A 102,982-nucleotide genomic window follows, 5' to 3' on the forward strand; every position below is an offset into this window, starting at 1 on the left:
TCGACCGACAGTAAGCCTCGCATCTTTGTGGTCAACCGGATCGAGATGAACGGCAATGGCTCGATTTATCTTGCTGGCGCAAGTGCCTTATTGACAACGAATTCTGCAACGCGACTGATGAATTGAACTTGGCTTTAGCCAGCGCAGTGTTGTGAGACAGACTGCATTTGAGGTTCGCTTGCTTCCGTGTTGGACTGAGAGCCGATATCGAAGGCAACGCTTGGCCTCGTCGTGACAACGAATTTAATCAATCAGCGGATTGTATCGGTTACTTGATTGACCCGCAGCGAAGCGGCTCGTCATTATTTTCCGGGACGCTCCGGATCGTCGCCGAAGCCAAGCAGCGAGGCATGGCGTATATACTTATGTTCGCCACGAAGGTGCTTGATCGCAGCTTCACGCCTGGCCCAACCCACTGCGTCGCCGGTCGCTTCTTGATGCCGCCCGGAGCGGGCCGGCATGTTCCTTGACCCGCTTTCACAGCCGTTCCTTCATGTCGCGGCCCAGACTGATGAACGCCGAACCGACATACTTCCCGGTGCCTGGCTCGGCCAGTAAGGCGAATGCCGCCTTGCCCGGCTCACGCTCGACGCCCAGCAGTTCGTATTCCTGGACCGTGAAGCTCTTCGTCTTCAGCCAATTCGATGTCGGGCCACTTCGATACGGGCTGTCGGCGCGCTTGGAGACAATCCCTTCTAGCCCCGCATTGTCGGCGAGATAGAAGATGGCTTTGGGGTCGCCAGGTATCGCCTCGCTGAACTGGATCCTGCTGTTCGACTTAATGATGCCGAAAAGAAGCTCCCGGCGCGCCTTGCATCCGATGTCGCGCAGATCGTGGCCGTCGAGATGCATGATATCGAAGGCGCCGAGGATCGTGGCGTACGGATCGCTGTGGACGGCTTTCTGCAGTGCGTCGAAATCGGGCAGGCCATTCGCGCCGGTGACGACCGCCTCGCCCTCGAAGATCGCGTTCTACGTCGAGAATCCGGGCCGCCTCGATGATGCCTGCGTATTTCCTGGTCCAGTCCGCTCCGCTGCTGCTGAATGCGCGAATATCGTCAGGGCTCTTTATGATGATCTGGGTTCGGTAGCCGTCGAGCTTGATCTCGTGAATCCAGTGTTCGCCCTCGGGCGGCTTTGCGACCAGCTTGGGCTCCATAGGCGGTATGAACTCGAGGCGGCCGGCGCCGGTACTTACAATTTTACGCACCCAGTCAATACTCGGTACAAAGCTTATATTAGCTAGAGTGAACAGAACGTGATTCGGAACGGCTACAGTAAGGCGCGTGTGCCCAGCACAGCGCTTGGCCTGGCTCACGTTGTGCCGACCCGCAATTTATCTCACCACGATCTTCTTTAATGATCTTTCCTCTCAATCGAACCCAAAGAAGCGCCGAGTGCTGATCAGATCGATTTGAGGTACTCGATCAGATCACTCTTTTCCTGATCGGTCAGATCAAGGCCGAGATGGCCGTCATCGTGCTCCTTCTGCGCAAGACGTCGATCGGTTCCACTCCTCCTGCCAGGGGTCGATCAAGTTTAAGGACCCGACGTCTCCTCCCGGCTCGAGGTCTATTTCAATAAAACCGTAGGTCACCGTGCTGCTTCCTTGATCCCTTGCCTTCCCTTACAATCCCTTCCGGACACAGAGGAGTTTCGCCATGAGCGAAGACGCCGTCAACATGTCGATCCGCAAGTTCCTGAAGGAAGTCGGCGTCACCTCCCAGCGCAAGATCGAGGAGACGGTGCGCGAAGGGCAAATCGGCGGCAAGAAGCTGAAGGTCCGCATGACGCTGACGGCGGAAGGCACCGGCCTCAACCACGTGGTGGACGGCGAGATCGAACTTCCATAAGCCGGGCGAAGCGACCTAGCGAAACGTCCGACGCGGCCGAAAGCCGTCGAGACGGATCAGCGGTTGGAATGGCGTTTGGCCGGGTCGATGTAGTACCGCTCACCCCACGCTCTTGCGATTCTGAGGGAACGCGAAAGACCGACCCTAAGCGGAAGCTCGCTCGCTCCGGGTCAATTCACGGCCATGACCCGTTCCAGAAGTTGGGGTGCGAGCGTACTGTGGCGCAAGTCGGCCCCAATGCCGACTTTCCCGCACCCAATATTCCTATGAAGGATGATCTTGCTTTGAGGGCAACCACCGTCCACAACACAAAGGCTTCAACGGTTTTTATTCGGCCTATCGGACTTCTGCCGGGCCACAACCGGACAGCCGTTCAGTCCGGCAACCCCGCGAACCGCATGTGTCCGATCCAGCGCTCGAGGGCCCCGGCGGCGAGGTAGTTCTTCTCCCACTGCCTGCGTTGTTTGCTGATGGAGTCGCCGGGCGAGTCTTTGAGGAAAACCGCAAGTGCTTCCTTTGCTTCCCGCTTGTTTCCCAGACAAGCGTGGATCCCCGCAAGCATTCGGTGTGCGCCGCTCGGGATTCTGGACATTTTCCGCATCGCCGTCAGCGCAGCCCCGCAATCGTTCTTTTCGTAGAGCGCCCAGCCCATCTGCCAGTGGAACCAGTCAGGGTAAAAAGGATCGATGCCCTTGGCCTGCTCGATCCGATCGATCGCTTCGTCCGTGCGGCCAACATTCAGCAGCACGCCTGCACTCATGACGAGGATATTCGAGTCGCTGGGGTTCAGGGCGATCGCCTGATCGTACCGGGCAAGGGCCTGCTCCATCTCGCCGGCTTCGGTGTGGATGCTGGCGCGGATGTTATGCGCCTCGGAATCGTCGGGAGCGAGTAGAATAGCCTTATCGGCGTATTCGGCGGCCCGCTTCAACGCCTCGTCGGGGTTATTTTCCTGCTTGTGCCAGAATACCGCGTCATGGCGATAGGACCAGGCCATCCCGATATAGCCGAACTGGGCGTTCGGATCCGCTTCGATCGCCTTGAGGCTGAACTGCCTTAGCAGATCGTTCCCCGCGGCAGAGAAATTGATCTCGGCCCTTCCCATCAGCTCGGCCCTTCCCATCAGGTAATAGCGCAGCGCGCTGACCTGCGCGGCGTCACTCCTTGGCAGCGGGCGCTGGATTCTCTGCCCGACCCGATCCGCAAGCGTGCGGATGATTTCCTCCTGGATGACGAAAAAATTGCCAATCTCCCGGTTGTAGGTGTTGGCCCAGACATGCGATCCGTCATGCGCATTCAGCAACTGGGCGGTCACTTTCAGCCGATCTCCGACCTTCTGCTGGCTGCCTTCGAGCAGGTAGTCGACGCCGAGTTCATCTCCGATCTTCCTGGTGTCGACCGGCTGGTCGCGGTACCTGAAGCTCGAGTTTCGGGCGATGACGGCATAAGTCTTGCTCCGCGAAAGCTCGGTGATGATCCCCTCGGCGACGGCATCGCTGAGATATCCCTTATCCGCGCCGGTACTGAAGTCGTCGAAGGGAAGGATCGCAATCCTCGGCATGTCGCTCGAAGGAACTGGAGCGGCTCGCCATATTTCCGCGCCGTAGTATGCGCCGATCGCTGCCGCAGCGAGAACGATTGCAGCAAGAATGAAGCCGCGCTGCGAGAATCGTGTCTTGGCACGTTTCGTGCCGGCTGCGGCGTTTGCGTCCGCCGCGTCCGACGGATTGGCATTCAGCCGGTAGCCTCTCTTGGGGAGGGTTTCCACGATGACGTGCGCGTCGTCCCCCAAGGCGCGGCGGATATCGGCAATGCATTGAGTGAGGCTGTCGTCGGTCACGAAGGTATCGGGCCAAACCGCTTGCATCAGCGCATCCTTGGACACGATTTCGCCCGGTCGCGCCGCGAGCACGGAGAGCACCTCGGCGGACTGGCTGCGAAGACTGATCGCTTTGCCTTCGACGGTTCGGAATTCTTTGCTTTTCGTCAGGAAGACAAAACCGCGAAACTTGACCGTTTCAGCAGATTTCAGGTCAATTTCAGGGGCCGTTCGGGACATTTCACCCACCTGGCGCGCCTCCTAACTCTAGCCCATTCGGCCGTCGCTTCCAAGCGATCCCAGCAGCACTGGATGGGACGGAGGACGACATGAATCGCACCAAGCTCATCATCGAGCTCGCTCTTCTTTTGGCAGTGCAAACGGCTGCAAAAGCGGATTCCCGCATCGCGAAACTCTGCGGCCCTGACCATGTCAGGGAGATTAGGGGATAGCGATGGAACAGTTTCTTTTAATTACCCTTCTGTTAAATTTTGACGGCACCGTAGTAGCCGGCAATCATGAAAATGGCTTTCCTCCCAAGGTGTTGGTTTCAGAGGCCGAATGCAAATATCTGAAACACCAATATGAATTTATCTGGCCTCCTGTTGGTCTTAAATATCTGTCAACCGCTTACATCTGTGAGAGGAAATAAACGACTATCGCTTCTGGTTACAATGCTCAGACGAGTCCCAACCCCGGCGGTTACTGTCGCCCGCCTCAGGGAGCAAGTCAGCGAAGGCGGCCCTCGCATCATCCTGAGCACTAGCGACGAGTTCAATCTCTACACCTGAACCCGCCGCGACCCCGATATGGACACGTCGAAGGCGCTGTTGCTGACGCGCGAACGCACCGTGAAATACCTCTTTGTGCCAGTCATTCGGCGTGACACACGCGAACCGTCCCAAACCGCCGCCCAAACGCAATCCGGGACTTGTTGCATCGAGAGCAGGACTCACCATGCGCGGCTACCAATGTCGGCTTCGCGCCAACTCCGCCATTGGGCCGCCTACGCCGAACGGCAGTTCATGGCGCGTTGTGCCGGTTCGGGACCGCGTGGACCTGGGACAGGATCGTCAATCAACCTTGGGTCTGTTACATAAGAGTGCAGTGTGGAACTCAACGGCTTGGTTTTGCGGTTCAGCTCGTGGAAAAGGTCCGTCGGCCTTCCATGAATGCGGGTTTCCGCATCGCCTACCTCGATTTGGTCGATGACCGCCGGACAGGCGAAGCGGAACCGTATCTCGCCCGAGAGCACATCCGCGCGCATGATTTCGACGAACGCGGTGATCTTTTCATCCGCACTGAGAAACCTTGCATTTGACGGATGCAGTGGTGCTACGCTTGCTGAGCCCCGGGGCGTCTCTATGCGGCAATCCTTCGTCGTGAGCCGATGCTATTGTGCAAGTTTCGCAGCACTGCGGGTGGCGATATCGCCCAAGACAGCATGAAGAAGCGTTCCAACTTCCTGTTCGGCGACCCCGGGTGCAATTCCTGATTCGGACAGTTGAACGAGAATTGCCTTAGCGGTGTTGCGCCAGAAGGCGTTCGCGTCCTCCCCGTTCTTGGATTCTAGGACCCGGGCGATCCCTTCGACCAACTTCCGCCGCCGATGCAGCGGAAACGCGCTTATGTTTGAATCACACATCGATCACCTCACCCCTTCAGTCGCGCGAATAAGCATTGGCGGGTGAGAAAATTTGGTTAACAGCGCTTTTGGACAATGGTCAGCAATGGAATAAAGCGTCCGCCTCGGTGGACGGTACCTCGAACAGCCACTGGACGCGGCGGCATGGGCGAGTTCGAGTTCCTGTTCAAGAAGTCCATCGGCTATGATGGACCGCGGGTGATCGCGCAGGAAGCGAGCGGTACAGCCGGTCAGGCCATCTTAGGGCAGGCAGGCTCTTGGACTTGATCAGAACCAGGTGAACCGCCATACTCCGACCTGGCGGCCAATTCAGGTGGCCTTTTCCATGGACGAGGCCGATCCGGCCGAATCGACGTCCATTTATTTCATTTGCTGGGATCGCCAGGTCGGGAGGAAATCTCCCGATTGTGTTAGGCATCCCTGTTGTTCTTGGAGGTGTCTATGAAGGATTCGCGCATTCCCGGGACAGTCTTGGCAGCTATGTCGGAGGGGATCCATATCATTTGCGCTTATCGTGAGTACCTTGGGTATTCGATCGAGGACTTGGCGGTGGCGTGCGGGCTAGCCGCTGAGGAAATCCAAAACATCGAGTCGGGTCTAAGGTACAACAAGGGCTATCGGGATCGGATCGCGCGATCGCTGTCCCTATTCTGTGGAAATACTTGAGGCGGAGTCGGACATATTGGACGCCGCGTGACCAGTGGGGTAATCTGCAAGTGAGTTGAATATCCACTACCTTGTGATGTGTAGTTTGCGACTGATAGTCGAAGCGTTGAACTGAACCATGCGCTTCCGACCGGATGGACGGAATGTTGGAGGGTGCCGCCGAAATCGTTGGTTGCCTCCCTGACCGGCGCCCAATCACCTTTGCCTATCTTGCCTCCGCTTGCCTTCGTCTTTGAATGACAAGTCAGTGTTTCGTGCAACTTGCCGAGTGTGCCGTCCTTGCGAAAACGAATCCCCTGGACGACGAAGGTGACATGCCCGTCGCTGGGGTAGAGCGAAATCCCGATGACCGAAAGCCGCAACAGCCCGCCGCGGCTCTGCGACGCAACGATGTCTCCGGGCCTGATTCCGAGGATCGATCGGGCCAAATCAGATCGCCCGGCCTCGAGCTCCTTCTCCCAGCGTTCCAGTTCATCCTCAACATACCGCCAAGCCTCCCGCGCGGTCTGAAAGGGCCTCTTTTCCCCAAACCAGATCCGGTCCGCCACAGCCAGGATCTCGCCAGGAACTTCCCGCTCCATCTCATAGGCGGCACGGCTCATCATCTCATGACCCGCTCGGCTTCCAGAAGTGCGCGAAGGCGCTTGTGATATGGTTTGACTGTTGCAGCGGAAATCGCCGCCGGCAGAGCGGCCTCTCGGACAGGCATGAAATCAATCGGCATGACGGCGCGCAGGCCTATAGGACCTGTAGCGAACCGCACCGGCGGATCTTCCTCGCGCCAAGGCTTGCGGCTCCATTCGACCCAGATCTCGCTTGCCGAAACGCACAGCCAGCTGTCCAGAAACAGCTGCGACTCCGGCCCATGGAGATGATGCGCCGACCACGCATGATCGGCTGCAATCAACGGCATGACCACATGCTGGAGCTTTTGGTCCCGCACCATTCTGGCAAGCATCGCGATCCGCTCCTGCAGTTGCGCTGTCAGACGCACGAAAATGACAGGCCCGTTCGCAACGTAGGAGTGCCGCGTACCTTCGGTTTCGAACAGCAGCAGCTGCGCTCGCGCCAATGGTAGCAGCCGTTCCACGAGCCTCGCCGCACTGCTCTGGACGGAGGTTCCCCAGCGTGTGGCTATCCTACCTTCCAGGACCAGTCCTGGGCGCGACCCTGGATGAGGAGAAGGATCTGAGCCGCGAGGTCCGCGTCGAGGTCTGGCAGCCTGCTTCCCCGAGGTTGTGCCGCGCGGACATCGATACCGCGGCCGGACAGATCGGTCAGGGCCGCCAAATAGAACTCCCGTTGCAGTTTCGAGAGAGATTCCGCTGCTCGTTCGCGCGCAGCCTCCAGGCGTCTGGTTTCAAGCTCCTCTCGGAAAGCGGCCAGCGGTGGGCGGCGCAATGTCTGCCCAGCCTGTACGCGGGCTCAATAGCCGCGCGGAGGCTTCGGCACCTGCAGGCGCGCGAACAGTTTCTGATCGCCACGTCTGATAGGCCAAGATCCTTGGCGATCTCGCGGGTCGGTTTCACTGGTGCGACGCCGCGTAATCTGGCGGAAATCGGCATACTTGACCTTGAGCGTCACCGCGCGCCCAGAGATTTCGTTGTGTTCGCAATACCGCCACACCTTTTCTATGAGCGGACGCAACCCTTCGCGTGCCTCTGCTATCGTGAACAGATCCCGCGCAAACGTATCCTCCGCTCCTACGGACTTGCGCACGCGATCAGGCTGCACCGGTCGCTCGTCGATGCCACGCGCTATCCAGTAATAATACGGTCCGGCCTTGCCGAAATGTCCCTGCAGGAACGGCAATGTCTGCGCCCGCAGATCGGCGCCGGTGCGGATTCCGAGCCGTTCCATCTTCGAATTGGTGGCAGGACCGATGCCGTGGAATTTCTTCACCGGCAGCACTTCGACGAAGCTCGGCCGCATCTTCGGCGTGATAACGAATAGCCCATCAGGCTTGCCCTGATCGGAGGCCATCTTGGCGAGGAACTTGTTGTAGCTGACACCGGCTGAGGCGGTAAGGCCGGTCTTCGCCCTGATCGTCGCCCGGATCGCCTCGGCGATCTCGGTCGCCGAGGCCATCCCGCGCATGTTTTCGGTCACGTCGAGATAGGCCTCGTCCAGCGAAAGCGGTTCGATCAGCGGCGTGTGCTCGGCGAAGATCTCCCGGATTTGCTGCGAGACCGCCTTATAGACGTCGGCCACAGCGATCGGCCGACGATGTTTGCCTCAGGTGCGGCGGACTTCTTTTGCTTACGCCATCTGAAGAAGTTCGATGGTTACGTCTGGGGAAGCCGCTCCAGATTGCCCAATCGTTTTCCTGTTGAGCTGCATACCGATTGCCTATCCGGCACCGGGCGGAGATGCTTCAATAGCCAGGACCTCCAAGCACTCAATCTCTTGCATCACCTTTCCAGCGATGCCTTGCAAATCGCCGTACATCCCGACGGTCGATTCGATTACGACTTGTATTTGAGCCTCCCGCTTGGCCCACAGGCGTGTTGAGGCCTTGCGTTCCTTGGCCAGGTCCTCCTGCATATCAGAGAACTTTTCGACGATGGCCTCGACGCGATGGCGGAACCGCGGACCGGTCAGATAGCCATAGACCTGCTCCATTTTGGTAGCTTGGCCGTCCTGGGCGAGGCGGGAGTTCGCCAGCTCGATAAGGGATTGCCGGAGCATGATTGCGATCGGCATCGCGCATTTGGGATGGGCGACATAGACGCCGTCCAGAAGATCGAAGGTTTCCACACCGGGAGGCAGAGCTTCGGAGATCATAAGCGCGATATCCGCTTTCGCCGCCCGTTGATCCGCCCTGAGCTTCCCCAGCCAACCCTGGCTCCAGTTCTTGGTGCGTTTCGATTCCCATAAAATGGCGCCGCATGGCTGGCCGGCCGGTCCGACCACGCGGTGCAGGACATCTCCGCCGAACTCACCCTTGGCAACCGGTTCAATGATGTCCATCGGGAACCGGCTGGCAATGAGGGCTTCCAGCTCGAGCTCCAGCACTTCACCCTGAAGCTGCTGGGAACCCTGTTCCGCACGACGCTTCAGCTCCTCAATCTGACGCTGCATGCCGGCGATCTGTTCTTCTTTCTCCGCAACCTTCATTTTAAGGCCGTCTTCGGCTTCCGACCTCGCCTTGACTCGAACGGCGTCCAGTCCTTCCTGGATCTTCCTTTCGATGATCAGCGCCATCTCGCGCTTTTCGTCGTCAAGCGCACGCTGCTTTTTCAGGAATTCCGCCTGTTGCTGCTGGGCCTCGGTGAGCTTTTCGTCACGCGCCTTCAACGTCGCCTCCAGCTCAGCCAGCTTTTTATCCTTATCCTCCAGGTCTACCGACAGCAGCAGTTTTGCCTTGCGGGCCTCCTCGATCGCGATTCCGGCACGCTCAAGCTTGATTTGCTCAGCCACCTGGTTGCCGATGTCCTCTTTGGCGGCGGCGATCTCGGCCTGCTGGCGCTTAAGCTCCTCTTCTCTGGCAGCCATCGATGCCTTGTTCTGCGCCAGGCGCATTTCGTATTCTTCACGCGTGGCGGCAATCAAAGGGGCGGCGAGCGACTCATTGAGCTTGATTTCCGTCTTGCAGCTTGGGCAGCTGATGGTCGGTTCATTGAGAATCCTGTCCCCCTGCAGCATGGTATTGGTGGGCTGGATGGTCATCTGCGCGCTGCTCCCTGAGGAATCTATTTTAGGACACCCCAGACTATATCTCGCCAAGCGTTTTCGGAAAAGAACAAAGAGTGAACTGATGGGTTATCCCCGCCGCAAAGCTAGGGGAGGCGCGCTTCTTTCACTTGTTTTGCGGAACGATCGCCTGCGCGAGCGGCAGCAACCTCAGCCTCGACTCGATTGCCACGGAGGTCGATTACCTCGACGTGTATTTTCGAAATGTCGAAACCGCGCGCAAATGCCGAATTCCGTCTTTTTCGCCTGGACGTGGCTGAAAGCTCGCTGGGCTGATTCTTTCATTGCACCGACAATCCGCCAGCTATTTCAGCTTCCCGTTTCCGTTCGAAACTGAAATCTCTATCCGCGCTGATTGAGACCGTGATGTCGTCTCAAATTCACGCCTTTGACCCTATTCGGACTCCCGGTGTCCGCAGCACAATGCGCGCTATCAGCGGAAAACTTGACATAAGGCCACTTCGCGGCGGGCCGTGCGGGATGAAGATGAGAACTTTGTCTACTCTATAGCCCTCTAACGCCGCTATGAATCTGCGCGATAGTGGCCGCCAATGCGCGAGCCCGCGGGCGTCCCACCGGGCAGATCGTTGGCGGCAGTGACGACTAGGCTGCGTCTGGTGCCCAGGTTGCCATTCACGAATCGACCGATAATTGCAAACAATCGGAGCATCGTCTGCGCCCTTGGGGAAGGTATCATATTTTCGGTGCAGTCTTGTCGCGGAATTGCTCCGCCACCCAGTCGATGAACACTCGCAGCCGCGGCGACAGCTGGTGCTTGTGCGAATAAAGCGCGTGAACTGGCAAGGGCGTCGGTGGGAAGTTGGCTAAGACTTCGATAAGCGCGCCGCTCGCCAGCTCCGAGACTACACGATAGCGCGGCACCTGAATGAGCCCAAGGCCAAGACCGGCGGCGGCAACGTTCGTCTCCGGGCCGGTCACCGTCATCATGGCAGGCAGCGTGATGCGGTTCACTTTTCCTTTCACAAGGAAAGCGAGAGGGACGACCTCGGTCGTGTCGGGCGCAAGCAGCCCGATCATTTCATGGCCATTAAGGTCGTCGGGTGTGTTCGGCGTGCCCAGCCGCTTAAGATAGTCCGGACTGGCAAAGGTGCCCCGCTCCAGAATAGCCAGCCGCCGCCTGATTAGCGCGCTGTCGGCCAGCTCGCCCGCTCTCAGGATGCAGTCGAACCCTTCCCGGATCAGGTCCACGGGCTGATGCGCCTCGCTGAAATGCAGGCGGATGTCGGGGTACATTTCGCGAAAGCGCGGCAGACCGGGCAACAGGAAGTGCCGCGCTTGCGTGCCATGCACGTCCACGCGGATGAGGCCTGACGGCTTAGCGCCGACGAAAGCGCCCTCGGCATCCTCCAGGTCAGCGATAAGGCTGACGCATCGTTGGTAATAGGCCTCGCCATCCAGTGTGGGGCTGACCTGACGGGTGGTCCGCTGCAACAGCCGCACACCGAGCCGCGCCTCCAGCCCTTGCACGGCGTCTGTCACGGATGAACGCGGCAGACTGAGGTCATCGGCAGCTTTGGTAAAGCTCCTGCGTTCGACGATGCGAGTGAAGACGCGCATGGCGTCGAAACGATCCATAATACGACCTGTCGGATAGTGATGCCGGATAATGCATGATTATCTGCATAAGCGAAAGGTGCATCTGTCTGTCATCAGGAGCCACAACGACACCCACAGAAGGAGACAGACAATGACCAATCAGACACAGAAGGTTGCCATCGTGACCGGCGCCTCGGGCGGCATCGGCGCGGCCGTCGCCGAACGCCTCGGCAAGGACGGCTTCACCGTGGTGGTGAACTATGCCGGCAACGCCGCCTCGGCGGATGCGGTGGTCGCCAGGATCGAAGCGGCGGGCGGCGGGCGGGCGGTTACTGCGCAGGCCGATATTTCAGACGCACAAGCCGTACGCCGCATGTTCGATTCCGCCGAGACCGCTTTCGGCGGCGTTGACGTGCTGATCAACAATGCCGGCATCATGAATCTGGCGACGATCGCTGAGAGTGATGATGCGCTGTTCGATCGCCAGATCGCGATCAACCTGAAGGGCACGTTCAACACGCTGCGCGAAGCGGCCAAGCGCCTGCGCGACGGTGGTCGGATCGTCAACTTCTCCTCAAGTGTCGTGGGGCTGCTGCAGCCTACCTATGGCGTCTATGCCGGCACCAAGGCCGCGGTCGAGGCCATGACTCCCATTCTCGCGAGGGAATTGCGGGGCCGGAACATCACCGTCAACGCGATCGCCCCCGGACCGACCGCCACGAAGCTCTTCCTCGACGGCAAACCGCAGGAGCTGATCGACCGCCTCGCGAAGCTGGCGCCGCTTGAACGTCTCGGCCAGCCCGAAGACATCGCCAACGCCGTCGCCTTCCTGGCGGGGCCAGACGGCTCCTGGATCAACGGCCAGATATTGCGCGCCAATGGCGGGATCATTTGATCTCAGCCGACCGCCAAAGACCACAACACAGCCATAAGTTCATCCAAATCCAGAAGAAGGACCATCACCATGTCCAAGCAAGTCATCCTCGTCACCGGCGCCTCGTCGGGCTTCGGCCTCATGACCGCACGCGCCCTGGCCGAAGCCGGCCACACGGTCTATGCCTCCATGCGCGAGACCGAAGGCCGCAACGCTCCTCGCGTCGCCGAAGTCGCCGCCTGGTCGAAGGAGCATGGCCTCGACCTGCGCACCATCGAGTTGGACGTCCAGTCCGACACCTCGGCGGAGACCGGTATCGCTCATGTTCTGAAGGACATAGGCCGGCTCGACGTCATCGTCCACAATGCCGGGCATATGGTATTCGGCCCTGCCGAGGCCTTCACCCCGGACCAGTTCATCCAGCAGTACGACGTCAACGTGCTGGGCGCGCAGCGGGTTAATCGCGCCGCGCTGCCGCACATGCGCGGCCAGGGCAAGGGTCTGCTGGTCTGGGTCGGCTCGTCCTCGACGCGCGGCGGCACGCCGCCCTTCCTGGCGCCCTACTTCGCCGCCAAGGCGGCCATGGACGCCCTGGCGGTGTCCTATTCGACTGAACTGGCCCTGTGGGGCATCGAGACGACGATCATGGTGCCAGGCGCCTTCACCAAGGGCACCAACCACTTCGCTCACTCCGGTTCGCCGTCCGATACGGTCCGAGTCGCAGAGTATGAATCCGGCCCCTACGCCGGGATCGCCGACAAAGCGCTGAAGGGCCTAGCGGGCCTGGAACCCGCCGACGCCGATCCGGCACAAGTGGCCCGCGAGATCGTTCGCGTCGTCGGCGCGCCCTTCGGCAAGCGTCCGTTCCGGGTCCACGTCGATCCGTCGCAAGACGGGGCCGAGATCGTCAATGGCGTCGCCGACCGCATGCGCCGTGAGATGTACCGCAACATCGGCCTGGAAGTCCTGCTCACGCCCCGCGTCTCCTGACGCAGAATGCCCCGCCGACGGACCGCGCAGATACGACTTATCTGCGTCTCAAGTATCGGCGCCGTAGGCCCTGAGGTCACGTTGTTCCAGCCGGGCGACGAGGTATTCTATGCCGGCTCAATTGCTCGGACGGGCGCCAATGCCGAGTTCCATCTCGTCGATGAGCGCATCGTCGGCAAGAAGCCCAAATCGCTGGACTGGGCCGAGGCGGCAGCACTGCCGCTGACGTCGCTCACTGCCTGGGAAGCCTTCTTCGACCGCCTCGACGTGCACAGGGCTGTGCCAGGTGCGGCGCCCGCGATCCTCATCGTTGGGGGAGCGCGCGGCGTCGGTTCAATTGCCATTCAGATCGCACGCCAGTGCACCGATCTCACCGTGATCGCCACGGCATCGCGCTCCGACACGCAGGCATGGTCAAAACGCTCGGCGCCAATCACGTCATTGATCATTCCAAACCGCTTGCCGCTGAATTCGCCGCACTTGGTATCGGTGCGCCAGCCTTTGTCTTTTCGACGACGCACACCGAAAAGCATGTCAGCGAGATTGCCGAGCTGATCGCGCCGCAGGGTCGGTTTGGCCTCATCGACGACCCGAAGACGTTCGACATCATGCTGTTCAAGCCTAAGGCGGTGTTGATCCACCATGAGCTGATGTTCACGCGTTCGATTTACGGCACGCAGGATCTGGCCGAGCAGGGCGAAATTCTGAACAAAGCGCGCGTCCGGCACGACCTGGACCGAACTCATTCGATGAGGCGTACGAAAGCCGCGCAGATCTACACGAAGACGGGAAACATTCGCGCGGTGCAACTGCTCCTGGGCCATACGAAGCTTGAGAGCACGGTCCGCTATCTCGGCATCAAAGGGGACGACGCTTTGGCGATCTCTGAACAGATCGACCTGTGAGAACCTGCGACAACGGACAGAGCGACGCGGGCTGAAGCGTCGCTTTGTGACCCTGAGTTGCCCTTCACATTTCGCTGCCTGATAGCCGACATTCGCGGCAACCGGCACTGATGGCTCTTTGCGGACAGCAACACGACTACAACGCCCCTGAACATTAAAGGGGCACAGATATACGGTAGAAAGATCATATCATGAACAGCGGCCCGATTCCGAGCTCCAGTCCCGCGCGAAATCGAGGGTCGGAGAAGGGTGGGAAGTTGCCGTTCGGCTACAGAACGAGCACGTGGTGCCATCAGCTGACAAGCCCACGCTGATGTGGTGGGCACCATGGACCCAGTCGACTCGAACCGCTCAGTCAAGCTTAGGCCGAGCGCTGTGACGATTGGCAACCAGCGAGTAATTTCGTCTTCGACGGCGATCCCTACTGGACGAGTTCGCCTTCCATCACGAAACGGCGCTCGGTGGGACCGGTTGGCAGCAAACGAAAGCTTCCGGCGCCTTTGAGCTTCTCCAGCTTGCCGGTGCCGCCAACGACCTGCCACACTCCATTGTCCAGGAGCTTCGGCTTACCATCAGGCCCGGGGACGAACACCGCCTGGATAACCCATTTTATGTAGGCCTTGTTGCCATCCGTCGTAGCGAATTCCAGATAGCCGCGCGGTTCGCCGCCAACGCCTGGCACGACGTCGTGAGCGCCATATTCCTGAACGGTCGCGCCGGCGAGTGGACCCTGACCTTCGGACTTGCCTTCCCGTCGGACCAGCAAGAAGAAGTGCTTGCTCGCATCGGCGAAATCGAGCCGGATGGCTTCCTTCTGCGCGACAAGCGCCTCAAACTTCACCGGCTCGGCCTGAACGGGAGACGCGATAATTAACAAAGGGGTCGCAACCGCAGTGATCGTGCTAAACCTCCTCATTGTGTTCTCCTTTGATTCGTCTCGAAAGCTCGGTGAACATGTCGAGAGCACGCAAGGACGTGCGTACCACGCGCGTTGTTTGGATGCGTCGAATGTAGATGTCACTGCCGCTCTCCCGCGAAGGCCTCTCCGGGCCTCTAGCTTCAAGAACAGAGCTGCAAAGACTACACGATGTCATGTCATTGAGAAAGCGGTATCAAGGCCTGCGCACGCCGATGCTTTGCATAGGCACGCAACGTCTTAGCCGGGTCAGATTGCGTCATGCTACCCTCGCAACTGAACGACCGCAAAGCGGGCCGCCGAATAGACCTCCCGTTGCAGCTTCGAAAACGATTCCGCTGCTCTTTGGCGCGCAGCCTCCCGGCGTCTGGTTTCAAGCTCCTCTCGGAAAGCAGCCAGCGGTGGGCGGCGCAACATCTGCCCAGCCTTTACGCGGGCCCAGTAGCCGCGCGGAGGCTTCGGCACCTGCAGGCGCGCGCACAGTTTCCGATCGCCACATCTGACAGGCCAAGATCCTTGCCGATCTCGCGGGTCGGTTTCTCCCAAACCAGCGCAAACAATTCCTCTCGGGAGAGTTCTCGTCGTGCCATGCTACCTCCATCCGGCAACGGCGCGCGACGGCCGGCGACGCGCGCACTGGCCAATTGCCCGGAGCGGCACGCCTGTGGTCAGGCGTTCGGATCACGGGATGAAGAGGGCGCCTCACAACGAGCTGGGTGACAAGCCTATGGCTTCGAGTCGTAGAGCTGCTCGCTCCAGCAGAGTGCGCCAAACGCGCGCACAGGCATGAGCTTCGACCAGCTGGCCGCGTCGAAAGCCGACGTTCCAAGTGATAAACCAGAAAGGCGCTGAAAGTGGCCGGCGACTGTTGGGAACTGGTGGGCTTTGGATGACGCCGGCCAAGCGCACACAGGTCCGCCGCAAAGACAACTAGGGAAGGTGATTCCGCGTATGGTGTTCTCGCTGAAGCCAGCCGTTGATGAAAATGGGACTTCCTCACCAATAGTCACGGCTTGTCCGTGCAGCAAGCGATATCGCCTGACCGTTCGGATCGCTTAATCTCCGACACGACGTTCCTCTTGCGTCAAAGCAAAGATATTGACGGCCCCTGGCAATTATCCCGCTACTGGAACTAGCCAACGCGTCGGGGCGACAATGTCATCAGATCTGAAACCGGGTGCCAGAACGACTTGGCGATCAGCCTGCCATGCCGCAATGCGGCCGGGGGCCGCCGACGGGTACGATCTCATAGCCGACGGCGATCAATTGGAGTTTCATCTCGTCAAAATGCCGCTTTGAGCCGCTGACGATCGATTCAGGCGCGTAGTTCCAGCCGTTACGGGCGGCATTGGCCAGGATGTCGGCATAGAAGCGCATGCTGGCGATTTTCACGTCCGACTCTAGCAGCTGCCTGCATCCGCTTGCGAACGACGGCGGCGGTGCGGCGGACAAGCCCAGGATCGCGGATACCAACACAATCGAAACAGCGCGCATGAGATTCTCCCTCGGTCCATTGCAACCCATTTTGCTGTAAGGGAGCTTGCATCGCGTGCGCCTGCGTTGGGATCGGGCAGATGCTGTATTCGGGCTCCTGCATTCGTAGTATTTTGCCTCGGCAACAGCTGAAACCGTGCCGATCGGGTCTGCCATGGGCCGCATCGCGACATCTTCGCCGGGTCACGGCGCGCTGTCCGATCGGGAGCGCGCGGTGGCGGAAAAATTCGCCGCCGGACTGACTTATCGCGAGATCGGCGAGGCGCTGTTCATCGCCCCGTCGACCGTGCGGACCCATCTCGCCTCGATCTACGACAAGCTCGGCGTGCGCAACAAAGTCGCGCTTGCCTCGCATATCAATAGAGCTATCAGCGCTGGGACGGATGGGCTGTCACCTTGGCCAGACGGCTCTCCCGTGCTCGCCATATTCCCCATCGAATGCCTGAATTCGGAAGAGCGCTGGCGCCGCTTTGCCGACGGCCTGTCGTCGGACATCACTATCGACCTGGCGCGCTACGCGGATCTGCCAGTTATCGCCTTCCACACCATGAAATCTCTGGGCAGCAAGCCCGCCGACTTCCCCGCCGACGGCAAGGCGCTTGGCGCCACCTATATCGTGTCGGGCCAGCTGCGCGCCGACGAGCGGCGGGTTCGGTTATCGATAGAGCTCGCCGACGCGGGCAACGGCGTCAGCCTGTGGAGCGAACGCTACAACCGTCAAGTCGAGGATATTTTTACGCTGCAGGACAGTCTGACCGAAAGCGTCATCAATGTGATCGCCGGCAGCTACGGAGCGCTTGCCACGGTCGGCCGTAACGCGATTCGCCGCAAACCGCCGGCCAGTCTGCGGGCCTACGATTGTTATCTGCTTGGTGTTGAACAGCAGGACACATTCAGCCGCGCCGGCACTGCCGAAGCGATACGCCTGTTTTCACGCGCGCTGGAGCTTGACCCCACGTTGGTCAGGGCCTGGACCGCGCTTGCCTATGCCTATTCGATCGAGGGCGCCAACGGCTTCGGCGACGATGCGCAGGGCTCGATCGAGAACTGGCGGACGGCGGTTGAAAACGCGGTTCTGCTCGATCCGATGGACAGCGTTGCCTGCAATTGCCTTGGCGATCTTAGGGGATGTCTCGGCGACCTCGCAGGAGCGGACCGCGCGTATCGCCGCGCCTTCGAATATGGCTCCAACCATGCCGATACGCTGGCGCTGCTGGCCGGCAGCAAGGCGCTGGTCGCTGGCGATCCAGCCGAGGCGATGCCGCTCATCGAGCGCGCCATGCGCCTCAATCCGCTGGCCCCACCTTGGTATTTCGGCATGCTGGGCCGCATCCTGTTCACGGCCGGCAAGCACAGGGAAGCCATCGCGGCGCTGCGCAGAAGTACGCTGGATTCTCCGAATGTGCTGTTGTTTTTGGCGCTAGCGCATACGGCCGTGGGCGAGGCCGGCGAGGCGGCCAGGATCGAAGCCCGCTTGAAAGCTGAATTCCCGGACTTTTCGGTCGAACGCTTCATCACGGGCTATCCCGTGACCAACCCCGACGCGGTGCACGCCATTCGCCACGCCGCCCAACTGGCAAGGCGCGACTGAGGCCTTCTGAAGCGCCGACGCGTTCGTTAACCAATGATCAGTGAGCGGACGGCAAACGAACTGCCAGCTGGGATCGCTCGCCTAACCGCACCAAACATCAAATCGACTGTCTTGCCAGCGGGATGGCAAGTCACAAAAGTACGCAACGGACGCAAATGCCATGGGCAGCCGCGACGCGGACTTTTCAACAGTATCGGTGGAACGTTGCCATTCGTCTCGTCGATGGGAACGAGCAAGTAGCGCCATAAGCCGCCGTTCCCGACGGTTCTCCAAACCTGCCGTTCGCGCTATGTCTGAACGCACCAACCGACCACGTGCGCCAGTTCCGGACCTTCCTGGCGCTTCTCCAGAGCCGCCGTTCGCGCAACGGCTTGAGTCAACCCTAAGCTGACCTTCTGGGACTCTCCGGATCAGGGTCATATCTGGCGAGAGGCTATCCATCATATAGTCTGGCATGTTCAGGATTGAGGCTCTCCCAGAGGATGGCAGGAGCCGTCGAGCGCGCTTTTTAATCGAGCGGAGACCGGCGAAAAGCCTGCACTTGAGGGCATCGCGATAAAAGTACGTCAAACAACGCCAATGGAGAATAAGCGGTGACTTTGGTGGGCGCTCGTTTTGAACCCTGCCTCGGGTCGCTTGCAGTCAACTGTGTCAAGGAGCGGCGGTCAGAACTGGTGGCATTGAAGGACCGAAAGGCGGGCCGAAAGCGGACGGTCCGGTTCTGGAACGAACTAGCCAGAAAGGTGCCATTCCGCTGGTGAGCCCATCTTGGCCGCAACGACGTTGCTTGCCGCTGCCCGAGGGACTAAGCCGCTCGCGCGGCAATGGCGCTTGTAACAGGCGGACGCTCGTTCGCCCTTGGCCGAATTCGCGCCCCTGACCCATTCCAGACATTCGTCGGATCCTAGACCGAACATCTAGGTTGGAACTCAAGGGGCCACCGAGCCGAAACGACCAGACTAGGAAGCCAATTGACCACAATACCTGCCTGATATGCTGCCCCGGTTGCGCGCTCCAGAATGGTCACTCGTCGAGCCAGTATTGGCCGGAACAGCCGAACTGGCGCGAGGCGACAGATTGGCGCTTGGCGACAAATGCCATTGCGAAGAGACTCCGGGGGGTGTTGTTCGCTTTCACACCAGGCACCATCGTGTAACCCTGATCGACCAGTTGCAATTTCAGCTCCTTGATATGCCGTTTGAAGCCGTTCTCGATTTGGCTCCGAGGCTAGCGCCATCCGTTCCTGCACGTTCGGATGAGAATGTCTGAATACAATTCGGCACTGACGGCTCTCATGGCATCTTCGGAAATCAGCATGCCACCAGATTGCGTGCCTTCGGACAAGCATGGTCCAGCCGACAAAGGCAGCACCAGCATTGCGGCAAAGATAGATGACTTTGTCATGGATTCCTCCTGTTCCAGAATGGATCGGGGTTCTGCAACCCGACGAAACCCTGTCGACAGGAAAGCCTAGAATTGCTGGCGGTCGCATGGAATCGTGCAAATGCAGTGTTTTCGAGATCGCATCTGTAGTATTTTGCCGTGCCGGGTTGGCCACAACTCGTAGCGGATCGGAGACTTGAGGCGATGCTTCGCGCCGTAAGCAATCCTCTGACCAGTCTGTCGGACCGGGAGCGGGTGGTCGCTGCAAAATTCGCCGAGGGGATGACCTACCGTGAAATCGGCGAGACGCTCTTCATAGCGCCGACTACCGTTCGGACCCATCTGTCGGCCATCTATCGGAAACTCGATATTCGCAGCAAATTGGCGCTTGCAACCTTGGTTGCCGACCAACGCGAGCAAGACACGGGCCAGGCACCTTCCTGTGGCCTTTCGGTAGAGGGATCTGGGCCAACAGTCGTTGCGGTTCTCCCTTTCGACAATCTGAGCGCGGAGGAACCATGGAACCGCTTGGCCGATGGCTTGTCGGCGGACATCATGGTCGACCTCGCTCGCTACCCCGACCTTGCGGTCATCGCCCGCCAGACCATGCTCTCGTACAAGGGACGGCGCGATGACGTGCGATCCATCGGGCGGGAACTGAATGCGGATTATCTACTTGAGGGGACCTTGCAGGCGGCAGCGCAGCAGCTGCGGATCTGCGTCCAACTCGTCGACCCGCGCACTGGAGTCGATTTGTGGACGGCCCGCTATGATCGATCAGCGGAAGACCTGTTTGCGATGCAGGACATAGTCACCGAAAACGTCGTCAATGTCCTTGCTAGCTGTTGCGGCAAGCTCGCAAAACTTCGACGCGATGTTGTCCGGCGAAAACAACCCGCCAGCCTATGTGCCTATGACTACTATCTGCTCGGCGTCGAGCAGCACAATTTGTACACGCACGCTTCGAATGCGGAAGCGGTGCGGCTTCTGACGCGTGCCATCGAGCTCGACCCTGGTCTTGCCAGAGCCTGGACAGTCTTGGGTCTGGCGCATGCCGTCGCCGCCATCAATGCGTTTACCACTGACCCTTCCGCCGCAAAGGAGCGCTGGAAACTGTGCCTCGAACGAGCTTTGGCGCTCGACGCGGGTGATACCCAAGCGCGCATATGTCTAGCCGAGCTTCGAGCATTGCAGGGCGATCTCGATGCCACAGCAAGAGAACACGAGCTTGCCTTGGCGGCCGCCCCGCACGATGCCGATACCCTCGCCTTGCTTGCCGGAGGAAAGGCGTTCGTGACAGGCGACCCGCTGGAAGGATATGAACTGGCGAAGCGCGCGATCCGTCTCAATCCACATGTTTCCTGGTACTATAGCATGCTGGGCCGATCGAGCTTCGTTGTAGGTCTCCACAGGGAGTGCCTGACCGCGTTCAGCCAAGCACCGCCGGACTCACCCGCAACGTTGCTGTTCCAGGCCATGGCGCATGCCGTGCTCAGCGAAACACCTCAGGCAATGAAGATTGCCAACCGGTTGGCGAGAGAATTTCCAGACATTTCGGCCGAAGGGTTTATCGGCTCCTATCCAGTCATCAATCCTCCCGCTGTTGCCGCGATCCGGGAGGGCGCCCGCCGCGCGGGGCTGGCCTAGCTTCAATTGAGATACAATAGCGGAGCCCTCGGTGCGACCAAACAAATCTTAGCGACAATGGTGATTGCCTATGGTGTCGTAGACGATGTCGGCTACGCGCAGGCGCAAAATCCGCTCACCATCATCGCACCAGTCTCCGGTCAGACTGTTGATGGGACGCTTTCCTTTTCCGGGACCGCTTCCGTCAACAGCATTACACGGCGCGGAACTATTAGCGGACAGACCAATACCGCGGTCGAATGTCGAGGGACGGCTACCGTCAATCTTACGTTCTCGCATGGAGAAGGAACGATCGTTTGCGGGCAACTCTCGTCCCGGTTCGTGTTCTCGCTGACTAGCAGACAACCCCCAGCTGGCTCAGGAACGGGAACCCTTTCCGACGGGCGCAAGGTGATGTTGAGAATAGGACAATGACCACAAATCGACAGCCCTTTTGTCGAGAATTGGCGAGCTGAAACATTGATGTACGTGGGCTCGGTTATTACTCTTGCCAAAGCCGATGTAAGCCGAGCCGGTCGATGGCCTCGCATGCGGAAAACGGAACCCTGCGAGGCAGGTCGTAGCGGATCAACGGGTGGGCAACGCTTTCTGACGGCGCACGTTGCTTTCAGCCGTCGGCCCAGTGGCCGAGCGGCGTTGACTGCGGACCATCGCACGGATGGATTGGCAAGACTAGAACGGGTGCCGAGGAACGACCCGCTACGCGGGATGGGCGCGTGGGGTGAGGTAGAGATCACGAACCGGACGCCGCACTCGCATTGAGGGTGGTTCGGCAGCGGCAGAGCATTACGGGCTTCTTCAACAAGGAGCCTGACCATGCCCTATCCTGTTCTGATGCACCTATCAGTCCACTTCGTCAGCGGCTGATCGACGACATGAACATGCGGCGTTTCTCACGGGAGACGCAGCGCAACTATCTCCGCGACATCGGACGCCTGGCGACGTTCCTCGGGCGTTCACCAGACACAGCGACCACCGACGACCTGCGCCGGTTCCAGATCGAACAGCAGGACGACGGTGTTCCCGTGCCGACGATGAACAGCATCGTGTCGGCGCTGCGCTTCTTCTTCACGCACACGGTCGATCGTCCCGATCTGGTGCGCAAGCTCGTTCGTCTGGCGCACCCGCGCAAGCTGCCGGTGGTAGTGAGCCGCGACGAGGTTGCCCGGCTGCTCAACGCCACCACCTGCCTCAAGCACCAGGCCGCGCTGTCGGTCGCTTATGGCGCGGGCCTGCGCGTGGCGGAGGTGTCGACGCTGAAGGTCGCCGACGTCGATAGCGAGCGCATGCTGCTACGTGTCGAGCGCGGCAAGGGCGGGCGATACCGGAACGCCATACTGTCGCAAGACCTGCTCTTGTTGCTGCGCCAGTGGTGGAAGGTCGGACGCCAGCAGGGGGTGATGCACCGCGAGGGCTGGCTGTTTCCGGGGCAGCATGCGATGAAGCCCATCAGCACCCGCCAGCTCTATCGCGTGGTCGTCGAGGCAGCGCAGGCCGCCGACATCGCCAAGCGGGTCGGGCCGCACACGCTGCGCCACAGCTTTGCCACCCACCTGCTCGAAGACGGCACCGACATCCGGGTGATCCAAATCCTGCTCGGGCACGCCAAGCTCGACAATACCGCCTTCTACACCAAAGTCGCGACCCGCACGGTGCGCACGGTCACGAGCCCGCTCGACAAGCTCGGCCTGTTCAAGGAGGCAGAGATCTCGCCCGACAGCTGAGCGTGCACTCCTCTGTCGAGGCCGCCGACATTTTCCGTGCTGCTGGGCCAGCCTACCGGGCCGCCCATGCAGGGCACCTGAGCCTGCAGCAACTCAAGGTCATGTCGGCGATCGAGCATTATCGCACCGCCGTACTGGGCGGTCATGTCGAAGCCTGCGAGGACTGCGGGCATTGGCGCATCGCCTACAACAGCTGCCGCAACCGGCATTGTCCGAAGTGCCAAGGTGCGGCCGCACGTACATGGCTTGCCGAGCGCGAAGCCGACCTGCTGCCGGTCGGCTACTTCCATGTCGTGTTCACGCTGCCGGCAGAGGTCGCCGATATTGCCTTCCAGAATAAAGCGCTGGTCTACGACCTGCTGTTCCGTGCGGCATCGGAGACGATGCTGACGATCGCGACCGATCCGAAGCATCTGGCACGCGCATCGGCATCACCGCCGTCCTCCACACATGGGGCTCCGCGATGACCCACCATCCGCACGTGCACATGATCGTGCCGGGCGGCGGCATCGCGCTCGACGGGAAGCGCTGGGTATCGTCGCGCCCGGCCTTCCTCCTTCCGGTGCGCGTGCTCAGCAAGCTCTTCCGCCGCCTGTTCCTTACCCGGCTGATCGCGCTTCACGACGCGGGCCGGCTCGCCTTCGTCGGATCGATGGCCCATGTAGCCGACCGACGCGCCTTTCTGCGTCATCTCAATCCTGTTCACAGTAAGCGATGGGTGGTCTACGCCAAGGCGCCGTTCACAGGGCCGGAGGCGGTCCTCGCCTACCTGTCGCGCTACACGCACCGGGTCGCGATCTCGAACAGCCGCCTCATCCGCCTCGACGAGAGCGGCGTCACCTTCCGCTACAAAGACTATCGCCGCGACGGCGTCGACCGGCAGCAGGTCATGACGCTCGCTACCGACGAGTTCATCCGCCGCTTCGTGCTCCACGTGTTGCCAAAGGGTTTCCACCGCATCCGGCACTACGGCCTGCTTGCCGGCTCTGCTCGCAAGGCCAGCCTCGCGCTTGCTCGTGAACTCCTGAACGTCGCCGCACCGTCCGACGATGACACCACGGACGAACCGGACAACTTCCGCCCGCCATGCCCCTGCTGTGGCGGCCGCATGATCGTGATCGAGGTGTTCGAACGACGGAGGCAGCCGCGCGGACCGCCACACGGTTCCCCGTCGACCGGGAGCAGTACGCCATGACCCGGCATGGAATGGTTCAGCCTTCAGCTGCAGGCACTCAGCCTCCGGCAACGGATCGACGCACGTCTATGGTGATTATCGACGCCGACAGAGCCGCGCCCAGCCGCCCACCGTCCCGACAACACCGCGCGAGGGCGCAACGAAGCGGTCGGTCCGCATTCACCCCAGCGCTTCCCGACGGCGGTCACGCCATCGCCGACATCTGCCGAAATCCGAAATCCCCATAGCCATCGTCTGCGGCCCGCGGGTTCCTTCCTCGGGGACTTTCGTACGCCTGCCGGCGCCCGAAACTCTTATATGGGGATGGTCAACTACAAACGGCATCACGTCGACATTGTCATGTACCTCCGCGGCAATCCGTAGATCCATTCGATGGGTCCGTTAGCGTGACGCGGTTCGCGAACGAACCCAGTCCACCTTATATTCGGTCAGGGCGCATGCACCTGTTCCATGATCCCGCTTGCGGCGGATTCGGAACCCAAGAGACGAAACCATTCTTCAACGGCGGCTGTTTGAGGCCATGAGTTTCGTCGGTTCGTCTACCGAGGATCTGCCAGGCCCTGGTCGGTCCTGGAGATTATTAGAATCGATTAGCGTCTACGCTGATGGTTTCGTCAGGAGAGCTCCTTCTATAACGACTCCGGCGTTCACGTATTTCCACAGCGCAACAAGCAGTTTCCGAGCGAGGGCGATGATCGCCGTCTTCTTGTACCGGCCACCATTCTGGATGACTCGCGCCCTGAACCACTGGCTGAGTGCGGAATTGGGTTGATGGCGAACCCAGAGCCACGCAACCTGGACAAGCGTCGACCGGAGCCTTGGATTGCCGGACTTCGAGACTCCCTGCTCGCAATTAATCTGCCCACTTTGCCAGGGCGTTGGCACCAAACCAGCGTAGGCGGCAACCTGTCGTCGATTGTCAAACTTGCGCGATAATCCCTCAGACCACAGGACGGCCGCGAACTCCGGACCTATTCCCTTGAGGCTGAGCAGCAGGGCCGGTGTTGGCTCATCTGCCGCGACGAGCAAGGCGTCGCGTGCCTCTTCAACATCCTTGATCTGCTGGATCAGCAACTCGATGCGATCAAGCTCGCGGCTGATCTGCGCCATGAGCGCTGGCGGCAGTGGACGCCCATCTCCGGTAATGAGCGCATCGAGGCATTTGCGTCGATCGCCTTTCAATGGTTCGTATCCGGACACACCTTGGCTGAACAAAAGGCCCTTTATCCTGTTGACGTGCCTGATCCGCTCGTTCGTCAGCGCCTTCCGCTCCCGCACCAACCGGCGACGGTCTTCCTCCTCCGGCGTTGGCACTCGCAACATCGCGCAAACCCGAGGCTCGCCGCGGTTGTAGGCCAACAACGCTCGAACCAGTGCTTCCCCATCAATCCTGTCGGTCTTGGCCCGCCGGCGGCGACGTGATGTGGCAATGGATGCCGGGTCCACGACATAACTCTCGATGCCTTCGCGTTCGAGGACCCGATGTATCCAGAATCCATCCAGACCAGCTTCCTGGATTGATATGACCCGGAAACGCTGCCCTGTCCGCACTTCCGCCTTTCGTTGCAGCTCTGCGAAGTGATCGAGCAAACCCGGAATGTCGCCCCCCGACACGAGGTGTCTCGACAATCTCTCGCCTCCACCTGGCGAAAGCGAAGTCACGAGCCATTTTTAACGAGACAGTTCTAACGAGACAAATATTGCGGCAAGATCGACGCGGATAGCGGCCGGGGCTTTGGTGGTGTTGGCTTGCATGCTGACCTCCAGGTGATGTTTAGCGACTTCACTCTGGCAGAGCGCTGGTCGCCTTCCATCCCCATAGGATCTTCACGAGTGCCGATCGGCAGCTATCCGCCCTTGAGCCTTTCAAGCCGGACAGTCCGCTACCCGGCCTCCACTTGGACCTTCGGCTCCCATGCCCATCTGCCGGGGGGATGCGACGGCTGAGCGTGCATGTTGTCGGGACGACGCAGCCTGATCTAAATCCTCATTGCGCTGGATCAGTTTTAGGACACCCGCGTTTCCAGCCATGATCTCACTCGCGCCTGAACATCAGTTCGTCAACGCCGGAAGCATTCGGCTTCATGTCGTTCAGGCCGGGCCTGCCGAGGGTAAGCCGGTCATGCTCCTGCACGGCTTCCCGGACTTCTGGATCGGCTGGAGACGGCAGATCGGTACGCTCGCTTCCGCCGGATATCGGGTCATCTTCCCGACCAGAGGGGCTACAACACCAGCGACAAGCCAGAGGGCATCCGCGAGTACACGCTCCCCAAGCTCCTCGGCGATGTCGTCGCCCTGGCCGACGCGCTCGGCATCGGAAGGTTTCACGTCGTCGGCCATGACTGGGGCGGCATCGTCGCTTGGGCCGCCGGGGCAAAGTTGACTCATCGCCTGGACAAGCTCGTCATCCTGAATGCGCCCCATCCCGAGGTGGTGTTTACCCATGCCCTACGATCTCCGACGCAGTTTCTGCGGAGCAGTTACGCGGTTTTCTTCCAGATCCCCTTGCTGCCCGAAGCCGTTTTGGGTGCGCGGCGCTCGGCCTTGCTCGCACGAGCACTCATGACATCCAGCCGGGAAGGCGCCTTCGAAGAAGAGGAGATTGCAGAATATCGGCAGGCTTGGGAGCGGCCGGGGGCGCTGACCAACATGCTCAACTGGTATCGCGCCTTGCGCTTTCGCCCGAGCCTGAAGGAGCGGATCACGACGCCCACTCTTGTTATGTGGGGGATGCAGGACCAGACTCTGGAATCCGGGCTGGCCAAGCGCAGTCTCGCCCTTTGCGACGATGGCCGCCTGCAGACTTTCGAGGAGGGGACGCATTGGGTTCAACGCGAAGAAAGCAACGCGGTGAATGCGGCGCTTCTGGCGTTCCTGGAGGGCTGAGATGCGATACGGTTCTGCAGGCGGTTCGAGCCGGCGCGAGCTGTTGACGACGCTCGCCGTCACCATCACAGCCTACCACCTTACCTCCGTCGCTGATGCATCAGAGGCAGAGGCCTCAACGGAGCGTCCCATGCCGCATGTCGTCCTTCTTGGGGATTCGATCTTCGACAACGCGGCTTATGTTGCCGGCGGACCTGACGTCGCGTGGCAGTTGCGGGAGCGCCTGCCCGAAGGGTGGCGTGCAACTCTCAATGCCGTCGACGGTGCTGTCACGAGCGGCGTCGAGCGGCAGCTTGAACGGCTCGCGCAGGATGCGAGCCATCTCGTCGTCAGTGTCGGTGGCAATGATGCTCTTCGTCATGCGGGTCTTCTGGATCAGGCGGCTCGTTCGGTGGCCGAGGCTCTGGACAGAATCAGCGATGTCCGGGAGCAGTTCGAGCAGGATTACATGAGGATGCTCGAGGGGGTGCTGAGCCGGGATCTGCCCACGGCCATATGCACGATCTACGAGGCACGCTTTCCCGACCCGCAGCGTCGCAGGATTGCCGCAAGTGCCTTAACGATCTTCAATGACGTCATCACCCGGTCGGTCTTCTCCCGCGGTTTGCCGCTCATTGACCTGCGCCTGGTCTGCAATGAGGATGCGGACTTCGCCAATCCGATCGAACCTTCCGTTCGTGGCGGCGCGAAGATCGCGACAGCCATTGCGGCTCTCGTGGCGGAACACGATTTTGCTCGGCGCCGGTCGGAGGTCTTCGCCGGTTGAGCGGCTTCTCGTTCGTCTGATCAGGCAGCGCTCGCGCAGGTAAGGCCGGTTGGATGCACGGCAACCAGTCACTATCTTTTGTGGCGCGTCGAGCAGGGGCTTTAGGATTAGAGCCGCAGCTTCATGTGCACGTGGTCGATCCGGAGACGAACCAAGGGCGGCCGGTGTATTCACGGACGAGTGCCTGCCTCTACCCCTCTGCGTAAACGGACGGGAGTGGTCCATTATCTGAGCACTGGCTACATGACGTGAGGCAGACGACGAAATGTCGCCTTGTACATCGAACGTGCGCTATCAATTCCCGCTCATTGAAAGACGACGAGACGGTGACAGTGCGTTCCTCGATGCGGCCATGGGCCTTGTCGAGATCGACACGCTGTCGAGGCAATGGCAGAGGCATCATCGAAGTAGCATTCGATCTCGGTACGCAGCGTCGGCTGGTTGGCCTTGACGGCGAGCAGATAGTCGGCGCTGGCATTGCGAATGGCGGTAGTGATCGAGGCGTTGGTGGCGATGGCACAATCTCGACCCGGCCTTGGGGCCCTCTGATATTGCCTTCCAGAAAGTCGTCGAAATCTGGGGCTGCAAGCATGTCTTTGAACTGGTCGCCGAGTACGGACCTCGTCTTCCGCGCCTCCCAGCTCAGCAACCAACTCTTCTCGGCCGTCGACGATCAAGAGTATGTCCTCGGCATCCCGGCTAGAAAGCAGATCCTTTCCACCTCTGCCAAGGTATGCCTCCAGCTTCGTCGCGACGAAGAGTGCCGGTGTCAGGCGACGGAGATGAGCTTATCGTCCAACGGACAATCGACCGCCGTCTCAATACCCGCTTCATACCAACGATTGCTGAATCCGAGGATTTTGGGATCGTCCGGCATGAAGTCGACTTTGATCCGGCCAAGATGCGTTCGGCAAATGACACTGTCGTTGGGTGACTCCGAGAAACCCCGCTCTCGAAGCCGTTCCAGGAGCTGCGCCCATTCCGAAAAGCCGGCCAGATCGACAATTAGGTCGACGTCGTCAGTCGCCCTGACATCCTCGAGCGTGATGGCATCGGTGATGAAAAGAGCGGTCGTACATCCGCCGACGAACACAAGAGCTTGCGCAGGTCATCGCCTAGAGCTTCCGCGACAGCCCTTAGCATTGCTAGTAGCTGGCCTTGGATGCTGGTCATTTCTGCGCGAGCCTTTCCGCAAGACGCTCCGCCGCGAGGGCAGCCTCGCGCTGGTTTCCGAGTCTTATTGCGTCCGCAAGGGCAAGATACTCATACAGCCGATCATCCCTTTGAACGGCTTCAGGAACGCTTTTAAACATCGGCGTCACCGATTGTCCCATGTCGCGGCCGCTGGCATAGGGCCACACATAGATGTAGCTGCCAGCGCTTATTAGCACGTTCTTTAGGATGGGCGCCGCAAAAGCGGTCGGGATTCCGCGCTGCATTGCTCCAGGCTTCGCTGGAAAAACGAACTTCAACCCGTGCACGCGCTAGGAGCAGGCAAATATCGCAATCCAGGTAAGGTTCCCAGCTATGGCCCGCTCGACCCCGCCACGATCTCAGCATACCGCTCCCTGGGATCTCCCCAATCGGTCTATGTTCAGATGTTATGGCGCTTCGGTTTGATCCGTTCAGAGCGCATGGGAGAGGTGCGGGCCTGTAGGGCAAGGGCTGGCACCGTCCGTTCCGCCGCCCTAGTCGAGATCAGGTGGGAGCGGCGGGACGGCTGCGTGACGAACAGTGTCGGGGCTCCTCATTGAAGAGCCGCAGCTTCGGTCTGTTCGTATCATGCGCCTTTTTCGCCCTGAGCATTTGAGACGTCGCGTCGTTCCGAGTGCCGGAGCACTATGCTGAGCGGGGCGCAGCAAAGGTGGCCTTCATCTCCGCGTCCAGACCCTCGAAGGCCATTTCTTAGTGCCGAAGCTACCGGTCATTCGGGCCGCTGGCGCCCTTTGTGTTTTTCTGACTTGCTTCTCAGTAGGCGATCTGCCCGTCGCGGTTCGGTGTGCCAAGGACGTGGGTTCTCGGCGGCAGCATCACCTGGTCGAAGCTCTGCGTGAACATCGCTGCCGCAAAGAAAGCCACGGCGCGGAGCGTTTCGGTCCCGGTATTCTCAAGATCGTGGCGAAATGGTGTGGGCAACACAAACACGCTACCGGGCGCGACGGGGTGAGTGGTACCATCCTCGCAGTACAGCAGGCCGGTGCCTGCAATTATGTATTGGGTTTCCTCAGTGGCGTCAGTATGCCAGCCCAGTCGACCCCCTGGCTCGATCTCATATACAATTGTCGAAGAAGCCGTTGATCCGTTCCCGCCAAAACGGGCGAAGGCACCCTGCCAACGCACAGCGGGGTCGCTCTCACCCCAAACCTTGGAGCGAGGCAGATTGTTAGAATCGATAACCGGACCCATGCTGATCATGCCCCATAAGTTGTTTGACGTGGTCACCGTACTGCATGATATCAGACACCCAAAGCCGTTGCTTCGGACGCGGTTAAGAATAGCTTCCCGAGCACCGGGGCGTGCGCTTCTATTCGCTTGCCGCGCAACGGCTAATTTGGCTTTGGTGAGTCGAGGTTCAATCGCTGTGGGGCTTTTGGGCAAGCGCGCAGCTAGGCCGCCTTCTTGATCTCCGCGACCTGAACGCCCAGTCGGAACGCCTGACCGTCTGCAAACGAACGCGCGTAGCTCTCAGATGTAAAAGCGACCGTGGTGGTGGTGCCGTTGACCGTCACGCGAACCGACCACTCTTTGTCCCTAATGATTTCAACGGCATGTTGCTCATGCGCAGCCATGCATTCCTCCCAGAATCTTCCGTTGAGGATGGGAGGATAGCGTCGTAAAAACTGGTTTGCATGCAAATAATCCGACACCGCGACGTCGAAATGCCGAAACACGCACAGCTAGGCTCGTTCCTTGGCGAGGTTGAAAAGTGCGGTGGCAGTCTCTTCAGCCGTCCAGCCTTGCTCGATGCAAGAGGACACCAGAGCGGCGTACGCACCTTCGAGGGCGACTGCGCAGTTCACGCTCCTGTCCGGGCTGTCCTGGGAGAGAAGGGGCGGTTCGACTTGTGCTGTTTGGGACATGCAGATAATTGGCGGAGTGCCAGCAAGTTCCTCCGCACTCGCGCTTCGCACCGCGGTGCCGCCCAAACACGCGGATTACCAGGCGGACAAAAAAGCCCCGGCGCTGGGTCGTTGCGCCGGGGCTTTGGGCAGGTACAAGCTACACCAACATGTCCGTTTATGAATGTGCGCTAATAAAGTAAAAAACGGTGAACCACGCATAGGCCGAAGGGCGCACGCTCAAAGCTGGGGTGAAGCGGCAATATCAGTGATGACAAGTTGCGCACCCTGATTGTTCCACCCAGCTTTCGACCGAACGAGGGGCGAGGATGCTGGCTGTGTTGATTTGCCATGATGATGTACTCCGTGACCGCTCATGCCGATGAAGCGGCTCGAACCGCAAATCTCAAAATGTCTAGTGATGGCCACTGGGACTCCGGAGGGAGAGGAACCGACATCCCACCTTCTCTAGCTGAGGAACTGTCTCTCGTGCCTGACGCCGCCGGCGATTACCGGAAATTGAACCGCCACGTTGGTGGCGCGCCATCTGAAAAAATTTGTACGGGCGGCGGAGCCGTTATCGAGCATGAAAGGGCTGTTCGAGGGTGCCGACGAGCCTTCGTTCATGTCCGCACCCTAAGGGCTTGCTCCAGTCTGTCGGCGATCTGTGTGACGATATAGGCAATCACCATGTAGATCACGACGGCAATCACGAACGCTTCGAGGTAGTAGTAATTCAGCGCGGCGGTCAACTGGGACTGGGCGAAGATGTCGACAACCTCGATGGCGAATCCGAGGGAAAGCGCCTTCATGATCACCATCATCGAGGTTGTCAGGTCTGGAATTGCGGTGAGGGCCACCTGGGGAAATAGGATCCGTCGGAACAGTTGGCCGCTTGTATAGCCCAGCGAATGGGCGGCGTCCGACTGACCGGTATCGAAGGCGTTGAGGGCTCCTTTGATGATCTCCGCTTGGAACGCCGCAACACAACCGGTGACTGCAATGACAAGGATTACCCAGTTGGGCGTTTCGTGGGCGTTGAAGTTGATCCCGAGCAACGAGAGCAGGAACTGGAGTGCTGGGGGCAGACCGAAATAGGCGAGGAAAATCACGATCACCATCGGAACGCCCTTGAAGACGACCTTGTAGGCCATGATGAGCTCTCGCAGCACGGGGATCCGCCTATGTTCGACGAGCGCAAAAAGGCTGCCGACAATCGTGGACAGGATGAAAATCGTGAAAGCCATGCCGAGCGTCACGGGTACGGCGCCCAGAATTTCCTGCGAGTCCTGGAGCATAATATCGGTATCAAACATGGTCGGATTACCCCTACGTCACACGCTCGCGACGGCCGCGTTCTTGATCTGAGCTGTTGTCGTCGTCTCTGGCGCTTGCATCGGTGAGCGGAGCTCGAAGAAGCGCACGACGAGCCACGCGACAAGGCACATCAGCGAATAGATAACCGCCAGCACGAGGTACGTTTCGAACTGGTACTGGTTATAGTCGCGCTCCATGATCAAGTGCGCGGTCGCCATCACGTCCGCAGCCCCGATGTACATGACCAGCGCAACGTTATGGATCAGGTAGATGATGGAGTTTCCATAGCCCGGCAATGCGAAGTGCACCGCTTGCGGTCCGACTACGCGGGTGATCTTCTGTCGGAAGGTATATCCCAGACTGTCGGCCGCATCATGCTGGCCGCGATCGACGGCCAGGTATGCAGGTCGCATGACTTCCGACAGATACCCTCCATGATAGAGGCTCAGCCCCACCATCGCAGCGATCGTTGCAGAAATAAAATCCTCGGCGCCGAACAGGATCACCAACAAGGGCAGCCCGTAGAACGCGACGAACAACTGCAGGACGACGGGAACACTCCGGGCATAGGACACGTAGAGGTCAGTCAGGTGACTGATCACCGGTATCCTCCGAACCCGGAGTGTTGTCGCGACGAGAGCCAAGCAAAAGCCGACGACCATGGCCGTAAAGGTGATGGCGAGCGTCAGCGGCAACGCCGAGAGCAGCTCGGGAATCATAGCAGAAACATCCACTTTGAAACGCTCCTTCTTTCAATTCAGCCTTACCGCTGGCTATCGCTACAAGGTTGGGGAAAGGTCCTGTTACTTCATGTATTTGACGATGTCCTCGCCGAACCATTTCTGCGAGAGCTTTTCGATCGTGCCATCGTCTTTTAATTCCTTGAGAACCTTGTTCACGTCGTCGGCTAAAACCTTGTTTTCGTCCGACCTGTGAATCAGCATGTAGGTGTTGTTGCTGAAGACCGGATCGGACGCCACAATATCGAGCTTCTTTTCCTCGATGACGGTCTGCTCACCGAGATTCGAAGGCAGAACAAGCGCGTCGAATTTACCGTTCTGAACTTCGTCCAGTCGGTTCGGATAGGGAATACCGGCGCTCGATGCCGTAACATCAAGCTTGTATTTTGGATTTTCTTTTTGCCAGTTCATAATAAACTTGTATGTTCCACCGCCGGCCGTGGTCGGAACGATCCTCTTGCCGACAAGGTCCTTCATTTCCTTGATGCCGCTGCCTTTTTTGCTGTAGATCTTCATCAGGCTGGCGCCCATGGGGTTTTCCGGAATGAAGAACTGCTTGGCGCGCTCAGGCGACTTGTAGTAGCCACCGACGGCGATGTCGTACTTGCCCGTGGCGAGGCCGGTTTCCTGCGCGATATCCGAAACACCTTCCATTTCGAACTTATACTGCGGCAGCTTTGCGTTGATCGCTCTCAGAAGATCGGGCTCATAGCCTTGCGGCTCGACGCCGATCGCGCCCCATGCCAGCGGCTTGGATTCCGCCGACGTCGCGATCTTGATCGTGCGAACGGTCTGACCATAGCTGATCCCTGCGGTTGCAAGGGCAATTGCGATGCCGCCGGCAACAGCCAGGGCAGCGCGACGGGAAAAACTGGATGTGATTGCAGACATTTCTTTGGTTCCCTTCTTGTTGGATTATTGAAATGCGAGTTCGGACTGCAGGAATTGAGCAAGTCGTGGGCTGGATGGCGCATCGAAGATCTCAGCTGGACTGCCATCGGAGGCAATCACGCCACGATCCATGAAGACGATCCGGTTCGAGATGTTCTTTGCGAATTGCATCTCGTGGGTCACAAGCAGCGAAGTGATCCCTGACGACGTGACATCCTTGATCACCTTCAGAACTTCACCGACGAGTTCAGGATCCAGCGATGACGTAGGCTCATCGAAGAGCATTACGTCGGGACGAACCGCCAGCGCACGCGCGATTCCGGTGCGTTGGAGCTGGCCGCCCGACAGCTGGGACGGATAGCTGTCCCGCTTCGCTGAGAGGCCGACCCTTTCAAGCTCTCGCAGCGCGACTTCACGCGCCTCGTCCGTGGACTTGCGCTGCACGACGACCAGCGGATCCATCACGTTCTGGAGGACCGTCATGTTCTTGAAGACATTGAATTGCTGAAAGACCATCGCTGTCCGGAGCCGGATCGCCTGGACAGCTGTCTTGTCGGCGCGCTGGTAATCCATCCGAATCTGATCGAACGCGATGGTTCCTGACGACGGCTTGGCCAGGTAGTTGATGCATTTCAGCAGCGTGGTCTTGCCGGTGCCGCTGGGGCCTATGATCGACACCACGTCACCCCGCTTTACCGAGAGATTGACGCCGTTCAGGACCTGCGTGCTTCCGTAGGACAGCCTTATATCTTTGAGTTCAAGCATTTCTGGTTAGCCCTTCAGAGTGTGGGACGGACTGCCTTGACATGTGGGTCATCATCATCCGCTCTCCGCGTGGCCGAGAACGTGCATCAGCCGGTTTGCCCAGCCGAAGATCGATATGGCGTGGATCAGGTCGATGATCTCGGCGTCATCCATGCCGACGGATCGCAGCGAGGCGATGTCGTCTACCGTTGCTTCCGACGGTGCCGCCGACAGACGGCGGGCAAAGCTGTAGATTGCCGCATCGCGTGGCCCGAGCGCTTCCGGTTTGTCGAGGTACAGCGCGGTGACCACGTCATCGCTCTTGGTCAGCTCTGCATGGCGGCGGGCGTGAACAACGGCGCAGAATTTGCAGCCATTGACGATCGAGGCACCCAATGCGCCAAGTTCGCGGTCGGGACGGGCAAGCCCGCCTTCGACATACATGATCGCGTTGAACAAGACGGTGCGGGCAAGATAGCTCTCGGGATCATGCACAAGGGTGCGCACATACTCCGAAACTTTCTTGGCCGATGGCGTGACCTTCATCGCTTCGAGCTGTTCCGGCGTGGCCTCGGAGAGCTCGACCGGTGCGATGTAGGGATGCCAATTGAGCGGTTTTAGGCGCACCGAGGAAATCATGCCGACCTCAACAATCGCAGGCCCGTCGCAACCCGCGTCTGGAAGTTTACGAAAGCAATCAGTTCGGAGAGCGCGACGATCTGAGGATTGTTCAGTCCGGCCGCAGCGAGGAGGGCGATGTGGTTCGCCTCCGCCTTTTTCGGCGTAAGGGTGATCAGGTCAACATGACGGACGATGGTCGCCAGGGGTTCATTCAAATCCGTTTCCCCCCGAGCCAAGGCCAGAAGCGGCTCCGTCGGACCAAGCTGGGCCAGTTGCACATCATATTCGGCCATTAGGACGGGATCATCATTCAGAGCCGCCATACGACGGGCCAGAGCAACCCGCAGGTTCGGGGCCAGCCCCTGATCGTTTGCCGGCTGCAGGACGGAGAGGCGACATTCCTCGGCCCCTTGCACGAATTCGGCCCGAAACCGCCGCGCGGTGAAAAGAGCATCGTCCGGGGAAATCCCCGCGGCCTTGTCCATGGCGTCGATCACAGCGCGGCCTCCTTATGTAGCAAGGGTGTTGAATCGACCCACTCGTCGCCCAGAAGCTCGGGCGTGTCGTAGGCGATCAGATTGGCGAAGTGGGTTTCGACATCTTCGGCAAACAGCGACGCGGCAATGCCGCGGACCAGACGGTCGGCACCGGCACTGACGGCCGGGATATCGCCGGAGACCTTGCCGTGGGTCAGCATGGCGGCGTCGTTGAAGCAGTGGATATGTGCTAGCATCGGGCAGGAGCCGGGGACGCGTTCGCGAAATTCGAAGGCAGGACCGAGATCGGGCGCGTCCGACATACCTGCGCGCGGCGGCCCCATATCGGGCGTATATCGCCCATCCGACCAAGTGCGGATACGTGGCGCGAGTGCTGCAAATTCCGGGCGGCCGTTGAAGTCGTTTGAAAATCCGGTTGCCGCGATCATGAAATCGTAGCGCATCGGCCCTTGTGTGGTTTCGACCAGAAGGCCTCCGGCATCTTCCTTTACCGCGACTATGCCACAGTCGAGAAAGAACCGCGCATTCGGGTGGCGAGACACGCGGAGCGTCGATGAACGCGGCGGCGGTGTCTGGGCCGAGGCGGTGTAGTCGAAGAACTTCCACTTCCAGGCATCGGGCAGGTGATAGATGCCATGTACAACGCCCTGGCTGCCGATGCCGGTCAGCTTGTTGATGCGCGGCATTTCCTTGCGGCGGATCAACATGTCGACTGAGCCGGCGCCACCCTCGAGGGCTGTTGCGGCATTGTCCATGGAAGAGGCACCGGCGCCGATGACGGCCACGTGCCTACCTTTCAGCGAGTCGAAATCGATGTCGTCGGCAGAATGAGCCCAATGGGCGCGATCGATGCCCTTGAGGAAATCGGGAACGGCAAAACCGCCCAGACCGGACCGACCGGTCGCCAGAACGAGACGACGGGTGAGAACCCGGCCGGTTTCCGCGCCCTCGATATCGATCGCAATCAGATCTCCAACGGGTGCGAGGCCGGTCATGCGCACGCTGTTGCGCACTGGCAGACCGAGAACCTTGCGGTACCAGACCAGGTAATTCATCCACTGGCCCTTGGGGATTTTGTCCAGCGACCGCCAGGCCTCAACGCCCCATTGCGCCGTGAACCAGGCGCGGAAGGTTAATTGCGGCAGCCCGAGCGACGGACCGTGCAGGGTCTTCGGCGACCGGAGCGTTTGCATGCGGGCAAACGTTACCCATGGCCCTTCGAGCCCGGTCGGAGCAGCATCGTAGGCGACGACATTGGTGATTCCGGTTAGTACCAGCTTTGCGGTGGCAGCAAGTCCGCACATGCCGGCGCCAATGACAACCACGTCACGGACCGGGACGCCGTCATGCAAGCGCTGTGGGACCCAGGGCTTGGCGGGCAACTCGAGATAGTCGAGATCTTGCGCAAGCTGTGCTTCCAGTGCAGCAAGGCCTGCAGGAGTGGGAGTATGCTTCATATTCCCGTTCCGTGATTTGTGCCCGATGCAGGATCGGTGACCAATTGGCCGGCCAAAGCTGGATCGAGTTTCCTGAAACCGGCAATTGACCGTTCAGCCACCGCTTCGACCGCATCCATCAACGCCTGCGCAACTGGGCGAAGGGGACGGTTTGCGGCAGCCACAACGCCCCAATAAAAGAGAACGGTTACGTCGAGAGGGCGAATAACGACACCGGGCAGGGGCACGCCGTATGCCGTGAGGGGATCGATGACAGCGGCAACCCCAGTCTGACGCACGATCTGCAACGCACCATAGGCAGTATTGGTCCGGATCACTGGGCCGGTGTCGATGCCGCGAGCCGCCAGCGCTTTAGCGACGTGCAACTGAAAACGCAGCGGATTGAGCAGCGTGGCGACGCGGCGCCCGGCAAAACCCGAAAGCGGAACCACGTCAAGTTCAGCCAGCGGATCGTCCTCCCGCACGGCAGCGACATCAGGCGCCGAATAGAGCCGCAGGACATCCAGACCGGGCGTATCGAGCGGCAGGCTTGAAAATCCGATTTCGGCGCGTCCGCTGCGCACTTCCTGGGCGACGATCGAGGGAAGAAACTGCCCGAGATGCGTCTCGTGCGGAAGCTCCGCACCCTGGAGCTCAGCCAGCGCCGTCGGGATCAAGCCGGTGCCGATCGCAGAGGTTGTGACAATCTGCAGGATTCGCCCCCTGCCGGCGGCGATCATCTTGGCACGTGCTGCGAGTTCGGTGAAGGACATCAGCAGGCGTCGCGCTTCTTCCTCGAAGGCCACTCCCTCTTCAGACAACTGCACCCGTCGACCGATCCGATGCAGCAATTCGAAGCCAAGCTCGGCCTCGAGATCCTGAATGGTGCGTGTCACCGCAGGCTGGGACCGCCCGAGCATGTCAGCCGCCTTGGTGATGCTGCCGCTGGCGGCAACCGCAAGGAACGTCTGAAGGTCTCGGGTTTCCATGGTCTCCTTCATGCGCAATCCGTATGATTGACATCGTCTCATTCGTTTTTGATATATGTCAAGCGGAAACTAATGTTCGTTACGGCTTTGTGCATTTGGCCGGCTTCAGAGCCGGAATCCCGATCGGGAAGCGGCCGAGGACGTCAGACGCGACTCCGGCCTGCGGAACCTCCTGATGAAAACTTTCATGTGTGACGACGGCAAGGATTCTCGAACCACAAAGCCTGCAACAGGAGGAATATTATGCGCGTGAGTATTCTGGGCGCCGGAGCAATTGGTTATGGCCTTGCCGCCTATTTGGCAGGATCAGGACATTCGCCAATGCTTTGGTCACCGTCGGGACTGCGCACCAGGGCTTTAGCTGGCGGCGAATTGTTAAAAGCGACGGGGGACATCGCGGCGACGGCACCGATGCGCATTGCCAGGGATTGTAAGGATGCCGTCGCCAACGCGGACGTGGTGATGATTGCGCTTCCGGCTTACGGCCACAAGATGGTGATGGATGCCGCCGTCCCCCATCTCATTGATGGAATCCCGGTCATCATCAGTTCGCATTGTTCGTTCTCGGCGCTTTATCTCTCCAAGCGGTTGGCGGAGCGCAAGGTCAGGTTGCCGATCGTCGTTTGGGGCACAACACTACTGACCGGCCGCCAACTCGGACCAACCGAAGTCCATGTCACCACCATTCGCCAGAAGCTTGACGTTGCGACGCTGCCTTTCAGTTATCAGGATCAAGGACACGAGCTTTGCGCGACCTTGTTCGGCGATCGTTTCGTCAAGCGCGACGGTATGCTTGCGATCGCGCTCAGCAACCTCAATCCGCAAAATCATCTAGGAATTGCGCTTCTTAATCTGACACGCATGGAAAAGGCCGAGCAATGGAGCCAGGGGGGAAACGTCACCCCTGCCGTGGGCCGCCTTATCGAGGCTCTGGATGCCGAACGGCTCGCCATCGCCAGCCATTTTGGTATCGCGGTTCGTACCGTCAAAGAGCATTTTTCATTGTCGTTCCATGTCCCGCTGGGAACCGTTTCGGAGATGAACCAGGAGATGGACCGCCAGGGCCGTGGCGGCTTTGGCCCGACAACCATCGAAAGCCGCTATATTCTCGAGGATGTTCCGTTCGGACTGCTGCCGACCGTACTACTGGGGAAGATAACGGGGAAACCGGCGATACTCCACGAGTCTGGAGTTTCCATATTGTCGGCGGCTTATGGTCGCGATCTCAAGGCAGATAATGATATTCTTCCTGCTTTGGGAATCGAAGGGTTGTCAGACGTGGACCTCGCGAACCTTTCGCGTGAGGGATTCTAATGGTCGCAAAATGCTGAGCCGACTCGGGCAGGTGCGGGCACGAGGTAGGGTTCAAGGGGGAGTCAGGCGGACGGTCGCCGACGCCAGAGGCCGATCGAGCCGCTACTGGCGGTTACAGTTTCAGCGAGCAGCCTTGGATATGAGGGCCTACTCAAGGAAGCCGCGAGCAAAAAATTCAAATAGCTCGCGTTGTCCCTGAATATCACTCGTAGGCCGGACCAACTTTTTTGAAATCTTAGCACTTCAGTCGGGCCTTCCTGCCAAGTTCGTTGGTTGCTACAAGTGCGGCCAGTTCGTGCGCTCTTGCTTGGCACTTTCAAGCACCTTCTCACGAAGAGTGGATGCTCGCCGGACGCCTATCAAGTCAGTCCTGCGATTATATCTGACGCCGACCGCGCTGGGAACCAAAAATAGCCGCGGGCTCTGATGAAGGCGGAGCAACATTGGCGGGCTGAATACGCCTCCTGTCGTTGACACGATGCTCTCCAGGGGGATAGGACCTTCTCATGAATAGACCCCCCCATGTCCACGAGACACATCCCGATATTATCAAACGTCTGAAACGCGCCGATGGCCATCTACGAGGCGTCATAGAGATGATCGAAACGGGCCGACCTTGCATCGATATCGCCCAGCAGCTTCACGCCGTCGAGAAGGCCATATGCCAAGCCAAGAAGACGCTCATCCAGGACCATCTCAACCACTGCCTAGAGGATGTCGTGGGTCCGCTCCCGCGTGAGCAGAGGCGCTCGATCGACGAGTTCAAGGACATCACCAAATATCTTTGAGCAAGGAATTTTGAGGCCTCGCCATGATGGACAGCATACGCGATTGGTTCGGCATCAGCCCTGGAAGCCAGGGCTTCGGCGGGCATGGCCATGACCGTGCCGAGGGCGGACACGGCCACACGCACGGCGTGGTCGATCCCACCATCGCGACGACCACACGTGGCATCTGGGCGATCAAATGGGCGTTCGTCCTGCTAGCCATCACAGCGGTGCTGCAACTGGTCATCGTATTCCTCTCGGGTAGCGTGGCGCTGCTTGCCGACACCATCCACAATGTCGGCGACGCGGTCACCGCCATCCCGCTGTGGATCGCCTTCATGCTGGCGAGGCGCAAGCCGAGCAAGACCTTCACCTACGGCCTTGGCCGCGTCGAGGACCTGGCCGGCATCGTTATCGTCCTGATCATCCTGTTCAGCGCCATCGTCGCCGGCTATGAGGCGATCGACAGATTGGTCAACCCCAAACCCATCGCTTTCCTCGGCTGGGTAGCGGCCGCCGGCCTGATCGGCTTCGTTGGCAATGAGGCTGTCGCCGTGTTCCGCATCCGCGTCGGCCGCGAAATCAACAGTGCTGCGCTGATCGCCGACGGCTATCATGCCCGCACCGACGGCTTCACCAGCCTTGCGGTGGTGCTTGGGGCCATTGGCGTTTGGCTCGGGTTTCCGCTTGCCGACCCGATCATCGGCCTTTTGATCACGGTGGCGATCTTCGCCATCGTCTGGCAGTCGTCAAAGGCGGTGCTTACGCGCATGCTCGATGGCGTCGAGCCCGGCATCGTCGATGAGATCCATCATGCCGCCGGGCATGTGCGGGGCATCGAGCGGGTCGCCTTGGTTCAGGCGCGCTGGATCGGCCATCGCCTTCATGCCGACATCGCCATCAAGGTGGCCGACACCGCGACCGCGAAGGAAGTGGTCGGCATCACCGATGCCCTGAGGGAGGAGTTGTTCGACCACCTGCCGGCCCTCTCGGAAGCGAACATCCGCCTGGAAGGCGAGGGCGGACCTTTGGCTGCAAATACCGGCCATGCCCACCACGCACCCGACCCGTTCAAGGTCGCCTGCGATATGGCAACCGGCACGCTTGAAATCGTCGACACGCCCGCAGGCGAGCGCCTGCGTCTCACCATCGACAGCCATGCCGACGACCTCGGGGCAACCGTGATCATCGACCGGCCCGGGGGACCCGAGACGCTGCCGCTCGGACCCGTCGCGGGCGATCACCACCGGCTCGAAAGCAGCGTCGCCCCCGCCGAGCCGCATGAGTTCGCGGCGAGGCTGATTCTAACCGCGAAGGGCAGGGAACAGATCCTGCCGTTCAAGATGGTTGAGCCGGAGGGCCACCATCACTGATCCCTCGACTGGCGCGGCACCTTGCGCTGCCCAAGCACCCGAGAAGACAGACATCATGCTGGAAGTCCTCGCCGACCGTACGTATCGGCACCTGTTTCTGGCGCAGGTCATCGCGCTCATCGGCACTGGCCTCGCTACCGTGGCGCTCGGGCTGTTGGCCTATGATCTTGCCGGCGCCGATGCCGGTGCCGTGCTGGGCACTGCGCTGGCGATCAAGATGATGGCCTATGTCGGCGTGGCGCCCGTGGCGGCGGCTTTCGCCGAGCGCCTGCCGCGCCGCACCATGCTTGTATCGCTGGATCTGGTGCGGGCCGCGGTCGCCGTCTTCCTGCCCTTCGTCACCGAGGTCTGGCAGATCTATGTATTGATTTTTGTCCTGCAGGCGGCCTCAGCGGGCTTCACGCCGACGTTCCAGGCGTCGATCCCCGACGTGCTGCCCGACGAGAAGGACTACACGCGGGCGCTGTCGCTTTCACGGCTGGCCTACGATCTGGAGAGCGTCATCAGTCCGATGCTGGCGGCGGCCCTGCTTTCCGTTGTCAGCTTCCACAGCCTGTTTGCTGGCGCGGTGATCGGCTTCCTGGGATCCGCGGTGCTGGTCGTGTCCGTGGTGCTGCCAAGCCCGCAGCCGTCTGAACCGCGCGGCATCTATGAACGCACAACGCGCGGCATCCGCATCTATCTGGCGACGCCGAGACTGCGCGGCCTTCTGGCGCTCAACCTTGCCGTCGCCGCCGCCAGCGCCATGGTGATCGTCAACACCGTCGTGCTGGTGCAGGCGAAATTCGGGCTTTCCCAGAGCGACACGGCACTTGCGCTTGCAGCCTTTGGCGGTGGCTCAATGATTGCAGCTCTCGTTCTGCCAAGGCTGCTGGAGAGCATCCCCGACCGGGTGGCGATGCTTTGGGGCGCGGGGATACTGGTCGCCGGCGTGTTCGTCGGTCCGCTCGCTTCCACTTATGAGCTGCTTTTGCCGCTCTGGTTTGTGCTTGGGCTCGGCTACTCACTTGCGCAGACGCCGTCCGGACGGCTTATCAAGCGCTCGGCCAATCCCGTCGACCGGCCGGCGCTGTTTGCGGCGCAGTTCGCGCTTTCGCACGCCTGCTGGCTGATCACTTATCCGATCGCCGGGCGCGTCGGCGCCGCGATGGGCCTGTCCTTCACTTTCATCCTCCTTGGCGTGATCGGCGCCGCCGCACTCTTCGCAGCGATGTGGTTGTGGCCGCGTCATGATCCCGATGTCCTCACCCACACCCATGACGATCTGCCCGATGGGCATTCGCATCTCGAGGACGCCGTATGGACCGAAACGGGGTTCGAGCATTCGCATGGCTATGTCGTCGACGATCAGCATCCAAAATGGCCAAAGGCGAGCTGACCGGCTGCGATGCTCGGGGACCTTGCCGCCTGTGGCGGACTTTTCCTAACCGCGTTCGCAGCCGCGACCGTGTTGCCGCTGCAATCGGAAGCGGTGCTGGCCGGCCTGCTGGTGGCCGGCAGCCACTCACCGGCAGCGCTGATCCTCGTCGCGACCGTCGGCAACGTGCTGGGCTCGGTGGTCAACTGGCTGCTTGGCCGCGGCATCGACCGCTTTCGCGACTGCAAATGGTTTCCAGTTAAGTCTGCCGCGCTCGACCACGCCGCGACGCGCTACCGCCGCTATGGACGATGGAGCCTGTTGCTGAGCTGGGTCCCCGTCATCGGCGACCCGCTGACGGTGGTGGCCGGAGTGCTGCGCGAGCCGCTCTGGAGTTTCGTTGCGATCGTCACGATGGCGAAAGCCGGCCGCTATCTCATTCTTGCCGCCGTCACGCTGAACGTGATCTGACAGGTCGGCAGAGAAGGCCAGGGCAAGGTCACAGCATGCGGCCTCGCCTCTGATCCACATCCCCGTGTGGTTCCAGGCTAACTATTGGCAAGGTTCATCTTGTCCAGAGCCGCCTTGAGGCCACGCGCCAACTTGACGGCGTCGTCGTTCGCCCAGAAGTGCATGAAGAAGAGTCGCGGCTGCTCATCCAGCATGTGACTATGCAAAGCCGTTACCTCGATGCCGTTCTCGCGCAGAGCACGCAGCACGGGGTTGACCTCCGACGCGATGAGGACGAAATCGCCTGTGATCGCAGCCTTGTCCCCTCCGGTTGGCTGGAAGTTTATGCCTATGGCGCTGCCCATGGACGCAGGAACCGTCATACCGCCGTCGGTGATCGTTTCGGCTCGCGCGATGGTGAATTGGTAGATGCCGCCGTTGGCCTTGCCCTTGCGACCGATGGCCTGCTCGACGGCGGCCGTGTCGAACGCGATCTGCGGCTGTGTCGCAGCGGGCGTGGCATTCACCATTGGCGTCTTGCTCAGCGCCAGCCCGGCATGAAGAGCCGCCGCCAGCGTCACGGGATCACCCTGACCCAGGACGTGCATGTAAAGGGTCATCGGTTCTGCGCGCAGCAGATGGTTGTGCAACGCGGTGATCTCGATGCCACTTTCTTCAAGCTTCTTCATGACGGGGTTCACTTCGTCTTGCGTCAGGACGATATCACCCATGACCATGACCTTGTTTCCCATCGGTTCGAACGCGACCCAGCCACCAAGGGCAAAGCCAGGCTTAACGGCTACGCCGTCAAGCGATACCTTCAGGTCGGTTCGCGGCAGGCCGACCCTGTAGACGCCATCAGGCATTTCGGTTCCGGATTTGCCGAGTGTCTTTGCAACCATTTGCCAATCGGGAGCCGCGGCGGCGGGCTGGAGCGACGCTGACATTGCAATCGAGATTGCACCGATCATGAGTTTTGCATGCATGGGATATCTCCTTGTGATCTGCCCCATTGCCCGATCTGTCATGCGGCCGCCGGCTTCGGCGCGGGTGGCCAGCTGTGGGTCTCCGCTTTGCGGCGCGAGGCCCAGGCGTAGAGTGCGTCATAGATGACGAAGCCGTGCTTCAGCACCTCGTGATCGTCGGGTGTCACATCACGCAGACCCATGGAGATCGCGAGTAGTCCTGCCGACTGTGGCGTGAGATCGTGCCGGTCGGTGTCGGCACCGCGCACGATTGCGGCAATGGTCACGATCGCCGGGTCGCGCTCGAGGCCATATTTCGAGACGAAGGTGTCGAAGCTGCAGCCGTCGCCGACATGCGTGAACTCGACGCCGGGCACGTCATAGGGCGTCGCGCCGGTTTCCTCGGCAACATGGATCACCTGATCCGGCGCCACAAAGAGAAACTCCGGCTCCTTGTCGATGAAGCGCGCAATCAGCCAGGGGCAGGCAATGCGGTCGATGACCGGACGTTCGCGAGTAACCCATTTCATGATGAAATCCTTTCTTCGCTCATCACCAGGGGGACGGTTGGCGCGCCGATCGCATGCCAGGCGGCGACGCCGCCTGAAAGTGCACTTGCATAGACGCCGCGGCGGCGCAGTTCGGCGACGGCGTCGCCGCTGACCTGGAAGCCATAGAGGCAATAGACGATCACCGGCCTGTCTTTCGGCACCTCCTCCGCCCAATCGGCAATCTTTTCGGGTGCGCGGACCTTGGCTCCCGGCAGCATATCGCTGCGCTTTGCCAGATCCTCGGCTAGGCACACGTCGAGCAGAACGAGATCTTCTCCCCGATCGAGGCGCGCGCGCAACTCCTCCGGCCCGACTGCCGGAATCCTTTCAACCGACTCAGCCCTAGCTGCGGGATCGCGTTGCGCAACCGCTCGCTGATGGCGGAGAGCGACCCGATCCCAATGGATGTTCTTCATGAAGGCGTCTACATAGGCACCGGCCTTCGCGCCGAAATCGAGATGATAGGCGTGTTCGTACATGTCGAGCGCGAGGATCGGTATGCCGCCAGCGAGGCAGTTGGTGTGGTCCGCCGCCCATTGGATCGTCAGCCGGTCGCGACGCTCCGACCAGGTCAGCAAGGTCCATCCAGAACCGCCGGCTTGCGCCTTTGCGCATGCCATGAACCTGGCGCGCCAGTTCGCTACACTGCCGAAGTCGCGCTCCAGCGCGGCGGCGAGATCGCCACCGGCATCGCCGGTGCCACCCAGCCCATCAAAATAGATTTCGTGGAGGATCGCTGAATTGGTGGCAACCAACTCCTCGCGCTTCAACCCGTTGATGTCGAAGACGGGCGCCGTGCTCCAATCGAGTTCGTCGAGCCGCCGTTCGATGGCGTTGAGGCGGCGAACGGCACCTCCGTAATTGTTTTCGTAGTGGCTGGCCAACAACCGTTCGGACAAGCCGACGAGCCTGGGCGGCTTGAACGGTAGCGGCATGATCCGGTGTGGCATCGGGTTCTCTCGCTCGGCGGCACGGCCCATCCGCGAGGAAGCGAAGGCTATGCTCAAACGAAAAATGATACAAGTGTTGCATTTCACTTTGTTCGTGATACGGTTTCATTTATGAATGAGGGGCAACCGCAGGAGCAGCGCTGGCTGCTTCTGATCCATCAACTGCCAAGCAAGCCCGCCTACTTCCGGGTGAAAATTTGGCGACGGTTGCAAGGCATCGGCGCGGTCGCAGTCAAAAGCACCGTTTATGCCCTGCCGGCCAATGCCGAGATGCAGGAGGATTTCGAATGGCTTCTGAAGGAGATCGTCGCTGGCGGCGGCGAGGCCATGATGTGCGAGGCGCGCCTCGTCGATGGTTTGTCGGACGCCCAGGTGCGGGCGCTGTTCGACGCAGCCCGTGATGCCGACTATGCGGGGGTCGCTGGGGAAGCGCGCGAACTGGCTGCAGCGATTGGGGCCGACGCGACATCGGAAAAGGATGCCGAGGCACGTTCGCAACTGGGTCGCTTGCGCAAGCGGCTCGCTGAAGTGGTGACGATCGACTTTTTCGGCGCCAGCGTTCGCCTCACCGCCGAGGGTTTGATCGCCGAACTCGAGGCACAGATTGCAAAGGACGACGGCATGACCGACGAGCCCAAGAAGGCGGCTGACCCGGCCGAGCTCAAAGGCCGGATCTGGGTCACGCGCCGGGACGTGCATGTCGACCGTATTGCTTGCAGCTGGCTGATCCGTCGTTTCATCGACGCCGATGCGATCATCCGCTTCGTGGCGGGCAAGGGATACGTGCCAAAGGAGGGGGAATTGCGCTTCGACATGTTTGAAGGCGAAATCACGCATGAGGGCGATCGCTGCAGCTTCGAAGTTCTGCTTGCCCGCGCCGCCATCAACGACCCGGCGCTGCAGGCCATCGCCGAGATCGTCCATGACATCGATCTCAAGGACAACAAGTTCGGTCGCGAAGAGGCGACAGGCATTGCTAGCCTGATCGCCGGCATCGCCATGGCGAACAAGAGCGACGAGCAACGGATCGCGCAGGGCGCTCCTGTCTTCGACAACCTCTATCAGTATTTCGGCAAGAAACGCGGATGACCGAAAGGACGCAAGCAATGGCCAATCTGGAGCAGACCGTCGCGACGACGCCCTCTTCAGCCGGGACTCACGACCACGGCGTTTCGTTTGCTGCAGCCATGCGCGTATGGGCTCGTGTGGCAATGCTCAGTTTCGGTGGGCCGGCGGGCCAGATCGCCATGATGCATCGGATCATCGTCGAGGAAAAGCGCTGGATCGGCGAGACCCGATTCCTGCATGCGCTCAACTACTGCACGCTGCTGCCCGGTCCTGAGGCGCAGCAATTGGCGATCTATATCGGCTGGCTCATGCACAAGACCAAAGGCGGCCTCGTTGCCGGCACCCTGTTCGTCCTGCCCGGGGCAATCGCGATAATGGTCCTGAGCTGGATCTACGCGATTTTCGGCAACGTCGGCGCCGTTCAGGCGCTCTTCTTCGGCCTTAAGGCGGCAGTTCTGGCCATTGTGCTTGAAGCGGTCCTGCGGATCGGCAGGCGGGCGCTCAGGAACAATGTGATGGTAGGCCTCGCCGCCGCCGCCTTCATTGCCCTGTTCTTCTTCAAGGCGCCGTTTCCGGTGGTCATCCTGGCCGCGGCTGTGATCGGTTACGTCGGCGGCAGGGCAGGCTGGGCTGCTTTCAAATCGGGCAACGGACATGGCAAGTTTGCCGGCACGCAGGTCGATGATGCCGACTCGGCGCTTGGCGAAGGGATACCGGCTCATGCACGGCCCTCCGCCGGGTGGGGGTTCAAAGTTGCCGGAGTGGGATTACTGCTATGGCTGGTCCCGGTCCTCGCGCTGCTTGCATTCCTAGGGCAGGGCAACGTCTTCACCGATATCGCGATCTTCTTCTCCAAGATGGCGATGGTCACCTTCGGCGGCGCCTACGCAGTCCTCGCCTATGTCGCTCAGCAGGGTGTGGAGCACTATGGCTGGCTGAAGCCAGGAGAGATGCTTGACGGTCTCGGTATGGCCGAGACTACGCCTGGTCCACTCATCATGGTCACCCAATTCGTCGGCTTCATGGGGGCCTACCGTGCGCCAGGTGTGCTTACCCCGCTGGTAGCCGGAACACTCGGCGGTCTTCTGACAACGTGGGTAACCTTCATCCCGTGCTTCCTATGGATATTCCTAGGCGCGCCGTTCATGGAGACCATGCGCAGCAACAAGGCCTTGTCCGCAGCGCTGGCTGCCATCACTGCAGCGGTGGTTGGTGTGATCCTAAACCTGGCGGTATGGTTCGCGCTTCATGTGTTGTTCCGCGAACTGCATGACTTGAGCTGGCTGGGCATGACGCTAGACGTGCCGGTGCTCAACTCCATCAATATCCCGTCGCTGGTGCTGACGCTCGTCGCGCTGCTGGCGGTATTCCGTTTCAAGGTCGGCATGATCCAGGTCCTCGCGACCTGTTCGATATTGGGTGTTCTTTACGGCGTCGCCACGGGTTTGGTCTAGGCTGTGCAGTCGGCCTCCCGACTGGCATGCAGGAGGTGTGTTCGGTTCGCACGGCGCGTCGGATCCGTTCGCGCAACTGGTCGTGGATCGTATCGCCGCTGCTCAAAAGCAGCGCGTGGTGCACCGATTGGAAGGCCTGCGCGTGCTCGAACATCGGCAGGCTGAATTCGAACAGGCGGCGGTTTGCCTGCTCCCTTTCCGACATGCGCCTGTTCAGCGACTGCAGATGCGCCTCCAGGGTCGCACCGCGCAGTTGGTCCTTGCCGGCGTAATGGGTGTAGAAGGTCGACCTGCCGACATCAGCCTTCTGGCAGATGTCCTCCACGGTGAGTGCCGCGTAGCCGCGCTCGGGAATCAGGGCAATCAGCGCGTCCTGCAGCAGGGCGCGCGTGCGCGCGCGACGCGCCGGTCGATCGTGCCCCTGTCGTCGGTCCGCTCAATTTTCATGGTCACTGCGCCCTGCCGCGTGCGGTTCCGGACATTCAGCGGTCCGGTGTCTCTCAACAGCTTTTCCAGACACTGTGTCCAGTATGATACGCCAAGTCCAGAAGCTGAATGATCATTTGAGCACACCGAAATAGAGAGGCGGCAAAAAATTCATGCACCAATTTGGTCATCGGGCCGGCGACGCACAGCATTCCCGCAAGGGCGTTATCGCGCTTGCCGTAGTTGTCAAACTGTCGCTGGTCGCGGGTTCCCTGCTGATGCTTCAATTCGGGGCCGGCTATCTCAATGCCGGTGCCTGGACGGCTACGATCCACGGTCTCATTCTGGCAGTGATCGTGGCCGTGGCGCTGGGGCGGACTTCGCCACAAGCGGTCCGCCGGCAACGGAGCGCATGCCGGCAGCGTCAAGGGCATCGGCATCGTCCTGCACAGGGCGGCAGGCTATCACCTGCTTGCGCGCGTTCTGACCTTCGGCCGCGAGGGCCGGTTTCGCCACTCTATGCTTCGCCTGGCAGCGCTCCAGTCCGGCGAAGCCGTGCTCGATGTCGCCTGCGGAACCGGCACGCTTGCCATTGCCGCAAGGCCCCTTGTCGGCACGGATGGTCGCGTCACGGGCGTCGACGCTTCGGCCGAGATGGTCGAAAGGGCACGCGTCAAGGCTGCGCGGGCGGGTCTCGACCTGACCTTCGTCAAGGCGATTGCTCAGGAACTTCCTTTCAAGGATGGGCAATTCGATATCGTGATCGGCACGCTCATGCTGCACCATCTGTCGCTGCCCGTTCGATCGGCCTTCGTCCGGGAAGCCGGGCGCGTTCTGAAGCCCGGAGGCCGGCTGCTGCTGATCGACTTCGGCAGGCCGCTACGCGAATCCAGAATGCCGAGGCTCCACCGGCATGGACATATCGACATGAATGCGGTCGGCGCGCTATTGGCCCAGCGCGGGTTCAAGGTGAGCGACATCGGCGCCGTTGGGACCATGAACCTGAACTATGTTCGCGCAACGACCGACAAGGTCCAGCCTGGCTGATCGCCGCATGCGGGGGCGATCGGACCGAGGACGCTGCCAGAAGACAGGGCGGGCTGGGCCGCGTTGCGTTCGCAGCCGCCCGGGCGTTATCTTGCTGGACTGGCTATACCGGCCTGCTTCGATACCCGGGTCCAAGAATGCCCAAGCCCGTCTTTTCCATGACGCTCGCGGCCGTGTGGTTGGCATCGCCGCTTGCGCATGCCGATACCGTCGACCGGGCGCTCAATGCCTTCCACGAAACATGCCTGGCGCACGGCCCAGACTTCGAACGAACCGAGACATTGGCAAAGACCCGTGGATGGAAGCCGCTCTCCGATGGCGAGGCACTTGCTCCTGTCGCTGCCATGAAAGAGTTCCGTGGATGGCAGGTCGGCGGCAAGGACCTACCAGCCGGAACGATGGTCGCGGTGACCAGGGCGACCATGGACGGCAGGTCCGTCCAGACCTGCTCGGTCAAGCTCTTCGATGTCGATCGCGCAGAATTTGAAAAGCGGTTCTTTGACCGCACCGACGCCGAGAAGATCGGCGAGGAGAGGAAGGGCAGGCAGGTTTCCCGGCTGTTCATACTGATCGCGGGCAATCGCAAGCAACTCGTGCATTTGACGTCGCCGGCCGCTCGGGGCGCACCGGACGCCATCATTGCAAGTTCGATCGTCGATGACTGAAAGGCTTCCGGTCGCGTCCCAATTTGGCCTGCTTGCGCTGCCAGATCAGTCGGCTGGCGTGAAACGACAAACGAAAAGCCAGCGCAAATGCGACTGACCGGAACGATTTTTGGCTCGGCGCTCCTGCTTGCTTCCAGCGTTGCGGCTGGCGCCCATCCTCACGTTTTCGCAGAGGCGCGGCTGGACCTGACGGTCGGCCCCGACAAGTCGGTCAAGTCGCTCAAGCATCTGTGGCGGTTCGACGAGCTCTTTTCCTCGACGGTGCTGATGGAGTTCGACAAGAACGCCGATCTCGTGCTCGAGGCAAAGGAACTCGACGCCGCCGCTCTCACCATCCACGCCTCGCTTGCCGAGTACAATTACTTTCAAATGGTCACAGTGGATGGCGAGGACGTGGCGATGACGCCGCCGGCCAGGTTCGTCACCAGTTATGAGAACAATCAACTCGTCATCCAGTTCGAGACGCAGCCGAAAGAGACACTGCCGCTTGCCGGCAAGGTCAGCATTGGCGTCTATGATCCGACTTTCTACACGGCGATTGATTTCACCGACGACGACAAACTTGCGGTGGCCGGCCTGCCGCAAGGCTGCGCACGCGCCGTCGTGCGTCCCGATCCGGACACGGCGATCGCGCAGAACCAGAAAAGTCTGACAGATGCGTTCTTCAGCGATCCGACCGGCACCGATCTCGGCAAGATTTTCGCCACACGCCTCGAACTGACTTGCGCGTGAGGGATCGGCTCGCTCAATGTTCCAGATCCTCGTCGAATTCCAGCGCACGATCTATCTGGCGCTTGCCGAGCAGATCAAGTTGCTGTCAGCCGGCGGTGATTGGCTGGGGTTCATGGCGTTCCTGCCGATGGGCGTGCTCTTCGGCGCCGCGCACGCACTGACGCCAGGCCACAGTAAGGCGGTGCTGGCGACCTATCTCGCCGGATCGGATGCGAAGGTCTCGCGCGGCCTTCTCGTATCGACTACTTTATCCGTCACCCACGTGACGATTGCCGTGGTAATTGCCGTCCTCTCCCTGCCGCTAGTCTCGATCGCCCTCGGCAGCGTCGGCCGCGCGCCGCTGCTCGAGGACGTCAGCCGCGGGCTGCTCGGTCTGATCGGCCTGTGGATGATAGGGCGCGCATTAAGGCACGGCCACCACCACAAGCATGAAGGCGAGGCGGTCGGCATCATGGCCGGCCTGATCCCGTGCCCGCTCACGCTGTTCGTGATGACCTTCGCCATCTCCAGGGGCGTTCCGGTCGCGGGCATCCTGTTTGCCCTCACCATGATGGCCGGGGTGGCGCTGACACTATCCACAGTCGCCGTTCTGTCGATCCTGTTTCGCGAACGGCTGGTACATTTTTTTGAGAGCCGGCCGCGGTTGTTTGATGCGATCTCTCGAAGCATCGAAGGCGTTGCAGGGCTGGTACTTGCTGGCGTCGCTCTTTGGCAGATAGCGTTGGCCTGAAGCCATGAGCTGGATCAAAGTGGCGCACCAAGGGCTGGTCCCCGGAGCGCAGAGCGCGAGACACGCCGAACGAGCTGGGAGGCCAAATTGAGCGACTGGAGCAAAATTGTTGCCATGATAGTCTTGGCTGTGGCGGCCGGATTGTTGACGATCCTTTTGAGGCATTGGGTAGATGCCCAACCGCGCATGGGCGACGGGGGAACGCTGCTCGTGATCGGCAGCCTAATTGCCGTACCTAGCGGGGAGGGCGTTTCGTGGGAACAGTTGTAATAATTGTGGTATAGGCAGCCGCCTGCCTTTGAACGAACCATTGTGGGCGAGCGTTGCCAGCCGGGCCGCTGGCGCGACGAGGAGCGCAGTGGCTACCTTCCTTCCAAGGCGCTCGCGCAGAACCGCCAGTTCTGCAGCATACGCCTGCGCCTGACCGGCTTGGAAATCAGCCGTGACCTTGCTTTCGATTAAGACGCAGGCCCGGAGCGTCTGATCATCGTCGAACCAGCCGATCCGCACGTCGGTCTGACGGCGATCGTTCTCGCGGGGCGGCGACTTCTGCAGCAACACGTGTTGGCTCATCGGCGCCGAAAAGGAGTTCCCAACCTTCGACACCATCCATGTAAGGAAGGCCGGGGATGCGAAGAGCTCCTCAACCAGAAAGTTGTCGAGATCGCTCCCTGACCCGGTCGCGGAAGAGGACGTCCACCTGGCTCATTTCGACGTCGGCATACCGAATTTTCATAAGCCACCACTCCTAGGCGGAATCGCTCTAGCCCATGCATCTGAGAATCCGCGGTATGGCGCAAGGGGCTAACTGGCTTAGCGTGGAAGCAGGGCGGCTATCGCCGATTACTTTCGAAACCTGTCAGACCGCTTTCGGCCCCGCACACGACATTAAATGTATCTGCTCAGCAATGGCCGATGCTGGCCCGTCGCGGCCATTTCACCTTCGCAGGCCGGGACTGCCCAAGAGGGCCATATTCGTATCGCCTAGCGAATGACCTGCTAAACTTCGCATGGTCCCGCTATCACGAAACCATTGAAATTGTTCACCTCTATACCTGAGAACCAAAAGTGCGAGGTTGACAGCTTTGGAGAATATCGGCCGAGAGAACGATTATTGAAATATCCGGCGGCGCAGTTGCCAGCTTTTCTTGAAAACTCGCAATTGCCCGGCGCGCCCACCTTGCGCACGATGATGAGGTCAAGCGGCGCCTTCAGGACTTTGGCCACTTCAGCGGCAACAGGAACGCCACCGCGCGGCAGGGCCAGAATGACAGGTTGGTGCAACTGGAGTTTCATCAGCTCGATGGCAAGCCTCTGCCCCGCCTCCCGACGATCGTGGAACATCGTTCAACCCACCGGCCAGAGGTGTCGGAGGTGGACCACTTCGCCAGACAATACGTGGCGGGCAAGCCGCTTCGATCGCCTTGGTGATATCGACGCCAAGCTTGCGCCCAAAGCTATTCCGGACGCAAATGAGGAAGCCGCTCTTTTTCGTTCCGCCACGGGCTCCCCCGATAAGTCCAGCGCTCGAAATGAAGTGTGGGTCATGCGGAGATCCTTCAATCTGGCTTGCCATTCTGGCCGACGGGAAGACTGTCGCATTGAGCCGGATCAATTTGGCTGGACCCATGTCGGTCAAGCAGTCCACGAGGGGTGGAACTTCCGTGTTGGAGTCGGGGCAACCGCGCCGACATGTATTCAATCCAGCAAGTTCCGATCACAAGACGGGCCTTCAAATCCTTCAGCAGATCTTCAAGCAACCATCGAAGTCCAGCGCCTCTGTGATGTGTCTGATCGCGCGACTGGCTGGACTGGAGGCTCTATCGGGGCTTTGCCTCGACTAACCGCCTCACGTGGATGCTGGCCGGGTCCGGGGTGAAACTCAGGGACGAGCCGCTGGCAAGTGCTGGTCGTGGTCGTCCAACGGGAAGAAGTGGACAGCCTTCAGCGTGACCGGAAGGTCATAGCCCTCAATCAGCACGGTCGCCCACTGATCCCCTAGATCATCCTGCCAAGTCTCGAGGACGCGGCACCTCACAGCCACATCCATGCCAACCTCGATATTGTCTGTTCTCTTCGCCATCCCGAACTCCCGTTGCTTGGCATTGGTGCTGTCATCGACGCTTCGCTGTCGCGCCAGTTCGAAGCAATCGGCTGATCGCCCCCTGTTTTAGGAGGGAGCGGCTAACACCCATTCACGGCAGCGGTTGTGAGCGTAGCCGCCCAACACCCTTTCCGACTGCTTGTGTCGAAGTACCAGGGCTGCATTCAACTGGCTTTGATGCGCATCAATTGAGGACGATGATCAGCGGGCGGGCGAACCTCTCGACTGCGTCAGCCTCACGTAAGAGGCAGCGGCTCCGGTCATTGCTGTACAAGGGCCTGCTGCTCACGCCTGTTGGGCGAGTCGATGGCTTTTGGGATTAACGATGCACAACCCGGAGAAGTCTTGGCGATATTCGACCGTCTTCGTATCCAAAGTTCACAGCATCCGACTTGAAGCAGGGAAAATCAACTTGCCTCCAAGCCAGACAGGCTAATATTCGGTCGTGCTTTGTGGAGCTTTTTTTATGTGGCAAATTGGTGGTTTCCTGCTGGCCATATTTGTCGCCCTCGCGGCCGCGGTCTTTGTGACCTTCTTAGCTTACGAAACCCAGCTGAGCCGTATACGCAACGCCGCCAGCCGAGGCAGTGTGGTCGCTAAACTCGACGCAGGTCCGATCGAATACGTCGACAATGGAGTGGGTCCTGCGCTTCTATCGATCCACGGGGCCGGTGGCGGCTTTGACCAAGGGCTTGCCAATGCGGCTGATCTTGTGGGCGAGGGCTTTCGGATCATCGCGCCGTCGCGCTTCGGGTATCTGCGCACCCCCGTTCCGCAGGATACCTCTCCAGCCGCGCAGGCCGATGCGCACGCGGCGTTGCTGTCCAAACTGGGCATTCCCGAAGCGATAGTCGTCGGCGTTTCGGCAGGCGCGCGTTCTGCGGTCGAGCTGGCACTCCGGCATCCGGACAAGGTCACCGCTCTCGTTCTGATCGTCCCAGGCCTTTATTCGCCCACCAGTCCGGTGTCGATCGAAGCGAGCCGCGGCAACAGGTTCGCATTCTGGGCCGTCAATGCCGGCGGCGACTTCGCCTGGTGGGCCGCTGAGAAGATCGCGCCGTCAGTGCTCGTTCGTTTCCTCGGCGTTCCGCCGACGCTGGTTGCGGCTGCGCTTCCGGCCGAACAGGACCGCGTCATGAGCATCGTCGAGAGTGTCGAGCCGCTGTCGCTGCGCTTCGCCGGGATCAACATCGACAGCACCCCCGCCTTGCATGAACTGCCGCTGGAAGTAATCACTGCGCCGATGATCATTATTTCTGCGCGCGACGATCTGTTTAACACCCTGCCGGCAGCTGAGTTCGCTGCAGCCAAGATCCCGGGTGCCAAGCTGGTCATCTACGACACTGGAGGACATCTTCTTGTCGGACGACAGCAGGAGGTTCGCATGGCAGTCCGCATGTTCCTAGCTGGCGCCGGCCGGATCCCGTCATCCGAGAGCCCGGACAGTCAGACAAGACCCGCTCGGGGGCAGTAGCGCCTCACAGATCGCGTCGTTGTTGTCCCCGATCGATGGAATGGTGGCAGAAGAGGGACAGCGCATCACGACGTAGCTCTCGAACCGGCGTTCGATGCCCATCCACTGGAGCGTGGAAGGACCAGGACGTGGCACGCTCGCTCCGTGGTCCGTCGCCGCCTCCCTGCCTTGTTTCGATCAGCGGTGCACCCGCCTGGACCACTCCTTCGCTCTCCTGAATGATCTTCAGGACGCTGCCGGCAAGAGGGACGCTGGCGAGCGCTTTTTCCGACATCCAGATGAGGCCGAAGCGGCGGTCGTCCGGCATGATATCGCTTGGTCCGACTGCATAGATGAACTCGGGCGACAGCGCGATCCCGACAATCGTCAATTCGCGCCCCTATGACCTCGATGATGCGTTCTCGTCCGTTTCGTTGAAGTTGCTGCGGGGCGCGTCCGAGAGTGAGGTCATGATGCGCCTCGACGCGATGCTCGAGCGCTATGGCGGCCGAGCGGCCTATGGCCGGAAGGACCACACTTCGCACGCCTGGCTGAACCACGAACTCGATATGCTCAACAACATGAGCCGGACGCTGCCACCGATTTTCCTTTTGGTGTCGGCATTTCTGGTCAATCTCACACTTAGCCGGCTCGTTGCACTGGAGCGCGAGCAGATCGGGCTCATGAAGGCGCTGGGATAACTAACGTGGAATGCCGTCCTGATCGGCATGCTCACCTTGGCTGTTACCTGCTTGCGAGCATGATTGCCCTTCTGGACCAGCCATACGATTCGGCAGCGGTCAAGAAGCCGATCTGCGGCGCATGAATGTCGGGTCTGCCGAGCCGGCAAGCCGCTCGATCATCATCGGCAGGACCGGCAAGACAATCCAGTAGCCGAGCGCAACGACAAAGGCCGAGAAGGGCGCTCAGGACCCATCGCGACGTAGGCAAGCCAGCCCGCATCGACACACTCATGCCTGTGCGCCTCTAGGGTGCTCATGTGCGACCCCCTCGGCCCTCGATGTGGTGGCAGGACGGATGCCCTCAAGCCTCGTCCGCTTGAGCAAAAGCGCATTGACGGCCACAAGCGCAGAACTGCCCGACATTGCCAGCGCCGCAAGCTCGGGGCTCAAAAGGAACGGGTAGAACACGCCTGCCGCGATCGGGAAGGCGATGAGATTGTAGCCCACCGCCCACCACAGGTTCTGGTGCATCTTGCGCAGCGTGGCACGCGAGAGTGTCATCGCACCGACCACATCGTAAGGATCACTCTTCATCAGCACGATATCAGCGCTTTCGATGGCGACGTCGGTGCCCGCACCAATGGCGAACCCCACGTCACTCTGTGTCAGAGCCGGCGCGTCATTGACGCCATCTCCGACCATGCCGACCTTCAGGCCCTGTCCCTGCAGTTCCTTGATCTTTTCGGCCTTCTGGCCCGGCAACACGTCGGCGAGCACAATGTCGATGCCGAGCATGTCCGCGATGCGCTTGGCGGTGCCGGCGTTGTCACCCGTGAGCATGGCCACGCGAACGCCCTGCTCGTGCAGTTTGGCAATCGTTGCGATGGCTGTCGGGCGCGGCGTATCGGCGATCGCGATCAGCCCGAGCAGCTTGCCGGACCGTGCAACATGGATGACGGTGCGGCCTTCGCCCTTGAGCGTCTCGGCCCTGACGCCAAGCGCCAGAAGATCGATCTTCTGCTCTTCCATAAGTCGCCGGTTGCCAAGGAAAACCTTGGCTCTGCCAATGGCGGCGCTGGCACCCTTGCCCTCGATATTGAGGAAGCCCGAGACCTTGGGAAGCTTCATACCCTTGGCCTGCTCGCCGATGGCAACGGCAAGCGGGTGATCCGACCCTTGATCCACGGCAGCTGCGACCTGCAGAACCTCGTCGGGCGAAACGCCGGCAGCCGGGACGATTTCGACGACCTTGGGCTGCCCCATGGTGAGCGTGCCGGTCTTGTCGAAGACGATTACGTTGAGCTTGGTCGCCTCCTCGAGAGCGGCTGCATTCTTGAAGAGGATCCCGTTTGTAGCGCCAAGGCCAGTGCCGACCATGACGGCCATGGGCGTGGCGAGGCCGAGCGCATCGGGACAGGCGATGACGAAGACGGTTATGGTCAAGGTCATCGCGAACAGCAGAGGCTGGCCGAGCCACCAGAACCAGACGGCGAAGGTCGCAAGGCCGATGAGGATCGCGGCGAGCACCAGCCATTGCGAGGCGCGATCGGCCAGCAGTTGCGCCGGCGCCTTCGAATTCTGGGCCTCCTGGACCAGCTTGACGATCTGGGCCAGGGCCGTGTCGGCGCCGACCTTGGTAGAGCGGTAGCGCAGCGTCCCGCTCTTGTTGATCGTGGCGCCGATGACCTTGTCCCCGACCTTCTTGGTCACCGGCATCGACTCTCCGGTCAGCATCGATTCATCGATCGTCGAGGTGCCTTCGATCACCTCGCCGTCGACCGGAAGCTTGTTGCCAGGCCGGAGGACTACTATGTCGCCGAGCACGACCTCGGCGGTTGCAACCTCGACCTCCTTGCCCTCGCGGAAGACGGAGGCCTTGGGTGGAGCAAGGTCGAGCAGGGCCCTGATCGCGGCCGAGGCCCCGGCGCGGGCACGCATCTCGAGCCAGTGGCCAAGCAGGATGAACACGAGCAGCACGCTCGCGGCCTCGTAGAACTGCTGCCCCTCGAAGAAGAAAGTCGCGCCGACGCTGAACAGGTAACCAGTGCCGACGCTCAGCACCACCAACACGGCCATGTTGAGGACGCGGTTGCGCAGGGCACGCCAGGCGGCAACCAGGAAAGGCCAGACGGGATAGAGGATCGCGGCGCTGGCGAGGAAGAACATCGCAAGGTCTTCGCTGAGGCCGAAGGGCGGACGCAGCCAGGGCTCGCCCAGGCCCATCGGCTCCATGGCGAAAATCGGCAGCGCGAAGACCAAGCTGATGAAGAACCGGTTGCGCATGTCCTTGACCATGCCCTGCATGTCCATGCCGGCGCCGTGTCCCATCTCATGGGCCATGGCGTCGTGCGGCATCTTGGCCGCAGCCGTCCTGAGGCCCGCTGCACTTGGTTCGATCATGGTGGCGTGCCCCGCATGATCATGCCCGGCCTGCCCGGACGTCCCCCGCGGATGCCCGGGCGGAATGGTCGTGCTATCGGGAATGCACAGATGCCGCGGCACGGACTCGCCACGGCAATGGAAGCCGCAGGCCTCGATGTCCCTGGCAAGGGCCCCGGGGCTCGTCCGTCCTTCGTCGAATTCGACGGTCGCGGTCGTAGACCCCGCGTTCATGGCAACACCGGCGACGCCTGGCAGAGCCGCCAGACGTTTTTCGACCGCTGCGAAATCCATCATGCCGACAAGGTCGCGCACTTCCAGATTGACCTTTTTCATCGTCGTTCTCCGTGCCGGCATTCGCGCTGCTGCGTGCCTCAGCTTCGATAGGCAAAGGTCGACATCATGCCGCTCGCCATGTGGTAGAGGTGGTGACAATGGAATGCCCATTTGCCGGGATTGCCGGCGTCCACGGCAATGGTGACCGAGCGCATCGGCGGCACCAGCACGGTGTCGCGAACTGCGCCCTGAAAGCGCTGCCCATCAATCGCGACCACCTGGAAATGATGGCCGTGAAGATGCATCGGGTGGGCCATCATGGTGTCGTTGCGCAGCGTGACCTCGACGCGATCGCCCCTGTCCACGAGAAGCGGAGCGTTGGTTTCGAGGCCCCAGCGATAGGCAGCCATATCGCCGGTCAGCGCCATTTCGAACGTCTTTTCGGCAGAGCGTGATGCAAGCGGCGACATTGCCCGAAGCTGCGCCTCGAGCGCCAGGTCGAGAACCGGAGCATCGACATCAGCCGCCGGCCCGATCTTGGCCACCGCCGCTCCCGCCGGACGCAGGACAATTCCCGTCTGCTCCTTGCTTCCCTCGCGCAGCGCCAGGATCGGAAAGGAGTTGAGTTCGCGCGGCAACTGCAGGCGCACGTCGATGCGCTGTCCCATTGTCATCGGAAACCGCCGGCCCCTGACCGGCTCGACAGGCTGACCGTCGACCGCGATCAAGTCGCCTTCAAGCTCGCCGAGGTCCATCGTGAAAGCGGTCGCCGTGGCGCCATTGATGATCCGCACCCGCACGCGTCCGCCTCGTTCGACCTCCACGATCTCGGGATCGTTCAGGGACCGGTCATTGGCCAGATAGGCGTCATAATCGATGTCGTTGATATCGGTCGCCATGCCGCCATCGTTCATCCCTGCCATGGTGTTGCCGGCGCCACCCGACATGGCCATGCCGTCCATCGGCATGGAACCGCCAGTATTCTTACTCTGCAGCCGGGCCAGCAGTTCCTCCGGCGATGAGAACGAGAAATCGTGAAGCAGGATGACGACCTCCTGCTCATCCCTCGCATCGTCCTTGGGATCGGTGACGATGAGCGGAGCAGCAAGCAGCAGCTGTTCCTGCAGGGTGTGGGCGTGCATCCAGAAGGTGCCGGGCTCGCCGACCGGAAAATCGAAACTGCGATCGGCTCGAGCGCCAATGAGCGGCAGTGGCGCGTCGGCGACGCCGTCGCTCGGCCACGGCGTCGTCAACCCATGCCAATGTATGATTGTCGGCTCGGGAGTCTCGTTTCGAAGCAGGACATTGAAGCCATCGCCGGCGCGAAAGCGCAGGCCGGGCGCACCCTCGGCCCCTCGCAAGCCAAAGACACTTGCGGCCTTGCCATTCACCTCGATCGTGCGGCGTGAGATGCCAAGCATCTGGCCTTCTGACTGGCTGGCGGAGGCTGCAGCGAGCAACGATGATGGGATCGCAAAAGCTGCGGCGCCTGCAACTGCGCCCTTCAGGATATCTCGACGTTTCATAATCGTTCCTTCGTTTTCGAGTTCAGATTTTTCTTGCTTGGTTCAGCACGCAAGGACAGGGCTATCGACCCCCGCGCTTCAAGGCGCACGGCGCTCGCCGGCCGAACTGAACAGCCTGGTCACATGCGGAAAAAAGGCGGGCACACGGGCGGCGTATCGGTCGTATGCATCGCCGAACTCCTTTCTCGCTTCCCGCTCCTCGATGAAGGAAAGCCGGACATACATGCCGACGAGAATGGGAAACATCGCCAGCGTCAGCAGCGTCGGCCACTGCACGAGGAATCCCGCCATGACGAGGACGAAGCCGACATATTGCGGATGCCGGATGGAGGCATATGGGCCGCCCGTTGCGAGGCGATTGTGATGCTGCGCGTCGTAAAGCACTCGCCACGCGGTCGAGATCAGCATGAAACCGCCGCCGATCAGGAAGAAGCTGAAAACGTGGAAGGGCCCGAAATGCGGATTGAGCCGCCAGCCGAACATCATCTCCGGGAGGTGACCCGCATCATGCGAGAACCAGTCGATGCCTAGGTATCGTGACTGCAGCCAGCCCGAGAGCAGGTAAATCGTCAACGGAAATCCATACATCTCGGCAAACAACGCCACCAGGAAGGCGCTGAATGCTCCGAAGGAGCGCCAGTCACGGCCGGTTCGCGGCTTGAAGAAGCTGAATGCGAATAGAACGAAGACCGCCGAATTGATTATAACCAGGACCCAGAGGCCATAGGCGGGAGATTGCTCGACCATCGTCATGTTCCTTTATGTTGGGTAATGCCGTCTTGCGCGCCCGGCTCGGGTTCCTTGCGCCTGGCATGGCCGCCGTGGCCGCGGTGGCCGCCATGCATGGACATGTGAAGCAGAGGACAGGCGAGCAGCAGCAGAAAGGGAAGGACACCGAAGGTATGAGCTCGGTGCTCAGTGAGCAGGAAAAACGCGGCGATCAGCAGAAAGGCGATCGTGACCAGGCCGGCCTTCGAAGTCCAACAACCACCAGCCTCGGCCTTCGGTTCTGGTTGGGACCCGGTCGGCGGATCCGACATGCGGTGAACGTTGTTGGTATTCATGGGATGGGTTCCTTTATTTGTGTCCGATTGTCATTGCGGGAGCTTTCGAGCCCAAACGCGACGAGGCTTACGGCCCAGACCAGCGCGCAGGCGAACAGGGGCCACCTGAAGTCGGAGCCGATCGTGAAGTTGACCACCGACATCAAGCCGATGGATAACGCTCCTCCGACCAGAGCGCCGGCCACCGCGACCGGATGGCGCGCCCGGAACGCAGTGATTGCCAGCGCAACCAGGAGAACGCCGGTGGCCAAGGCGTAGCCGCCGAGCACCCGGAAAACCTGCGTGAGCCACACAGCAAGACGCGGGCCGATGGCTTCGAGTTCGGCCGCCGAGAGGTGCATGTAGCGGACGTCCTCGGGCAGCAGGGGTGGCCTGAGGGCGATGAAATACAATCCGATCCCGGCGATGATTATTCCCGCCAGAGCAAGAGTGACGGACGACGTCGTCCATGGATTGACTGTGGCTTTCATGGGCTGAACCTTGACTTGCCTACCGGCGCCCGGTTGCGACGACATTGTAGATCGACGCGTAAACGACACCCGCCGGCAGCCCGACGATGCCAAAGCCGACGACGCCGTAGAGAACGCGGCCCAGCTTCATCGGCGCCGCGGATCTGACCGCGCTGAGGTCGAGCCCGTGCATGAAGGCGCCGAAGAAATCGAGTGTTGCATCCGGCCAGATGACGAAGGCCAAAGCACAGAACATGCTTATCAGGGCCGACGTCACGCCCAGCGCAATGCCGACGGACAGGACGCTGAGTTTGTCCGTGTCTTCCTCCTGTCACTTTGCGTGTTGCTTGAGCCATTCCTGCATTGCGGCGATCTCGGCCTGCTGAGCCGTGATGATCTGATTGGCCCAAACCTTGACCTGATCATCCTTGCCGAATTGCAGGACCGCCCGGGCCATGTCGATCGCGCCCTGGTGGTGCGGAATCATCGCCTGGACGAAGGCGACATCGGGATCGCCAGCCTGGACGGCCTGCATCATCGGCCCGTCCATTCGCTTCATCGCGTCCATATAGTTTCTAGAGGCTTCGGACATGGTGGCAGTGTCCATCGGCATGTTCGTCATGCCCTGCATCATGCCGCCCTGGCCGCCCTGCATCATGCCGCCCTGTCCGCCTTGCATTCCGCCGCCCTGCATCATCGGCATCATTTGCTGCATCACGGGAATCATTTGCTGCATCATCGGCATCATCTTTTGCATCGTGGACATCATCGCCGTGCACTGCTCGGGCAATCCGCCCGGCATCGCCTGTGCGGCCGGAGCCGCTGTCGTGGCTTGCGGCGCATCGGCCGCCGGATGGTGCGGGTCGGTCTGGGCAAATGCCGCGCCGGAAAGAGTTGTCAATGCTGCAAACGTGATCAATCGAAGGTGAGTTTTCATGACAGTTTCCTTGTCGTTGGTGTGAAGCGACAGGCGAGCCCTGAAATGGGCGCGGAGGCAGCCCAGATCGCGGCTGCCGGTTATGTTTCGCGGATCGTTCGCGCGCTATGCGCCTTGACGGGCACTGCTGGATTCAACAGCCCCAAGCACCGCGACGGCGCGATATCAGGCGAAGGTCTGGGGTGGTTGCAGGAGCGCCTCGGGGTCGATGCCCGTTGGCAGGAATGCCTTGCCCGCCATAAACCGGGCGGCAACCGGCGCATCATGAAGAATGTCGCATTCGCCGGCGAAAATGCTTGCAGCACAACAGCCAGAGCCGGGCGAATGCACGCAATCCAGGCAGCCCTCACATGAGGCGCGATGCTTGTCCTGGTCTGTGAAAGCGTGGTTACCCATCAACTTGTGCAAGGCGCTCGTCGAGAGCGTCGCATCGTCAGTTGTGACGCCGCCATCGGCCCCAATTGCAGAAGCGGCAGCGGCACCGCCCGCGATCAGGAGGATCACGGCCAGCCATAACCGAAGCTGAGCCAACGCGATTTTCATGCATTCAGTCTAGCCCAATTGTGCGCCGCCACTTTGATGCAAATCAATGCCGCGGCTCTGGGAGAGTGCCTAGTTTCAGCGAGCCTCTTTTCCCAGCTCTTCCATGGGGAATGAACTGGAGCTGAAACTATGTCGGCAAAGCCGCGTTCCACCGAGACTCCCGTCAGGATAGAATCGCCGGCCGACTTTCGTATTCGCCCATGTGCGCGAACGCGTTGGTATCCATTCGCTAGGGTTCGATGAGCACGGGTGTCGCGAACCGGCGGCATTCCCAATCGGCAACGAGAGACAGGCATGACCCAGCACAAGGCAATACCGATCCCCACCAGCCGGTTGTCCGAACACGAACTGAGTGACATCGACGCCTATTGGCGCGCCGCCAACTATTTGACGATCGGGCAGATTTACCTGCTCGACAATCCGCTGCTGCGCGAGCCCTTGCAGTTGGAGCACGTCAAGCCGCGCCTGCTCGGGCACTGGGGAACGTCTCCGGGCCTGAGCTTCATCTATACCCATCTCAACCGCGCCATACGGCTCCGGAACGCGAACGTCATCTATGTCTGCGGTCCCGGCCATGGCGGCCCGGCCATGGTGGCAAACACCTATCTGGAGGGCACCTACAGCGAGCTCAATCCCGACATTTCGATGGACGAGCAGGGAATGCGCAGGCTGTTCCGGCAGTTCTCCTTTCCAGGCGGGATTCCTAGCCACGCCGCTCCCGACGTGCCGGGTTCGATCCACGAAGGAGGCGAGCTGGGCTACGCATTATCCCATGCCTATGGTGCTGCCTTCGACAATCCTGATCTCGTCGTGGCCTGTGTCGTCGGCGACGGCGAGGCGGAGACCGGGCCGCTTGCCACCGCATGGCATTCGAACAAGTTTCTCAACCCGGCACGCGATGGTGCGGTGCTACCGATTCTGCACCTGAACGGCTACAAGATCGCCAATCCCACCATCCTGGGCCGCATTCCCGAAGAAGAATTGCGAGCGCTGTTCGTTGGCTATGGCTATGAACCGCTGTTCGTCGAGGGGCATGATCCGGTGTTGATGCATGAGCTGATGGCGACCACGCTCGACGATGCGCTCGACCGCATCCAGGCGATCCAGCGCGCGGCGCGTGATGGTTCCGCGGTATCGGCCTTGAGACCGAAATGGCCGATGATCGTGCTGCGAAGCCCCAAGGGCTGGACCGGCCCGAAGGAGGTCGACGGGCTGAAGACGGAAGGATTCTGGCGCTCGCACCAAGTCCCTTTATCCGGCCTCGCGGAAAACCCGGCGCATCTGAAGCTGCTTGAGGAGTGGCTGAGAAGCTATCGGCCTGAGGAACTGTTCGATGATGCCGGCGTCGCCATCGCATCGATCCGCGCCACCACGCCCCAGGCCACGCGGCGCATGGGATCCAACCCGCACGCCAATGGCGGCCTGCTGCGCCGGTCGCTCGATCTGCCCGCGCTACGCGACCATGCTGTTGCGGTCGAACAGCCAGGTGCGGTGAAAGCGGAGTCGACGCGGGCCATGGGCAAGTTCTTGCGTGCCGTCATGCAGTTGAATGAGGCGGCAAAGAACTTCCGCATCGTTGGTCCCGACGAGACCGCCTCGAACCGGCTTCAGGACCTATTCGAAGTCACCGAGCGCGCCTGGATGGAAAAGATCCTGCCCGAAGACGTTCATCTCGGCCGCGACGGCAGGGTTCTGGAAATCCTCTCCGAGCATACCTGCCAGGGCTGGCTTGAAGGCTACCTGCTGTCCGGGCGGCACGGTCTGTTTTCCTGCTACGAGGCGTTCATCCATATCGTCGATTCCATGTTCAACCAGCATGCGAAATGGCTGGATGCCTCCCGACACATTCCGTGGCGGCGGCCGGTCGCATCCCTGAACTACCTGCTGTCGAGCCATGTCTGGCATCAGGAACACAATGGCTTCAGCCACCAGGATCCCGGCTTCATCGACGTTGCCCTCAACAAGAAGGCCGACATTGTGCGCGTCTACCTGCCGCCGGACGCCAACACCTTGCTTTGCGTGACCGATCACGTGCTGCAGACATGGAATCGCATCAACATCATCGTCGCTGGCAAGCCGCCATCGTGGCAGTGGCTGTCGATGGACAAGGCCATCGTCCATTGCAAGACAGGGATCGGCATCTGGGACTGGGCATCGACCGAGAATGGCGAAGAGCCGAACGTGGTCATGGCGTGCGCCGGCGACGTTCCGACACTTGAAACGCTTGCAGCCGTGCAGATCCTCCGGCATCACGTCCCCGAGCTCAGGATCAGGGTGGTCAACGTCGTCGACCTGATGACACTGCAGCCCAAGGAGCATCATCCGCACGGGCTGCCAGATCGCGATTTCGACGCATTGTTCACCGCCGGCAAACCCGTCATCTTCGCCTATCATGGTTATCCCTGGGCCATTCATCGCCTGACCTATCGGCGCACCAACCACGACAACATCCACGTGCGCGGCTATAACGAGGAGGGCACGACGACGACGCCCTTCGACATGACCGTTCTGAACCGCCTCGATCGGTTCCATCTCGTCAAAAGCGTGCTTGAACGGGTCCCGGAACTCAAGAGCGTTCAAGTCGGTCTCAAGCAGGCGATGGACGGCAAGCTGCTTGAACATCGAGCCTATATTCGCGCCAATGGGCAGGATATGCCGGAGATACTTGATTGGAAGTGGGATCAGGACCTGGATGTGACGCAGATCCGCCCGGCTTGAGCCGATGCCACGTCTTCAGCGAACTGCGGTGACAGCCCATCGGACGGCCCCATGACTGACGCTATCCTCATCCTGAACGGCGGTTCCTCCAGCCTGAAATTCGCTGTCTTCGAGGAACGCGATGGCCTCCCCGTGCTTCTGCGCGGCCACATCGCCTCGCTTGGCGGACATCCGCAGCTGCATGCCGAGGCCGCAGGCGACAGACCGGAGATCTTGAAGAGCCTGGGCGAGAGACCGATCGACATCGGCGAAGCATTCACTTCCGTCGTCTCCCTCCTTGCCGATCGCGATCTCCTGCGCCGCATAGACAGGGTGGGGCATAGGATCGTTCATGGCGGCCGCGACTTCACGCAAGCGACGCTTCTGGATGCGCCCGCGCTCGACGCGCTCGCCCGGCTCGAGCCGTTGGCGCCGATCCATCAGCGGATCAATCTCGAAATTGTGGCGCTGGCTACCGACCTCCTCCCGCAAGCCATGCAGGTCGGATGCTTCGACACAGCGTTTCATTCGACCCGACCGAGCGTTGCGAAGATCTACGGCATTCCACGTGCGATGACCGAGGCGGGTATCGTTTCCTACGGCTTTCACGGCTTGTCCTACAGCCACATCGCTTCGCGGCTGCGCGACCGCTATGGCGCCGGCGCCGGCGGCCGGGCAATCGTTGCCCATCTCGGCAGCGGCGCCAGCGTGTGCGCCATGGACGCCGGACGAAGCATTGCGACGACAATGGGGTTTTCGACGCTGGATGGCCTGATCATGAGCACGCGTTGCGGCGCGCTCGACCCGGGGATCATCCTGCATCTCCTGCAGGACTGGAAGCTGCCGACCGACGAACTGGTCACGCTTCTCTATGAGCAGTCCGGCCTGCTCGGCATGTCTGGTATATCCGGAGATATGCGGACGCTCATCGGCTCGGACGATCCTGCCGCCGCCGAGGCCGTCGATCTATTCGTCTATCGCATCGGGCGCGAGATCGGATCGCTGGCCGCTGCCCTTGGAGGTCTTGATACGGTGGTGTTTACCGCCGGCATCGGTGAAAACGCGCCATCGATCCGGGAAAAGATCGGAGTTGCTGCCGGCTGGCTTGGCGTCGGTATCGATCATGACCAGAACCGAAGAGGCGAGGAGATCATCAGCCTTGCCAATTCACACGTCGAGGTTCTTGTAATCCCTACCGATGAAGAGAGAGCCGTTGCCAGCCAGCTGCGCTCTGCGCCTTCGCCGAGGCGGGCAAGACCCAGCTTTGCCCTGCCATCGCAGAGGAGACTCTGACATGCTTCCAGTCTCCGGCGTGTCGGAAGCCGCCATGTCCCCGTCGGCGCGACGCAATCGCAACTGCTTCTGCATCACGCTCGACCGAACAGCGCTTTGGGCAGCGCTGAACCATGAGGCCGGCGATCCCGGCTTCTGCGAAACCTTCATGGCGTCGAGGCCGCATCTGTTTTCCAACGTTCCGGTCTTCCTCGCCGCGTCAGCTCTCGATGAGATGCAAGCAATCGTCGTCGCCATTGAGGCAACAGCCAACCTACAGGGTTACCGCGATACCGTCCTCTCCTGGGCCCCGGAAATCGCCCAACGGGATTTTGGACCCGTTGGCGCTCTGATGGGCTACGATTTCCACCTCGACGATGATGGTCCCAAGCTGATCGAGGTGAACACAAACGCCGGCGGGGCTTTCCTCAATGCCTTGCTGGCCAGGGCACAGAAGGCCTGCTGCTCTGAAGTTGACCGGGCGCTGATTGGCGCCAGGGACGATCACTTCGAAACCAATGTCATCGCGATGTTCGAGAACGAATGGCGCCGCCAGCGCGGAGCCGGCTCGCCGCGAACGATTGCGATCGTCGACGATCAGCCTGGGGAGCAGTATCTCTATCCTGAATTCGTGCCAGCCCGGCAGCTATTGCTGAAGCACGGCATAGACGCGATGATCGGGGACGCGAACGAGCTGACATATGATGGCGGCAGGCTTCGGCTCGACGGACAGGAGATTGACCTCGTCTACAATCGCCTGGTCGATTTCACACTCGATCGCCCGGAACATGCCGCACTCAGAGTGGCTTACCAGGATGGCGCCGTGGTGCTCACTCCCAATCCGCACAACCACGCGCTCTTTGCAAGCAAGCGCAATCTGACATTGCTGTCCGATCCGGCGGCGCTGGAAGCGTTCGGCCTTCCTCCGGAGATGCGCTCGCGGCTCGCCGGCGTTCCGCGGACCACACTAGTCACGCCCGACAATTCGGATGCCGCCTGGCAATCCCGCAAGGATATGTTCTTCAAGCCGCTCTCAGGCCATGGCAGCAAGGCGGTCTACCGCGGCGACAAGGTGACAAAAGGGGTGTGGGCCGAGATCGCCCGGGGCGGCTATGTGGCCCAGGCATTTGCTGCGCCGGGGAAGCGTGTGATCGAAATCGATGGCGCACCCGCGCCGCGTAAGATGGACGTGCGGCTTTATACTTACGATGGCCAGGTGCTGCTCGCCGCCGCACGCCTCTATCAAGGCCAGACCACCAATTTCCGGACACCCGGCGGCGGCTTTGCTCCGATCTTAGTTATCTGCGATAAGAGCTAAGGCAAAGCCGCCCACAGATGACAGAGGATTGAACTCTCCAGCAAGGCTGCTCGGGACGCGCGGCCATTGCGTACGGGACTGGGCGCCGTTGGATCGAACATGGCGACCCCGCTCGACGTCGCGGCTCAAGGCTGCCCGGGGGTAGTGAGGAGCGACCCGAGGAATTTTCGTCGATCTCCGCAGGGAAACCCATTCGCCGCTCACGTTCAACGACTCTGTCTTGGAACGACACCGCGATTTCATACCGAGCGGCGACACCGGTGAGCCGTCCTGAGTTGTGTGCGTCAAGTTCTGCAAAATGGCGTGGCATTGCGGTGACGTCGGCGTGTCCGCCGCGCAGCCCCCGTGTTTAGCGGAGCGGCATTGGGCTTGCCGATATTGTGGAGATGAAGCAGGAGTGGACCTACCGGACCGACATTAAGGCGCCATTGCCGGCGCCGGATTGAGCACACCGTCGTTGGGTCACCGCTCCGCAGCACACGCCAGATGTCAGGAGGGCCGTATGCTGAAAGCGAGCGCGTTTTGCGACCAGCCGGCAACCGTGCGGAACAGCTTCAAGTCGTAGGGCTGTAACGAGGCCTGTTGCTCGTCTGTTTTCAGACGACGGGGCACGGGCGTTGCTGGGTGATTGGCGAACCACTCCATTCATATCCCCGCGGCCGCTGTTCGCCGCGCCTGGGCGACCAACGCGGCAATTTCTCTGCGCTGCTCGACGGCCTCGCAAGTGAACTGACCGTGCCTATAACGGCCATGGGCCTTGAGGGACATCGGCACCACTCAAACGAAATGGCAACTATCTGTCTGAATGCGATTAGGGTCCATTCGCAGAGACCCACGCATCCGTCGCGTGGGGGGACACAGTAACTTCCCCTTTAAAGGCGTCGAGATGCCACGAGAACCGAAAAGTCAGTTCCTTAGACCTAAAGATCGAGCGATCTGCCAGCGGGTTGTCGACCAGATAGCCGCCGACGCCAAATCGTACAGCACGTCGGTAGACAGCCAGATTCTAGCCTCGACCACGCTGTCTCTCTTTCAATCCGGGGTCGTCAATGAAGTGAATTTGCTGGCACATGTTCGCGCGCGCCTCCATGACTTCACGAAGCAGACCGGCACTGCTTCGCAGCACTCACCACCTTAATTCCCCGGTAGCCCTCCCCCGCTGTTTCCTCGCTGTATTATCAGCGGGGAGGCATCGCCGACGAGCGGCCGAAAATTTGGATAAGCCCCCTAGGCCGAACCCTCAAAAGGTTCAAAAGCCTAAGATTGGGCCCGTCCCCTTTCCCATCTCAGACGGAAGTGTCTGCCCTTGAGCATCAGGACATCCGGATCATTTTCCTCGTCTTCATCGGGTTCGTAAGCGGCCGGCGCCTCCAGCAGGTCGACTCGCCGGAGGTCTGTCCCGCCCATCTGCCAGGGCAAATGCGGCGTTTGCCAACATGCAACACAGTCAGCCGAAAACAACGACTTGCAACCGCTTCGGTAACACAGTGAATTGCACGACTTATTGATTTCGGCCTATTGCGAACGCTCGACTGCACACGTTGGCGCGTCACTCGCCCCTGGCCTGAAAAAATTCGGCCGACGGCAGAAGGAAGATGCTCGGCCAAGATGGCGATTATATATTCGACAGTGGGGGGTTAGAAAATGAGTGCTGCTGAGTTCATCGACAAGGTTCTAACCCCGCTTGGAGGCGGGCTTGGCGTCCTGCTGGCTTGTCGGTTTTCACCGCGACTTCGTGCACAGGTTAAGCCGGGGCGGGAGTATGTGGCGGCAGCAATCGTTGTGCTGATCCTGGGAGCCATCAAATGGCTCTTTTAGGAGTGGCCGTTTCCTAAGCCGTCGCTGATTGAAACCTGCAAGCCAACGGCGTTGAGCCGCTGGGCTATCTCGCCGATGTCCTCGCACTGCGCCATTTCCACGAGATCGACCTGCACGAGGGCAACCCTTACGGCTTCACCGCAAGCTTCAATCCGACAATAGCAGCCGCCGACGGCCGGCCATGCGGTTGGGTATCGCCGGACCATGTCGGCATCAATCAGGGGCCGATCACTCTGATGATAGAGAACTACCGCTCGGGCTTCCTGTGGCGCCTGATGCGCTGCGTGCCGGCGATCATCGCCGGACTGCACCGAGCCGGTTTTTCGGGCGGTTGCCTATAACAAGTCGAGATGACAAAGCTCTCCGACTGACCGGGACTCTTGACTGCTAGCGCATGCCGCATTTGCTGCAAACGTCGACTCAGCGGCGCATTGCAACATAGGGGCCGGGAGCCGTCGGTCTGCTCGGATCAGCGGCTGGCCAAAGCCGACATAGCTTGTTGGAAGCTCCCGAGCAAATGCCGGCTTCCTAATCGCCACGCCCCGAAGCGAACCGTCACAAATCCGCCATCTCAGGCATCACCTTGCAGACGGCCGGTTCGCCTTTTCGACGGCATGGGGTGTATGAAGCACCGGACGCCTCCACCCCTACCTCTGAAAATGCCCCAACCCGTTCTCATTCAGATAGTCCACCGTCATCACCCGCGCGCGAATGCCGTCGGGGGAACCGACGAACTTCACCGATGACAGCGAGCCGGTCGGCGCGTTCTCTCCGCGGGGCGTGAGGGCGTAGGTGTCGCCGTCCCAGTGCTCGAGGGTGAACTGCATGGGCTTTGGGCCGAGTTCGAGCATCAGCTTGTCGCCATCGGCCCGCACGGTGGCGGTGTCGAAATAGTTGCTCGTATATTGGCCCTCGTAGAAGGATGGACTGCGCGCCTTGGCGGGGTTCGTCGGCTTGCCCTTGCCGGCAAGGTCGCCCACCGGCTTGTAGTAGGCCATGAACCGCGGCTTGATGTAGGGATACCAGTCGCGGGTGACCTGGCCATATTGCACGATGTCCATGAAGCTGGCGGCGACCGCCTCGGCGGCGCCGACGGGGGAGCCGTTGGTGAGCACGACGATGCCGACATCGGCCGAGGGCAAGATCTGGAAGGTGGTGCCGGCACCGAGCAGGAAGGCGCCGGAATGGCCCATGGTGGTGCGCCCATTGGCGTTCACCCCCACGTTGAAGCCATAGCCATAGGAACTGGCCCGCGTATCGGGCGTCTCGCCGCGGTAGGTCACGCTCTGTGGTGTGATGGCGGGCTGCAGGATCTTGGGGTCGATCATGGGCTGGCCGTTATAGGTGCCGTCGCCAAGCAGCAGGATCATCCACTTGGCAAGATCCTGGGCGCTGGAGGAGACGCCGCCCGCCGGCGCCTGCTGGTCGGGGTCGCGGTCATAGAGCGGCTCGAACACATTCTCCGCCACGCGCGCATGCAGCAGGGCGCGGTTCTTGCCGGCGGCAATGAAGTCCTCGTGCCGATAGCTGCTCGAGCGCATGCCGAGCGGATCGAACAACAGGCTCTTGGCCAGCGGCTCCCAAGGCTGTTTCTCGGCGTGGGCCACTGCCTCGGCGCCGATCGTCGTGCCGAAATTGGCGTAGTGATAGGAGATGCGGAAGGGATCGAGCGGCACCATCCACAGGCTCCCGACGATCTGCTTGCGCTGGAAGCCGAGATCCTCGAGTTCGTCGCCCGCCGCCATCGGCAGGCCCGAGCGATGGGCGAAGAAATCGCCGATAGTGGCGTTGCCCGAGACATAGTCGAGATTGAGGCGGAAGCCGTCCCAGACCTCGCCGACCGGGGTATCCCAGTTGAAGCTGTGGTCCTTCGTCATGGCGATCGCGGCCACCGTGGCCGAGATCGACTTCGACACCGAGGCGACCTGGAAAATGGTGGTGCTGCTGACCTTAGAAGTGTCGTCCCGGTTGTCGCGAAGGCCATAGCCCTCGTCAAAGATCATTTTGCCGCCATGCACCACCGCCACGGCGAAGCCGGGAACGTCGGATGCTTCCTTGACTTTCTTGACGATGTCCGGCAGCGCGGCCAGCGCCTTCTCGACACCGCCGGGGTACAGCTGCGTAGCATCCTGCGGCGGCGATGGCCCAAGCTCCGGCAGGTAGGACTGCGCGGCTGCCATGGCGGGCAGCATGATAACGAGGGAAAGTACCAGGAGAGCAGCGACCTTCTTCATTGCATGTCCTCAAACTTGCACCGGCAGATGATCGGACCATACGCGGCAAGATGAAAGATGGTTGCGGTTATTTTCCAATGATATGTTTAAGTTCAAAGATCAGACAGAGACCGCGGCTGCGTGTCATGTGATTTCGGAGTGGTGAAGTAGCCGCGTTACCTACGCGCCCGGCAATTGGATGGGCAGGGGTCCTAAGAGGAAACAGGCGGCGAAATGGGTCAATGTATTTCTCTAGGGCTGCCGGTTGGTAGACGCGACGCCGCCGACGCGCATATGATTTTCCACGATCCGTGCACCGGGCACACCCGATCCCCGCCCACACCCTGTGCTTGGTGAATGACTGATCGCCCGCCGAGCCGAAAGGTGCGGCGCGCTTTTTTGCGTTTACGGGTCGCTCATCGCTTGGCAAATGAGCGCAACTAAGCGATGGAGCGCGCCTTTAGGGCGCCAGGCAAGGAAATCATCCACGCTCAGCCAGTTCACCGGATTTGACTCAACATTTGGCCGGCTGAATTCCACATTGCGATGCCGATCGTCAGGCACAAAGACGAGTCGCCACGTTCCCTTTGCGTCGGCGGCGAGGCTATAGGCGAGGACGGTCATGGCGATCACTCCTTCGCCCCGAGATTGCCTAGTCCGCAGGGCAAATCCATCGCAAGAAGTTGGTATTGACAGCCCTTTTTTGCGTTTGTCGGACGCGATTGACCTGCACTCCCGATCATGAGCGGAATGAGAACATCCAGTTGGGGGCAGGGGGTCGGGAAATGACATTTCAGGCAGTCGCATTGATGGTGACATTGGTCGCCGCAACGCCCAACAATGATTTGCCTCCCAACGCCGTTGAAAGTGTGTGGATGAAGGCTGAGACCGTGATCACCGAAAGCCGCAAGATGAAAGCAAAAGGGATGATGCCGGCGTCCATTGATTGCCGAATCGATAGCATCTCCGGAACCGCAGCGGTTTACTCGATGAAAATCGTCTGGGTGCCAAACGACGCCGGCATTATATGGCGCTTCGGAGTAGGCACGGCCGAAGAAAACTTCAAACTAGAAGAAGGAAATCGGGCGTCAGGTATTCGCAACGTTTGGTCGAAGCAATTGATTGACAAGGCTTCGGGCTGGCACGCCTCGTGTGTGCTTTGGGAGGGGCCTGGCTACAGACGAAATGCCGGATGCCCTTGCGCAGCGCGTAGGTTCTCATCGATTTTGCCATCGACATTTCCGGCATGCCTGCCGGGGACGAGGTCGACAGCTTCATCATCCTGCCGCCGTCAGGCGCGCGGTCGCAATCGGCCCTGCGCGGGGGCTCGAGGCATTCCTGAAGAGCTGTTTTCCCGAATACGATTTTACTGCCAACGGCGACATTTTGCGTTCGACGACGACTACCAGGTGTTGCCGATCTGCGGCATGGGCGGCGACGAGCCGGGCACGCTGCGGGTGCTCGACTATCCCAAGCAATCAGTGATGATGGGCATCGCTGCCGCACTTTAAGGCCTTCAGGCTTAGCCGGCCCCGGCGCTGAACTAGCTGGACTATTGCTCGACCGGAAGCCGCTCGTGCTGCGGCTCGGCGTGGTGGAACACCTGTCCAAGATCACGCGCGTCGAACGTCTGGCCGCAGACTGGGCAGTAGACAAAGTGCTTCGATTCGTCCTCCACCGCCCCGTCATGCGGCTTTGCCTTGGTAGCCCGTCCGGTTGGCCGAACGCGTTTTCGGCAGCGCCGGTGGCGCGGGAGGTTTTCGAGAAACGTGCGAACCCTTGATGGAGGGTGCGAGGTCGCCGGGTCGCCTCAAGCCGCCCCCTGCCTCAGTGCATCGACGATGACCTTGAAGGCGGGCAGATTCTGCCGTCGGCTCGGATAGTAGATGTAGTAGCCCGGAAACTTCGGGCACCAGTCGTCCAGTACCTGGACGAGATTGCCAGATGCGATGTGACGCTCGACGAGGTTCTCCGGCACGAAGGCGATGCCGTACCCCTTCAGAGCCGCATCCACCATGGCGTAGGAGGCGTTGAAGGTGAGCTGCCCGTCCACCCGGACGCGAAGCTCATGACCCTCCTTCTCGAACTCCCAGCCATAGAGCCCGCCGCCACGTGTCTGGCGCATGTTCATGCAGTTGTGTCCAATCAGCTCCTGCGGGTGGCGAGGCGCAGGATGTGAGGCGAAATAGTCGTGCGAGGCGACGGCGACCATCCGCCAGTCAGGACCGATGCGGACCGCGATCATGTCCTTCTCGACACTTTCGCCAAGACGCACCCCAGCGTCGAAGCCATCCTCGACGATGTTGCGCAGCCCGTTGTCGATGCTGAGCTCCAGCTTGATGTCGGGATACGCCGCGAGCGCCGGCCTGAGCTTCGGCCAGACGAGGCTGTCGAACGCGTGATCCGAAAGAGTCAGCCGGATGGTTCCGGCGGGCTTGTCGCGAAACTCCATGAGCGCGGCGATTTCCGCCTCGATTTCCGCAACACGCGGTGCAAGCGCCCGCCGTAGGCGCTCGCCGGCCTCGGTCGTCGCCACGCTGCGGGTCGTGCGCATGAGCAGGCGGATACCCATGCGTGTTTCCAACCACTTGATCGTGTGGCTGAGTGTGGACTGCGTCATGCCGAGCTTGGCGGCGGCGCGCGTGAAGCTCTTTTCCTCGGCAACGGCCAGGAACCACAAGAGGTCGTTGAAATCTTCCTTGGCCATGTCGCTGCCTCGCACCGATCGGGGAAGATTTATGCTTCCCATCGATCAATGCAAGCGAATTAGCGCCCCTAATCCTCTTGATCGGGAGCAGCTACCCTGCAGGTCCGACAAGCCAACAGCCAGTCGTGTTGGCTTTCCCGCGAACCGAAAGGTGAAGGCCATGGAACTGACCATTAACGGCTCGACATTTCAGGTCGACGTCGAACCAGACACGCCTCTGCTCTGGGTGCTGCGCGATGTGCTGGGCATGACCGGCACAAAATATGGCTGCGGCGTCGCCCAGTGCGGCGCATGCACGGTGCTGATCGATGGACAGGCCACGCGGTCCTGCGTGATGACCGTGGACAGCGTCGTCGGAACGGCGATCACGACGATCGAGGCGATCGAGCAGGACACCGAGGGCCGGAAGGTGGTCGAGGCGTGGGTTGCCAACCAGGTGCCGCAATGCGGCTACTGCCAGTCCGGCCAGGTGATGGCGGCGACGGCGCTGCTCAAGCAGACGCCGCAGCCCACTGAGGACGACATCGCCGGCGCGATGGTGAACCTCTGCCGCTGCGGCACATACAACGCGATCTCGGCTGCCGTCCGGCAGGCCGTCCGGGCGTGAGGAGGCAACCATGAACGACATGACCCCCATCCGGGACCGCTCGTCCACGCGCCGCGAGGAGGGACCGCTCAACATCTCTCGTCGCGGCTTCCTTGGCGGCGCCGCAGCGCTCGTTCTTTCGGTCACCGTGCCGGTCGGACGTGCCAGGGCGCAGGCCGGTACACCATCCGTCGCACCTGGCACGCGAATCGCCGCCTTCCTGGAAATCCGCCCTGATAGCACGGTGCTGTTCCGTAGCGCCTTCATCGAGGGCGGGCAGGGCATCTTTACCGCCATGGCGCAGATCGTCGGCGAAGAGCTGGATCTCGATCCAACGCAGTTCGTCGTGGAAGGAGCGCCTCCCGGTCCTGACTATCTGCTGACCGGCGGCGGCCGTTTTACTGGCGGCAGCATGTCGGTGCGGATGAGCTACGAGACGATGCGCAGGCTTGGCGCATCCGCGCGCCAGATGCTGCTGCAGGCGGCCGCCGAACGACTCGGCGTCCAGCTATCGGAGCTTTCCACGGAACCGGGCCAAGTCGTGCATACCGCGAGCGGTCAAGCAATCCCTTACGGCGAGATTGCCGATGCAGCCGCCGATCTGCCAGTGCCAAACGATATCGTGCTGCGCTCTCCCGACAGCTTTCGCTGGATCGGCAAGCCCGTTCGGCGGCTCGACGCGCGCGACAAGTCCACGGGGCGCGCGCAGTACGCGATCGACCTCAAGGTGGACGGCATGCTTCACGCCGCCGTCCAGCATAGCCCGCGCCTCGGCGGTGAGCCGGGCGCGCTGGCGAATGAGGCGGAGGTGCTCGCCATGCCCGGCGTGCACTCGATTCACCGCTTGCCTGGGGCAGTGGCGGTCGTCGCCGACGGGTGGTGGCGGGCGCGCCGCGCGGTGGAAACTCTGCAGGTGACCTGGACGGAGCCTGCGGCTGCAACGCCTCGCGCCATGCCGGCTGATTTCTCCTCCGAGACCCACAAGGCCATGTTGAAGTCGACACCCGGAGACGGCGTCGCTTTCGAGCAGGAAGGTGACGCCGCGGGTGCCCTTGCAGGTGCGGCCCAGGTCGTGGAGGCGACGTACGACGCGCCCTATCTCGTGCACGGCCAGCTCGAGCCGCCATCGGCGATCGCGCGCTGGAACGAGGGCGGGACTCTCGAGCTTTGGATCCCAAACCAGGCGCCCGAGATGTTCCAGGCCGAGGTGCAAAGGTCGCGGGCATCGAGCCGGGCAAGGTGATCATCCATTCGCCGATGCTCGGCGGCTTCTTCGGGCGGCACTTCCTTTATCAGACGGCCAACCCGTTCCCGCAGGCGATCCTGCTGGCGAAGGCGGCAGGTCGTCCCGTCAAGCTCATCTGGAGCCGCGAGGAGGAATTCCTGCGCGACACGTTGAGACCAATGGGGGTCGCCCGTTTTCGCGCCGGTCTCGACGCCGACGGTTTGCCGGTCGTTCTGGATGCCGTTGCGGTGGGTGAAGGTCCAACAGGACGTTGGTTCGGCCGCCAGCCGGACAAGGTGGACAGCTCCGCCGTCGAAGGCATCGCGGGCAAAGTCTATGCGATTCCGAACCGGCGCGTCGGCCAGATTCACGTCGACGACCCGGCGATCATCGGCTTCTGGCGGTCGGTCGGTCATTCGATGAACGACTTCTTCTACGAGACGTTCTTCGATGAAATGGCCGACGCAGGTCAGCAGGACCCCTACGAACTGCGGCTGCGGCTTCTCGCGGACAGCCCGCGCCACAGCAATCTTCTGCAGGCAGCCGCCGATCTGTCCGGGGGGTGGAAGCGCGGTCCTTTCGCGGCAGAGGACGGCAGCCGCCGCGCGCGCGGCGTCGCGATGGCCTCGCCCTTCGGCAGCGAGGTGGCGACGATCGCCGAAGTCTCGCTGCGCGACGGCGAGGTCGTCGCGCACCAGATCTGGGTGGCTATCGATCCCGGAAGCATCGTCAATCCGGCCATCATCGAGGCGCAGGTGAACTCGGCGGTCGCACTTGGCCTGTCCTCGGCGCTGCTGGAGGAAGTCGTTTATGTCGACGGCATGCCGCAGGCCCGCAACTTCGACGCCTATCCCATCCTGCCGCCCGACAAGATGCCGCGGGTGCATGTGCGCATCGTCGAAAGCGGTGCGCCGATGGGCGGCATCGGCGAGCCTGGCCTGCCGGGCGTGCCGCCTGCGGTGGTCAATGCCGCCTCGGTGCTCACCGGCCAGCGTATCCGCAGCCTGCCCCTCTCGAAGCTCGACCTGAAAGGCATGAAAGGATGAGGAATTTCGTACTACCTGCCTTGATTGCAGCAACCTGGGCAACGGATTTGTCCGTTGCCCAGGAGGCGAATCCCGGTTCAGGGGAGCGCCTGTTCCGGCAGCGCTGCGGGGCCTGCCACCAGATCGCGACCACCCGGAACGGTGCCGGACCTCACCTGCAGGGTGTGGTCGGCCGCGCCGCCGCCAGCGTCGAAGGCTTCAACTACTCTCCCGCCCTGCGCGACTCAGGCATCACCTGGACGCCCGAGACGCTGGAAACCTACCTCGCGAATCCGACTGCCATGGTGGGCGGCACACGAATGGTTCAGCGCTTCAACAGCGCAGACGAGCGGCACGCCATCATCGAGTTCCTGAGTAGCCTGTAGCGCGGCTCCAAGGCTTGCTTTGGGCCGTACCCCGGATCGAATCGGACCGCCCGGCATTTGCGACTTGCCCGCCGATATCCGTGGCGGCGCTTACATGTCGGTATTCGAACGCATCGTGCTGCCGGCGCTCACTCGCTACAAGCCTGACTTGATTGTCGTACCATCGGGCTTCGATGCCTCAGCGGCCGACCCGCTGGGACGTATGATGCTGCACAGCGGCAGCTACCGCGAGATGACGCGGCTGCTGATGCAGGCGGCGGACGATCTCTGCGGCGGGCGGCTGATGATGTCGCATGAAGGCGGCTATTCGGCTTCCTACGTGCCCTATTGCGGGCTGGCGGTGATGGAGCAATTGTCCGGCATCAAGACTGATATCGATGGTCCTTTCCTGCCGGTCTTCGAAGGCTACGCCGGCCAGCCCCTGCAGCCGCATCAGGCGGCCGCCATCGCCAAGGCGGAGGAATTGGTGGGCGGCATCGGATAGCTTTGAGCCGATTGGCATTTCCTGCCGGATTTGCGAACGGACGAATTGTGCAGCGCGCGCCGTGCCGCCGCTCAAGGAGTGGCTGGGGATTGACCATGATCAGCGAGCGGCATTGCCATACCGACTGAACGACAATTGAACTTGCTGAAGGAGAAGGGGTCGGCGCCGGATTCGATGAGCGTCAGGCCACATGGCTGAGAGCGGGGCATTCCGCTCATCTTGAAATAAGTAGGTCCACGGTGGCCAAGGAAACTGCGGGCCTAGTTGTTTGAGAGTGTCGGTGTGTGTCGGGATCAGCTCTTGGGCGTTTTGACCTCCTAGACAATATATCACCGACCGGCTGGTCAGTCGTTGGTCTAGTTGGTCTTCAACTGGCCGACGCGGTTTTCGGCGATCCAGCGCGCGGCGAGCACCAGCGCGCCATGCTGAAATCCTTGCCATGCTTGGCCACCATTTCTTCCGACAGCTTGGCCAGCCGTTCCAAAAATCCCACGACCGCTATCACGCCTGGGGCGACGATCCGCTGCGTCAGGTCGCAGCCTACAGCCTGGAGGAAGTGACCGAGGCCGTTGACGAAGCCCATCGCAACCAGCTCTATGTCAGCGCTCATGCCATTGGCGAGGCGCCCGTCAGGCTGGCGCTTGAAGGCGGGATCGATGTCATCGAGCATGGCTACGGCATATCGCCGGAGACACGGGCACTGCTGGTGGCAAAGGGGACGATCGTCGTCTCCACGATCTCGCAACTGTATTTCCATCGCGCGGCCTATGATGCCTATCACTACCCGCAGTGGGAGCGGGAGGTTTACGAGCGCCACTGGGCGGCAATGCAGCGCGATTTTCGCTGGGTCTCGCGGCCGGCGTGCGGTACGCGCTCGGTACCGATCTGATTGGTGGGCCGACACATCCGTTGCATGAGGCGGCGACGGAATTCCGGCTCGCGGTCGAGTGGGGCATGAGCAAGCACGAGGCGCTGCTCGCACGAACGATCGTAGCTGCCGAAGCGCTCGACCTCGCATCGGAAACAGGCAGCATCGAGGTGGGCAAGGCCGTCGACATCATCGCGGTCGATGGCAATCCCTTGCTCGATGTCACGACCCTCAAGAAGCCGATCCTGGTGATGAAGTTGGGACGCTTTGCCAGGCAACCACTGCCTGTCTGATCGACGAGGACGAGAACGGCGGGCGGGGACCGGTGTTCTCGCCGTCCCCGGCGAAGGCTCGTTCTATTGACGGATGCCGAGCACCTCACCGAGCGCGAGATCGCGGATCTTGCCCTGCTCCCTGAAGATGATTTCGGTCAGGGACTCGGCATTGTCACGGATATTTGCCGCAATCGCCTTCACATATCCGGCGCGCTCGATTGGCGGCAGTGCCGCCCATGCTGGCTGCGCCTTGCGGGCTGCTGCAACCTCATCGACAGTTGCGGCCGACGCGTGGGGGATGTCGGCAATCCGCTCCTCGGTTGCTGGATTGAAAACCTCGATTCGGCTCGCCGCATCGGCATCTTCGACGAAACGCCCATTGATGAAATGCTTATAGATGTCATGGAAATCCTCCCTTCGAGCTTGGCTTCAGGCGACGGGCATACGTGCGACGATCTTGCCTGACACTTCGCGGCGGCGAAGGCGTCCAAGCGCGTCGGGTATGGCAGCGAAGTCGATCACTTCCTCAACCATCGGATCGAGTTGACCGGCCGCAAGCCGCCTCATCAGCTCATCGCCAATCGTCTTGAAATCACGCTGGGTCGGCAGATGACCGGAGAAATACGCGCCGCCCAACGCCACCTCGTGCACGGATGCCGCGTATATGGCGGCACATTCGCCATGACCGGCAGCGGATCGATCGACAGGAGTTGGCCGTTGTAGTGGATGAAGCCCAAAGACTTGAGCGCGTCGCCGGGATTGGCCACCTCAAGCATGATGTCGATGCTGTAGCTGCCTTCCGCTTCAGCCCGAACCTTGGCCACCAGATCGGCGTCCCGATAGTCGAAGACGATTTCGGCGCCGAGCTTGCGAACCGCATCGTGGTGCTCGGGCTTGGCAAGCGCGACAATCCTGGCTCCAGCCTGGCGCGCAAGCTGGACAGCGAACCCGCCGACACCGCCATTGGCGCCCTGGATTAGGATGGCCTGACCCGCCGCGAGCCGTGCCTTGCGAACAGTGCCTGGTAGGCCGTGTATCCCGCGCAGGGGATCGCGGCGGCATCCACGATGGCCTGGCACATCTGGCCGAGGTCGGCTTCTACCGAGAGGTTCGGGTCAAAGGTTTTGACAGCATGTTGATTCGCACTCTGATCACCGCGCGGCGCCAGCTTCTCAAGATGCGTTTGCAGATATCCAACCAGATCCGCGGATTGATGAAGACGTTCGGCCTTGTTGTGCCCAAAGGGGCCGGCAGCGTGTTCGAGCGCAACGTTCGCAACTTTCTGCAGGGCGAGGAAAAGCTGGCGCGGATCGTCGTGCCAATGCTTCGGGCCTGGAGTGATATCCGACACCAGACAGCAGAGCTGACCAAGCAGTTGGCCGCGATGGCGCATAACGACCAGCACTGCCGACTGCTCATGTCAGTGCCCGGTGTAGGCACCGTCACAGCCACCGCCTTTGCAGCAGCCGTGGAGGATCCGGCGAACTTCAGGAACTCTCGCTCCGTGGGCGCATGGGTGGGCCTGACGCCAAGGCGCTACCAGTCCGGCGAGGTCGATCATGACGGCCATATCTCGCGCCGTGGCGACAATCAGTTGCGCGGACTGCTATACGAGGCGGCCGCGGTCATTCTGAACCGGTCGACGGATACCAGCACCCTGCGAACCTGGGCGTTGGAGCTCAAAGAACGGCTCGGCTTCAAGCGAGCGGCCGTGGCCCTGGCGCGCAAGCTGGCAGTGATCATGCATGCGATGCTCCGGACGGCGAGCTATTCGATCCGCACGGAGGAATACCCGCCGCCGCCTGATCTGCATATGCCTGCGACGATTTCTTCACTCAACCGATAGCGTTCTTCCAGGACGCACCGAGCCGTCCCTGCCGGGACGTGGCTGAGATCATTCCGCGAAGCGGGAAGCAACCGAAGCAACTGCCTCCTTAGCAGAGTGCGTAACGAACATAGGAAGATCTCACCAGCGAAACTCATCCTGCGGCGATCAGCTTTGCATCGACCGCGTAGACGACCCTGTACCCGGCATGCGAACGAGCATCGGCAAAAAGGACGGCCGCCTTGCACTCACCCCTTGACGGTCGAGCGATTAGACGACCCGCTGCGCGGGATGGGCGCATGGGGTGAGGTAGAGATCACGAACCGGTCATTCCGGATGACAGGTTGCGTGAAGCGGTCCGCGTGGTGCTGGGTGGCGCAAGAAGGATGGTTCAGTCGAAGAAGCCTGCATCCTCTTCCCGGAGATACTTCCTGGCTGCTTCGGCGTCGATGTCGAGGCCCAGCCCCGGCGCTTCCAGCAAGTCCACCATGCTGTCCTTCACGATCTGCGACGGCAGGCCGATTACGAGGTCCTCCCACCAGGGGTCGGAGGCGCTCGGGTATTCGAAGGCAATGAAGTTGGCGGGCAGGGTGGCGCAGACATTGATCAGCGCGCCGAGGCCGAGAAGGCCGTTCGCGGTGCCGTGCGGTGCCATCAGGATCGAGTGCATACAGGCGTGCTCGGCGACCCATTTGAGCTCGGCAATGCCGCCAATATCGGCCGGATCGGGGCCGATGACCCGCACCGCCTGCGTTTCGATCAGCTCCTTGAAATTGTGCCGCAGGTATATCTGCTCGCCGGTATGAATTGGCGTCGAGGTGGCGGTGGTCAGCTCCCGATAGGCCTGCGGATTGACCCACGGCACATAGTCGCCGGTCAGCATGTCCTCGAGCCACATCAAATTGTACTTCTCGACCGCGCGAGCGAACTTGATCGCATCGGACAGCATCCAGCCCGGGCCGCAGTCGAGCGCCAGGCTGACCTTGTCGCCCAGCACTTCCTTCATCGCGATCACGCAGTCGAGCATGTGGTTGAAACCGCGCTCGCTGATGACGCCCTGATCCATGGCACCGTGGTAGCCGGCCTTCTTCTGCGTCACGCCGTAATGGAAGTCCTCGATGGTGTCCTTCATGTTGGAGTGGAACGAGATCCCTTGCTTGATCATGAAGAAATTCTGCGGCTGCTCCATCATCCATTTCACGTCAGCGGCGTAATCCTCCGGCCGGTCCCCCGTTCGCTTCTGGCGGATCGAGCCGTTATAGACGCGCACCTTGTCGCGCACCTTGCCGCCGAGCAGTTTGTAGGCCGGCACGCCTGCAGCCTTGCCGGCAATGTCCCACAGCGCATGCTCGATAGCGCTTACCGCCGCGCCATAGGGCTTGAAAGAGCCGCGTTGGCGGATCTTCAGCATCACCCGCTCGACGTCGGTCGGGTCCTCGCCGATCAGCGCCTCGCGGAAATGCAGCACCCAGGGTTTGAGGTAGGTCTTGGTGAACTCGACTTCGCCAAGGCCATAGAGGCCCTCGTCGGTAACGATGCGGACGATGGGATGTTTGCCGATCACGGCGCAGCGGAGGTCGGTGATCTTCATCTTCGGTTCTTTTCGCCTCAGCTCCAGGTGCGGTCCCAGGAATACTCGTTGTCCCAATGATCCGTAGGCTGCCAGATGCCGGTGACACCCGGCTGCAGATGCTTCGAGATCACCTCGTCGACGACGTCGTCAATCCCCAGACCCGGTCTGTCCGGAACAGTGATAAAGCCGTCCTCCACGAGCGGCTTGGAAACGCCGGCGACGATATCGTCCCACCAGTCGACATCGGCAGAGTGGTATTCGAGCGCCATGAAGTTTTCGGTCGCGGTCGCGACATGTGCCGCGGCCATTGCGGCGATTGGACTTTCGGCCATATGGATGGCCATTGCGACGCCGTGGTCCTGGGCCATGTCGCCGATCTTCTTGGTCTCGAGGATGCCCCCGCTGGTGAGCAGGTCCGGGTGGATAATGGAGAGGCCGCCGCTCTTGAGCAGAGGCTCGAAGCCTTCCTTAAGGTAGATGTCCTCGCCGGTGCAGATCGGCACCGTCGTGGCGGCCTGCAGTTGCCGGAACTGCTCGGTGTACTGCCATGGGATCACATCCTCGAGCCAGGCCGGCACGTATTTTTCAATCCGCCTGGCGAGCCGAATGCCGTCCTGCAGCGAGATGTGGCCGACATGGTCAATGGCGAGCGGAATATCCATGCCGATAACATCGCGAACCTCGGCAATGTACTGTTCAAGCAGGTCGAGGCCCTTGTCGGAAAAGTGGAGGCCGGTAAACGGATGGGGGACGTTATGCAAATCGTAAGCGGCATTGCGGGCGCGCCGCTCCTCCATGGTCTTGACCGGGCCGCGGCCGGGATGGATGCGGTACCCTTCAAGTGAACCGGCAGGGGAGACGACCGCACCGGGTACATCCGCGATCTGCATCAGCCCCAGATCCATCTTGAGGAAGGTGAAGCCGAGCGCCATGCGCTGCTTGAGGCGCTTGCCGGTCTCGGTGCCGCTCGGCACGGTAGCGTCGGTGTCGCAATAGACGCGCACCTTCTCCCGAAACCGGCCGCCGAGCATCTGGTAGATGGGAACGCCATAGGCCTTGCCGGCGAGATCCCACAACGCGATCTCGACCGCCGAGACGCCGCCGCCTTGCCGGCCATGGCCACCGAACTGCTTGATCCGGCGAAACAGGCGGTCGATGTCGCAAGGGTTCTCGCCAAGCAGCCGGCTCTTCAGCATCAGCGCGTAGGTGGCACTGGCGCCGTCGCGCACCTCGCCAAGCCCGACGATGCCCTGGTTGGTGTAAATCTTGAGCAGGGTCGAGGTGAACGGCGCGCCGACGATTTCGGCTACCCGCATGTCGGTGATACGAAGCTGGGATGGCTTGGAGTTCGCGTTTACCCGATTGAGCGCTTCGTCGGCGCCACCTGTCTTTGCCATGACTTATCCTCGTTTTCGGCTTGTCGTCCCGCACCCTGGGCCGGCATAGAGTGTTGCTAGCCCAGCTCAATCTCGTGGGCCTGCAAGTAGTCGCGGTCCATCTCAATACCGAGACCAGGCTTCGACGTCAGCTTGAGGCTGCCGTTCGAAACGTCGAGTGGTCTGTCGATCAGGTGATCGTATTTGCCCAGGTTCCATTCCGATGTTTCGAGTTTGTAGAAGTTGGGAACGGTCATCATCACCTGCGCTCCCGCAACCACGTTGATCGGTCCCGCGGCGTCATGTGGCGAGACCGGCACGTAGTAGGCTTCGCACAGCGCAGAAATCTTCTTGAGTTCGGTAATGCCGCCGGTCCAGGTAACGTCGGGCATGATGTAGTCGGCGAGCCTGTTCTCGAGTACCGGCACGAAATCCCACTTCGTGTGGCCGCGCTCGCCCCACGAGATGGCGGTATTGACCTTCTCACGCACCTGCTTGAGGGCGTTAAGGCTCTCGGGCGGGCAGGGCTCCTCAAACCAGTCGATCTGGCCGGCCTCCTCGAGGCTCCGACACAGGCGAATGGCGGTGGGGACATCGAAGCGGCCGTGCGCATCGATGAGAATGTCGACATCGGGTCCTGCCGTTTCGCGGATCAGAGCCGTGAGTTCGGCGGCTTCGCGCTCGTCCTTGCGGGTCATGCTGCCATCGAGGTAGCCGTCTCGCTGTTCGCGGGGCAGGCCATCGGCGCTGCGGCCCTGGTGGGGGTAGGGATCGAACTTGAGCGCAGTGTGTCCGGACTCGACAACGTCTAGAATTTCGCGGACCACAGCCTCCTTGCTGGTGAATTTGGCCTGGTTGGGATGGGTGTAGAGCGCGATTTCATCGCGTACCGGCCCGCCAAGTAGCTCGTAAATCGGCTTGCCGAGGACTTTGCCCCGGATGTCCCAGAGGGCAATATCGATGGCGCTCACGCATTCGACGGCGGCGCCGCGGCTTCCCATGTAGGTGAAGCTGCGGAAGATCTTGTGCCAGAGATGCTCGATACGCGCCGGATCCTCGCCTGTCACGGCGACGCCGATCTGCCGCAGGATCGTGCAGAGAGCGCGGTTGGCGAGCCTTGTCGTGGTGGTGATCTCTCCCCAGCCACTCACACCCTCGTCGGTCGTCACTTCAACGAACAGGAACTCTCCCCAGTAAGAAGCATCGGACTTGATCAGCCACGGCCGAATGCTCGTGATTTTCATCTCAACTACCTTTGCCTGAAAATGGTCAGCTAACGATGTTCTGGACTGGACATTCTATCCGGCCCGAGCGGCGTTGCGCGCTCGCATCTGTTCGAGAATATGCCGGCCCGAACCCTCGACATGGCGGGAAACGAGTTCGGCCGCCTTGTCGGCCTCTCCCGCCTTCACAAGCGCGATGAGTTCGCGGTGCTCGCGCATGATCGCGGCACGTCGCGCCAGCGTGAAATTGAAACGACGGCTCACGGCTCGCAGCACTTCGCGATGCTTCCACCAAAGCTCGGCGGCGTGGCGGTTGTAGTGCCGCTGGTACATCACGGTGTGGAAAGCGGTATCCAGCTCACTATGCCTGAATGTGTCGGCGAAATTGTTCTCTTCGATCAGGCCTTGGAGACGTTCGAGTTCGGCGATGTCCTCGCCGGTAGCCATATTCACAAACCATCGTGTCAGGGCTGGCTCGATCAGAACACCGATCTCGTAGATATCCCGGACAAAATCCTGATCAATGGGTCGGACGCGCGCCCCGCGGTTGGCGACAAAGGTGACAAACCCTTCGCCGCGCAACAACTGCAGGGCCTCGCGCACAGGATTGGTCGAAGTGCCGTGACGCCGGGCGAGATCGGTGACGACAAGCCGTTCGTTGGCGGCGAGCCGTCCCTCGATGATGTCTTCCCGGATCAATTCATAAAGCGAGGCGCCCTCGCTGGAGGCCCCGATGGGATCGGTCCCCACCGGTGGCATCGCTTTGAAATCGCTTATTTCGGCCAAGGCCGGCTCCCCATTTAATACATACCTTGTCCGATATCACACACGGCTTTCGCAAACAATGTACGATCTGGCGCGTTGACAGGCAATCCATGATCTGAAAACGTACCAAGCGATCGAGAGGATACACTAAGCTGAAAGAGGCATCCTCGCGATCGAAACGAGCAAGGACCGCTTTAGGGCGGCATGGGAGAACCAGGGAGGATACCTATGACGAGAATTGCGCTCGGCAGTGCCGTCCTGCGCGGCACTGTCGCCACTGCTTTGATGGCATCCCTGACGTCTACTTCGGCGCTGGGTGCGCCACCGGTCGACCTGAGCAAGTGGTCGCCGGAATATGTGCGCTCGATTGCGGGCACACAGGATTTTGACACGGCTGCCGATTGCGCCAAGGTTACCCCGCTCGACTACAAGGGGCGACTGACTTTCTGGTATCAGGGCGTGTTCGAGGGCGACCCCGACCTCCTGCGCCAGTACTACAAGGATTTCTTCGAGACCTTCCGCAAGACATATCCGAACATCCAGCTCGAGGAACAAGCCCTCACCTATAACGACCTTCTCGACAAGTTCCGCACGGCGCTCCTGGGCAATGCCGCGCCGATGGCGGTCCGCCTGCAAATCCTGGGTGGTACCGAGTTCGCCTCAAAGGGCTATCTGCAGCCGCTCAAGCCAGAGGATGTGGGGTATTCGACCGAGGATTTCTGGCCCGGCGCCATGAAGGCCGTGACCTGGGAGGGCGTGACCTACGGCATTCCGACCAACAACGAGACGATGGCGTTCATCTGGAACGCCGACATCTTCAAGCGTGCGGGCCTCGATCCGGACAAGGCTCCGGCAACCTGGGAAGATGTCGTCAAATATTCCAAGCAGATCCACGACAAGCTCGGCATTGCCGGCTACGGCCTCGTGGCGCGCAAGAATGCCGGCAATACGCCGTACCGTTTCATGCCACAGCTGTGGGCCTATGGCGGCGGCGTCTTCGACGAAGCCACCGCGAATCCGACCTATGAGCAGGTCCAGCTCGATAGCCCGCAGAGCAAGGCGGCGCTGCAAGCCTCCTACGACATGTATGTTCGCGACAAGTCGGTTCCGGTTTCGGCGCTCACCAACCAGCAGGCCGATAACCAGCCCCTGTTCGTCGCCGGCCAGCTCGGCATGATGATCTCGCACCCGTCCGATTACAACGTCATGCTCGACCTGCAGAAAAAGGCGACGGGCACCGACAAGGACAAGGCGCAGACGGTCATCGACAACATGCGCTACGGCCTGATTCCAACTGGCCCCGACGGCAAGCGCGCCGTCGTGTTCGGCGGCTCTAACATTCACATCCTGAAGCCCGAATATGTCGAGGGCGGCAAGGTAGACGAGCCTGCTGCAAAGGCTATCATCTGCATGTGGACGAGCCCTGAGTGGTCGCTGAAGATGGCCTACGCCGGATCAAACCCAGGCAACCTTAACGGCTTCAAAACCAAGTGGATGAAGGAACGTCTGGACAACATCAAGTTCCTGGATGTCACGACCTCGATGCTGCCATACGGCATTCCGTTCCCAGCGCTGCCGCAGGCCCCCGAGATCATGAACATCATCATCCCGGACATGCTGCAGAATGCCCTGACCGGAGCGATGACCGTCGACGAGGCAGCGGAGGACGCGGCCAAGAAGGTAAAAGACGTGATGGGCGGACTCTAGTCCAAGCCTGACCTACGACCTGACCGGCTGCGCCGCTGGCGCAGCCGCCTCGTTCCGAAGAATAAGGGCACGCCACAAGTGACGATCGTGACCGGCAAGGCCGAGGCTCGCCGAAGATTGCAACCCGGTTGGTCCGGCACGCTGCGGAAGATCTGGGAGCATCGCGCGGACTACGCGTATGTGCTCCCGGCGATCGCCGTGATGCTCATCGTCATCGCCTATCCGATCTACTACACGGTCGAGCTGTCGTTCTTTAAGACACCGCCTGGTCTGCAGCTCCGCGACAAGACCTTCATCGGCTTCGACAACTACACGACGATCCTCACCAGTCAGGTGTTCTGGAAGGTCACCTGGAACACACTGATCTGGACGCTGGGGTCCACTTTCATCTCCTTTGTCCTGGGGTTTGCAACGGCGCTGGCGCTCCACCGCGACTTCATCGGCCGTGGTGTCTTGCGCGCTATCCTGATCATCCCTTGGGTCATCAGCGCAGTGGCCGCCTCCTATATCTGGAAGTGGATCTACCATTCGGACTTCGGGATCATCGGCGCGGTGCTGGTCGGCCTCGGATTGGCCGACCAGCCGCCGAATTTCATCGACAATGTCAGCACGGTGCTGCCCTCCCTGATCGTCGTCAATATCTGGCGCGAGTTTCCGTTTGCCATGATCATGATGATGGCCGGCCTGCAGACAGTCCCCGACCAATTGCTACGCGCCGCAAAAGTCGATGGTGCCAATGCATGGCAGCGCTTTTGGCACGTCACCTTCCCGCACTTGCGCAACGTCTCGGTGGTGACGATGCTGCTGCTCGCGGTGGCCAACTTCAATTCCTTCATCATCCCCTGGATCATGACCGGCGGCGGGCCGTCGAACGCATCGCATATCTGGATAACCCACATTTATGAGCTCGCCTTCGGACGGCAGCGCTGGGGGGTGGCATCGGCTTATTCGGTGCTCCTGTTCCTCACGCTGATGACGCTGGGCTACTTCTACGTCCGTGCGTTAAGCGGCAACGAGCCGAAAGAGGGGAGCGCATGAGCACGATTGCCGAGACAGCCCCTCGAGCCCAGACCCGTCGCCGCATGCGCGTCGACGGATGGCGGTGGGCCGGGCGCATATTCCTCGTGTTCATGCTGCTTTATACCGCGTTGCCGATGATCTGGATGCTGATCACCTCGATCAAGTCCGGATTCGCGGCGACGCAATTCCCGCCGCAATGGTGGCCGGACGAACCTACCCTCGCCAGCTATCAGAAACTGCTCGATCCGCAGAACAGCGTCGGCCAGGACTTCCTCCGCTTCTTCTGGAACAGCCTTTTCGTGTCGACCGTCACGACAATCCTTTCGGTGATCGTGGCTGTCCCAGCGGCCTACGCGTTTTCGCGCTTCAGTTTCCCCGGCCGGAATTTCCTGTTCTTTGCCGTGCTGCTGCGCAATATGTTCCCGGCGGTGATCTTTCTCGTGCCACTCTTCATCCTGATGCGCGCGATCGGTCTGATAAACACGCATGGCTCACTGATACTCACCTATCTCACCTTTGGCCTGCCGCTGGCGATCTGGCTGCTCAAGGGCTTTTACGACAATATCCCGGTGCAGCTTGAGCAGGCGGCGCGCATCGATGGCGCAACACGGTTCCAGGCCTTCATCATGATCGTGATGCCGCTCTCGACTCCGGGGATCATCGCCACCGCAATCTATTCCTTCATCGGCGCGTGGAACGAGTACATCTACGCCTACACCTTCCTCTCCAAGAACGAGCAGTTGACCCTGCCGGTCGGCATCCAACGCTTCTTCTCGGAAAATACGACGGACTTTCCGGGCCTGATGGCGGCCAGCTTCATAATGAGTGTGCCCGTCGTGGTGTTGTTCCTGGTCCTGCAACGATACTTTGTACGCGCCCTTACGGAAGGCGCGGTCAAGCACTAGGGAGTTGCCGATGGCCCACGTGGTCCTCCAAGATCTCGTCAAGAGCTATGGCAGCTTCAAAGCTGTCAACCACGTTTCGCTGACGGTCAATGACGGCGAGTTCGTTGCGCTCGTCGGCCCTTCAGGCTGCGGCAAGACAACCACGCTCAATCTCGTCGCTGGGCTGACCCCGATCACATCGGGCGACATCATCATCGGCGAGCGCGTGGTCAACGACCTCGACCCCAAGGACCGGGACATCGCAATGGTGTTCCAGAACTACGCGCTGTACCCGCAGAAATCGGTCTACAAGAACCTGGCGTTCCCGCTTCAGATGCGCAAACTCCCCAGGGACGAGATCGACAAGAAGGTCAAGGAAGCGGCGCGAGTGCTCGACATGACGCACCTGCTCGAGCGCAAGCCGCGCGAACTTTCGGGCGGGCAGCAGCAGCGTGTGGCTCTTGGCCGTGCCCTCGTTCGCGACCCCGCAGTGTTCCTCATGGACGAGCCACTGTCCAACCTCGATGCCAAACTGCGCGTGCAGATGCGGTCGGAGATCAAGCGTTTCCACCAGGACCTCAAGGCGACGATCATCTATGTGACGCACGACCAGCTCGAAGCCGTGACCATGGCTGACAAGATGGCGGTGATGAATGGCGGCTACCTGCAGCAATACGATTCACCGGCGCAGGTCTTTGCCCATCCGGTAAACATGTTCGTGGCCAGCTTCATCGGCAGCCCGGCGATGAGCCTTATTCCGCTGCAGGCATCGATGGCAAACGGCAACACGGTGTTGACCGGCGCCGAGGGCTGGCGCCTTGAGCTCTCGCCGCGCAATGCCCAGAAGGTCGCGAAAGCGACGACCCGGAAAGTCGTGCTCGGCGCACGTCACTCGACGATCAAGCTCCACAAGAGTGCGGTGCCAGGCAGCGTCCCGGCCAAGGCCTATACGGTGGAGCCGACCGGCGACGTCACCTTCGTTCAGGCGTTCCTGTCCGGCGCCATCGTCAACGTCAGCGTGCCGCCGAACATTGCCGTCGCGCCCGACGAGCAGATCTGGCTCGAGTTCGACCAGGAGCGGATGCATCTGTTCGATGGCGAAACTGAAATGGCCCTCAAGGCCAACTGAGATAGGGCGAATGCGCGTGAAACGTGGGCGTGGATGACTGAGAAGCTTAAGATCACCGCGATCAAGCCCTATCCGGTGTGGGTAGGAACGCGCAACCAGCTGCTCGTCAAGGTCGAGACCGACCAGGGCATCTTCGGCTGGGGCGAGAGCGGCTTGAGCGGTCGCGAGAGGGCCGTGGCCGGCGCGGTCGAGCACTATCGCGAGTTTCTCATCGGCCGCGACCCGATGCAGATCGGGCGGATCTGGCAGGAGATTTACCGCAGCCAGTACTTCGAAGGCGGGCGAGTCCTTCAGGCGGCGATTTCCGCCATCGACATCGCCCTTCATGACATCAAGGGCAAGGCGCTGGGCGTGCCGGTCTACGAGCTGCTGGGCGGCAAGCAGCGCGACCGCATTCCCACCTTTGCCTCGACCGGCGACGAGGCCGAGGGCGACGTTGCCATCGAACGGGCCCGCGAACTTCGCGCGCAGGGGTGGCAGGCGATCCGCTTCTTCCCCTTCGGGCAAAACAGCAAGGACATCTTCGAGCCGCGCGAGTCCATCGGCGCTACCGCGGGTATGCTGAACAAGGCGCGCGAGGCGCTGGGCGACGACGTGGTCCTCGGCCTCGACTATCATCATCGGCTGTCGGTGGCAGAGGCCGCGAGCTTCTGCAACAAGCTCGGTCGCGGCGTGCTTGATTTCCTCGAGGAGCCGATACGGGCCGAGACGCCGGAGGCCTATGAATCGCTGCGCACGATGACCGAAATCCCCTTTGCCATAGGCGAGGAATTTGCCAGCAAGTGGCAGTTCCTGCCCTACATCGAGCGCGGCATCCATCAGTTCAACCGGATCGATGTTTGCAATGTCGGCGGGCTCACCGAGGCGATGAAAATCGCTGGCTGGAGCGAGGCGCATTATGTGGACCTGATGCCGCACAATCCGCTTGGCCCAGTGTGCACGGCCGCGACCGTGCATCTCGCTGCCGCGGTACCCAACTTCGCGTGGCTCGAGACCAGGGCACCCGAAACAAAGCTGGGCTTCGACAATTCCGACTTCTTCCCCGTGCAACCACGGCTCGACGGGACCGATTACCCGGTCGGCGATCTGCCGGGACTCGGCGTCGAGGTCAACGAAGTTGCGGTCCAGGCGCAGAGTTTGCGTTTCTGGGAAGCGCCTCACCTTAAGCGCCGCGATGGTTCTGTTACGAACTGGTAGTTCCATTCAATCGGAGTCCACAATGACGCATACTTCCGACATCATGCGGCCGCCTAAAGACCTGATCGACGCGCTAAGGGAGATCGGCGCCGCGACGGTAGCCGGCACGCTTGGCCACATGGGCTTCCGCAATCCGCACATGGTCGGTCCCGTGGCGCAAAACCACGGGAAGTCGATCGTCGGGCCGGCGCTGACGCTGCAGTTCCTGCCGCAGCGGCCGGACCTCTTCACCGAAGGAGAATATGCCGATCCGGAGACACAGCTGCACCGGCACGTGCTCTATCACGCGCAGGAGGGCGATGTGGTCGTGGTCGACGCGCGCGGCGATATGAGCTCGGGCGTCTTCGGCGATATGATGTCGACGTATTTCAAGGGCAGGGGCGGGGCGGGTATCGTCATCGACGGGTGCATGCGCGACCGGCCCAATGTCGAAAAGCTCGATCTGCCCATATGGCTGCGCGGCTGGACGCCAAACTATCATGTGCAGACCAGCATCTATCCCAATGCCGTCAACGTTCCGATTGCCTGCGGCGGTGTCACGGTGATCCCCGGCGATATCATTGTCGCCGACGACGACGGGGTGGTGGTGCTTCCCGTCGTGATGGCCCCGAAGGTGATCGAAGAATCACAAAAGCATCATGATTGGGAGGAATTCTCACGAGTGAAGCTCATGGAGGGCGGCCCGTTGCAACGTTACTATCCGCTGCATGACGATGCCCGCGGGGAGTACGAGGAGTGGCGCAAAACAAATCGCCTGGAGAACCCGAGTTAGTCAGCAGGCCTTGGCGATCAGTTTTGCCAGGCAATCGGCAGCCCCGGTCCCCGGCACGCCGAGATCTCTGACACTGTCCATGTGGTTGCGGTTCGGGAGCACATGCGACGTTACCAACGATCCCTGCCGCAGCAAGCTTGCCTTGAATCGATCGGCTTGCTGATGGAAGGGTGGCGTCTCATTGGCTCCGACCAGAACCGCCGCCTTGGTTTGAGGATCATGCCGACAGGCGAGCGGCGTGAACATGGCGACTTCCTCGTCGGTTATTCCAATCTCGTTGGCGAGAAAGGAATCCTGGAGCGGCTTCAAATCGTAGAGCCCGCTCAACAGAAGGGCTGCCCTTACATTCGAGGGGGTGTGCGCCCCATCGAACAGGAACGTTGCAAGATGGGCTCCAGCCGAATGGCCACTGACGGTCAGGGCCGCCGGGCTTCCGCCATGATCGGCGATGTTGGCCAGGACCCACTGCTTGGCCCGGCGCACCTGGTCGACGATCCTCGCCATTCGGACCTTGGGCATCAGAGCATAATCAAGGATGACGGCAATGGCCCCGGCCCGGGTAATCGTCGTCGCCATATATGAATAGTCGCGCTTGGAGAACATTCTCCAGTAGCCGCCGTGGACAAAGATGTGCACCGGAAGCGCCGTTCTTTTGCCCGCGGGAAAGAACAGGTCCATGGTCTCGGTCGGATCCGGTCCGTAGGCCACGTCAGCGGTCATCGCAATGGTGGCGCGGGCGACCTCGCTGCGATCAACGAAGTCCTGCACGATTTCGTCAAAATCCGCGACGTGGTCGCGGATGCGAAAGGGATCGCCTTGCATTCTTCTGCTCACATGCTGATGGCGAGGTATTTCGCCTCCATGAATTCCGCAATGCCGTGATGCTGCCCTCCCTCGCGGCCGAGCCCGCTCTGCTTGACGCCGCCGAAGGGGGCTGCCGGATCGGACATCAGCCCGCGGTTGAGAGCAATCATCCCGGCCTCGATCCGCGAGGCCACCCGCATGCCGCGCGCCAGATCGCGCGTGTAGATGTAGGCAGCAAGCCCATATTCGGTGTCATTGGCGCGCCCGATGACCTCGGCCTCCGTTTCGAAGCTGGAGATTGGCGCCACCGGCCCGAATATCTCCTCATGCGCCATCTTTGCGTCGCCTGGCACGTCGCGAAGCACTGTCGGAGGGTAGAAGAAACCACGTCCGGACAGGACTGAGCCGCCGCACAAGACCCGCGCGCCGCGTGTGACCGCGTCGACGACAAGGCGGTCTATCTTCTCGATCGCCTTTTTCGTGATCATAGGCCCGCATTCCGTGTCCGGGTCGGTGCCGGCGCCGACCTTGAGCGACGACATTCGCTTCTCGAGGCCCTCGCAGAAGGCTTCGTAGATGCCAGATTGGACGTAGAGGCGGTTTGCGGCCGTGCAGGCCTCGCCGGCGTTGCGCATCTTGGCCACCATTGCGCCATCGAGCGCCGCTTCGAGATCGGCGTCGTCGAACACAATGAACGGTGCGTTGCCGCCGAGTTCCATGGAACATGAGATCACATGCCTGGCAGCCTCTGCCAGCAGAGCGCGACCCACACCCGTCGAACCGGTGAAGGAGAGTTTGCGCACCCGCGGATCGGCCAGCATGGCGGCTGTCAAAGGCCCGGGACTGGAGGTTGTCAGGACGTTGACCACCCCTGGTGGAACGCCTGCGTCCTGGTAGAGCGCGGCCAGCGCGTATGCGGTAAGCGGGGTCTCACTGGCCGGCTTCAGGATCACCGTGCATCCAGCGGCAAGTGCCGGTGCGATCTTGCGCGTCGCCATCGCGGCAGGAAAATTCCAGGGCGTGATCAGGACGCAGATGCCGATCGGTTCGTAGTCGACCACAATGCGGTTGGTGCCGGAAGGCGCAGTACCGAATTCACCGATAATGCGAACCGCCTCCTCGGCATTCCAACGGAAAAATTCCGCGGCGTAAGCGATCTCGCCGCGGGCATCCCGCAGAGCCTTGCCGTTCTCCAGCGCAATGAGAGTCGCCAGCGCCTCGGATCGTTCCGTCATCAGTTCAAAGCAGCGTCTGAGGATCTCGGAACGCTTTCGCGGCGACGTTGTCCGCCAGCCATGGGCTGCCTTGGCAGCGGCGTCAACGGCAGCGGCCGCGTCGTTCACGGTCGCATCGGGCACAGCGGCGATGACAGCCTCGGTCGAAGGATCGACGACCGGAATCACCCTGCCATCCGCTGACTGCCGCCATTGGCCGCCAATATACAGCCCGTGCGAAATTGTGTGGAAGTCGCTGACGCCCTGATCATCCGACAGAACCTGTGAAAACGTGTTCATCTCGATATTCCCGATTGTTTAAATGACGCAGCTGGCGAGGTCGCCATCAAAGGCGGCCTGGACCAGGCGTCGCATGGATCCCAAATCGAATGGCCGCGGATTGTTCTTGATGAGGCGCTCGATACCGATCGCTTGTTCCGCCGTCCAATCGAGCTTGTCAGCAGGCAGCCCCAGCTCGGCCAACGAGGGGGTGATCCCGATTGCCCCAAACAGCCGACTGACCTCGCCAATGGTCGCGTCGGCCAGCTCTTCGGGCGTCCGGCCTTTTCCATCGAGGCAGAGCGCGTTGGCGATCTCGGCCATCTCGGTCGCTGCGGCTGTTTTGTTGTACTTCATGACATACGGCAACATGGTGGCGACACCCAATCCGTGAGCGGTGTGGGTTATCGCGCCAACCGGATATTGCACGGCGTGCGCTGCCGCTGTGCCGGCCGTTCCGAACGCGCAGCCGGCTGCAAGTGCACCCATCATGACGTCGGCCCGGGCGTCCTCGTCGGAGGGCTGGCGGTATGCCGTTTCAAGGCTTCGGCCAAGCAGCTTGATCGCCAGCAGGGCGAAATGATCGGTCAAAGCGGTTTTGCCGATAAAGACATGTTTCTGCGGAAGGCCGGGATCGGTCCCACGCCTGGCGGCGGTGAAGGCCTCGATCGCGTGCGTCAGCGCGTCGGCGCCTGCGATCGCCGTCAATCCCGGCGGGCATGTCATCGTCAGTTCAGGGTCGCAGATAGCCGCGGCCGCGATCAGATACGGGCTGGAGATGCCGACCTTCAGCGTGCGATCCGGATCCGAGATCACGGCAACCGGGGTGACTTCAGAGCCGGTGCCGGCTGTCGTCGGCACCGCGATCAGCGGCAGCGTCGGGCCGGGCACCTTGAACTCGCCGTAGTAATCCTGGAGCTGACCGCCGTGACTGATGAGCAACGCGGCGCATTTCGCCATATCGAGACAACTGCCGCCGCCAATGCCGATCACCACGTCGGGCGCGAACTTCCGTGCTTCCTCGACGCAGACGGCAACGGTGTCCCGAGGAACGTCGGGCAGCACACGATCATGCACCAGTACGTCTATCGAGGCGGCTCGCAGCCCAGTGACAATCTCTGCGAACGGGCCCGTTGCGGCAAAACGTTCATCGGTGCAGACGAGTGCGCGACGCCCGAGCCTCGCCGCGACAACCGGAATGACGTGGCGTTGGCCCTTCCCGAAGAGGATTTCGCGCGGCAGCCTTAGGGCAGCGAAAAGGCTCATGACCTGCATCCTGTGATGATGTCTGGATTGGAATGCGAGATGGTGTTCAACTCGGCCCAAAGGCCGGGTTCGATGTAAAACCCGTCTCGCAACGCGTTTGCGTATCGACGTGCCGAACCATCGCCCGCAACGCTGGCGGTCCGTTCAGCAGGTGAGGAAGCACGGGCTGCCAGGGCGGCACGCTGTTCCAGCAGGGCCACTGCAAATTCGATTGCTTTGTCTCCTAGCTGCCGCAAATGATATCCTCTATAAAATCGTATAGGATATAGGATTGCGTTGGCCGGAGCATCGTGTTAGCAACTCAATGTGTCAAGAGGCAAAACATGCACGCCATGAACTTACCCAGTCTAGACGAAGCGAACCTCGCCGGCGGGCGTATCCAGCGCTCCAGCAGCCTGGTTGAGGACGTCTACGAAGTGATCTTTGCGCAACTCATGTCCCTGAAGATTGCGCCGGGCTCGCGCATCACCGTCGACAGCCTGGTCAAGGAATTCAACGTATCCCACACGCCGATCCGCGAGGCGCTCGGCCGGCTCGAAGGCGAAGGCCTGGTGCTGAAGACGCATCTGATCGGTTACCGCGCTGCGCCGCAGATTACGAAACGACGGTTCGATGAACTCTACGAGCTTCGCCTGCTGCTCGAGCCTCATGGTGCAGCCAAGGCAGCGGTGCTCATGGACGAGGTAAAGCTCGCACAGCTTCAGACATCGGCCGGCGTCATGGCGCGCCGTGAGGGCAAGGACGAGCGCCTGCGGTATTCCAACTTCGCCCGCCAGGATGCCATTTTCCATGACAAGGTTATGGAATTCGCCAACAACGAACTCGCGCGCGAGACACTGGCGCACCAGCATACCCACTTCCACATATTCCGCCTGATGTTCCATTCGCGCGTCACCGAGGAGGCGCTTGACGAGCATGAGGCCATCCTGGCCGCTTTCGCTGCGGCCGATCCTGCCGCTGCCGAGCAGGCGATGCGTCGCCATATCGAGCATTCCCGCGACCGTTTGTTGTTGGCGTTCGACTGAGACTGTCCCGATGTCCCCGTACCCGCCGTTGACGGTCATCACGCAGGCCAGAGCCAACGAAGACTACTTCCCCGATTCACCCTTCTAGAAACTCAAACCTGCCAGGCGAGTCCAGGTCTCGCCCGGCCGTTGTCACAGGAAAGGAAGTACCATGCCAGGCAAAAAGATCCTGATGCTGACCGGTGAATTCACCGAGGAATACGAAATCTTCGTCTACCAGCAGGCGATGGAAGCGGTGGGCCACACCGTGCACGTCGTGTGCCCAGACAAAAGCGCCGGAGACCTGATCAAAACATCGCTGCACGATTTCGAGGGCGATCAAACCTACACCGAAAAGCTCGGCCACTATGCGCTGATCAACAAGACCTTCTCCGACGCTGAGAAGCAGCTGGAGCAATACCACGCCGTTTACTGCGCCGGCGGTCGTGGCCCCGAATACATCCGCACCGACAAGCGCGTGCAGGCGATGGTGCGCCACTTCCACGAAACCAAGAAGCCGATCTTCACGATCTGCCACGGCGTGCAGATCCTGATTGCGGTGGACGGCGTCGTGCGTGGCAAGAAGGTCGGCGCACTGGCGGCTTGCGAGCCCGAAGTGACGCTTGCGGGCGGCACCTATATCGACCTGTCTCCAACGGAGGCATATGTGGATGGCACGATGGTTTCGGCAAAGGGCTGGACGGCCCTTGCAGCGTTCATCCGCGAATGCCTGAAGGTGCTGGGAACCGAAATCCGCCACGCTTAGACCTTCTTCCGACGCATCTCAAAGGGGTGCGTCGGTTCCCTTCTGGAAGGGGAACTTGTCACCGCCAGTTCGGCCCGGATCATAAAACGCCTGCATCACGCTGAGTTTGCCTCCCATGGGCGGAGGTCTTTCGTTATGCATTGATGCTCGTTTCATCAAATGCCGTAAGCGAACGCATCAGTGTTTCCCTCGCTGAGGCCAGATGCGCTCGGCAGGCCACCTGAATCCGAGTGGAGTTGCGGCTCTCAAGCGCATCGATATAGGCAATGTGTTCGTGGATTGCGGCAAGGTTGCGCTGCTTTTCGTCCTGCTTGTTCCACTGATAGTGATAGTGGAAAATGAACGTGATGATGTCGTAGAAATCATCGATGAAGCGGTTCGGTGAGGCCTCGTTTATGAGCCGGTGAAACCGGTTGTCCAAGCCGGAGAAGTCGTGAAAACGGCCTTCAATTCGCTCCAGCAGGTCGGCATGCGCCATCTTGAGCGCGGCGAGTTTCGACCATAGCGGAGAACTGTCCGGCTGCAGTGAAAACAGTTGTGCCGAACGCAGTTCGAACATCACCCGGATCTCGAAGAGCTCAAGTGCAAAGTCTTCGGTGAAACCCTTGAAAAGCCAGCCTGTATTCGGCCTTTTCTCGATCAGTCCAAACCGGCTGAAGCGGATCAGGAATTCGCGAATTCCATTGGTCGCAACACCGAATTGGCGTGCAAGCTCAAGCTCATTGATGCTGGTTCCGGGCCTGGTGTCACCCCGCAGCATCCACTCCATGAACTGTTGTTCGACATGCTTGGCGCGAGGCGTGGTTTCGGCGTCCGGATAGTAGTCGTTGTCGCTGACCTGGCGGCCCGTCGACCTGAGGCCGTTGCGCTCGGTGACAAGTTCGCGGTTAACAAGTTCTCGCAAAACCTTTCGGACGGTTGTGCGGCTGACGCACATTCGCCGTCTAAGCTCATTTTCGGAAGGAAGTTCACCGGCCAGTTGCCCGTCGTGCAGCATATTTGCAGCTCGATTGAAGGCCTCTTGTAGACGGTGTCGGTTCTCATCGGATTTTCCTTTGGAACAATACCTTGTCCTTTTTAGCATGAACTTTATCCATAAAAAACAACTTGACCCGCCTCGGTCGGTTGTTTTTTATCGATAAGAAGAGGCACGAATTGAGTGTTTGACGATGTGGCTCGCACAAGCTGCGGCGGGGAGGGGAATTTGCCTGAAACGGGAAACAGCGGCACGACTGTCGGCGAGGCCACTTTGCCAGCATCCAGGAAGCCAGACGCCGTCCCCGGCCTTGCGCTCGGCCTGATGCTGCTGATCGCTGGTCCGGTCGTCATCCTGGTGCTGCTGATCGCCGTCCTCAGCTTTCTGTCGCCCTATTTCCTGACAGGTCGCAATCTCGGCAACATCCTGGCCAGACCGCCGTTATCTCGGTTGTCGCGATGGGTCAGCATCTGGTCATCCTGACACGCGGCATCGATCTCTCCGTCGGTTCGAACCTTGCACTGGCTTCCGTCGTCGGCGCGCTGAGCTTTCATGCCGGCGCCCCCGCCACCGTTGTGATCGCGGTGATGGTTGGCTGCGGCGCCACGGTCGGCGCCATCAACGGGCTCTTCTATGTCTTCGGCCGACTGCCGCATCCTTTCATCATCACGCTGGCAACATTGAGCATCGCCAAGGGATTGGCGCTGCAACTGGCCGATGGCCGCGCCATCCCTGGCATGCCGGATTCGATCGATGCGCTTGGCCGCGACTCGGTCTGGGGTCTGCCTGGATCAGTTTTCGTTGTTGCCGGTGTTGCCGCGATGCTTTTCGTCATGGCTAAAACCATGGTCTGGGGGCGCTGGATTTATGCCGTTGGCGGCCGGCCCGACGCCGCATTGCGCATGGGTATTCCCGTGTCCTGGGTCCTGGTTTCGGTCTATGTCATCTCAGGGCTGTGCGCCGGCATCGGTTCAGTCATCCTTGCCGGCCGCACGGACGCCGGTTCGCCGTTGTTCGGCAATCTGCTGGAACTGGATACGATCGCGGCGGTGATCATTGGCGGCGCCAGTTTTCTTGGTGGTCGGGGCCACCTCGGCCATGCCTTGATCGGCGCCATCATGATCGGCGTTATCCGCAACGCGCTCAACCTGCTCAACGTCAATGTCTTTTTCCAGCTCATCGTCATCGGCGTGGTCATCGTCATAGCGGTCGAGTCCGACGTGCTGCGCAATTACCTCGAAGGGCGTGTGCGTGTCCTGCAAGCCGGGAGGCAGTCATGAGCGCCGTTGCGGCCAACGCCGATCATGCGGTCACCGCGGACAATCCCGTGCTGGCGGTACTCGGTGCTACCAAGCGTTTCGGTTCAGTTCTGGCGCTGGACGATGTTAGCATCGAGGTGCGGCGAGGCGAGATCGTCGGCCTGCTCGGCGACAATGGCGCGGGCAAATCGACGCTAACCAAATGCATCAGCGGGGTGCACCAACTCGATGCCGGCGCGATCTTTTTGGATGGTGCGCCAACGCAGATACGCTCCCCTGCGGATGCGCGCTTCGCCGGCATCGAGACCGTCTATCAGGACCTGGCGCTGTTCGACAATCTGACACCGGGACAGAACTTCTTTGCCGGTCGCGAGTTAGCTGGCCCGCAATGGCTTCCGCGCGGCCTGCGATTTCTACAGCAGCGCCGAATGGACGCCGAGACCCGCGCTCTGTTGGTGAATCTCAAGGTCACGTTGCCGCGGCTGGATGCCGTCGTCGCCATGATGTCGGGTGGACAAAGACAAGCCGTTGCCGTGGCCCGCTCGACCGTGTTCGCCCGCAAGGTTGTCATTCTGGATGAGCCGACCGCCGCACTCGGCCTGCGTGAATCACGCCAGGTGCTCAATCTGGTTGCTGCGCTCCGCGACCAGGGCAATGCCGTCATCCTGATCACTCACAACATGGAACACGTCGTCGAACTCGCCGATCGCGCGGTGGTGCTTCGCCAGGGCCGCAGGGTCGGCGAACTGGTGCCGACCAAGGACAACAAACAGGAGCTGGTTTCCATGATCGTTGGAGCCTGACCCGTTCGAAATTTGGGGACCTTTCCGGTCCGCAAATGCCTGAAGCGTCTCCCGCCGGGAGGCGTTTCAATTCCAAGGGAGGAATAAAATGCCAATGAACCGAAAACTGTTCGCAGGGCTGGCGATCGCCGTTGCGTTTTCCGTGCCGGCTTCGGCCGCAGACAAGATCAAGGTCGGCCTGATTACGAAATTCCCGGTGCCGTTCTACTCGACCCTGGAGGACGCTGCCAAGAAATATGCGGCCGCTCATCCGGAGATCGAACTGGTCACAGGCCAGGGCCAGGCGGCTACCGACATTGAAGGCCAGATCGCTCTGATCGAATCCATGATCACGCAGGGCGTCAAGGGGCTTGCAATCACCCCGGTCGACCCGACGGTCGCGCCGGCGCTCGACAAGGCGGTGGCCGCCGGCATTAAGGTGGTTCTCGTCGACAACAGCATCCCCAACTGGAAAGGCCAGACTGCGTTGGTATCGACCAACAACCTCAATGGCGGCAAGATCGCCGGAGAATACCTCAAGACGGTGCTCAAGAGCGGTGACAAGATCGGTATCCTGCAAGGCGTTCCCGGCGTGCCGGCTCTGGACGACCGGGTCACGGGCATGATGGAGGGACTGGGCGACGTCAAGGTCGATGTCGTGGGCAAAGGTGCAACCAACTGCACGCTGGAGCTTGGTACGTCAGTGACCGAAGACATCCTGACCGCCAATCCCGATCTCAAGGCAATCTACTCGGCCTGCGGCCCGCCGATCCCTGGCGCCGTCAAGTCGATCAGCAATGCCGGTATTGCCAACGACAACCTCATAGTGGTCGGCTTCGACGCCTGCTGCGGAGAGATCGAAGCGATCAAGTCGGGAGCGGAGGACGCCAGCGTAGCTCAATTTCCCGCGAAAATGGGTGAGCTTGGCATCGACACTGTCGTCAAGGCCATCCGTGGCGAATCCGTCGACGCCAATGTGGATACCGGCGCCGGACTGGTGACGCTGCAGAACGTCAAGGACTTCGAGTGATCCACCAGTGGTTGGGCGGCCCAGGCGCTCGGAACCCGCGACCAACCAGGGCTCACAGCCCCCGACTCACCATATAAAAAAAGACCCAGCACCACA

At 60.9% G+C, this 102,982-nt stretch carries 95 protein-coding genes and 12 pseudogenes; 51 read left to right on the forward strand and 56 right to left on the reverse strand.

The features are described 5' to 3' along the window. Positions 1 to 477: 477 nt before the first annotated feature. Positions 478 to 966, reverse strand: coding sequence for an ATP-dependent DNA ligase (locus NKI58_RS23430; protein ID WP_352625070.1), 489 nt, complete (start codon positions 964 to 966; stop codon positions 478 to 480). A 695-nt stretch (positions 967 to 1,661) separates the two neighbouring features. Here NKI58_RS23430 and NKI58_RS23435 point away from each other — a divergent pair. Continuing rightward, positions 1,662 to 1,853: a DUF6494 family protein gene (locus NKI58_RS23435; protein WP_023679340.1), complete on the forward strand. Its 192-nt coding sequence runs from the start codon at positions 1,662 to 1,664 to the stop codon at positions 1,851 to 1,853. Between the two features lie 373 nt (positions 1,854 to 2,226). On the opposite strand, the gene NKI58_RS23440 is transcribed toward NKI58_RS23435, so the two are convergent. Further along, entirely contained in the window at positions 2,227 to 3,912 is a 1,686-nt protein-coding gene (locus NKI58_RS23440; protein ID WP_352708595.1) for a winged helix-turn-helix domain-containing tetratricopeptide repeat protein, read from the reverse strand. A gap of 89 nt (positions 3,913 to 4,001) precedes the next feature. On the opposite strand from NKI58_RS23440, the gene NKI58_RS23445 reads away from it, so the two are divergent. Then, the gene (locus NKI58_RS23445; protein ID WP_352625049.1) at positions 4,002 to 4,124 is read left to right on the forward strand and encodes a hypothetical protein; all 123 of its coding nucleotides are present in this window, start codon (positions 4,002 to 4,004) and stop codon (positions 4,122 to 4,124) included. Between the two features lie 941 nt (positions 4,125 to 5,065). On the opposite strand, the gene NKI58_RS23450 is transcribed toward NKI58_RS23445, so the two are convergent. After that, positions 5,066 to 5,317, reverse strand: coding sequence for a DUF6074 family protein (locus tag NKI58_RS23450; protein WP_352449758.1), 252 nt, complete (start codon positions 5,315 to 5,317; stop codon positions 5,066 to 5,068). Positions 5,318 to 5,461: 144 nt separating this feature from the next. Here NKI58_RS23450 and NKI58_RS23455 point away from each other — a divergent pair, with 144 nt between their 5' ends. Then, complete coding sequence (locus tag NKI58_RS23455; RefSeq protein WP_352625052.1) at positions 5,462 to 5,584, forward strand: hypothetical protein; 123 nt, start codon at positions 5,462 to 5,464, stop codon at positions 5,582 to 5,584. Between the two features lie 213 nt (positions 5,585 to 5,797). Further along, a pseudogene (locus NKI58_RS35595) lies at positions 5,798 to 5,915 on the forward strand (XRE family transcriptional regulator); the annotation flags it as partial. 16 nt (positions 5,916 to 5,931) lie between these two features. On the opposite strand, the gene NKI58_RS23460 reads toward NKI58_RS35595, so the two are convergent. From NKI58_RS23460 to NKI58_RS23480, 5 genes and pseudogenes are all read right to left on the reverse strand, one after another. Next, positions 5,932 to 6,588, reverse strand: a complete 657-nt coding sequence (locus NKI58_RS23460; RefSeq protein ID WP_352826105.1) for a hypothetical protein — start codon at positions 6,586 to 6,588, stop codon at positions 5,932 to 5,934. Beyond that, positions 6,585 to 7,073, reverse strand: a complete 489-nt coding sequence (locus NKI58_RS23465) for a hypothetical protein (RefSeq protein ID WP_352625054.1) — start codon at positions 7,071 to 7,073, stop codon at positions 6,585 to 6,587. The genes NKI58_RS23460 and NKI58_RS23465 overlap by 4 nt, the downstream gene beginning before the upstream one ends. 335 nt (positions 7,074 to 7,408) lie before the next feature. Then, positions 7,409 to 8,188 (reverse strand): annotated as a pseudogene (dinB, locus tag NKI58_RS23470) (DNA polymerase IV); the annotation flags it as partial. 144 nt (positions 8,189 to 8,332) lie between these two features. Continuing rightward, positions 8,333 to 9,652 carry a DUF2130 domain-containing protein gene (locus tag NKI58_RS23475; RefSeq protein WP_352625056.1) on the reverse strand — a complete coding sequence of 440 codons (1,320 nt, stop codon included), beginning with the start codon at positions 9,650 to 9,652 and terminating at the stop codon, positions 8,333 to 8,335. 717 nt (positions 9,653 to 10,369) lie between these two features. Beyond that, entirely contained in the window at positions 10,370 to 11,272 is a 903-nt protein-coding gene (locus tag NKI58_RS23480; protein WP_352625057.1) for a LysR family transcriptional regulator, read from the reverse strand. A 112-nt stretch (positions 11,273 to 11,384) separates the two neighbouring features. Here NKI58_RS23480 and NKI58_RS23485 point away from each other — a divergent pair, with 112 nt between their 5' ends. The 3 genes and pseudogenes from NKI58_RS23485 to NKI58_RS23495 all read left to right on the forward strand — a co-directional run. Next, the gene (locus tag NKI58_RS23485) at positions 11,385 to 12,128 is read left to right on the forward strand and encodes an SDR family oxidoreductase (protein WP_352625058.1); all 744 of its coding nucleotides are present in this window, start codon (positions 11,385 to 11,387) and stop codon (positions 12,126 to 12,128) included. Between the two features lie 69 nt (positions 12,129 to 12,197). Beyond that, positions 12,198 to 13,097, forward strand: coding sequence for an SDR family oxidoreductase (locus NKI58_RS23490; RefSeq protein WP_352625059.1), 900 nt, complete (start codon positions 12,198 to 12,200; stop codon positions 13,095 to 13,097). 54 nt (positions 13,098 to 13,151) lie between these two features. Beyond that, positions 13,152 to 14,002: pseudogene (locus tag NKI58_RS23495) on the forward strand (zinc-binding alcohol dehydrogenase family protein); the annotation flags it as partial. Positions 14,003 to 14,423: 421 nt separating this feature from the next. Here NKI58_RS23495 and NKI58_RS23500 read toward each other — a convergent pair. Together NKI58_RS23500 and NKI58_RS23505 are read right to left on the reverse strand one after the other, a co-directional pair. Further along, entirely contained in the window at positions 14,424 to 14,918 is a 495-nt protein-coding gene (locus NKI58_RS23500; protein ID WP_210237729.1) for a hypothetical protein, read from the reverse strand. Positions 14,919 to 16,115: 1,197 nt separating this feature from the next. Continuing rightward, a complete protein-coding gene (locus tag NKI58_RS23505) occupies positions 16,116 to 16,310 on the reverse strand; it encodes a hypothetical protein (RefSeq protein WP_352785263.1) in 195 nt (64 codons plus the stop codon). Between the two features lie 256 nt (positions 16,311 to 16,566). Between NKI58_RS23505 and NKI58_RS23510 the strand changes: the two genes are divergently transcribed. After that, positions 16,567 to 18,003, forward strand: a complete 1,437-nt coding sequence (locus tag NKI58_RS23510) for a LuxR C-terminal-related transcriptional regulator (protein WP_352625065.1) — start codon at positions 16,567 to 16,569, stop codon at positions 18,001 to 18,003. A 1,023-nt stretch (positions 18,004 to 19,026) separates the two neighbouring features. Here the strand turns inward: NKI58_RS23510 and NKI58_RS23515 are convergent. Next, complete coding sequence (locus tag NKI58_RS23515) at positions 19,027 to 19,179, reverse strand: hypothetical protein (protein ID WP_352625067.1); 153 nt, start codon at positions 19,177 to 19,179, stop codon at positions 19,027 to 19,029. A gap of 411 nt (positions 19,180 to 19,590) precedes the next feature. On the opposite strand from NKI58_RS23515, the gene NKI58_RS23520 reads away from it, so the two are divergent. The 3 genes and pseudogenes from NKI58_RS23520 (at position 19,591) to NKI58_RS23530 (ending at position 23,952) form a co-directional block, all read left to right on the forward strand. Then, the gene (locus NKI58_RS23520; RefSeq protein ID WP_352790182.1) at positions 19,591 to 21,033 is read left to right on the forward strand and encodes a LuxR C-terminal-related transcriptional regulator; all 1,443 of its coding nucleotides are present in this window, start codon (positions 19,591 to 19,593) and stop codon (positions 21,031 to 21,033) included. An 875-nt stretch (positions 21,034 to 21,908) separates the two neighbouring features. Further along, positions 21,909 to 22,757, forward strand: coding sequence for a tyrosine-type recombinase/integrase (locus NKI58_RS23525; protein WP_352625069.1), 849 nt, complete (start codon positions 21,909 to 21,911; stop codon positions 22,755 to 22,757). A 2-nt stretch (positions 22,758 to 22,759) separates the two neighbouring features. Then, positions 22,760 to 23,952 (forward strand): annotated as a pseudogene (locus NKI58_RS23530) (IS91 family transposase). 597 nt (positions 23,953 to 24,549) lie between these two features. Here the strand turns inward: NKI58_RS23530 and NKI58_RS23535 are convergent. Further along, positions 24,550 to 25,707, reverse strand: a pseudogene (locus NKI58_RS23535) (IS110 family RNA-guided transposase). 438 nt (positions 25,708 to 26,145) lie between these two features. Here NKI58_RS23535 and NKI58_RS23540 point away from each other — a divergent pair. Beyond that, a complete protein-coding gene (locus NKI58_RS23540; RefSeq protein WP_352853782.1) occupies positions 26,146 to 26,838 on the forward strand; it encodes an alpha/beta fold hydrolase in 693 nt (230 codons plus the stop codon). Positions 26,839 to 26,968: 130 nt separating this feature from the next. Further along, positions 26,969 to 27,604: an SGNH/GDSL hydrolase family protein gene (locus tag NKI58_RS23545; protein ID WP_352623660.1), complete on the forward strand. Its 636-nt coding sequence runs from the start codon at positions 26,969 to 26,971 to the stop codon at positions 27,602 to 27,604. Between the two features lie 322 nt (positions 27,605 to 27,926). Here NKI58_RS23545 and NKI58_RS23550 read toward each other — a convergent pair. From NKI58_RS23550 to NKI58_RS23610, 13 genes and pseudogenes are all read right to left on the reverse strand, one after another. Next, positions 27,927 to 28,122 (reverse strand): annotated as a pseudogene (locus tag NKI58_RS23550) (ISAs1 family transposase); the annotation flags it as partial. Between the two features lie 251 nt (positions 28,123 to 28,373). Then, a complete protein-coding gene (locus NKI58_RS23555; RefSeq protein ID WP_352623662.1) occupies positions 28,374 to 28,697 on the reverse strand; it encodes a hypothetical protein in 324 nt (107 codons plus the stop codon). A 76-nt stretch (positions 28,698 to 28,773) separates the two neighbouring features. Then, positions 28,774 to 29,085, reverse strand: a pseudogene (locus NKI58_RS23560) (hypothetical protein); the annotation flags it as partial. Between the two features lie 487 nt (positions 29,086 to 29,572). Continuing rightward, positions 29,573 to 30,010, reverse strand: coding sequence for a cupin domain-containing protein (locus NKI58_RS23565; protein WP_352623663.1), 438 nt, complete (start codon positions 30,008 to 30,010; stop codon positions 29,573 to 29,575). A gap of 200 nt (positions 30,011 to 30,210) precedes the next feature. Further along, positions 30,211 to 30,393, reverse strand: coding sequence for a hypothetical protein (locus tag NKI58_RS23570; RefSeq protein ID WP_352637940.1), 183 nt, complete (start codon positions 30,391 to 30,393; stop codon positions 30,211 to 30,213). Between the two features lie 893 nt (positions 30,394 to 31,286). Then, entirely contained in the window at positions 31,287 to 31,979 is a 693-nt protein-coding gene (locus tag NKI58_RS23575; protein ID WP_352623666.1) for an amino acid ABC transporter permease, read from the reverse strand. Positions 31,980 to 31,997: 18 nt separating this feature from the next. Continuing rightward, complete coding sequence (locus tag NKI58_RS23580; RefSeq protein WP_352623668.1) at positions 31,998 to 32,714, reverse strand: amino acid ABC transporter permease; 717 nt, start codon at positions 32,712 to 32,714, stop codon at positions 31,998 to 32,000. Positions 32,715 to 32,783: 69 nt separating this feature from the next. Further along, positions 32,784 to 33,611, reverse strand: a complete 828-nt coding sequence (locus tag NKI58_RS23585) for a transporter substrate-binding domain-containing protein (protein ID WP_352623670.1) — start codon at positions 33,609 to 33,611, stop codon at positions 32,784 to 32,786. A 24-nt stretch (positions 33,612 to 33,635) separates the two neighbouring features. Further along, positions 33,636 to 34,376 (reverse strand): amino acid ABC transporter ATP-binding protein, encoded by a 741-nt coding sequence (locus tag NKI58_RS23590; protein ID WP_352623672.1) that lies wholly within the window; start codon positions 34,374 to 34,376, stop codon positions 33,636 to 33,638. Between the two features lie 54 nt (positions 34,377 to 34,430). Continuing rightward, positions 34,431 to 34,994, reverse strand: a complete 564-nt coding sequence (locus NKI58_RS23595) for a peroxidase-related enzyme (RefSeq protein ID WP_352623674.1) — start codon at positions 34,992 to 34,994, stop codon at positions 34,431 to 34,433. Next, positions 34,991 to 35,473: a CMD domain-containing protein gene (locus NKI58_RS23600; protein ID WP_352623676.1), complete on the reverse strand. Its 483-nt coding sequence runs from the start codon at positions 35,471 to 35,473 to the stop codon at positions 34,991 to 34,993. The genes NKI58_RS23595 and NKI58_RS23600 overlap by 4 nt, the downstream gene beginning before the upstream one ends. After that, complete coding sequence (locus tag NKI58_RS23605; RefSeq protein WP_352708054.1) at positions 35,470 to 36,930, reverse strand: NAD(P)-binding domain-containing protein; 1,461 nt, start codon at positions 36,928 to 36,930, stop codon at positions 35,470 to 35,472. The genes NKI58_RS23600 and NKI58_RS23605 overlap by 4 nt, the downstream gene beginning before the upstream one ends. Next, the gene (locus tag NKI58_RS23610) at positions 36,927 to 37,940 is read right to left on the reverse strand and encodes a LysR family transcriptional regulator (protein ID WP_352623679.1); all 1,014 of its coding nucleotides are present in this window, start codon (positions 37,938 to 37,940) and stop codon (positions 36,927 to 36,929) included. Before NKI58_RS23610 ends, NKI58_RS23605 begins: the two co-directional genes overlap by 4 nt. 201 nt (positions 37,941 to 38,141) lie before the next feature. On the opposite strand from NKI58_RS23610, the gene NKI58_RS23615 reads away from it, so the two are divergent. The 5 genes from NKI58_RS23615 to NKI58_RS23635 all read left to right on the forward strand — a co-directional run bounded on the left by NKI58_RS23615 (position 38,142) and on the right by NKI58_RS23635 (position 43,180). Next, a complete protein-coding gene (locus tag NKI58_RS23615) occupies positions 38,142 to 39,212 on the forward strand; it encodes an NAD/NADP octopine/nopaline dehydrogenase family protein (protein ID WP_352623680.1) in 1,071 nt (356 codons plus the stop codon). A gap of 506 nt (positions 39,213 to 39,718) precedes the next feature. Then, entirely contained in the window at positions 39,719 to 40,000 is a 282-nt protein-coding gene (locus NKI58_RS23620) for a metal-sensing transcriptional repressor (RefSeq protein WP_352623682.1), read from the forward strand. A gap of 23 nt (positions 40,001 to 40,023) precedes the next feature. Continuing rightward, the gene (locus NKI58_RS23625; RefSeq protein ID WP_352786104.1) at positions 40,024 to 41,352 is read left to right on the forward strand and encodes a cation diffusion facilitator family transporter; all 1,329 of its coding nucleotides are present in this window, start codon (positions 40,024 to 40,026) and stop codon (positions 41,350 to 41,352) included. 55 nt (positions 41,353 to 41,407) lie between these two features. Continuing rightward, the gene (locus NKI58_RS23630) at positions 41,408 to 42,730 is read left to right on the forward strand and encodes an MFS transporter (protein ID WP_352623686.1); all 1,323 of its coding nucleotides are present in this window, start codon (positions 41,408 to 41,410) and stop codon (positions 42,728 to 42,730) included. Between the two features lie 9 nt (positions 42,731 to 42,739). Beyond that, complete coding sequence (locus NKI58_RS23635; RefSeq protein ID WP_352623688.1) at positions 42,740 to 43,180, forward strand: YqaA family protein; 441 nt, start codon at positions 42,740 to 42,742, stop codon at positions 43,178 to 43,180. Positions 43,181 to 43,257: 77 nt separating this feature from the next. Here NKI58_RS23635 and NKI58_RS23640 read toward each other — a convergent pair whose 3' ends face one another. From NKI58_RS23640 to NKI58_RS23650, 3 genes are read right to left on the reverse strand one after another with little or no spacing between them, the layout of a single operon-like run. After that, positions 43,258 to 44,145: a DUF1259 domain-containing protein gene (locus tag NKI58_RS23640; protein WP_352708048.1), complete on the reverse strand. Its 888-nt coding sequence runs from the start codon at positions 44,143 to 44,145 to the stop codon at positions 43,258 to 43,260. A 38-nt stretch (positions 44,146 to 44,183) separates the two neighbouring features. Continuing rightward, positions 44,184 to 44,654, reverse strand: coding sequence for a chromate resistance protein ChrB domain-containing protein (locus NKI58_RS23645; protein ID WP_352623691.1), 471 nt, complete (start codon positions 44,652 to 44,654; stop codon positions 44,184 to 44,186). Then, positions 44,651 to 45,625 (reverse strand): Fe-Mn family superoxide dismutase, encoded by a 975-nt coding sequence (locus tag NKI58_RS23650; protein ID WP_352623692.1) that lies wholly within the window; start codon positions 45,623 to 45,625, stop codon positions 44,651 to 44,653. Before NKI58_RS23650 ends, NKI58_RS23645 begins: the two co-directional genes overlap by 4 nt. On the opposite strand from NKI58_RS23650, the gene NKI58_RS23655 reads away from it, so the two are divergent. After that, positions 45,617 to 46,714 (forward strand): chromate resistance protein ChrB domain-containing protein, encoded by a 1,098-nt coding sequence (locus NKI58_RS23655; RefSeq protein WP_352824296.1) that lies wholly within the window; start codon positions 45,617 to 45,619, stop codon positions 46,712 to 46,714. The genes NKI58_RS23650 and NKI58_RS23655 overlap by 9 nt on opposite strands. A 17-nt stretch (positions 46,715 to 46,731) precedes the next feature. Continuing rightward, positions 46,732 to 48,147, forward strand: a complete 1,416-nt coding sequence (gene chrA / locus NKI58_RS23660) for a chromate efflux transporter (RefSeq protein ID WP_352623772.1) — start codon at positions 46,732 to 46,734, stop codon at positions 48,145 to 48,147. Here chrA and NKI58_RS23665 read toward each other — a convergent pair. Further along, complete coding sequence (locus NKI58_RS23665; protein ID WP_352623695.1) at positions 48,068 to 48,472, reverse strand: TetR/AcrR family transcriptional regulator; 405 nt, start codon at positions 48,470 to 48,472, stop codon at positions 48,068 to 48,070. The two genes, chrA and NKI58_RS23665, sit on opposite strands and share 80 nt — an antisense overlap. 175 nt (positions 48,473 to 48,647) lie before the next feature. Further along, entirely contained in the window at positions 48,648 to 49,007 is a 360-nt protein-coding gene (locus NKI58_RS23670) for a hypothetical protein (RefSeq protein ID WP_352784683.1), read from the reverse strand. Between the two features lie 10 nt (positions 49,008 to 49,017). On the opposite strand from NKI58_RS23670, the gene NKI58_RS23675 reads away from it, so the two are divergent. The 4 genes from NKI58_RS23675 (at position 49,018) to NKI58_RS23690 (ending at position 51,747) form a co-directional block, all read left to right on the forward strand. Next, the gene (locus tag NKI58_RS23675) at positions 49,018 to 49,620 is read left to right on the forward strand and encodes a class I SAM-dependent methyltransferase (RefSeq protein WP_352623774.1); all 603 of its coding nucleotides are present in this window, start codon (positions 49,018 to 49,020) and stop codon (positions 49,618 to 49,620) included. A 137-nt stretch (positions 49,621 to 49,757) separates the two neighbouring features. Further along, positions 49,758 to 50,285, forward strand: coding sequence for a hypothetical protein (locus NKI58_RS23680; RefSeq protein WP_352784680.1), 528 nt, complete (start codon positions 49,758 to 49,760; stop codon positions 50,283 to 50,285). Between the two features lie 87 nt (positions 50,286 to 50,372). Beyond that, positions 50,373 to 51,017 carry a DUF1007 family protein gene (locus tag NKI58_RS23685; protein WP_352623700.1) on the forward strand — a complete coding sequence of 215 codons (645 nt, stop codon included), beginning with the start codon at positions 50,373 to 50,375 and terminating at the stop codon, positions 51,015 to 51,017. 16 nt (positions 51,018 to 51,033) lie between these two features. Next, complete coding sequence (locus NKI58_RS23690; protein ID WP_352786113.1) at positions 51,034 to 51,747, forward strand: HoxN/HupN/NixA family nickel/cobalt transporter; 714 nt, start codon at positions 51,034 to 51,036, stop codon at positions 51,745 to 51,747. A gap of 222 nt (positions 51,748 to 51,969) precedes the next feature. Here NKI58_RS23690 and NKI58_RS23695 read toward each other — a convergent pair whose 3' ends face one another. From NKI58_RS23695 to NKI58_RS23705, 3 genes and pseudogenes are all read right to left on the reverse strand, one after another. Then, complete coding sequence (locus NKI58_RS23695; RefSeq protein WP_352623701.1) at positions 51,970 to 52,308, reverse strand: hypothetical protein; 339 nt, start codon at positions 52,306 to 52,308, stop codon at positions 51,970 to 51,972. A gap of 588 nt (positions 52,309 to 52,896) precedes the next feature. After that, positions 52,897 to 53,091: pseudogene (locus tag NKI58_RS35600) on the reverse strand (phosphoribosyltransferase family protein); the annotation flags it as partial. 538 nt (positions 53,092 to 53,629) lie between these two features. Next, a complete protein-coding gene (locus tag NKI58_RS23705) occupies positions 53,630 to 53,830 on the reverse strand; it encodes a hypothetical protein (RefSeq protein ID WP_352786116.1) in 201 nt (66 codons plus the stop codon). A gap of 487 nt (positions 53,831 to 54,317) precedes the next feature. Here NKI58_RS23705 and NKI58_RS23710 point away from each other — a divergent pair, with 487 nt between their 5' ends. Beyond that, positions 54,318 to 55,325, forward strand: coding sequence for an alpha/beta fold hydrolase (locus tag NKI58_RS23710; protein ID WP_352623706.1), 1,008 nt, complete (start codon positions 54,318 to 54,320; stop codon positions 55,323 to 55,325). 4 nt (positions 55,326 to 55,329) lie between these two features. On the opposite strand, the gene NKI58_RS23715 is transcribed toward NKI58_RS23710, so the two are convergent. Beyond that, on the reverse strand, positions 55,330 to 55,695 hold the full coding sequence (locus NKI58_RS23715; RefSeq protein ID WP_352642952.1) for a hypothetical protein: 366 nt from the start codon (positions 55,693 to 55,695) through the stop codon (positions 55,330 to 55,332). A gap of 10 nt (positions 55,696 to 55,705) precedes the next feature. Between NKI58_RS23715 and NKI58_RS23720 the strand changes: the two are divergent. Continuing rightward, a pseudogene (locus NKI58_RS23720) lies at positions 55,706 to 56,002 on the forward strand (ABC transporter permease); the annotation flags it as partial. A gap of 273 nt (positions 56,003 to 56,275) precedes the next feature. On the opposite strand, the gene NKI58_RS23725 reads toward NKI58_RS23720, so the two are convergent. The 8 genes from NKI58_RS23725 to NKI58_RS23760 form a co-directional block, all read right to left on the reverse strand. Then, a complete protein-coding gene (locus tag NKI58_RS23725) occupies positions 56,276 to 58,702 on the reverse strand; it encodes a heavy metal translocating P-type ATPase (RefSeq protein WP_352708046.1) in 2,427 nt (808 codons plus the stop codon). A 38-nt stretch (positions 58,703 to 58,740) separates the two neighbouring features. Beyond that, entirely contained in the window at positions 58,741 to 60,168 is a 1,428-nt protein-coding gene (locus NKI58_RS23730; protein ID WP_352708044.1) for a multicopper oxidase family protein, read from the reverse strand. Between the two features lie 78 nt (positions 60,169 to 60,246). Beyond that, positions 60,247 to 60,915, reverse strand: a complete 669-nt coding sequence (locus tag NKI58_RS23735; protein WP_352623715.1) for a methyltransferase family protein — start codon at positions 60,913 to 60,915, stop codon at positions 60,247 to 60,249. 2 nt (positions 60,916 to 60,917) lie between these two features. Then, positions 60,918 to 61,232 (reverse strand): DUF2933 domain-containing protein, encoded by a 315-nt coding sequence (locus NKI58_RS23740; RefSeq protein ID WP_352623717.1) that lies wholly within the window; start codon positions 61,230 to 61,232, stop codon positions 60,918 to 60,920. Next, positions 61,229 to 61,702 carry a hypothetical protein gene (locus tag NKI58_RS23745; protein ID WP_352708043.1) on the reverse strand — a complete coding sequence of 158 codons (474 nt, stop codon included), beginning with the start codon at positions 61,700 to 61,702 and terminating at the stop codon, positions 61,229 to 61,231. The genes NKI58_RS23740 and NKI58_RS23745 overlap by 4 nt, the downstream gene beginning before the upstream one ends. A 19-nt stretch (positions 61,703 to 61,721) precedes the next feature. After that, positions 61,722 to 61,982, reverse strand: a complete 261-nt coding sequence (locus NKI58_RS23750; RefSeq protein ID WP_352623775.1) for a DUF5676 family membrane protein — start codon at positions 61,980 to 61,982, stop codon at positions 61,722 to 61,724. A 30-nt stretch (positions 61,983 to 62,012) separates the two neighbouring features. Beyond that, positions 62,013 to 62,483 carry a CopM family metallochaperone gene (gene copM, locus NKI58_RS23755; RefSeq protein WP_352642945.1) on the reverse strand — a complete coding sequence of 157 codons (471 nt, stop codon included), beginning with the start codon at positions 62,481 to 62,483 and terminating at the stop codon, positions 62,013 to 62,015. Positions 62,484 to 62,783: 300 nt separating this feature from the next. Next, positions 62,784 to 63,161, reverse strand: coding sequence for a hypothetical protein (locus NKI58_RS23760; protein WP_352642947.1), 378 nt, complete (start codon positions 63,159 to 63,161; stop codon positions 62,784 to 62,786). A 294-nt stretch (positions 63,162 to 63,455) separates the two neighbouring features. On the opposite strand from NKI58_RS23760, the gene NKI58_RS23765 reads away from it, so the two are divergent. From NKI58_RS23765 to NKI58_RS23780, 4 genes are all read left to right on the forward strand, one after another. Then, positions 63,456 to 65,879 (forward strand): phosphoketolase family protein, encoded by a 2,424-nt coding sequence (locus tag NKI58_RS23765; RefSeq protein ID WP_352642949.1) that lies wholly within the window; start codon positions 63,456 to 63,458, stop codon positions 65,877 to 65,879. 51 nt (positions 65,880 to 65,930) lie between these two features. Beyond that, on the forward strand, positions 65,931 to 67,151 hold the full coding sequence (locus NKI58_RS23770; protein ID WP_352623727.1) for an acetate/propionate family kinase: 1,221 nt from the start codon (positions 65,931 to 65,933) through the stop codon (positions 67,149 to 67,151). 1 nt (position 67,152) lies between these two features. Continuing rightward, positions 67,153 to 68,448: an ATP-grasp domain-containing protein gene (locus tag NKI58_RS23775; protein ID WP_352623729.1), complete on the forward strand. Its 1,296-nt coding sequence runs from the start codon at positions 67,153 to 67,155 to the stop codon at positions 68,446 to 68,448. 1,928 nt (positions 68,449 to 70,376) lie between these two features. Beyond that, a complete protein-coding gene (locus NKI58_RS23780) occupies positions 70,377 to 70,607 on the forward strand; it encodes a glucoamylase family protein (RefSeq protein ID WP_352623777.1) in 231 nt (76 codons plus the stop codon). Positions 70,608 to 70,913: 306 nt separating this feature from the next. Here the strand turns inward: NKI58_RS23780 and NKI58_RS23785 are convergent, their stop codons facing one another. Further along, on the reverse strand, positions 70,914 to 72,500 hold the full coding sequence (locus tag NKI58_RS23785; RefSeq protein WP_352786122.1) for a serine hydrolase: 1,587 nt from the start codon (positions 72,498 to 72,500) through the stop codon (positions 70,914 to 70,916). 384 nt (positions 72,501 to 72,884) lie between these two features. Continuing rightward, positions 72,885 to 73,103, reverse strand: a complete 219-nt coding sequence (locus tag NKI58_RS23790) for a hypothetical protein (protein ID WP_352623737.1) — start codon at positions 73,101 to 73,103, stop codon at positions 72,885 to 72,887. A 161-nt stretch (positions 73,104 to 73,264) separates the two neighbouring features. Here NKI58_RS23790 and NKI58_RS23795 point away from each other — a divergent pair, with 161 nt between their 5' ends. Beyond that, positions 73,265 to 73,990 carry a hypothetical protein gene (locus NKI58_RS23795; protein ID WP_352786124.1) on the forward strand — a complete coding sequence of 242 codons (726 nt, stop codon included), beginning with the start codon at positions 73,265 to 73,267 and terminating at the stop codon, positions 73,988 to 73,990. Positions 73,991 to 74,289: 299 nt separating this feature from the next. Here the strand turns inward: NKI58_RS23795 and NKI58_RS23800 are convergent, their stop codons facing one another. Beyond that, entirely contained in the window at positions 74,290 to 75,186 is an 897-nt protein-coding gene (locus tag NKI58_RS23800) for a LysR family transcriptional regulator (protein ID WP_352786127.1), read from the reverse strand. Positions 75,187 to 75,346: 160 nt separating this feature from the next. Here NKI58_RS23800 and NKI58_RS23805 point away from each other — a divergent pair, with 160 nt between their 5' ends. The 7 genes and pseudogenes from NKI58_RS23805 to NKI58_RS23835 all read left to right on the forward strand — a co-directional run bounded on the left by NKI58_RS23805 (position 75,347) and on the right by NKI58_RS23835 (position 80,053). After that, positions 75,347 to 75,793, forward strand: coding sequence for a (2Fe-2S)-binding protein (locus tag NKI58_RS23805; RefSeq protein WP_352623742.1), 447 nt, complete (start codon positions 75,347 to 75,349; stop codon positions 75,791 to 75,793). A 10-nt stretch (positions 75,794 to 75,803) separates the two neighbouring features. After that, a pseudogene (locus NKI58_RS23810) lies at positions 75,804 to 78,043 on the forward strand (xanthine dehydrogenase family protein molybdopterin-binding subunit). Further along, entirely contained in the window at positions 78,040 to 78,408 is a 369-nt protein-coding gene (locus NKI58_RS23815; RefSeq protein ID WP_352623746.1) for a c-type cytochrome, read from the forward strand. Before NKI58_RS23810 ends, NKI58_RS23815 begins: the two are co-directional and overlap by 4 nt. 64 nt (positions 78,409 to 78,472) lie before the next feature. Then, complete coding sequence (locus NKI58_RS23820) at positions 78,473 to 78,892, forward strand: arginase family protein (protein WP_352786129.1); 420 nt, start codon at positions 78,473 to 78,475, stop codon at positions 78,890 to 78,892. Further along, positions 78,891 to 79,031, forward strand: a pseudogene (locus NKI58_RS23825) (short-chain fatty acyl-CoA regulator family protein); the annotation flags it as partial. The gene NKI58_RS23820 and the pseudogene NKI58_RS23825, both read left to right, overlap by 2 nt. Before the next feature lie 300 nt (positions 79,032 to 79,331). Next, a complete protein-coding gene (locus tag NKI58_RS23830; protein ID WP_352786131.1) occupies positions 79,332 to 79,781 on the forward strand; it encodes an amidohydrolase family protein in 450 nt (149 codons plus the stop codon). Continuing rightward, positions 79,754 to 80,053 (forward strand): amidohydrolase family protein, encoded by a 300-nt coding sequence (locus NKI58_RS23835; protein ID WP_352786133.1) that lies wholly within the window; start codon positions 79,754 to 79,756, stop codon positions 80,051 to 80,053. The genes NKI58_RS23830 and NKI58_RS23835 overlap by 28 nt, the downstream gene beginning before the upstream one ends. 63 nt (positions 80,054 to 80,116) lie before the next feature. On the opposite strand, the gene NKI58_RS23840 is transcribed toward NKI58_RS23835, so the two are convergent. The 3 genes from NKI58_RS23840 to NKI58_RS23850 are packed head-to-tail and all read right to left on the reverse strand — an operon-like array spanning position 80,117 to position 81,114. Continuing rightward, entirely contained in the window at positions 80,117 to 80,434 is a 318-nt protein-coding gene (locus NKI58_RS23840) for an aldehyde dehydrogenase family protein (RefSeq protein ID WP_352786250.1), read from the reverse strand. 30 nt (positions 80,435 to 80,464) lie between these two features. Continuing rightward, on the reverse strand, positions 80,465 to 80,671 hold the full coding sequence (locus NKI58_RS23845) for a zinc-binding dehydrogenase (protein ID WP_352623754.1): 207 nt from the start codon (positions 80,669 to 80,671) through the stop codon (positions 80,465 to 80,467). Further along, positions 80,602 to 81,114, reverse strand: coding sequence for a zinc-binding dehydrogenase (locus NKI58_RS23850; protein WP_352708033.1), 513 nt, complete (start codon positions 81,112 to 81,114; stop codon positions 80,602 to 80,604). Before NKI58_RS23850 ends, NKI58_RS23845 begins: the two co-directional genes overlap by 70 nt. Between NKI58_RS23850 and NKI58_RS23855 the strand changes: the two are divergent. Beyond that, positions 81,102 to 81,881: pseudogene (locus NKI58_RS23855) on the forward strand (IS110 family RNA-guided transposase); the annotation flags it as partial. The gene NKI58_RS23850 and the pseudogene NKI58_RS23855 sit on opposite strands and share 13 nt — an antisense overlap. A gap of 370 nt (positions 81,882 to 82,251) precedes the next feature. On the opposite strand, the gene NKI58_RS23860 reads toward NKI58_RS23855, so the two are convergent. From NKI58_RS23860 to NKI58_RS23875, 4 genes are read right to left on the reverse strand one after another with little or no spacing between them, the layout of a single operon-like run. Continuing rightward, a complete protein-coding gene (locus tag NKI58_RS23860) occupies positions 82,252 to 83,451 on the reverse strand; it encodes a mandelate racemase/muconate lactonizing enzyme family protein (protein WP_352786136.1) in 1,200 nt (399 codons plus the stop codon). Positions 83,452 to 83,468: 17 nt separating this feature from the next. Beyond that, complete coding sequence (locus NKI58_RS23865; protein ID WP_352853781.1) at positions 83,469 to 84,830, reverse strand: mandelate racemase/muconate lactonizing enzyme family protein; 1,362 nt, start codon at positions 84,828 to 84,830, stop codon at positions 83,469 to 83,471. 56 nt (positions 84,831 to 84,886) lie between these two features. Next, positions 84,887 to 86,053 carry a mandelate racemase/muconate lactonizing enzyme family protein gene (locus NKI58_RS23870; RefSeq protein WP_352786140.1) on the reverse strand — a complete coding sequence of 389 codons (1,167 nt, stop codon included), beginning with the start codon at positions 86,051 to 86,053 and terminating at the stop codon, positions 84,887 to 84,889. A 54-nt stretch (positions 86,054 to 86,107) separates the two neighbouring features. Beyond that, positions 86,108 to 86,818, reverse strand: coding sequence for a GntR family transcriptional regulator (locus tag NKI58_RS23875; RefSeq protein ID WP_023679253.1), 711 nt, complete (start codon positions 86,816 to 86,818; stop codon positions 86,108 to 86,110). Between the two features lie 207 nt (positions 86,819 to 87,025). On the opposite strand from NKI58_RS23875, the gene NKI58_RS23880 reads away from it, so the two are divergent. The 6 genes from NKI58_RS23880 to NKI58_RS23905 all read left to right on the forward strand — a co-directional run bounded on the left by NKI58_RS23880 (position 87,026) and on the right by NKI58_RS23905 (position 93,506). Continuing rightward, entirely contained in the window at positions 87,026 to 88,504 is a 1,479-nt protein-coding gene (locus NKI58_RS23880) for an ABC transporter substrate-binding protein (protein WP_352708028.1), read from the forward strand. 78 nt (positions 88,505 to 88,582) lie between these two features. Then, positions 88,583 to 89,542 (forward strand): carbohydrate ABC transporter permease, encoded by a 960-nt coding sequence (locus tag NKI58_RS23885; protein ID WP_352786143.1) that lies wholly within the window; start codon positions 88,583 to 88,585, stop codon positions 89,540 to 89,542. Further along, entirely contained in the window at positions 89,539 to 90,429 is an 891-nt protein-coding gene (locus tag NKI58_RS23890) for a carbohydrate ABC transporter permease (RefSeq protein ID WP_352708026.1), read from the forward strand. The genes NKI58_RS23885 and NKI58_RS23890 overlap by 4 nt, the downstream gene beginning before the upstream one ends. 10 nt (positions 90,430 to 90,439) lie before the next feature. Then, positions 90,440 to 91,537 (forward strand): ABC transporter ATP-binding protein, encoded by a 1,098-nt coding sequence (locus NKI58_RS23895; RefSeq protein ID WP_352708025.1) that lies wholly within the window; start codon positions 90,440 to 90,442, stop codon positions 91,535 to 91,537. Positions 91,538 to 91,570: 33 nt separating this feature from the next. Beyond that, positions 91,571 to 92,734 carry a mandelate racemase/muconate lactonizing enzyme family protein gene (locus NKI58_RS23900; protein WP_352708024.1) on the forward strand — a complete coding sequence of 388 codons (1,164 nt, stop codon included), beginning with the start codon at positions 91,571 to 91,573 and terminating at the stop codon, positions 92,732 to 92,734. A 22-nt stretch (positions 92,735 to 92,756) separates the two neighbouring features. After that, complete coding sequence (locus tag NKI58_RS23905) at positions 92,757 to 93,506, forward strand: ribonuclease activity regulator RraA (protein ID WP_352786146.1); 750 nt, start codon at positions 92,757 to 92,759, stop codon at positions 93,504 to 93,506. On the opposite strand, the gene NKI58_RS23910 is transcribed toward NKI58_RS23905, so the two are convergent. From NKI58_RS23910 to NKI58_RS23920, 3 genes are read right to left on the reverse strand one after another with little or no spacing between them, the layout of a single operon-like run. Next, positions 93,507 to 94,328: an alpha/beta hydrolase gene (locus NKI58_RS23910; RefSeq protein WP_352708021.1), complete on the reverse strand. Its 822-nt coding sequence runs from the start codon at positions 94,326 to 94,328 to the stop codon at positions 93,507 to 93,509. It abuts the gene before it with no gap. 8 nt (positions 94,329 to 94,336) lie between these two features. After that, positions 94,337 to 95,824, reverse strand: coding sequence for an NAD-dependent succinate-semialdehyde dehydrogenase (locus NKI58_RS23915; RefSeq protein WP_352708019.1), 1,488 nt, complete (start codon positions 95,822 to 95,824; stop codon positions 94,337 to 94,339). An 18-nt stretch (positions 95,825 to 95,842) separates the two neighbouring features. Further along, complete coding sequence (locus NKI58_RS23920; protein WP_352786147.1) at positions 95,843 to 97,069, reverse strand: iron-containing alcohol dehydrogenase; 1,227 nt, start codon at positions 97,067 to 97,069, stop codon at positions 95,843 to 95,845. A gap of 332 nt (positions 97,070 to 97,401) precedes the next feature. On the opposite strand from NKI58_RS23920, the gene NKI58_RS23925 reads away from it, so the two are divergent. Both NKI58_RS23925 and NKI58_RS23930 read left to right on the forward strand, forming a co-directional pair. Next, positions 97,402 to 98,094: a GntR family transcriptional regulator gene (locus NKI58_RS23925; RefSeq protein WP_352595591.1), complete on the forward strand. Its 693-nt coding sequence runs from the start codon at positions 97,402 to 97,404 to the stop codon at positions 98,092 to 98,094. A 151-nt stretch (positions 98,095 to 98,245) separates the two neighbouring features. Continuing rightward, positions 98,246 to 98,839 (forward strand): DJ-1/PfpI family protein, encoded by a 594-nt coding sequence (locus tag NKI58_RS23930; RefSeq protein ID WP_352493019.1) that lies wholly within the window; start codon positions 98,246 to 98,248, stop codon positions 98,837 to 98,839. 133 nt (positions 98,840 to 98,972) lie between these two features. Here the strand turns inward: NKI58_RS23930 and NKI58_RS23935 are convergent, their stop codons facing one another. Beyond that, on the reverse strand, positions 98,973 to 99,923 hold the full coding sequence (locus NKI58_RS23935) for a GntR family transcriptional regulator (RefSeq protein ID WP_502897025.1): 951 nt from the start codon (positions 99,921 to 99,923) through the stop codon (positions 98,973 to 98,975). 120 nt (positions 99,924 to 100,043) lie between these two features. Between NKI58_RS23935 and NKI58_RS23940 the strand changes: the two genes are divergently transcribed. From NKI58_RS23940 to NKI58_RS23955, 4 genes are all read left to right on the forward strand, one after another. Then, positions 100,044 to 100,298: a hypothetical protein gene (locus tag NKI58_RS23940; protein ID WP_352595583.1), complete on the forward strand. Its 255-nt coding sequence runs from the start codon at positions 100,044 to 100,046 to the stop codon at positions 100,296 to 100,298. Then, positions 100,274 to 101,095, forward strand: a complete 822-nt coding sequence (locus NKI58_RS23945; protein WP_352595585.1) for an ABC transporter permease — start codon at positions 100,274 to 100,276, stop codon at positions 101,093 to 101,095. Before NKI58_RS23940 ends, NKI58_RS23945 begins: the two co-directional genes overlap by 25 nt. Next, the gene (locus NKI58_RS23950; RefSeq protein ID WP_352595587.1) at positions 101,092 to 101,877 is read left to right on the forward strand and encodes an ATP-binding cassette domain-containing protein; all 786 of its coding nucleotides are present in this window, start codon (positions 101,092 to 101,094) and stop codon (positions 101,875 to 101,877) included. The genes NKI58_RS23945 and NKI58_RS23950 overlap by 4 nt, the downstream gene beginning before the upstream one ends. 94 nt (positions 101,878 to 101,971) lie before the next feature. After that, positions 101,972 to 102,886, forward strand: a complete 915-nt coding sequence (locus NKI58_RS23955) for a sugar ABC transporter substrate-binding protein (protein ID WP_352595588.1) — start codon at positions 101,972 to 101,974, stop codon at positions 102,884 to 102,886. Positions 102,887 to 102,982 lie beyond the last annotated feature (96 nt).

Origin of the sequence: Mesorhizobium sp. M0522, from assembly GCF_040321085.1 — a bacterium.
Lineage (GTDB): Bacteria > Pseudomonadota > Alphaproteobacteria > Rhizobiales > Rhizobiaceae > Mesorhizobium.

Coding starts and splice junctions, on each gene's coding strand:
- NKI58_RS23435 (WP_023679340.1), top strand. CDS start 1,662: ATGAGCGAAGACGCCGTCAACATGTCGATCCGCAAGTTCCTGAAGGAA.
- NKI58_RS23440 (WP_352708595.1), bottom strand. CDS start 3,912: ATGTCCCGAACGGCCCCTGAAATTGACCTGAAATCTGCTGAAACGGTC.
- NKI58_RS23445 (WP_352625049.1), top strand. CDS start 4,002: ATGAATCGCACCAAGCTCATCATCGAGCTCGCTCTTCTTTTGGCAGTG.
- NKI58_RS23450 (WP_352449758.1), bottom strand. CDS start 5,317: ATGTGTGATTCAAACATAAGCGCGTTTCCGCTGCATCGGCGGCGGAAG.
- NKI58_RS23455 (WP_352625052.1), top strand. CDS start 5,462: ATGGGCGAGTTCGAGTTCCTGTTCAAGAAGTCCATCGGCTATGATGGA.
- NKI58_RS23460 (WP_352826105.1), bottom strand. CDS start 6,588: ATGATGAGCCGTGCCGCCTATGAGATGGAGCGGGAAGTTCCTGGCGAG.
- NKI58_RS23475 (WP_352625056.1), bottom strand. CDS start 9,652: ATGACCATCCAGCCCACCAATACCATGCTGCAGGGGGACAGGATTCTC.
- NKI58_RS23480 (WP_352625057.1), bottom strand. CDS start 11,272: ATGGATCGTTTCGACGCCATGCGCGTCTTCACTCGCATCGTCGAACGC.
- NKI58_RS23485 (WP_352625058.1), top strand. CDS start 11,385: ATGACCAATCAGACACAGAAGGTTGCCATCGTGACCGGCGCCTCGGGC.
- NKI58_RS23490 (WP_352625059.1), top strand. CDS start 12,198: ATGTCCAAGCAAGTCATCCTCGTCACCGGCGCCTCGTCGGGCTTCGGC.
- NKI58_RS23500 (WP_210237729.1), bottom strand. CDS start 14,918: ATGAGGAGGTTTAGCACGATCACTGCGGTTGCGACCCCTTTGTTAATT.
- NKI58_RS23510 (WP_352625065.1), top strand. CDS start 16,567: ATGGGCCGCATCGCGACATCTTCGCCGGGTCACGGCGCGCTGTCCGAT.
- NKI58_RS23520 (WP_352790182.1), top strand. CDS start 19,591: ATGCTTCGCGCCGTAAGCAATCCTCTGACCAGTCTGTCGGACCGGGAG.
- NKI58_RS23525 (WP_352625069.1), top strand. CDS start 21,909: ATGAACATGCGGCGTTTCTCACGGGAGACGCAGCGCAACTATCTCCGC.
- NKI58_RS23545 (WP_352623660.1), top strand. CDS start 26,969: ATGCCGCATGTCGTCCTTCTTGGGGATTCGATCTTCGACAACGCGGCT.
- NKI58_RS23565 (WP_352623663.1), bottom strand. CDS start 30,010: ATGGGTCCGGTTATCGATTCTAACAATCTGCCTCGCTCCAAGGTTTGG.
- NKI58_RS23570 (WP_352637940.1), bottom strand. CDS start 30,393: ATGGCTGCGCATGAGCAACATGCCGTTGAAATCATTAGGGACAAAGAG.
- NKI58_RS23575 (WP_352623666.1), bottom strand. CDS start 31,979: ATGTTTGATACCGATATTATGCTCCAGGACTCGCAGGAAATTCTGGGC.
- NKI58_RS23585 (WP_352623670.1), bottom strand. CDS start 33,611: ATGTCTGCAATCACATCCAGTTTTTCCCGTCGCGCTGCCCTGGCTGTT.
- NKI58_RS23590 (WP_352623672.1), bottom strand. CDS start 34,376: ATGCTTGAACTCAAAGATATAAGGCTGTCCTACGGAAGCACGCAGGTC.
- NKI58_RS23595 (WP_352623674.1), bottom strand. CDS start 34,994: ATGATTTCCTCGGTGCGCCTAAAACCGCTCAATTGGCATCCCTACATC.
- NKI58_RS23605 (WP_352708054.1), bottom strand. CDS start 36,930: ATGAAGCATACTCCCACTCCTGCAGGCCTTGCTGCACTGGAAGCACAG.
- NKI58_RS23610 (WP_352623679.1), bottom strand. CDS start 37,940: ATGAGACGATGTCAATCATACGGATTGCGCATGAAGGAGACCATGGAA.
- NKI58_RS23615 (WP_352623680.1), top strand. CDS start 38,142: ATGCGCGTGAGTATTCTGGGCGCCGGAGCAATTGGTTATGGCCTTGCC.
- NKI58_RS23620 (WP_352623682.1), top strand. CDS start 39,719: ATGAATAGACCCCCCCATGTCCACGAGACACATCCCGATATTATCAAA.
- NKI58_RS23625 (WP_352786104.1), top strand. CDS start 40,024: ATGATGGACAGCATACGCGATTGGTTCGGCATCAGCCCTGGAAGCCAG.
- NKI58_RS23630 (WP_352623686.1), top strand. CDS start 41,408: ATGCTGGAAGTCCTCGCCGACCGTACGTATCGGCACCTGTTTCTGGCG.
- NKI58_RS23635 (WP_352623688.1), top strand. CDS start 42,740: ATGCTCGGGGACCTTGCCGCCTGTGGCGGACTTTTCCTAACCGCGTTC.
- NKI58_RS23640 (WP_352708048.1), bottom strand. CDS start 44,145: ATGCATGCAAAACTCATGATCGGTGCAATCTCGATTGCAATGTCAGCG.
- NKI58_RS23645 (WP_352623691.1), bottom strand. CDS start 44,654: ATGAAATGGGTTACTCGCGAACGTCCGGTCATCGACCGCATTGCCTGC.
- NKI58_RS23650 (WP_352623692.1), bottom strand. CDS start 45,625: ATGCCACACCGGATCATGCCGCTACCGTTCAAGCCGCCCAGGCTCGTC.
- chrA (WP_352623772.1), top strand. CDS start 46,732: ATGGCCAATCTGGAGCAGACCGTCGCGACGACGCCCTCTTCAGCCGGG.
- NKI58_RS23670 (WP_352784683.1), bottom strand. CDS start 49,007: ATGCCCTTGACGCTGCCGGCATGCGCTCCGTTGCCGGCGGACCGCTTG.
- NKI58_RS23680 (WP_352784680.1), top strand. CDS start 49,758: ATGCCCAAGCCCGTCTTTTCCATGACGCTCGCGGCCGTGTGGTTGGCA.
- NKI58_RS23685 (WP_352623700.1), top strand. CDS start 50,373: ATGCGACTGACCGGAACGATTTTTGGCTCGGCGCTCCTGCTTGCTTCC.
- NKI58_RS23690 (WP_352786113.1), top strand. CDS start 51,034: ATGTTCCAGATCCTCGTCGAATTCCAGCGCACGATCTATCTGGCGCTT.
- NKI58_RS23705 (WP_352786116.1), bottom strand. CDS start 53,830: ATGGCGAAGAGAACAGACAATATCGAGGTTGGCATGGATGTGGCTGTG.
- NKI58_RS23710 (WP_352623706.1), top strand. CDS start 54,318: ATGTGGCAAATTGGTGGTTTCCTGCTGGCCATATTTGTCGCCCTCGCG.
- NKI58_RS23725 (WP_352708046.1), bottom strand. CDS start 58,702: ATGAAAAAGGTCAATCTGGAAGTGCGCGACCTTGTCGGCATGATGGAT.
- NKI58_RS23730 (WP_352708044.1), bottom strand. CDS start 60,168: ATGAAACGTCGAGATATCCTGAAGGGCGCAGTTGCAGGCGCCGCAGCT.
- NKI58_RS23735 (WP_352623715.1), bottom strand. CDS start 60,915: ATGGTCGAGCAATCTCCCGCCTATGGCCTCTGGGTCCTGGTTATAATC.
- NKI58_RS23740 (WP_352623717.1), bottom strand. CDS start 61,232: ATGAATACCAACAACGTTCACCGCATGTCGGATCCGCCGACCGGGTCC.
- NKI58_RS23745 (WP_352708043.1), bottom strand. CDS start 61,702: ATGAAAGCCACAGTCAATCCATGGACGACGTCGTCCGTCACTCTTGCT.
- copM (WP_352642945.1), bottom strand. CDS start 62,483: ATGCCGGGCGGATTGCCCGAGCAGTGCACGGCGATGATGTCCACGATG.
- NKI58_RS23760 (WP_352642947.1), bottom strand. CDS start 63,161: ATGAAAATCGCGTTGGCTCAGCTTCGGTTATGGCTGGCCGTGATCCTC.
- NKI58_RS23765 (WP_352642949.1), top strand. CDS start 63,456: ATGACCCAGCACAAGGCAATACCGATCCCCACCAGCCGGTTGTCCGAA.
- NKI58_RS23770 (WP_352623727.1), top strand. CDS start 65,931: ATGACTGACGCTATCCTCATCCTGAACGGCGGTTCCTCCAGCCTGAAA.
- NKI58_RS23775 (WP_352623729.1), top strand. CDS start 67,153: ATGCTTCCAGTCTCCGGCGTGTCGGAAGCCGCCATGTCCCCGTCGGCG.
- NKI58_RS23785 (WP_352786122.1), bottom strand. CDS start 72,500: ATGAAGAAGGTCGCTGCTCTCCTGGTACTTTCCCTCGTTATCATGCTG.
- NKI58_RS23790 (WP_352623737.1), bottom strand. CDS start 73,103: ATGACCGTCCTCGCCTATAGCCTCGCCGCCGACGCAAAGGGAACGTGG.
- NKI58_RS23795 (WP_352786124.1), top strand. CDS start 73,265: ATGACATTTCAGGCAGTCGCATTGATGGTGACATTGGTCGCCGCAACG.
- NKI58_RS23800 (WP_352786127.1), bottom strand. CDS start 75,186: ATGGCCAAGGAAGATTTCAACGACCTCTTGTGGTTCCTGGCCGTTGCC.
- NKI58_RS23805 (WP_352623742.1), top strand. CDS start 75,347: ATGGAACTGACCATTAACGGCTCGACATTTCAGGTCGACGTCGAACCA.
- NKI58_RS23815 (WP_352623746.1), top strand. CDS start 78,040: ATGAGGAATTTCGTACTACCTGCCTTGATTGCAGCAACCTGGGCAACG.
- NKI58_RS23830 (WP_352786131.1), top strand. CDS start 79,332: ATGCTTGGCCACCATTTCTTCCGACAGCTTGGCCAGCCGTTCCAAAAA.
- NKI58_RS23860 (WP_352786136.1), bottom strand. CDS start 83,451: ATGAAGATCACCGACCTCCGCTGCGCCGTGATCGGCAAACATCCCATC.
- NKI58_RS23865 (WP_352853781.1), bottom strand. CDS start 84,830: ATGGCAAAGACAGGTGGCGCCGACGAAGCGCTCAATCGGGTAAACGCG.
- NKI58_RS23870 (WP_352786140.1), bottom strand. CDS start 86,053: ATGAAAATCACGAGCATTCGGCCGTGGCTGATCAAGTCCGATGCTTCT.
- NKI58_RS23880 (WP_352708028.1), top strand. CDS start 87,026: ATGACGAGAATTGCGCTCGGCAGTGCCGTCCTGCGCGGCACTGTCGCC.
- NKI58_RS23890 (WP_352708026.1), top strand. CDS start 89,539: ATGAGCACGATTGCCGAGACAGCCCCTCGAGCCCAGACCCGTCGCCGC.
- NKI58_RS23895 (WP_352708025.1), top strand. CDS start 90,440: ATGGCCCACGTGGTCCTCCAAGATCTCGTCAAGAGCTATGGCAGCTTC.
- NKI58_RS23900 (WP_352708024.1), top strand. CDS start 91,571: ATGACTGAGAAGCTTAAGATCACCGCGATCAAGCCCTATCCGGTGTGG.
- NKI58_RS23905 (WP_352786146.1), top strand. CDS start 92,757: ATGACGCATACTTCCGACATCATGCGGCCGCCTAAAGACCTGATCGAC.
- NKI58_RS23910 (WP_352708021.1), bottom strand. CDS start 94,328: ATGCAAGGCGATCCCTTTCGCATCCGCGACCACGTCGCGGATTTTGAC.
- NKI58_RS23915 (WP_352708019.1), bottom strand. CDS start 95,824: ATGAACACGTTTTCACAGGTTCTGTCGGATGATCAGGGCGTCAGCGAC.
- NKI58_RS23920 (WP_352786147.1), bottom strand. CDS start 97,069: ATGAGCCTTTTCGCTGCCCTAAGGCTGCCGCGCGAAATCCTCTTCGGG.
- NKI58_RS23925 (WP_352595591.1), top strand. CDS start 97,402: ATGAACTTACCCAGTCTAGACGAAGCGAACCTCGCCGGCGGGCGTATC.
- NKI58_RS23930 (WP_352493019.1), top strand. CDS start 98,246: ATGCCAGGCAAAAAGATCCTGATGCTGACCGGTGAATTCACCGAGGAA.
- NKI58_RS23935 (WP_502897025.1), bottom strand. CDS start 99,923: ATGCTAAAAAGGACAAGGTATTGTTCCAAAGGAAAATCCGATGAGAAC.
- NKI58_RS23945 (WP_352595585.1), top strand. CDS start 100,274: ATGGGTCAGCATCTGGTCATCCTGACACGCGGCATCGATCTCTCCGTC.
- NKI58_RS23950 (WP_352595587.1), top strand. CDS start 101,092: ATGAGCGCCGTTGCGGCCAACGCCGATCATGCGGTCACCGCGGACAAT.
- NKI58_RS23955 (WP_352595588.1), top strand. CDS start 101,972: ATGAACCGAAAACTGTTCGCAGGGCTGGCGATCGCCGTTGCGTTTTCC.